Source organism: Hymenobacter sp. FMD4 (assembly GCF_058932745.1).
Map to the genome: position 1 here is coordinate 113,501 of NZ_JBZYWH010000003.1, position 115,343 is coordinate 228,843.

Consider the following 115,343-nt stretch of genomic DNA (forward strand, 5'->3'; position numbering starts at 1 on the left):
ACGTTCATCTGCGGTTCGTTTTAGTGAGAGAGAAAGCGGCGCAGCTCGGGATGTTGCGATATTTCGTTGTAAGCGCCATCGGCTACGATGCGCCCGTCGCGCAGTAAGGCCGTGCGCGGGCAATGGGCCAGCAGGTACGAATCATTGGAGGCAAAGATGGCCGTCCAGGGCTGTTCAGGCGCCATGAGGCGGTCGAGGATGCGCAGACGCTCGGCGGGTTCTACGTTGTGCAGGAAATGGTCGATCAATAGCAGGCGTGGGCGGCGGACGATGGCGCGGGCCAGCAACAGCTTCTGCGATATGTGGTCGGGGATGGGGATACCGGCCCCCAGCATGGTGGCCAGGCCCAACGGGCGGGAATAGAAGTAGTCGCGCAAGCCCACCAGCTCCAGCACCCACGCCACATCGGCCGGGGTGATGTCGGGCTGATCGAGGGTCAGGTTTTCGAGCACTGTGCCGGAAAACAAGTGCTGGTGCGAAATATTCTCCCCAACTACTTCAGCCAGAGCCGATGGCGACAAGTCGCGCAAAGCCACGCCATCGAAAGTGACAATGCCTTTGTAATCACTCAGCAGGCCCGCCAGCACGCGCATGAGCGAAGTCTTGCCGGAACCATCGAAGCCAGCCAGCCCGAGGTGCTCCCCAGCAGCTAGCCGCAGCGATACGCCCGCAAGTGCCGGCTGGCGGCCTTCGGGGTAGTGGTAATGCACATCGCGCAGTTCTACTACCAAGCCCTGCGTCGATTCGGGGAGCGACAGGCCCACGTTGGGCCGGTCTTCCTCTACGGGCAGATCCAGCACGTGGCCGATTTTGTCGATGGAAGTAAGGGCGTCGTAGAACACGTCTAGTTTTACGAGCACTTTTTCCACTGCCCCGATAGTCAGGATGATGATGATTTCGGAAGCGACGAATTGACCAATGTTGATTTGGCGGCTCACCAGCAGCCAGCAGCCGATGATGAGGAGGGCCGCCGTAATCAGCGTTTTGAACGCTACGAAACCGTAATACTGCGTCAGCAATACCCTAAAGTGCTCCTTACGGGCGCTCAGGTAGCCTTCCACTAGCTCATCGGTGCGGCCTAACACCAGCGGGCGGCGCGGGGCCAGGCGGAACGTGTGCACCGTGCGGGCTACGTCCTCCAGCCATGCTACCACCCGGTACTTGTATTTCGATTCGGTGAGGCTGGTGCTCAGTCCGCGCTTGCCGGTGGCCCGCAGCAGCAAGGCTAGCAGACCTACCAGCAACAAGCCGAATACAATAAAGACGGGGTGGTAAAACGAAAGCAGAATCAGGCCGAACAGAATCTGCAGACCAGCAGCCGAAAACTCAATCAGCAGCGTAGCCAGGCCTTTTTGCAGGGTAGGCGTGTCGAGCAGTCGGTTCATCAGCTCGGGCAGGTATTCACCTTTCAAAGCTTCGGTGCGCACGCGCGGCAGTCGCACGGCAAAGTCAAAGGCAATACGGGCAAATAATCTCTGCTGCACAAACTCGACCAGATACACCTGCATCACCTGCAGGGCGCCCACTAGCAAAGTGCCTACTACAATAAATGCAATCAGCACGATGAGGGAAGTGCTTACGGCACCGCTCGAAATAAAGCCGATAACGCTCTGCACACCCAAAGGCAACGACAGGTTGATCAGGCCAGCCAGCGCGGCATACGTATATAAATAGGTGATGTCGCGGCGCTCGGCTCCGAGTAAGCGCCACAGGCGTTGGCCGGGGCGAAGCGAATCAGTGGAGGGGGCGTCAGCCATGAAAAAAAGCTAAGCGGTTGTCTGAGGTGGAGGTAATGGGTAGAAGAGGGCAGGAGTCAGCCTCAACCGCTGACTTAGATCCATCCGTTCACTTGGCAAGTGCCGCAAAGGCCAATTGCTCGAGGTAGAGCATAACACTATTCTCTGCCGAAGTTCCATCGGTTGTATCCGTAAGGGAAGGAAGATGTTGAGCAAAGAACAGCTGCTTACGGGCGCCTTCAAGTAAGGTACTCACCAAGGCATGGGGGTAGGCATAATCGGGGTTGATTTCCTGCACCACGGCTACAATGTCGGCGGCCAGATGTTTGTATTCGCGGTAAAAACCTTCGCGGTTAACCGCGTCTACTTCCCGCGTCAAATACGTTTTCGAAGCTTCAGCTACCACGATACGGTAAAGTGCGGCTTCATCCAGCTCAATGGTGGCAGCATTGTCGCGGTGGGCCCGCGTGATGATGCTCAAGATCAGCCGCAGCCGTCCTGCCGGATCGGCTACGTTGTGAGTATGGAAGCGAATCTGGTAGCGCAGCCACGCCCAATGCCACGAAACGAGGTATACCAGCAGCCGGTGCTTGTTTTCGAAGTAGCGGTATAGCGAAGCTTCCGTAGAGCCGATTTGTAGAGCCAATTTCTTGAAGGTGAACTGCTCAAAGCCGATTTCGTCAATGAGGCGGACGCTCTCCCCAACGATTTTGCGGCCGAGGTCAGTTTCCTGAGGGTCGCGAAGGTATAGCTTGCTGTTGAGCTCAGGACGGAGGGTGGTAAGCATGAGTTGAAACCAGTGGAGGGGTGAGGCTATCCAAGCACATCAGGTACGGCAGCCAAACGAAGAGACGGAGAAAAGTCACGTAAGCCGCTTGCAACCGTTGGTGGAGGGCTGTGCGCGCCCTAGCCAGTTTTCCATCCGGGTACAAAGGGAAGTGGCCAAGCTTAACTTAAGATTAAGGCGAGCTTAAAGCTTCATTAAAACCCAATCTTCCTTAGCTCAGAAAAAGCCGCCCCGCCCGTCGAACACATGCAACTTATCGGGTTGGTTGATCTGCAAACCGCCGTTAGAAAGCTTTGTTGCAGGGAAAACTTATCCTGTTGCGGCACCTGATGGTTGCTACCTACAGGCCAAAAAGCGGCAGCGCCAGTGATAGGAGCAGTAAGTCTCGTACTGTAATGGTGGCTGGGAACAAATGAAGCTGATTCGACAACAGCAGTTTCCATAACGGGTGCAGCATTAAGTACTGCGCAAATATATACATGCTTCCTAATAAGATAGTTTTACTATCATGTAAAAAAGTTGCTGAATAAGCTCATGTATCGCTGCCTGGGCTATCTGCGTACCTTTGCCCGTCGGGCTGCTGTGCAGTAGCTCGTTTGTTCCGATAGTTGACCTGTTTGCTTTATGTGGTCTTTCCTTGCGTGTTTGCTTGTGGCTTCATCGTTGCGCGTGCTGCCAGCGCTGGCTCAGCAGCCCACCACGACCCGGCCAGTTCCCACCAAACCTGCGGCACCGGCCCCAGCGGCTACCGTGCCCAAGTTAGCAACCACTCCAACCAAGGCCACTGATAAAACGGCGACGACACCCGCTACTAAAGCGGCAACTCCCGCTACCACTACTACCACTAAGCCGGCTACCAGCGTTACCACCAAACCAGCCGCAACGCCCACGACTACCAGTACCGCCAGCCCGGCTGCGCCCAAACCAGCCAAGGCTGCTACGCCCCTGCCCGCAAACCTTGGTTCGCAAGACCCAGACACGCGCTACCGCAACGGTAAGACTCTGATTGAGCAAAGCCGGCACGAACTGGCTATGGAAGAACTCTTGCCGCTTACGGCACCGGCTGCCAAGTTTGCCCGCGCCCCGGAGGCTGCTTATCTCTACGCGGTAGCCGCTAGCCGAGCCCGCAAATGGGCCGAGGCTGAACAGATGCTTAACCTGCTTCGCAACGAGTACCCGCAATGGGCTGGCCTGAGCGACGCATTCTTTTTGCAGGCGCAGGTTTCATTTGAGCAAGGCGAGCCTGACAATGCCTTGCGCGTGCTAGGTCAGATTCCGGCCGGGCAGCTACGCGCTCAGCAGCGAGCTATGAAGGCCACTTACCTGTCCCGCTTGCGCGACAAGGCACTCTGGCAAAACCTCGTGCGGCGCCATCCGCAAGACACGGCAGTAGCTCAGGCCTACGCCGAGCAGCTGGTGTTCGGCGGCCTGTATACCGAAGCCGACCGCCCCCAACTGGATCAGCTAGTACAAGAGTTCAGCCTCGATCGTACCCGCTACACCCCGCGCCCGCGCCCTCAGAAGAAAAGCAGTTACAACGTAGCCGTGCTGTTACCCTTCGAATTCAACGACCCGAGTTGGGAAACCCGTCGCCGGCTGCAGTTTGTGAACGATCTGTACGCCGGCATGAAGCTCGCTCAGGACTCACTGCAGCGCGAAGGCCGTAGCCTCAACCTTTTCGCTTACGATACGGGCGCCGATACGCTGCAGCTCAAGCAAGTGCTGCAGTTGCCGGAACTAGCATCTATGGACATGATAATCGGGCCGGTTTACAAATCAGGTGCGAAGATTCTGGCCCGCTACGCGCAGCAAAACCAGATTGTGGCCGTTAACCCACTGTCGGAGGACGGGGCTTTGGTGCAAGACAACGCCTGGTACTACCTATTTGAGCCGAGCATTACTACGAAGGCGCGTATGGCGGCCGATTATGCCTTCCGCAGCTTCGGAACGGCCCGTCCGGCTGTTGTCTTCTACGAAAACACCCGCGACGAAAGCACTTTTGCCGAGGCCTACAAAGCGGCCTTTGAGGCACTGGGCGGCAAGGTTCTGGCCGTTCGCAGCATCGACTCTGACAACTCCGATGCACTGAACGCCGGTTTCGGGGGAGTGGACCTTAAAAATGCGGGCCACCTGGTAGTAGCCTCTACTCACCGCAAAGCCGGGCCCTACGTGCTGGGGCTAATGCAAACGCAAGGCCTAACGGTGCCGCTGCTTACGCATGCCGCCTGGCTAGACAACTCCAGCCTCAGCCTGGGGCAGCTCGACCGTCGCGACGTTTATTTCATCCACGCCAAATACCTTGACGAAAGCCTGCCCGGTGCGCGGCGCTTCCGGCAGCTGTATACCCAGCGACTGAATCTACCACCTTCGGTAATTGCCGCGTCGGGCTTTGAGCTGCTTTACTACTTCGGTAATCAACTGCACCTGCATGGCCCGGCCTTCCAGCAAGGACTGGGTAGCTCAGGAGCCGTTTCAGGTTTCCTGTTCCAAGGCATCGGCTACCCAAATCAAGCCCGCGACAACCAATATGTTCCCATTACCAAGCTAGAACGCCTGGAAGTAGAAGTACAAAACCCCGTGGGCTTGCGCTGAAACTAGGTTTGTCAATCCAAGCTGTAGGCTTCATAGTAGTTAAAAAGCAGTGCCGCGGTCAACAGCCGCGGCACTGCTTTTATGCAATCGGTTTTGGCGCGTATAATCATGCGAAAATGATACAGCTTTGTTATTTAAATTAATTCTAAATAAATATTGACGCCAATGACCAGTGCCTATATCTTTGCTTCCCTACCAGCAATGGAGCAAGCATGGCACAAGTACTTCACCACAATGCGTTCGGCTACACAGCGCGCTGCCCTCGGGCGGTGGGTTTCATGCATCTATACTTTGGGAATGTAGGAATGGCCCTTACCCCGGCTGAACTGACAGAGTTCAGGCAGCGCGTCGCGGAGGCCTACCGTCAATACGCTACCGGACCAGTGCGCGACCCGGAGGCTCGCTGCATTGCCATACCTACCCCTGCCACGCGCATGGCTTTCGTGTTCACATTTGTTGAGCTTACGGAACTGGTGGAATTGCTCGATTGCACCGCGCTATTTCTAGAAGCCGAGGAACTGCTGCAGGGGTAGTAGAAGCGTTTTGAAGTGCAGTATGGTCTTGATACTTAGGTTAACGGCTCGATCCAAGCAACAAAAAGCCGCTCCGGTTTTCCGGAGCGGCTTTTTACTTCTGCTGCATGTCTTGCTGCGGCCCTTACTCCCACTCAATCGTTGCCGGCGGCTTAGAGCTGATGTCGTACACCACGCGGTTGATGCCGCGCACTTGGTTGATGATGCGGTTCGATACCTCGGCCAGGAACTCGTAGGGGAGGTGCGCCCAGTCGGCGGTCATACCGTCCACGCTGGTTACCGCGCGCAGGGCTACCACTTGCTCGTAAGTCCGCTCGTCGCCCATTACCCCTACGCTCTGGATAGGTAGCAGGATGGAGCCGGCTTGCCATACCTTTTCATAAAGGCCCGTGCGGTGCAGGGCGTCAATGAAAATAGCATCGGCCTCCTGCAGCAGGCGCACCTTCTCAGGCGTGATGTCGCCGAGGATGCGGATGCCCAGACCGGGGCCGGGGAAGGGGTGACGGTGCAGGATGTGGTGGGGCAGGCCCAAAGCGTCGCCTACTTCGCGCACCTCATCTTTGAAGAGCATGCGCAACGGCTCTACCACTTTCAGGTTCATGTGCTCCGGCAGGCCGCCCACGTTGTGGTGGCTCTTGATGGTCACGGCCGGGCCCTTCACCGATACCGACTCGATTACGTCGGGATAAATTGTGCCTTGCGCCAGCCATCGGGCGCCCTCTACCTTGTGCGCTTCGCGGTCAAATACTTCAATAAAAGTGCGACCAATTGCCTTGCGCTTCTGTTCAGGGTCGGAGAGGCCTGCTAGCGCGGCGTAGAACTCCTGGGAGGCATCTACGCCGGTCACGTTAAGCCCGAGGCCTTGGTAGGAGTGGAGCACACTCTCAAATTCTTCCTTGCGCAGCAGGCCGTTGTTGACGAAGATGCCGTGCAGCCGCGTGCCAATGGCCCGGTGCAGCAGCAGCGCCGCCACCGACGAATCTACTCCGCCCGACAAGCCAAGAATTACTTGGTCATCGGGGCCAATGATTTGCTGCAGCGCCGCCACCGAGCCGTCCACGAAGTGCTCAGGCGTCCAGTCCTGGGCGCACTGGCAGATTTCTACCACGAAATTGCGCAGCAACTGCTTGCCTTCAGTGGAGTGAGTTACCTCCGGATGAAACTGAATACCGTACGTCGGTTGGCCTTCGATGTGGAACGCGGCCACAGCTACTTCTGGCGTGCTGGCAATAATGTCATAACCAGCGGGCAGCACCTTGATGGTGTCGCCGTGTGACATCCATACCTGCGAATCGAGGTTCAGGTCGCGCATCAGTGGGTGGTGCCGCTCGATGTGGCTGAGGCGGGCGCGGCCGTACTCGCGAATGGTTGCAGGCAGCACCTCGCCACCGCCTTGGTAGGCCAGCAACTGGGCGCCGTAGCACACGCCCAGCACCGGCACCCGGCCCAGGTACTGGCTCAGGTCGGGGTTGGGAGCTTCCGGGTCGCGCACCGAACAGGGCGAACCCGAAAGCACAACGCCCCGGATATCCTCAGTGAGGTCCGGGGCGTGCGTGAAGGGGTGGATTTCGCAGAAGACGTTCAGCTCGCGGATGCGCCGCGCTATCAGCTGCGTGTACTGCGACCCGAAATCAAGGATCAAAATCTGTTGAGGCATGGGCAAAGGTAGGGCGCCAAAGCGAACCTATCCAACCCCCGGAAGCAGTTGGCGAGCTATTTCTGCTCGTCTACATGCCATCAACTGCTCAGTTTGGTAGCCCTTGCGGGGGCAAGTAGGATGCGGCAAAGAGCCTTCTGTAATTTATTGATAAACATGTATTCATGTGATTTTCGGCTTGTCTGGCGCGCGGATAATTTGTTTTTTTACTGGATACCCCGAACTCCGTTTACCTCAGAATAGCTTGAAAAAACTTTTACTCCTGCTGCTCTTGAGCAGCTCGGCCGCTTACGCTCAAAATTCGGCACCGCACTCCGCCTGGCAGGGCGGTATACTCATGGGGCACGACCTGTTCCGCGTTACCAATCACCGCCCCAGCTACCGGGTGGGGCAGTACCGGGTGGTACCTCGTCTGACTACACCTTCGCAAGGCTTCCGCATCGGCTTTTGGGCGCGGCACAACTTCGGTGCCGACCGTAAATGGTTGCTGCAGCCAGAGTTTTCCTACTCACGCAATCAAAGCTGGCACTTTATCAACAACACGGCTCCTATTAACAGCGCCGCAAACGGCCCCACCGCGCAACAAGACTTTTCAGTACTGGCCAACGCGCAAGATTGGCAACGCCTTAACCTGGCCTTGCCTGTTGGCTATCGACTAAATCGGTGGCTGCTAGTACTGGGTGGACCGGTGCTTTCCAATCGTATACCTACTGGCTACGAACGGCAGGAACAAGCTTACACGCGGCGCATCATCGGCAGCATCAGCCAAAGCATGCGCCGAACTGGTTTAGCATTTCAGGCCGGAGCCGGAATGGAGCTCGGGCGGGTGACCCTCACGGCGCGGTACGAGCGCAGCCTGTTGAACGTCGCCTCTGAAATCGAACTGGATGGGCAGGAGTACCCCTTCGCGCATTACGCCACCCAACTCAGTTTTGGTATGGCCTTGCGGCTGGCGCCCGGGCGCTAGTATCTAGACGTGCCTGTGGGTTTTCGATTTTACGCATCCGATCAAAAGGGTATTTGATAATCCTGTGTAGCTTGAACCTCACCCAACTCATTGCCCATGCTCAAGTCTTTACTGTTCTTAGCCACAGTCGGTCTTTCCCTACCCGTTGCTACCCACGCCCAAGTAGTCAACATAAACATGGGAACTTCCATTTCGGCCCTGTCGCCCATCAATCATGCTGAGCCTTTTTCGGTTTCGGAAATGATTTATCTCCAAACGCAGATCAACCAAGCCGGCAGCATTACCCGGTTGGGCTTCGACAAATCGAGCGGCACGGAGTTGTTGGACCTCGACAACGTTCTAATCTACCTCAAGACAACGCCGAATACAGCGTTTAGCGCCGGTGCCGTCGACTCTACGGGCTATCAGCGAGTGTTTAAAGGCAAGTTCACCAACGCTACCCCTGCAGGATACCAGGAAGTGGCCTTGAATCAACCCTTTTCCTACAACAACACGGAAAACTTGTCGGTGATGGTGGTGCGCATTAACGGCACTACCAATAACGTGCTGGCTTCGCGGGCGCGTTGGGCCTATGGCACCTCCACCGGCCGCAACAGTGTCCGCCGTGGGTATGGAGCCGCCGCCCCCACCAGCTTGGCCACCACTAATTTTTTGCCCAATATCCGCTTGGTATTCGGTACTGCTACGGGCGTGCGCGACCGGCAACTAGCCATTACGCCGCTGTATCCCAACCCGGCGGTCGACATCCTGAACGTGCCCGCCGAGCAATTTACTGCCATTCGGATTGCCGATCTGAGTGGCCGCACGGTATATCAAGCGCCGGCTAGTAAGCCAAACGGCGGCAAAATCGCCGTGCCAGTAAGCAATCTGGCGGCTGGGGTATATGTATTAACGCAAACGACAGCCGACGGAAGTGCTATCAGCCAGCGTTTTGTGCGCGAATAGCACCCGAGAAGCGGCTTTTGTATGGGTTTTTATGCGCTGAAGCTTGTTTCAGTCCGAAACCCTGTTGTATCTTTGCAACGGCGAATCAGTACGACCAGCTCCCGCTGAACTCCCCCAGGACCGGAAGGTAGCAAGGGTAGGTGGTTGAAGCGGTGCGATACTGGTTCGCTTTTTTTTGTCCAAGCCCCAGGTTTCCGGTGCGGTAAAAGGTTAGTCACCTTCCCCGCCAAACGGTTAGCTTTGGGGCAGTTTTCGTTTCTAGCATTTTCTTCGGATGAAGTTTTTCATTGATACCGCTAACCTGAAGGACATTCAGGAAGCCGTGGAGCTCGGCGTGCTCGACGGTGTAACCACCAATCCCTCGCTGATGGCCAAAGAAGGCATCGGCGGCCACGACAACGTGATGGCCCACTACAAGCGCATCTGCGAAATGGTGGACGGCGACGTGTCGGCCGAGGTGATCGGCGTGACGTACGAGGAAATTGTGCGCGAAGGCGAGGCTCTGGCCGAACTACATCCCAACATCGTGGTGAAAGTGCCCATGATCCGGGAAGGCATAAAGGCTATCAAGCACTTCTCCGAAAACGGCATCAAAACCAACTGCACACTGATTTTCTCGGCTGGCCAGGCCCTGCTCGCTGCCAAGGCGGGTGCCACATACGTGTCGCCGTTCGTCGGCCGACTAGACGACATCGGACACGACGGGCTGCAACTGATCGAGCAGATTGTGCAGATCTTCGGCAACTACGGCTACCCCACGCAGGTGCTCGCCGCTTCGCTACGCCACGTGCCGCACTTGGTGCAGTGCGCCGAAATCGGAGCCGACGTGGTGACCTGCCCGCTCAATGTAATTACGGGCCTGCTGAATCACCCGCTGACGGACAAAGGCTTGGCTACCTTCTTGGCCGACCACAAGCGCGTAAACGCGTAGTGCGTTAGACCTGATAATTGGGGCATGAGACGTTAGACAACTGGCCGCTAAGCCGGTTGTCAATGTCTCACGTCTCAGGACTTAGAACTAACTCTATGTACATCATCAAAGTCAAAGGCAAAGCCAAGATTCCGGACTACATACAGCTCCGCGACAACGACTTTGTGCTAATTGCCTACTTCCGCGCCGATCGGCCGTTGAAGGACCTGCACCGTTACGGGCTGGAAGGCAAAGAAACCGAATTGGCTGCGGTGATTTCGGAGCTGGAATTCGGCAAGCTGCAGGCGCTGACTATCTAGGCCCCCTCTGGCTGTTTGTTTTCAACAAACGCCAGCTGCGTGCTTTGTGGCCTGAAAACAAGCTTTGTAGATATAACTCATTACCCCACAGGCTTCCACCTCTGCCATGAATACCCCGGCCGTCATTGAGCTGCGCGACGCTTACATCATGCAGGATGTCAACACCATTCTGCAGAAGGTATCGTTTGAGTTGGGCAAAGGGGAATTTGCATATCTAGTGGGGCGAACGGGCTCGGGCAAGACTTCCTTGCTAAAGACGCTCTATGCCGATCTGCCGCTGGTGGAAGGTATGGGCTCGGTGGTGGGTTTTCCGTTGCGCAAGCTGGCGCCTGAGAAAGTGCCTTACCTGCGCCGCAAGCTGGGCATCGTGTTTCAGGACTTTCAGCTGCTCTATGACCGTACGGTGGCGCAGAACCTGCTATTTGTGCTGCAGGCCACGGGCTGGCGCGAAAAGGCCAAAATGAAACAACGCGTGCAGGACGTACTCGTACGCGTCGGCCTGAGTGGCGTGGCCGGTAAGATGCCGCACCAGCTTTCGGGCGGAGAGCAGCAGCGCGTGGTAATCGCGCGCGCCTTACTCAACGAGCCCCTTCTATTGCTGGCTGATGAACCTACCGGCAACCTCGACCCAGACGTGACCGATGGCATCATGCGCCTGTTCCTGGAAATTAACAATGCCGGAACGGCCGTGCTGATGGCTACGCACAACTACGAAATCATTCGCCGCTATCCTAAGCGCGTGTTTCGTTGCGAACAAGGGCAGCTGGTGCAGGGCCTGACGGTAGCTTCGTAGAAGAGCATGCCGGGATTATCAATCCTGATTCCCGTTTACAACTGGCCGGTAAGTAAGCTGGTGCACGACCTGTTGGCGCAGCTTCCGGCTTGGTCCGGCCCCGTTGAAATTCTGCTGCTCGATGATGGCTCAACCCCTTTTTATCGGGAACAAAATCAGTTGCTCGCAGGCCTAACCGGGGTTTGCTACCGCGAACTTCCCCATAATGTAGGCCGCGCAGCCATGCGTAATCAGCTGGTAGCACAAGCGCAGCATGAATGGCTGCTGCTGCTCGACAACGACAGCTCCTTGCCCGATACCCAGTTTCTGGCCCGCTACGCTGCTGCCGCGACCCAAGCGCCCGTGCTGGTAGGTGGTACTTGCTATAGCGCCGCCGCACCCACCAACTCCGCGCTGCAACTCCGCTGGCACTATGGTACCCAACGCGAGGCCCGGCCGGCGGCGGTGCGTCAGCAGTCGCCCTACGCCCAGCTGACCATTAATAACCTGCTGATTCGGCGCGAGGTGTTCCAGCGTTTCGGCCTTGATGAAAGCCTGACTCGTTACGGGCACGAGGATACCAAATTTGGTTGGCGGCTGCGCGAGGAACAGATTCTAGTGCAGCACCTCGACAACCCCGTGCAGCACGATGGGCTGGAGCCCGCGCCAGTATTCCTGCAAAAGTCGCACGATGCCGTTCGCAACCTGCTCGACTTATACCTCGCCGAAGGATTGGGCTCCGACTCCCGGCTGCTCCGTACCGCGCTGCGGCTGCGGCGGATGAGACTCGCATCAGTAGCACGCCCAGTGCTGCGACAGGCCGAACCGTGGCTGCAGCACCGACTCGAGGGCGCAGCGCCCGATATCCGGGCTTTAGACCTGTTGAAGCTAAGTTGGCTGCTGCAGGCATGGCACACGAAAAACAATTCCTCAGAATAGAGCACAAAAAGACCGGTACCCCTGGGGCGCCGGTCTTTTTGCAAATAGGTGAGTAAAAGGCAGGTAAGCGGTTAGTCGTTGTCGGTGTTTTTTACTTCCGACTTCACTTCTTTGTAAGCATCCTTGGTAGCGCTGCCTACTTTTTTGCCGACGTCAACTGCGCCGCGGCCGATATCTTTGCCGGTTTCTTTCACGCCGCTGCCTACCTCTTTAGCGTCGCTGCCAGCGTTGCGGGCCGATTCACCTACGCGTACGCCAGCGCCTTTGGCGGCTGCTTCTTCGCGGTTACCCGTCACTACGTCAGCGCCCTGCGATACGCGGGACTCAGCCTTGTCGTAGGACTTAAAGGCAGCGTACTTGGCTTTCTCCTTAGAAATTTCAAGCTTGTCCGAGCCGCTTACGTTGTCTTTTACCTGCTCGTACTTCTGATCCAGTGCCCGCCATTCTTCGTTGATCAGGCGCCAATCGACTACTTGGTATTGATTCTCATTCTGCTTCACCATGTTCACGAAGTTCTCGTAGGTCTGGCGGGCATTGGAGGCGGTCAGGTTAGCGGCCGGGTTCATGGGCTTATAGATGCGGCCAGCCGGGCTGGAGGACGCATTCATGGAGCTGCTGCCCGTAGCCGAGCTGCCACCAGTGGTGGTGTTCATGGCTACATCAGTGCCACGGTTGCGGTATGCTTGCTCGCGACGGTCGTAGGCTGAGGTATAACGAGCTTTTAGCTGCTCGTATTCGGTGCGGCGGGCGTCGTCCCAGTTGGCCATGTCGGCGTCGGCGGCGGCTACTTTAGCATCGTAGTCACGACGGAGCTGGTCGGTTTCCTCGTTCCATTCGGCCTCCGTGGCGTCGCCCACTTGGTCGGCGCGGGTTTCAGTGTTGGCTACGAAGGTCTGGAAGTCGCTGTAAGCGTCGTTGGTTTCAGCTGCCGTTTCTTGGCGGTCGGCGCGGTTACAGCTGGTCTGGGTAAAGGCCATGCCCCCGCCGATCAACAGCAGGGCCAAAGCATGTATGGAAAGGGTTTTCTTAAACATAACAGTGGGAATTACAGTGGGGAAGGACGCTTGCTGTCGAGCAAGCTTGTATGAGCGACTTAACGAAACGCATACATAGCAGGTTACGAATGTGATGGGAGCAGAGGTGCGCCAAAAGCTATATTTTGGTATGGCAAGGCTCTATGGATGAGCTGGACGCTATCTTTAGCCTTTCTTTTTAGTTGTTGTGTTGCCTACTTCCGCTCCGCCAATCGTCCCTTCCACGCCCATTCGCCTGCTCGATCTACCGGCTCAGCATGCCGTCATTCAGGCCGAGCTTGACGCCGCGCTGCAGCGCGTAATGCAGGAGGGCGCCTTCATTCAAGGGCACGATGTGCACCTATTTGCGGAAGAGTTGGGTCACTACTTGGGCGGGGCCACCATCGTGCCTTGCGCCAACGGCACCGATGCACTACAACTCGCGCTGATGAGCCTTGAGCTAGAGCCTGGGGATGAGGTAATCGTGCCCGCCTTCACCTACGTAGCTACGGCCGAAGCTGCAGCTGTATTGGGCCTTAAGCCCGTACTGGCTGAAGTTCGTCCCGACACTTTTACACTGGACCCAGCGGCGGCAGAAGCCGCCATTACGCCGCGCACCCGGGCCATTATGGCCGTTCACCTGTACGGGCAATGTGCCGATCTTACGGCTCTTCGCGAGCTTTGCCAACGACGAGGCTTGGCATTAATAGAGGACAATGCCCAAGCCATCGGGGCTACCTGGACCTTTTCGGATGGCCGCACCGTACATGCCGGCGCGGTGGGCGAAGTAGGAACTACCTCCTTTTTTCCCTCCAAAAACCTTGGGGCCATGGGCGACGGAGGCGCCCTAATTGCTACCGATAAGACCCGCGCAACGCAGCTACAAGAGTTGGCGAATCACGGGCAGGCCCGTGGCCGCAAGTACGTGCACTACCGCGTAGGCCTTAACTCACGACTAGATACCCTGCAGGCCGCGCTGCTACGCGTGAAGCTGCGTCATATCGGAGCCTGGACAACTGCCCGTCAGCAAGTTGCTGCTGCATACGACCAAGCACTAGCAAATGTGCCCGGCCTGCGCATTCCGGCGCGGCAGCCGGGCAGTACGCACGTGTTTCACCAGTACACCATCACCCTGGACAGTGCTGCCCGCCGTGACCAGCTTCAGCAGCATTTGCAGGCGCACGGCATTCCGTCGGTGGTTTACTACCCGGTGCCGGTGCACCAGCAGCCAGCTTATGAGTACTTGGGATACCGCCAGGGAGAATTTCCGATTGCCGAACAACTGTGTCAAACGGTGCTTTCGTTGCCCATCCATCCGCTGCTGACAGCGGAGCAGGTGAAATATATAGCGGATGTCATTCGCTTATGGGCCTAAAGCCTGTTTCGGCCAAGGCACGCGAGTATGCGCCTGCCTTGGCACTGTTTTTTCTGAGCCCCGTAGAAGTCATCTACATCATCTTTCTTCCCATGTTCCGTTCCCGCCTTACCCTGGCCGCAGCCTTAGGCACCGTAGCTTGCCTGAGCACGGCCGCCATAACCAGGCCGCCGCAAGGCTTCAACATCTTCTCCATCGACCAAGATATTGCCTTGGGCGCGCAGGTAGCCCGGCAAACCGATTCGGTATACCAAGCCAAGGGCCAGTTGCTTTCCCGCTCCAGCAACCAGCGCGCTTACCAGCTACTCGATGGCGTGGTGAACCGCGTGCTCGACAATGGTAGTGTGCGCTACCGCAAGCAGTTCGTCTGGGATGTTAAAATCATCAAGGACGACAAGATGCAAAACGCCTTTGCTACGCCCGGTGGTCATATCTATGTATTCACGGGCCTCATTAAGTTTCTGGATAACGAAAGCCAACTGGCAGGGGTACTAGGCCACGAAATTGCTCATGCTGACCGCCGCCACAGCACCCAACTGCTGCAACGGCAGTATGGCATCAGTTTGCTGACCGGCGTGATACTGGGCAACAATCCTAATATGCTGGCTCAAATTGCCACTGGCCTCGGGCAGCTCAAGTTCAGCCGCAGCTTTGAGGAGGAAGCCGATAAGTATTCAGTAACCTACCTGAACGGCACGCGCTATTACGCCTGCGACGGAGCTGCCGGGTTCTTTATCAAGGCTGAAAAGCAAGGTGGGGGCGGCACACCCGAGTTCCTGAGCACGCACCCGAATCCCGGTTCGCGCGTGACCAGCATCCAGCGCAATGCCCAACAAGCTGGCTGCACCGGTCGCTCAGCCAGTAATGCCAGCTTCGAGGAATTGAAGCGGATCCTGTAGCCTGCCCATTATACTTAGTACCCGGCAGAGCCGGCTTTCTGCTGTCTTAGCACGAAGGCCGGCTCTGTTGCTGTCATTCGTCGTCACCAGGGGCGTGGGCAAACGCTGGTTTTTTCGGAGCTTGCGACAGTGTTTCCCTTAAGTGCCTCCGCTGCCGCTATGCCTCTTTCCGGGCCTTCTGCCGTTCGTTTTGCCGTTTGCGGTGTTGGCCATATTGGCCGTCGTCACGCAGCCTTGATCAGTCGTCACACCTCTGCTCAATTGGTAGCATTGATTGATTCACGCGAGGAGTTACGAGCTGGTTTAGCAGCTGAATTTCCTGGTGTTCCATTCTTTACTTCACTCGATGCCTTTCTGGCCGGCGGTCTGCCCGCCGATGTACTAACGGTGGCCACCCCCAATCACCTGCACGCTCCCCAGGCCATTCAGGGGTTGCGGCATGGGCTGCATGTCGTCATTGAAAAGCCCATTGCCTTGCGCAAGCGCGATGCGGAGGACATCATCCATGTGGCGCTGCAAACGGGCCGCATGGTGTTTGGAGTGATGCAGAACCGCTACTCGCCGCCTTCACAGTGGCTAAAGCAATTGGTAGACTCGGGCTGCCTCGGTCAGATCTACCTGGTACAAATCAACTGTTTCTGGAACCGCGACGCCCGCTACTACCGCGGTGGAAGCTCCTGGAAAGGCACCCGGGAGCAAGACGGAGGCACCCTATTTACTCAATTTAGTCATTTTGTCGACCTTCTCTACTGGGTCTTCGGCGATATTCAGAACATCCAGGCGCGCTTTTTCGACTTTAATCACGATGGTCTCACGGAGTTTGAAGACTCAGGCTTGGTCACGTTTGAGTTGGCCCGGGGTGGGGCGGGCACCCTGCAATACAGCACCAGCGTGTGGGACCGAAACCTAGAAAGCTCCCTCACAGTGGTTGCCGAACGTGGTAGCCTGCGCGTGGGTGGTCAGTACATGGACCGGGTGGAATACTGTCACATTCAGGATTATTGCCTGCCCGAACTGGCACCCACCAACCCGGCCAATGATTATGGGCTTTACCAAGGCAGTGCTGCCAACCACGTGCAAGTAATCGAGAACGTGGTGGACACTGTGCAAAAGCGTGGCTTTGCTACGACCAATGCGCTGGAGGGCATGAAAGTGGTAGAAATAATAGAGCGGATATATTCCTTGAAAAAAGCTTATAATTAAATGGATATCTAATGCGAAAAAAGCTGTGCCTGCAACGCGTATCGTTCCTGCTGTGCGCCTGCGTTCCATAATTTGGCTGCGAAAGCTGATTGCATGGAAGAAGTAGTATTTGCGTTCATATATAACTTTATTAATATAATATTTCTGACCTTGGAATATGTATTCGCACGAACAGCAGGTTTTTACCGAACTACGCGCTTGGCAGCAGCGCATGCAGCGGCCGCCAAGCGCCATGAACCGCTTTGCGCGGCATGTGCAAACGCGCCTAAATGCTTTGCTGCCCGAGCGGGTACACCAAGCTATTACAGTCACCATCAAGCAAATGGTACGCGCCGTACTGTTTGGCTCGATGCACACCACGCCGGGCCCTCTGCTCAACGCAGCGCTATTTGAGCGAGAAGCCGCTGTGCGCACCCGCATTCGGTACTACCGGCATGCAGCTACTGCTGAAGGAGCCGTAACCGGGGCAGGAGGCTTCCTGCTCGGGTTAGCCGACTTTCCCCTCCTGCTCAGCATCAAGCTCAAACTGCTGTTTGACATAGCCGCGCTATATGGCCACGATGGCCGCGACTACACCGAGCGCCTGTACCTGCTGCACATTTTTCAACTGGCTTTCAGCAGTCAGCGCACCCGCAATGAGGTGTATCGCCGCCTGGTCGATTGGGATAAGTATCGCCAAACGCTCCCGGCAGATGTGAATACTTTTGACTGGCGCACTTTCCAGCAGGAATACCGCGACTACATCGACTTGGCCAAGCTGGCGCAGCTAGTGCCGGTAATTGGGGCCGCGGTGGGGGCAGTGGCCAACTACCGACTGATCGAGCAGCTCGGCGAAACGGCCATGAACTGCTACCGCATGCGCGAAATGCCCATGACTTAATCTAGTGAAACAGTAAGGATAATGGAGTAATAGGCATTTGCCCAGAACATCACGGGTTAGCGGCCAGTTAGTTCGGCCTTACGGGCTTTTATCCAATCTACCATAGTCTGCTGGACCAAAGACGAGACAACGGGCTTTTGCTCTCCATTTAGCATCGGCCACTCTATCGGCGGGGCCTGGAACTGATGGTTGATGCCGTCGAGCCTGCGTGCCTCAACCCGTTTGTTGCCTTTTAGGCCTTTCTCCAACTGGGCCAGGTTGCTGATATTGACCTGAGTGTCATCAGTTCCGTGCAGTAGCAGAACGGCGCCTTTCACCGCCTCGAGTGAGGGTTGGGGGTTGAAAGTCAAGTAAGCACGATACCAGCCGCTGGTCATTTGGGTAGCCCAGTCCTGGGCCGTTGCGGCGGGTAGGCCGCGGTTAAACTGAGTCAGCATGTTGATCAGGATGGACTGCGCCTGTGGGTTATCGGGCGTTTGACGCACAATTTCCAGCATCGTGCGCTGTTGTTTGCCAATGACGTCGGCCCGTTTCCGTTCGTCGGCCCGCTGGCGCATCTGCTGCTGGGATACAAAGGTTTCAATCTGAGCAGCGTTGGCACCCTTCGTGCGCATTTCGCTGGCCTTCTGAATAATGAGCTGCTGCGCCTGCAAGTGGCGGCGCATCATGCTTTCCTGTACAGTATCTGCTTCGCCAGCGGCCAGAAACCCTGCTGGGCGCTGCGCCAATATCTCCTGGCCTACCGTTCCGGCCCCCGCTAAGCTGATAACGAAGGAAGGAGGCAAAGGCTGAGCAGCGGTCAGCAGCGCCACGTTGCCACCTTCGCCGTGGCCAATTAGTCCAAGCTGGGCAAAGTCAATAAGCGGACGGGTGCGGAGGAAATTCAGGGCAATTTGCGTGTCCTTAACGAGGTCCAGAGTAGTAGCCGTGCGCCAGTCGCCAGTAGATTGGCCTACACCACGGTCGTCGAGGCGTAGCACGGCTACGCCGCGGCGCGTGAGGTAGTCAGCCAAGGCGCCAAACAGCTTGTATTCGCCTTGGGTGGCGTCGCGGTCGTGCGGGCCCATATCGGAAAGTAGTACCACGGCCGGAAACGGGCCTTCCCCAGGCGGAATAGTAAGCGTGCCACTCAGACGTACCTCGTCTTTGGAATTGGCAAAGGACACTTCCTCCACCCGGTAAGGCGGCGGAAATTTGAAATTTTTGGGCGGGCTGGTTGGCAGGGGAGTGTATTGCAGGGTAAGCGCAGTTTTGTAGCCTTGCTGTTGCCAGGTGCCATTCAGCTGCTGGCCATCGGCCGAACGCTGGCAGGTATAGCTGCAGCCCAGTTCCGCTGAGGCAAACAAGATGGTGTCGCCGCGCAGCTCCATGCCCAGCATGGCCCGGCTAATGCGCTGCATGGGTACATCGAGCAGGCCAAACCGGCCGCCAGTAGCTAGTTCCGTAACAGTAATCGTTAGGGGAAGGCTGCCACCGGGTACAGTCAGCGAGCCTTTCCATTGCCCTTCCAATGAAGACTTGGGCGTCGTTTCGGGCTGGGCCCACAGGCGATGCGGCAGGGTAAGCAGCATCAGCCAGCTCCAAAAGAGCAGGGCAGTCTTGGTGTTCATAGTGAAAAGAAAGGTGGCACGCATGTGGGCGTGCCGGGCTAGGTATTGCCCACGGGCAATAGGTGCAAAAGAGCAGAGGCATGGAGCGGAACAGCTACCAAGAGGGTTTTAAATACCGTCGGAGGCTGGCAATCAAGCTGAAGGCTTGGGGAATGCGGTTAGGGCAGAAGCACTTGGTCGACCACGTGCACCACACCGTTGGTGCACTGCACATCGGGGATGAGCATGTTGGCGGGCGTGGTGTTGCCGGAGCCGCGCACGGTCAGTATCCCATTGTCGAAAGCTCCAAGCGTCAGGCTGCCGCCACCTGCGGTGGCTACAGTAGCATTAGCTGGAAGCTCAGACGTAAACTTGTCTGGCCCGGCCAAGGCGTGATTCAGCAATACTGCTTGCACGGTGGCTTCCGGAAGCTGGCGAATATCGGCGGGTGTGTAATTGCCGGGGCCGAGCAGCTGCGTGAGCAAGTTGCGAAAGGCTTGGTCGGAAGGGGCAAAGACTGTGAAAAAGTTGGAACCGGATAAGGCGGTTCGGACAGCGGGGCAGTAGTCAAGGGCCGCTACCAGAAACGTCAGCTCGGGCTTCACAAACACTTGCCCAACGCTCAGCGCCTGGGCCGACTGCACGATATTCACTCCGGTAGCCAGCAGGACTTTATCTACTACGTGCACAGTGCCATTGGAAGCGCGTACGTCCGTAGCCAAGATGCGCGACCCGTTGACGTAGCGGCTGCCGTCGCGCAGGATGATGCGCCGATTGGGGCCCAGCGCCGAGGGGGAAGCCGTACCGGCCTGCAAGTCGGTGCCTTGCAAGTTACCGCCGGTTACGTGGTAAAACAGCGTGCTGGTCAGGAAGGGGCGTTGCAGTGAAGCCAGATCAGCCGCACCATTCAAGCCTAGCCGAGCGAAGGCCGCATTGTTGGGCGCAAACACCGTGTAATTACCCGTTGGGTCGTTCGGGTTCTTGTTCGATAATATCTCCACTACGCCGCCACGGATAGCTGCGTCTTCCAGCACGCTGAAGTCACGGCCGGCTACGGCAATTCCGGCAATGGATGGATCAGCTTCGGACTTCTTGTTGCAGCTACTCAGGAAGAGGGAAGAAGTCAGCGCCAACGCTGCAAACCAAGTGGGTAACAGGTGTTTCATGCGGAATAGGTGAAGGATAGAGAAGAGCAGGCAGGGGCAAACCAACCTTGGCGCAATACAAACGAAGCGGAAAAGTAATCGGATTTATTGAGCCCGCAATCCGATGCGTAGGCGTCTGCCGTAGGTTCGGTTAGTGCAAGCTGAACAATTCAAGGGTGATTGTGTTTTGGCATATGCCCTGGATTGCCAATTTCCTCACGCTGAACTTACTACCTAGCCCATTTATGAAGCACACCTACTCGTTTTCTGTCTTGCTAGCTACGGTACTGCTGATGGTGCCTAAACTCCAAGCGCAAAGCTTGGTTGGCGGCTTTATGGCTGGTAAAGGCCACGGTGCGGTGGTATTTACCGGTACGGCCGAGCGGTACCGCAACGTATTTCTGGTGCCCGATAAAGTGGAAGGCGTGCCGGTGTTTCAGGAAATCAGGGTTTCCTCGGTGAGCGTGTACGCCAACTACGGCATCAGCGAAAAAATAGAAGCGGTAGTGAGCTTGCCCTTCATCAAGTCGGAAGGCAAAGGCAATAGCGAAGGCTTCACCAACAGCCGCAGTGGCCTGCAGGACATTTCGGCCCTGCTCAAGTTCAAAACTTACTCCACCGAAATCGGAAGCAGCGTGCTGGATTTGCTGGGCGCGGTGGGGGTGAGCACGCCCGCCAGTAATTACCAGTCCGACAAAGGATTGGAATACATTATTGCCATCGGCAACCGGGCTACCAAACTTACCACTGTGGGCATCGCACACCTCAAAACTCCTACCGGTGTGTTCCTGACCGGCCAGGCTGGCTATAGCCTGCGCAGCAGCCACGTGCCCAATGCATTTGTAGGGGATGTAAAAGTGGGCTACGCCGGCGTTAAGACGTACTTTGAAACGTGGGCTTCATTTCAGAAGTCTAGCTCCGGAGGTACTGATATTCTGCAGCCCGGCTTCGATGGACGCTTTACAGCTACGCGGGTTAACTACACCCGCATCGGGGCCAGCTTGTACCAGCCGCTGGCCAAGGGCTACGGCGTGGTATTCGGGGTGAGCCGCTACGTGGCAGGACGCAACGTCGGTCAGTCAACGGGACTTTCGGTCGGCGTGTCGTACAATTACTAAGCCGGCCGCAGCATCAGGTACCAGCCCTAGGGACGCCTTTACGAATGGGCGTCCCGAGGGCTGTTTTGCGTAGTAGCCTGGGACTCGCCGCTGAAAAGCTTGCAGATACAGATTCCCTAGACCTACCTTTGTGCCACCAATTCTTTACTGCTGAAGGATTGTTTTTATACAGAGGCGTGGAGAGAAAGGCTCTGCGAAGCGCCGGCAACCGCTCGGAACCTTCCGACACGGTGCCAACCGAAGGTCAGCGAAGTTTTTCCTGACTATATAAAAACAAGTTGCTGTGGGCTTTCCCAACCGAGTACCTGCTTTGATTTCCGGCTCTAATGCCGCCGTTCGTGTATCTGCCAGCGCCACTGCCGCGGCTACCGAAATGCACGTGCAGCATCGTTGCTGTTGTTGTTGAAGTGATTGTAGTCAACCTGTTCATTATTAATAGGTTGATTATTGCCCGCCAGCGGTTGTGCTAACGCCGCTTCGCCTGTGCCATGCGCAGCGCCTCCTGCTGTTTTTCTTCTTTTCTCGCTCGTAGCGCTGCCGCTACGCCGTGGGTAGTCTTACGCCTGGCTTACCGGCCGGCATGGGCTGTCCGCCGCCCTGCGCCGCCCGACGAGGCTTATCCGTTCGCGCTGGTTTCGGCCTGTGCCCTTCTTTCACTCATGCTCAAAAAATCACTGGAACTCCTGCGGCTGGAAGCCGCGGAGAGTGGCTCGCACACCCTGAAGCGTAGCTTGGGACCGTTCAATCTGATTGCCATCGGCATCGGGGTCATCATTGGCGCGGGTTTGTTTTCGCTCACGGGCATTGCTGCTGCCAACCACGCCGGGCCGGCCGTCACACTGTCGTTTGTAGTGGCCGCCATCGGCTGCGCTTTCTCGGCGCTGTGCTACGCCGAGTTTGCCTCCATGGTGCCCGTCGCCGGTTCGGCTTATACTTATTCCTACGCCACCATGGGCGAGCTATTTGCCTGGATTATCGGCTGGGACCTAGTACTGGAGTACTCGGTAGGGGCGGCCACGGTGGCCATCAGCTGGTCGCAGTACCTGGTGCGCTTTCTAGCTAAGTACGACCTGCACATTCCGGCGCAGCTGGTGATGTCGCCTTTCGAGACAAGTACTCTGGCCGACGGCTCTACTGTCTCGGGCTTTATCAACTTGCCGGCCATCCTCGTCGTGCTGGCCATCACGGCCATCATCATGCGGGGTACGCAGGGCTCGGCGGTGTTCAATGCCGTGGTGGTAGCGCTGAAGGTATCGGTGGTGCTGGTGTTTATCGCGTTGGGCTGGCGCTACATCGATCCGGCCAACTACCAGCCTTTCATTCCGGCCAATACCGGGGCGTTCGGGGAGTTTGGTTGGAGCGGTATTCTGCGCGGTGCCGGGGTGGTGTTTTTCGTGTTCATCGGTTTCGACATTGTGGCTACCATGGCCCAGGAGGCGAAAAATCCGCAGCGCAACATGCCCATCGGTATCATTGGCTCCCTGGTGGTGTGCACCGTGCTGTTCGTGGTGTTCGGCTACGTGATGACCGGCCTAGCCAACTACACGGAATTCAAGAACAGCGCCGCGCCGGTGGCCATTGCCATCGAAAAGACGCCCTACGCCTGGCTGTCGGGGGCAATCATCCTCGCTATTCTAATCGGCTACACCTCGGTTATTCTGGTTGATTTGTTGGGCCAGAGCCGCGTGTTCTTCTCCATGTCGCGCGACGGGCTGCTGCCGCGCGTGTTTTCGCAGGTACACCCGCGCTTCCAGACGCCACACAAGTCTAACTTGTTGCTGGGCGTATTTATCAGCCTGTTTGCCGGCCTGGTGCCCATCAACGTAGTCGGTGAGATGTGCAGCATCGGCACCTTGCTGGCCTTCGTAATGGTGTGCGTGGGCGTGCTGATTATGCGCAAGCGGGAGCCCAACGCGCCGCGCAGCTTCCGCACGCCGTGGGTGCCGGTGGTGCCCATTCTCGGCATCGTGACCTGCCTGGTGATGATGCTGTCCTTGCCCGCCGATACCTGGATTCGCTTGTTTGTTTGGCTGGGCATCGGCTTGGTTATCTATTTCGCCTACGGCAAAAAGCACAGCAAGCTGGGGCAGGGATTAGGGCAGCAGCCGGTAGTGGAGCCCACCGGCAATCAGGTGGCGTAACGCGTTCTGCCGAACTGATGTTCATGCAAAAGCCCCCGGCGCCGGCTGGGGGCTTTTCTTTTGCCGGATTATGTCGGGCGGCCGCTACCTTGCGGGCTACAATTGGTCAGCCAGCTATGGAGCAAGTCGATTTCCAGGAGAAACCCGCGCAGCCCGTTCAAAAGCCCCGGCGGCGTTTCTTTTATCCTACTTACGCCGAAAGCTGGGGCGTGCTGGGCTGGTACCTGCTCACAGTGATGGTAGTAGGGGTGCCGGCTTTCCTGCTGGCGAATTGGCTGTTTCAAGGGTACAAAGACGGCGTAACAATGATAGCCGCACAACTGGCGCAACTGGGCCTTATCCTGTTACTGATTCGAGCTAAAAAGTCGCGAGTGGTGCCTGCTAGTTGGCGAGGTCAGCATGATAGTCCGGCATTGTACGTAGTAGTAGCCGTGCTTACGGTGGCTATGCTGGCAGCCCGTTTGCCGTTGGATTGGCTGCACCTGCCCAAATGGGAACTGGAGAATTCCCTGCTGAAGCTCATCAAGCAGCCGGCCCTGGGTTTTGTGATGCTGTGCGTGCTGGCACCCGTGTTTGAAGAATGGCTGTTTAGGGGACTACTACTGCCGGGACTTATGCGGAACTACGGGCCCACGCGAGCTATTCTGCAAACCAGCCTGTTATTCGGCCTCATTCACTTCAACCCGGCGCAGTCGGTGGGAGCCGCAGTGCTGGGCATCTTGCTGGGCTGGCTCTACTACCGCACCCGCTCGTTGAGTGTCTGCATTGCCGTGCACGCCATCAACAACTTCATTGCTTGGGTAGCGCTGATGGCCGTGCGCAACGACCCGAAGCTGATGCAGCAACTCGAAGCAAGCGAAACCCCCAGCCTAGAACTTGCCTTTGCTGCAGTAGCAGGAGCCCTTATCGTAGCGGCTGCCGTGTGGTATATCTACAGGCTTTCCGAAGGCCGCTTGCTTAGCGCAAAGCAAGAAGACCTGCTGCCAGTGGCTTAATTACGTACGTCGATCCAGGAGTTTTCGGGCCCGGTGGCTGAGCGCGGTAGCCTCGGGCATAGCGCCGGTGAGCAGCACCAAGCCGGCGTAGACCATAGTCAGCACCGAAGAGCGCAGCAGCATGGTCATGAACACCGAATGCACAGGCGGTATCAGCCAAGCAGCTCCGCCGGCTACTGCCGCAATGCCAAGCAGCAGCGGAATGTGGCGGTCGAAGGGCTGCAGGCCGTAGCTGCGCCATACAAAGGCGGTACGGGCCACGTTGATGAGCATGAGGGCCAGCGTGGTGGCAATGGCGGCACCGGTAAGGCCAAACCGGGGAATAAGCAGCCAGTTGAGCAGCACCGTGAGGCCAGCCAATGAGGAATTGAAGATGAGGTCGTAGCGGTAGCGCGGCGAAGTCACCACGATCAGGCCATTGACGCCGGTAACGCCATCGAAAAGGCGGCCGGCCAAGAGGATCAGCACAGCCGCGGCGCCGGCAGCGTATTCGGGCTTCATCAGCGAGTAGATAAAGTCGAGGTTCAGACCGATACCGAGGGCGAGGTAGCAACCCAGCACTGTATTCAGGCGCGTAGTACGGCGGTAGAAGTCGCCCATGCCCGCGAGGTTTTGCTCTTTCCAGTAGTCGGCCAGTAGGGGGAAGGCTATTTTGTAGAGCGAGCGAAACGGAATGGTAAGAGCCGTGCTGATAAAGAAGGCTACCGTGTAGACACCCGCTGCGCCCAGGTTAAGCGTGGAGCCAACCATTAACCTGTCGATTGAACTGATGATGGTGCCCGAAATATTGGAAAGCAGCGCAAACGCGCCAAAGTTGAGCAATTCGCCTACCGGGCGCACACGCAGAACCGCCGTGGTGGGCCGTAAGTGTAGCTCCCCAATAACCGCTAAGTAAGCTGTAAGCAGCAGCGCAATGCCACTGTTTAGCCCGATGTATAACAGCACAAACTGGTGAAGCGTAAGGTAGCCAGCTGCATATACTAGGGCTGCTCCGGCTACTAAAAGGCGTAGCAGAATCTCCTGAACAAAGGAGGAAAAAGCGGTGTGATACAGACCTTTGAGGTAGGCGTCTTGAAGTGAGTATAGAAGTATAAATAAAGCTAATACGCTGCCCCATAGGTAGTACGGCCCGAGCAGAGCCGCATCCTTGGCATACTGCGCCATAATCAATGGCTTGCCGAACAAGTATAGCCCTGTCATGACCGCGAAGCCCAGCATAGGCAGGCCCAGCAGGAAGGGCAGGAACCCTTGGTGGCCAGCTTCCCGGTTGCGGAAATACGGGAAAAAGCGGATGCCCATGCTCGCAAAACCTACGGCCGAGAGTTGGGCGTAGATCGTGGCAATGGCAATTAGTACTTGCGTCAGGCCCAGCTGCTCGGACTCGAGGATTTTTGGCAGCACGAAGACCGTGTTGACAAAACCCAGCCCCAGGCCGATGTAGGAAATAATGGTATTGCGCAGCCCTTGCCGCTGGACGATGCCCAAATCAGTTGGTCGTTGTGAGTTGGCAGCCCACGCTGCTCAGCCGTGGTCAGGCCGACTGCGCGGCGAAACGAGCCAGAATATCCGGCCCGGTCACGAACGCGGCGTGGCGGCTGCGAAGGTAGCGCACAAGGGCGTGGAACTGCTTCGGACCGTTCACGTGATTGCGCCGCGAGAAATTCTCGTTGTGCCAGAGCAGCGTGCAGATTCCGCCAAACTTTTCGGTTTCAGCCATCATAGGCCGCACTGCCGGAATGATTTCTTCGGCTGCCAGTTGCAGGTAATTTGGGTGGTGCAGCGTGGCATCCATGAGGTTGAGCGGAATTTCCAGGAAACTATGGCAGCCGCCCGTGGCAAAATTGTAAGGCCAGAAGGGCAGGCAGTAGCTGTTGCGGAAACCAAAATGCTCCGCAAACCCTAACGTAGAATCGTATTGCACGCCGGCTTCTTCCAGCACTACGGGGGTATGCCGCGGCTCCCAACTGAGGTAATGGAAGCGGTTGCCGCGCACGGGTGGGGGTAGCTGCTCGATTTCACGCTGGAGCCCTGCCGCATCGGTGCTGGTGCCCAGACTGCCGTGTACTGCAATTTCGGCGCCGCTGGAGCGCAACCGCAGAATACGCTTCTGAAAGGCCGGCGTACGCAGGTCGTAGTCGGCATTGGGCGTACCATTGGCAGCGGGGGCGGAGTTGCCTAAAAGGAAAAAGGTAGAGGTTTCGCCATGAACAGCTACTTCACGCTGCACCGCCTCGAGGTTATCCCAAGCGTCACGGCCGCGCAGCTTGCGCGAGAACAAGCTGAGGAAGGTCCCCACCTTACCCCTCTGCAAAGCAGCCTTGCCTTCTGCTTTCCAGGCGCTGCGGCAGTTGTCGACGTCGTGCGTGACCCAAGCTGCAAACGGGGCGTTTTGAGTCCAGCGGTGCGGCTGCAGCGGCTTCCCCGTTACGTGTTCCACCGCATTGCGCAGGATATCAAAGTAGTAATTGACGACAGGCAGCGTCACAAACCCGTAGCGCTGCTGCACGCTGGCCACGAAGGGAAAGCGGCCATGCTGGTCGCGGGCGGTAGAATGATATTCCTGCCAGCCACTGAGCAGGTAGAAAGCGTTGGAAATGACATCTACGTGTACCGTGGCGCGGCCTGGCTCCAGCGTTAGCAACTCCGCCGTAATGTGGTCGGCACGAAAGAAAAACGGTATGTCGCGTTCGAGCCAGGAAAACCACACGGGTTCCGGCGCATAAGCCAAACCCTGCTCGAAAAAGCCATTGGCTTGTTCCGCTACTTGTACCGGCGCTTCCGGGTGCAGGCCCGCATAGCCGACAGCTACCTGCTCACCGGTGTAGGCCGAGGCAAAATGCCGCAGCACATACGCCAGACGAGCCTGCATTGCTTCTGGGCCACTGGCCGTCGGCGGTGTAAGCAACGGAGAAGCAGCTATTTCCATCGAGCCGAAAATAAGACGTTTGACTCGAGCATGAAAGCCGAGGCAGCAGGAAAGAATCCACTACGAGCCGTCTTCAGCCGCGGTTACTGCGTAGCCATTCGTCGAGACAGGCCAAGGCCAACGCTTGGCTGCTGCCTTCGTGGGGAGTACCCAGGGTGGCGCAGTAATAGGCTGCCCGTTGGTAGTGCGCGTGCGGTTTTTGCCGCGCATAAGCTTCTAGCAGCTCCCCCAGTTGCGGTAGCGAGTAGGCTCGGTCTACCAAGCCGTGGGCGGCGTAGCCGTAGTAGTCATCAGCCACGCCGTGGGTTCCGAAGCGGTAATACAGGCTGACGAGGTTGAGCAAAGTAGCTTCCAGATGGGTGGAGGTATCGGCCGCAATCAGCGCATCGTGGCGCTGCAGAAATTCAAACACCGATTCCTGCCGGGCGTCGGAAAACGCCAGCTGTGGAAAGCTCTGCTGCAACTCAGCAAAGCTGCGCAGGTCACTGGGGTGGGCGCGGAAGGTGAACGTGAGCTTGGGAAAAGTAGTCAGCAGGAACTCCACTGCGGCCAGAATTCCAACGGTGTCGTCCAGGGTATTGGTGGCAATGGCCACACGCTGTACCCGCGGCTGCTCGTTGCGCTGGCCGATAAAAGCATCGGCTTTGGGCATGCCCACTAGCTGCACCTGCCCCCGCACCGGGCCGCACAGGCGGTACTTATCCAGCGCATCCTGACCTTCCAGCAGGCTCAGATCGAAGCCCAGCGGCGGGAAGTTGGTACTGACGCTGGCGTGCTGCACGTAGGCCGTGGGCACGCCTTCGGCCTGGCAAGCGAGTAGCAAGGCGCGGGCATCATCGTTGTGGTCGTTGGCAAACACCACGGCTTTGGGGCGGTAATGGCGCAAGGCCCGCCGGTACACCTCGTAATAACCGATGGCGTTGAAAATCAAATCAAAAAAGCGCCATGCCCGGCGCCCTTCGGTGCGTAGTAGCCCAATGAATACTAGCGGGAACTGCCAGTAATAAAGCAGCTTTCGCCTTAGCGAGAGGCGGTTTACTTGCCGATTATAGCGCCCGATCTGCTTGGCCTGACCCGCCAGCAGCACGGCATCGGCCCGATGTTCCCGAATAAAGCGCAACGAGTCGTAGTTGTTCTGACTGACAACATACAGCCACACCGCCCCTCGCAACTGCTCCGGGTTGCGGATAGGCCGGAAGACATTGCCCACCAAGCGTAAGGCCGTGTAGCCCGCTACTTTGGCCAGGCGCTTGAGCGGGCTGGCAGGGGAGATGGATTCCAACAGCGGCTTCGGAAAGGCCTCGAAGTGGTCCGTAAACCGCACGTACAGCAAATCGCGCAACCGCTCGGTGCGGGTACGGGGCTGGGAGTGAACGGGTGGCGGCACTAGGTCAGGCAAACGAGGCGGAGGTAAGCAGCTTACGCAGCCGAAAGCCGGCGCTAAGCAATGTGACGAATCAGCATAAACGCCTCGGCAAAGGGCTGCCCGATAACGATGCCCCAGCGTTGGGCCTGAATGCGCAGTGCTTCCGGCGAGCGGGGGTGCGGGTACGGGCGCTTTTCAAACTCATATGCTTCCATGCCGGCAATTTTAGCTGCCAGCTCTTCTTCGGTCACGCTCAGGAAGACGTTCGGTAGGAAGGGATTGGGGTAATTAGCCGCCTGCCATTCGGTGCTAGATGGCGTTTCGCAGGCCAGTATCGTGCGCATGGGCTCGCCCGGCAGCGGGCGGCTGCCCGTCACCACCGCTTCGAAAGTGCGCCGGTGGTCGATGTTGGTGTCGCCGCCGTGGTGGGTGAAGATGATGTCAGGCTGAAAAGCTTCTTTTTCCTGCTCAAACACTTTCACCAGATCCAGCAAATCCACTGAATCGAAGCGGTTGTCGGCAAAGTCGTAGATGCCGGTGGAACTGTAGCCGATAGCCGCGGCAGCCCGTTCGATGTTGGCGCGATGAATGCGCAGTTCTTCGGCCCACTGCTGTGGGTCGCGCACGGCGGCGCGGGACGTAATGCCTTCGCCCAGAATCACGGCGCGGGCCGTGCAGCCGTGGCGGTGTACCAGGCGGTAAATGGTGGCGCCGAGGCCGAGTAATTCGTCATCGGGGTGAGCTACGACCACCAGGACTTTCTTGCCTTCAAAATCAAACGGCATCGGGCGAAACGGCTAGTAGGCGGCGGTATTCTTCGGGCAGCACCGAGGTGAAGGGCTTGCCGGTGTAAAACTTGATGCCCCGGCGACGCAGGAAGTCGCGAAAATCTTCTTCCACTTCCGTCAGCTCACCGTGGGTTTGCAGGGTGGTCAGGTCAAACAAGACAGCGTTACAGAAGATGCGCTGCTGCTCGGCGTCGTAGCGCAGGCGCACCGTCAGTTGCTTGTAATCGGCCAACTCCTGGTAATCGTGCAGCACTTGTTGCACCAGCGCATCGTTGCGCTCCGAATTGGTGCTGGGGTACAGGTTTTCGCGCAGAATCTTGACGGGAATACCCGCAGCCAGGCAGCCATCGGGTAGGTCCTTGTTTACCAAAGTATTGGTACCGATGACCACGTTGTTGCCGATGCGCCGGTTGGGTAGCACCGTCGACTTGGCCGGCAGCCACACTTTATTGCCAATGCTCACAGGGCCGAAATCAGCCGGAAAGCCTTCCAGAATAGGCAGGTAGGAGCCGTGCGTCCACACCGCCACATCTTCGCCGATGCCCACGTACTCGCCGATGCTGATGCGGTGGTTGACGTTGAGCGTGATGCGGGCACAAATCATCGAGTAAGAGCCCACCGACAGGTGCGCGTCGGGGCTGAACTTGCCACCGTGGCCTACCACCACGTTGGAGTCCCAGTACACGTATCGGCCCACTTCCACAGTGCGGCCCGTCACGTTGTTGGCATTGCCGAAGATGGTCAGCTCCCCGATTTGCAGGCGCTGACTAACCAAAAACACATTGTTGGCGCCGATGCTGACGTTGTCGCCGATGATGCACTCAGCGGCCCGAATGCTGGTGTTGGGGCCAATACGGAAGTTCTCCCCGATGCTCAGGCGGTCGGCAATGATGTAGCTGCCGTTATCGAATTTGCGGATTTCCATGGTCGGCACAATTTACAACAGGTCCCAGGTGAGGGCCGTGCCGCGGCGTATATCTTGGCGCACCGGGCGGCCCAGCACTTGCTCTAGCAAGTGAGGCGCCAGCCCATGACCGGGCCGGATTACGCGCACGTTTTCCCGAGTCAGCGTTTCACCGGCAGCCACGTCTTCCACCACGTAGATGGAGCGGCGGAAGCCGAGCGACTTCAGCTCAGCGTCGGTGGGGCCGTATTGCACGGTGCCCAGGGCAAGTTGGGCCTGCTGGCACTCTTGCACCAAGCGGGCCATTTCGTCGGGCTCCATCGAGAACGACGAATCGGGGCCGCCGTCGGCGCGGCGCAGCGTCAGATGCTTTTCGATGACGGTGGCGCCCAGTACCGTAGCTGCCACGGCCACGCCAGTACCCATGGTATGATCCGACAAGCCGACCTGGCAGCCAAACATGTCTCGAAGGTGTGAAATGGTTTGCAGGTTGGTATTGTGCGGTAAGGCCGGGTAAGTGCTAGTGCACTTCAGCAGGATTACTTGCTCGTTGCCTTCGGCGCGCACGGCCGCCACCATGCGCTCCAGATCGGCCACATCGGCCATACCAGTGGAGATGATGACGGGCTTGCCGGTGCGGGCCGCGTGGCGGATCAGCTCCGGCCAGTTGTTTTCGAAAGAGGCAATCTTGTAGGCCGGGCAGCCCACACTTTCCAGAAAATCAATGGCTTCGGTGCCAAAGGGCGAGCTGAAAGCTACCATGCCGCGCTCGGCGGCGCGGGCGAAAATGGGCGCGTGCCATTCGAAGGGCGTGTAGTTGGTGGTGTACAGCTCATAGAGCGACTGGCCTTCCCAATCTGGGTTGGCGCCGCGCACCAAGAAGTCGGGCTCCCGGCTGTTGAGCGTGAGCATGTCGGGCGTGCTGGTCTGAATCTTCAAACCCTGGCAGCCAGCATCGGCGGCCGCATCCACGATGGCCAGCGCCTTTTCCAGCGACTGGCTGTGGTTACCCGACATTTCAGCAATGATGAACGGCAAATGGCCGGGACCAATGCGGTGGTTGCCGATAACTATATCCTGCATAAAGAGAAAATCAAGCTTCCGACCCGAAGGTCAGCAAAAACACATCATAAGGCTGCTGGTGCAGCCATGCCGCCGGCTGACGCTGAAAGCCCAGCCGCTCAAACACGCGGGCCGACGCCAGATTGTGTGGCTTCACTTGCCCCAGCACTGACCAAGCGCCGGGTTGATCGGCGCGAAGCTGCTGCAACGCAAGCTGGAGCACAGCGGTGCCCAAGCCCTGGCCCCGCCACGCCGGCGCCACGGAATAATCAATTACTCCGGGCGTAGCGCTGCCTTTGGACTCAAATTCAATGCGCACCTGCCCGACTGGCGTTCCGCTGTGTTCGAGCACATAAAGGTAGGCATTGGCATCGGCCAGCCGGCGCGCAAACCAGCCTTCGTGCGTTTCCCAGGCAATGGGCTCGGTGTGCACCGCGTTTTGGCGCACGGCAGGGTCGTTGGCCCAGGTGAAATACAGCTGCGCATCGGCTGCAGTAGCGCGCCGGATGGACAAGGTACCAGCCGCATCGGTAGCTGATAGGTTGGCAACTAGTTGCGCGAAGGCATTGCGGAGCCGCTCCGGCGCTTGCCCGTCGAAGTGCTGGTGCTGGGCCCGGCGCAACCGCTCGGCTACCCGTTCGGCTTCGGGCGAGGTCAGCACATTGGCCGAACTGTGGTATGGCAGGGCAAGGCCTTGCTCGCGCAGAAAGCGGTCGATGCCGGCTTGATTTTCGGCCAGCGGCTGCGTAAACAGCAAGCCGCCACCGGCGGCGCAGTATTCGTAGCTGACGGTGCTGGGGGCGCACACGGCCGTGCCGCACTGCTGCATCAGCGCACACATGTCGTCGGCCGACAGGTTGCGGTGCAGGGTTAGGCGCGGGTACTCGGCAGCCCAGAGCTGCAGCGTATCCCACCCCGCGTACGCGCTGCCTACCACAGCATGCACCTCCAGCTTTATATCCAGTAGTAGCAAGGCTTCGGCCACGCGCTGCGTTTGCTGCGACGGGTCAGCGCCACCCAGGCAGATAAGCACGCGTCCGGTAGGGGCCGGCTGGCGCTCAGAGCCTGCAGCGGCTACAAAGGCCGGGCGGAGCGGGGCATATGCCGGGCCGGCAAGCAGTCGGGCCCCGGGCTGGCGCAAATCGTAATCAGCTGCCTGGACACCGCCGGCAGGATTAATAACCAAATCAGCCAGCAACGGAAAAGCATGCAGATCATCCAAGCACACTAAGTGCGCGACGTGCGGCCGCAGCGCTTCGTGGTAAGTGAATTCGAAGCCGTAGCCGTCGAGCACTACCACGTCGCCGGCTTGCAATACGTTTTGGGTTAGCCAAGCTGGTTCGCCTGCGGCGGGTTGGGGCGTCATCTCGATGACTTCGTCACAAACCGCTGACAATTGCTGCAATAGTTCAGCGGAAGGCTCCTGGATTACAAAGGTGCAGCGAAACTGCGGGCGCAGAATATCGGCCATTGCCAACAGCCGCATGATGTGACCCAGCCCGATGCGAGGGTTGCCATCGGCCCGTAATACCACGCGGGGCCTGTTACTCACAGATTGGCTCATACCTGAATCTGATGATTATCACGGTTGATCTGGGCCAGCCAGGGGTGGCGCGTCAGCAATTCTTGCACCTCAGCCAGACCGAAATCGGCTGGCAAAACAGTGAATAGCAAATGCAGCATGGCGTAGTCGCTGGGGTAGTCGAGCGTCAGGCGGGCCTGCTGCAGCTCAGGGGCGGCATCCAGCGGCAGGGTCTGCAGCCGGAACAGCTCCGGGTGGCGGCGCAGGTAGGGCGTGACGTGTTCCCGCTCTTCAGGCTGCCGTGCCTCGGCATGGGCTTGGGCTAGCGCGCGGCGCGAAATCACTTCAAAATTGGTGCCCAGCGGCAAACCAATGGTGAGGGTATAGTCGGCGCCGGAGTGGAGGTGCTGCTGCACGGCTAGGTCCAGATGGTGTGGATCGATGGCCGGATTGTCGCCCGTCAGGCGTACGACGGTGTCGAGCCGATGAGTTGTTGCGGCTTCATAAAACCGGCCCAGTACGTCGGCCTCGTCGCCCCGAAACACGGCTACGCCTAGTGCTTGGCTAGCAGCGGCTACAGCATCGTCGGGTGGCAGGGTAGAGGTGGCCACTATGACCTGGTGCACCGCCGTAGCCCGCTTGGCGCGGCGCAGCACCTGCTGCAGCACGGTAGCGGTGGTACCGAGGGGCAAGGGCATCAGCGCTTTGCCAGGCAGCCGGGTAGAGCCCATTCTGACTTGCACCAAGGCACCTACGCGCCCAGCTGGAGTTATCGAATCGTCCATCCGCCGTCTACTACCAGGTTGTGACCCGTCACAAAATCAGATGCCGCGGAGCTCAGGAAAATGAATGCCCCGGCCAAGTCGGCGGGCCGCCCAATGCGGCCTAGGGGGATGCGCTGCTCAAGTTCCTGCATAAACCCTTCGTGTTGCTGGACTCCTTCGCTCGGAAAAGCTCCGGGCGTTACGCAGTTAACCTGAATATTCTCGCGCCCGAGGTAAGAGGCGAAGTAACGAGTGAGCTGGACCACGCCGGCCTTGGCCGCGCCGTAGTGGGGCGGGTTGGTGAACTGCGGAAAGTCTTGGTAGACCGGAAAATCGGGCGCTACCACGCCATACATGGAGGCCACATTGATGATTTTGCCGCCGCCACGCTCGCGCAGGTAGGGAAGCGCTTCGCGGATGCAGCGGTAGGTGCTGCCCAAGGAGCCGTCTAGACCGAAAGCAAACTCTTCATCGGTCAGTTGATCGGGCCGGCTGCCGCGGCTGTAGAAGGCATTGTTGATGAGTACTGCAGGCAGGCCATACGTTTCGCGGCATACTTGCAAGGCTTGTTGTACTGATTCGGTGCTGGCTACGTCGCACGCCACGAAGTGAATGTGGCTTTCGTCGGCCTCCGCGAATGTGGCGTCGAATACAGCTTCATTACGGCCCAGCACCACTACCGTAGCGCCGTGCACGGCCAGGCCGCGGGCAATGGCCTGGCCGAGGTAACCGTAGCCGCCGGTGAGCAAGATCAATTGACCACGCAGCGAGAACAGCTCGTTGAATGCTATCGGAGTAGTACTATTCATTCTGGGTTGGAAGATTGCACGGGGGCAAGAAGCTGGTCAAGCCCTGACGCGGTGCAAAGGTTGAAAATTCAGCTTAACCTACTGGCACTCGATAATGCTGTATTTACCTTTGACTGAATTACGCTTGCCAAAAGATGGCGGGCGGATAGCCAAAAGTATTTCTACCAACTCAAACAGTGTTCTTAGATGCCAAAATTCTACTCGCGGGCTACGCTTTGGCTTAGCTTGCTTATCAGCTTGACTAGCTTCGGGCTGCAGGCCCAGCGTTATGATAACGTATGGTACTTCGGTAATCAGGCCGGTTTATCGTTTGCAAATGGAACCCCCGTGCCCCTCACTGATGGTGCATTGAGCTCCTATGAGGGGTGTGCCACCATTTCCAATGCGGCTGGTGACCTGCAGTTTTACAGCAATGGGGAGAACATCTGGAACCGCAACCATCAGCTGATGCCCAATGGGGCTGCCCTGGGCGGGCACACCTCCGCCTCACAAGGGGTCACCATTGTGCCAGATCCGGGCAATGCTTCTCGGTATTACGTGTTTATTGTCGATGCTATCGATAATAACCTGGTTTTTGGTCTGCGCTACTCAGTTGTAGACATGGCCTTGCAAAACGGCTTGGGCGACGTTACGGCTACTCGCAACGTCCGGCTGGCTACTCCCACGGCTACTGGTAAAGTAACTGAGAAGCTCACCGTCGCGCGTCACGCCAATGGCCGTGACTACTGGGTAGTGGTACACGGCTGGCAAAACAATCAGTTTTACAGCTTCCACTTATCGGCTACAGGCATCGATGCTATCCCGGTAATCAGTGCCGTTGGACCAGTGCATCAGGGTGGGGGCAGTTTCTTTGGCGCCGGAAACGCTGTCGGCTGCATGCGCATATCGCCTGATGGTGCTTGGTTGGCGTTGGGCCAACGAGACTCTCAGTTCGAACTGTACAACTTCGACGCGGCCACCGGCACGGTATCTAACTACGTCTCGTTGGGTTTCTACGGCTACAACTATGGCATAGCCTTTTCACCAAACAGCTCGAAGCTTTATTGCTCTTCGAGCCCCTTTGGTAGTGTCGATCAGTACAATTTGCTGGCTGGCACCGGTGCACAAATTCGGGCCTCACGCGTTGCTATAGCCTTTGGCAGCGTTAGCACCTTACAACTAGGGCCAGATGGGAAAATATACGGCGCTCTACTTAATACCGCAGCGCTGAGCGTCATTGCAAACCCCAATGCCACCGGAGCCGCCTGCAACTTTATTGCGCAAGGTGTAACACTTAATGGCCGCCTAAGCCAAAACGGTCTACCTAATTTTTCCAACGCATTTGTGCAGCCTGTCAACGAATGGACCGGCGCTGTGAGCACCGTATACACCGACGCCGCCAACTGGAGCGCTAACGTAGTGCCCGGCGGCAACGATGACGTGACCATTCCGGCCGCAGCCGTGCGTATGCCTGTCCTGAGCGGTCGGGCCGCTGCGGCTAGCTTTGTAGTGGCCAGCGGTGCTTCCATGATCATTGACAGCGGCGGTGAACTGACGTTGAATAGCACGCTGACCAATAACGGCTCCTTCACCGGAGCAGGATCCTTGCGCAGCAACGCTTCAACGGCAACAACACAGGTAACCGGCGCCAATGCGATTCAGATTGGTAGCCTGACAGTAGGCGGCAACGCAACGCTCGAACTGCGCGTGCCGACAACTGTGACCCGTATGTTGACGCTGAACAACAACCTTACAATGGGCGGCAACGGGTCGCTGACGCTGGCTTCCGACGCTGCTGGCACGGCCATGGTGGTGAACAACGGCGCAGCGGTGGTGCAGGGCTCGGTAACGGTGCAACGCTACATCGAAGGTGGTCTCAACGCTGGCTTGGGCTACCGCCACGTGGCAGCTCCTGTGAGCGGCACCACCTTGGCGGATCTGGCTACGGCAGCATTCAGTCCGGTGTTTAATACCACTTACAACACCAGCACTACACCCGGCATGGTAACCCCGTTCCCGACGGTGTACGGCTATGATCAGTCGCGCGTGGCTACCAGCCCGGCCACGGGAATGAGCAGCTTCGATAAAGGTTGGTTTTCACCCGCTGCGGGTACCGATGCCATGTCGCAAGGGCAAGGGTACACGGTGAACCTGGCGGGCGGCCAAACCCTGGATTTTGTGGGCAGCCTAGGCAATGGAACCATGACCGTTACCGGCTTGGGGCGTGGAGTGCTGACCGATGCAGGTTGGCACCTGGTGGGAAATCCCTACCCGGCACCTTTGAGTTGGAGCCAACTCTTCGCAAGTGCCACTGGTCTCGACGACGCTGTTTACGTCTTCAAATCGGCTGGGCAATACACCGGCAACTATGCCAGCTTCGTGAACGGCGTGGGCACCAACGGCGGTAGCAATACCATCCCGATGGGGCAGGGCTTTTTTGTGCGCACCAGTGCAGCCGGCACCAGCGGCCGCCTCACCTTCAGCAATGCCGCTCGCCTGACCACGTACGCCAACCCGGCCTTTCAGCGGACCCAGGAAACCCGCCCGCTGGTGAAGCTAGAACTGCGTGGCCAATCTGGCGCTGATCAGGTGGTAGTATACTTTGCTCAAAACGCAACTGCTGGCTTTGATGCGCAGCTCGACGCCTATAAGCTGACCGCCGGTAGCGTGCCCACGCTGGGTTTGCTCGTTGGTAATGACCGGCTGGCCATCAATGCCTTGTCATTTTTGTCGACCGCTGCCGTTAGTATTCCACTGGCTGTTCAGGTACCGCAATCCGGTACTTATTCGCTTCAGGCAGCCGAATTGCTCAACCTGCCGTTGGGCGTAGCAGTGGAACTGCACGATGCCCAAACCGGAGTTGTGGTAAATCTGCGTACGCAATCGACGTACAGCTTCACCATTGATGCCAGCCAGCATAGCAACCGCTTCACGTTGGTGCTGAACCCGACTCGTCCGACAGCTCAGGCTACCCCTCAGCTCAGCGCCCAGGTGCAGGTGTTCCCAAACCCAGCCAATGATCAGCTGTGGTTGCGCCTGCCCGCGACCAAGCACGCTGTGGAGGTAGCACTTCACAACGCGCTGGGTCAGCAAGTGCTGCGCCGCGTGTTGCCGGCCACTCGCGGTGCTGAAGCAGTTGAGTTTTCGCTTACCAAGCTCACAAAAGGCGTATACTCGTTGCGCATTCACCTGCCGGAGGGCGTGGTAACCAAGCGGGTAGTGATTGAGTAGCCAAACTCACGCAACACCTGATGCGCAAACGGGCGCGGCACCTTTAAGTGTCGCGCCTGTTTGTCTTTGGTGCCGAGCCAGGGTAGCAGTTAGGTTATTAACTGACTAACGTGCAGGCCAGTTGTAGGGTAAGATGAATGTTTCAGTAGCCTCTGCCAACTTCTGTAACTGGGGCTGCAGCGCGGTGAAAGCGGCAACATAGTGGCGGGCTTCAAGATTGGCGCGCAGATTTTCCGCTGAATCTACCCCAATAACTACGCGACCCACGCCTGGAGCCGCGGCCACAAACAGTAACAAAGCCGCTTCTAGTGGGAAGCCACTGGCATTCACGATTTCCCGTAGGTGTTGGAGCTTAGGCCGTAGCGGCTCGAAAAAAGGCGGGAGCGTGTCAAGCGGTCTAAGAAGCAAGCCTTGCAGAAAGGCCGAGCGCACGTGCACCTCAGTACCCTGGGCCGCCAGTTGCGGCATCAGCCGGCTGAAGCGCTGATCCAAGACGTTAAATGGAATCTGCACCGCGTCTGCTGCCATCCCTTCTGCCAATAGCCACTCGGCTTGCCACGGGTGATACAGCGAAATGCCAATGCCCTGCGTTAGCCCGTCAGCCTTGGCCGCAAGTAGGCCCTCCCAAGCCTCTGGTTGCCGTTTCAGCGCCCCAAAATCGTGAAATAAGACTCCGTGTACTGCTGGCTGTTGTAGTCGCAGTAAAGAAGCCTGTATGGCTTGGTATACCGATGCCGGGTCAGATGCTCCTACTTTGGTTACCAGCCGAAATGCATGAGCGTGGCTGCTCAGCCATTGGCCCAGGCGGGCTTCGCTGTCGCCGTAAGCCGTGGCCGTGTCGAGTAGGCTGATACCGGCTTTGGCAGCTTCCGCCAGAATACCGTCAACCGTCTCGTCGCTGGGGCGGCCTTGGGTATTGTTGATGCCGTAGGCCAGACCAAACTGTACGGTTCCCAGCGCCAGTTTGGCTACGAACTCTTCTGCGGTCATTGCGCCAAAAATTCCGTCACCGTATCGACCACGTATCGTTGCTCCTCATCGGTGAGGCTGGGGAACATAGGCAGGCTCAGGCAACGCGCGTAGTAAGCCTCAGCGTTTGGAAAATCACCAGTTTTCCAACCCAGCTGCTGATAATAGGGCATGGTGTGCACCGGGATGTAATGCACCTGTGCGAAGATCTGACGGGTGCGCAGGAAGTCGTACAGGCCGCGGCGGTCCGCTACTTTGATGACGTACAGGTGGTAAGCATGCCCTGCCGAGCCGGCCAGCGGCGTCACCCCAGCCACTTCAGCGAAAGCAGCATCGTACTGCGCTGCCAACTGACGCCGCCGCATGAGGCCTTCATCGGCCCGTTGCAGCTGTGTAATGCCCAAAGCGCAAAGCATATCGGGCATGCGGTAGTTGTAGCCGAGTTCCTGCATCTCGTAGTACCAGCCTCCTTCGTCGGGGCGGGTTAGACAGGCCGGGTCGCGGGTGATGCCGTGGGTACGAAGCAACAAAAGCTGCTCGTACAAGTCGCGGCGGTTGGTGGTAATCATGCCGCCTTCGCCCGTAGCAATGTGCTTAACCGGGTGAAAGGAGAAAATGGCCAGATCGGCCAGCTGCCCGCTGCCGCAACGTTGCTCTTGTCCTTGGCTATCGGCAAAAAAGCCCCCCGGCGCATGGCAGGCATCCTCGATAATCCACAGCCCAAACTCATCAGCCAGCTGCCGGGCTTCTTCCAGATCAACTGGCAGGCCGGCAAAATCCACCGGCACCAGCCCGTGAAAATGGCCTTTTGGGTGCTGCTCCAATAGCTGGCGCACCGCCTTTAGGTCGATGAGCGCCGTGGCGGGGTCGATGTCGACGAAATGCACCTCGCCGCCGCAGTAGCGAATGCAGTTGGCCGAGGCGGCAAAAGTGATGGGCGTGGTGATGACGCGCTGTCCTGGCTGCACGCCCAGCGCCAATGCGCAGAGGTGCAGGGCCGCCGTGCCGTTGCTTACCGCCACAGCGTGTTCCACCCCGATGTACTTCGCAAACGCCTGCTCAAACTCGGCCACCTTCGGGCCTTGCGTCAGGAAGTCCGATTGCAGCGTTTCGATAACGGCTTGCACGTCGGCGTCGGTGATGTGCTGGCGGCCGTAGGGGATGGGGCGGAAAGTCTGGGTATTCATGTTAGATCAAAGATAAGGCTCCGGGGCAAGCAACAAGTCAGCGACGGAAAGCCGGAAAAGTAATCGACGGCAACAGCGCTCCAGCAAGAGGAGCGGCGTTGCCGTCGATGTAACTGTGGCGGGCTTTATGCCTGAAATGCGGGGTCGACGTGCAGACGGATTTCTTCACGCAGCTGCTCGGCATCCAGCCACTCAGTGTTATTGGCCGAATCGTAGTGGAAGCCCAGCGGCACGCGCTTGCCGTTGAAATGCGCAATAAACTTATCCACGCTCCACGGCGGGGTAGAGGGCAGAATCACGTAATACTTCTCCAGCTCCACGGTGCTCAGCGCATCCGTTTCGGTAATCATTTCCTCGTGCAGCTTTTCGCCGGGGCGGATGCCCACGATTTCCTGCTGACACTCCGGGCCAATGGCCGTGGCCAGCTCGGTGATTTTGTAGGAGGGAATCTTTGGTACAAAGATTTCGCCGCCCCAGGAATGCTCCAGCGCATACAGCACTAGGTCAACACCTTCCTCCAGGGAAATGTTGAAGCGTGTCATGTCGGGGTGCGTGATGGGCAGTACACCTTTCTGCCGCTGCTGCAGAAAAAAGGGCACCACGGAGCCGCGCGAACCGATTACATTGCCGTAACGCACCACTGAGAAGCGCAAATCGCGTGAGCCTTTCATGTTGTTGGCCGCTACGAAAAGCTTGTCAGAGCACAGCTTGGTGGCACCGTACAGGTTGATGGGAGCCGCCGCTTTGTCGGTGCTCAGGGCCACCACATCCTTCACGCCGCAGTCCAGGGCGGCGTTAATCACATTTTCGGCCCCGAAGATGTTGGTCTTGATGCACTCCATCGGGTTGTACTCAGCAGCAGGCACCTGCTTGAGAGCCGCGGCGTGCACGATGATGTCGATGCCTTCGCAGGCGCGCTTCATGCGCTCCGGGTCGCGCACATCGCCGATAAAGTAGCGCATCGCCGGGTACTTCTCCTGCGGGAAGTGCTGGGCCATTTCATACTGTTTCAACTCGTCGCGCGAGAACACCACCAAGCGCTTCACATCGGGGTAGCGTTCCAAGACAAGCTGCACGAATTGTTTGCCGAACGAGCCGGTGCCGCCGGTCAGCAGGATAGACTTATGGTTGAGGTCGAGGGCCATGCAAGGGTAAATGTAGCTTGCTACGCAGTGGTGGCAAGAAGGCAAAAGTAGGCAATCGGGGCGGGGTTTGCGTAGTTTTGCCGGGCCGTACCCGCGTCGCTTCGTGTCCTGAGCACTGCAAAGGAGCTTACCACGCCAGCACAACGCGCGTCCGGGTAACTTCAACCCAGCGTGCTGAGCCCTTGGTTCACGCCTTCCTTCGGTTTGTACACTTTCGATGACAGCTTCGCAGAAATCATTCCCTGACTCCATCAAGCTCATCATCTGGGACCTGGATGATACGTTCTGGCGTGGAACGCTGTCAGAAGGAGAGATAGAAGCTATTGCTGAAAATGAAGCACTGGTGCGCGCCACAGTGGCCCGGGGTATTATTCACACCATTGTCAGCAAAAACGACCTGGCGCCGGCCGAGGCCAAACTTACCGAGCTAGGCATGCGCGACTTGTTTGTGTTTCTGCGGGTGAGCTGGCAGCCCAAGGGCCCTGTAATCCAACAGCTGCTGCAGGATATGCAGCTTCGGGCACCCAACGCATTGTTTCTGGATGATAACCCCATCAACCGGGCCGAAGCGCTGCACTACAACCCGCAGCTGCAAGTAGCCGACCCCGCGGAACTGCCTGAGCTGACGGCCCACCTCTCATCGCTGGGCAAGCCTGACCCCACGTATGCCCGCCTGGAGCAGTATCGTTTGCTGGAGCGGCAACAACAGGCCCGCGCCGAGTATCAAGGCGACAATCTTGCTTTTCTGCGCGCCGCCAACGTGCGTGTAGAACTGCGCGAAGGCCCCGAAGCCATGCGGCCCGATTTGCCCCGCATCGACGAACTGATCAATCGTTCGAATCAGCTTAACTACACCAAGCAGCGCTTGGCTGTGCCAGAGCTGGAAGCCCAGCTGCCGCAGCCCCACTTGCGCTGGGGCAGCGTGCGCGTGCGCGACCAGTTCGGCGACTACGGCCTGGTGGGGGTGTATTGCCTGAATACGCTAACTAATGTGCTGGAACAGTTTACTTTCAGCTGCCGCATTCTGCACCTCGGCGTGGAGCAGTGGACCTATGCGCACCTGGGTTTTCCGCTGTTGCAAGTGCAAGGGGACGTAGCTACGCCGCTCAACCCGGTAGAGCAACCGGATTGGATTACTCACGAAACCGCTGCCCCAATAGCGGTACTGCCTTCGGCCGCACCTGATAAGCCTCGGCTGCGCATCCTGCTCAAGGGCGGCTGCGACCTGGGCCAGCTCACGCCCTACCTGCAGACCTATCAGGTAGACGTGGTGGAAGATTTTAACTACGTCAACGAGCATCAGATACCCGTCCACACCGAGCACACGGAACTGTTACGCCTGAGTCGTACACTGCCTACGGCCGAGCAACAGCGTTTGGCGGCTTCGTTACCATTTCTGGACGCCGATGCATTCCAGCCCCGGCTGTGGACCGAGCAATACGATGCCGTGGTATATAGCCCGCTGATGGACTATACCCAGGACTTGTATCAGGAGAAAGTCACAGGTTTGCTCATCCCGTTCGGTGGCTATCATGATCTGACGGCCGCCGACCCAGTGGCACAGGCCCAACGCTACGCGCAGCGAAAGTTCAGAGGCATGGGTGAGGCTTTCCTGCGACGCTTTCAGCAGGACTTTATTTACACCGGCCCGCTTACACCGGACCGTTTCCTGCAGAATCTGACTTGGCTGCGCCAGCAGTTGGCCGCCACCGTGCCGTTGCTGTTGCTCACCGGAGCTGAAGTGGAAGTACCTGAATCCTCCGAAACCGGAGCGGCAGAGCGGCACCGGCTGATGAATGCGGCGCTTGCCGAATTCGCGGCCCGTACGCCGAATTGCTTCCTAGTAGATGTGCGCGACATTGTGCGCAGCCGCGCCGATGTGACCAATAACCTGCGGCACTACCAGCGCCCACACTATAAAGCCATTGCGGAAAAGCTGGCCGCCCAACTAGCCCAGTGGCAAGGCCGTGCGCTTAGCCGCTCCACGCTGGGTCAGCTGCGAGCTTCGGTCTTGGATGCACTGCCCAAACCGGTGCGCAAAGTGTGGGACCGGTTGTTGAGCTAATGGAATCAGCGCTGCTTAGCTACTGGCTGTGCTCTATAGTTGTCCAAATTAGTCGGCCGGTCAAATTTGAAGAAGACAAACGGTTCTACAGGATCGGGTTGGCGCAACAGTCGACCTTTGTCACTGAATAAGTTGAAGTCGATTTCTAAGTATTGCCCATGCGTAGATCCTCTTAAAGGATAAGCCCTTCCGTTCAAAAAGACATCTAAGTTTATGGCGCCGACCTTTAATGATGTATTAGGTTGATAAATCATAGCGCCAAACCGACCCTTAAAATCCCGCATTTCTGTAGCCGTCAGCTTATGTACGCCGGAACTGTTTCGGATAATCACCGAATCGATGGCCTCCACTGCAACGAACTCTTGCAGGCGCTGCTTTTTGGGCTGGCAAGCCGAAGAGCAAAATGACAGAACAAAGAAAAAGTAGGCAGCGCTCCGGAGGGCGTTCCTAGGTGGAAATACCATAACCCGTCACGATTTTACTTAGCTGGCACAATCAACCCCGCCAGCCGTTTGGTAAGCGCGCGGCGCGAGTAGCGCGCGTGGCTGAAGGCCGGCAAGTCCAAATTGGGGTTCTGCTGCCAGGCCGTTACCAACTGCTCCAACTGCTCGCGCATGTCGGTACGGTCGTCGTAGGCGAAGGTGTGGCCGGCGTGGGCTTCATCCAGGATATGCGCCGCGTCGCAGGCTGTGGGGCCGATGCACAGAATAGGCTTGTTAGCGGCCATGTATTCGAACACCTTACCCGGCAGAATGCCCAGGTTGTGCGGTACATCAGGAATGGCTAGCAGCAGCACGGTGCTGCGCAGCATGTAGCCCACGGCTTCGTCGTGCGGCACGAATTCCACCAGTTCGGTATGGTGCTGCAAGCCTGCTTCATCGATTTGACGTTCTACTTCTTTGCCCACGCGCCCTACAAAGCGCAGCCGCAGCGGCACTTGCGGATGCCGTGCGATGCATGCCGCCAATTCCTGCAGAAACGGCCCGATGTGGTACTGCCCCGTGATGGTACCCACGTAAGTTATCATCAGCTGATCGGCGGGTGGGGCAGAGGGTAGTCGAAAATCAGCTTCGTCGTAGCCGTTGGGCAATACCACAAACTTCTTTGTCGGTAGTCCCGATGCCTTACCCAGCAGCAGACGCCGCGTATCGGCGCTGGTGGTGATGACCACGTCGGCGCCTTCCAGCACTTGCCGCTCGTAGTTAGCATCAATGCGGCGGGCCAGGGCGGTGCGGTGCAGAGCTTGGTTGTAATAGATGTCGGTCCACGGGTCGCGCATGTCGGCGAGCCAGCGCAAGCCATAGCGGCGCTTCAGCTCCAGGCCGATAAGCTGGGTGGAATGCGGGGGCGAAGAGGTGAGCACGGCGTCAAATTGCTCGCCTTGGCGTATCAGGTCGGCCACTTGCTTCATTACGAAGCTGTTCCAACCCCGGCGTGGGTCGGGTATAAATACATTGCCGCGAACAAAACGAGCCATCCGCTGCGCCAGTGAGGGCCGGCCTTCATTGGCAAACCCACCGTGCGGAATAGGTCGTTTCGTTAGCTTTTGGTACGCCCCGAAAGGCTCCCGCGTGCCCGTACGCAGTACCCGCACACCCGGCGGTACATCGGCCTCCAGAGAATGATCCAGCACCGGATACGCCGCCAAAGTCGGATCGACGGTGATGACCGTGGGCTCAACGCCCATTTCGGGTAGGTGCTTTACCCACTTCAAACAGCGCTGCACCCCGGCCCCGCCAGAGGGCGGCCAGTAGTACGTAATAACCAGCAAACGAAGCGGCGCGGGCACAGCGAGGCGATTTTTGGTGTTACGGAAAAGCGAAAGTAAATCACGAAACCGGCATTCATGGTTTTGTGGCTATTTTTGTGCTTGGTGTCCTAAGTGCCCATGCCTGCGTGGCGGGTACTTGATCCGGCGCCAGGCTTTCTGCCCCAAGCATTCCTTTGCTACGCACAACCCATGTTTGATAATTTATCTACCAAGCTCGACCGCGCCTTCAAAACCCTGAAAGGCCAAGGCAGCATCACCGAAATCAACGTTGCCTCGACGGTAAAGGAAATTCGCCGTGCGCTGGTTGATGCCGACGTCAACTACAAGGTAGCCAAGGAGGTTACCGACAAGATCAAAGACGAGGCCATGGGCCGCGAGGTACTCACTGCAGTATCGCCGGGCCAGCTGATGGTGAAGATTGTCTACGACGAGCTGACCCAATTGATGGGCGGCGAAAAGCAGGACATCGTCATCAAAGGCGAACCGGCCGTGGTATTGCTGTCGGGTCTGCAGGGCTCGGGTAAAACTACCTTCGCCGGCAAACTCGCTGCATTCATTAAGAAGCAGAACCGCAACGTGCTGCTCGTGGCGGCCGACGTATACCGACCGGCCGCTATCGACCAGCTGAAAGTTCTGGGCGAGCAGATTGGTGTGGAGGTGTACTCCGAAGTGGAGAACAAGAATCCCGTACAGATAGCCCAAAACGCTATCCAGTACGCCAAGCAGAACAACAAGAAGGTGGTCATCATCGACACCGCTGGCCGTTTGGCCGTGGATGAGCAGATGATGAAGGAAATCGAGCAGGTGAAGCGGGCCATCAACCCCTCTGAAACCCTGTTTGTGGTCGATTCCATGACCGGTCAGGACGCCGTGAACACGGCCAAGACCTTCAACGAACGGATCAACTTCGACGGCGTGGTGCTCACCAAGCTCGACGGTGACTCCCGCGGCGGCGCGGCCCTGTCTATCCGGGCCGTGGTCGAAAAACCCATCAAGTTCATCTCGACGGGCGAGAAGATGGAGGCGCTGGACTTGTTCTACCCCGACCGCATGGCCCAGCGCATTTTGGGCATGGGCGACGTGATTTCGCTGGTAGAACGCGCGCAGCAGCAGTTTGACGAGGAAGAAGCCAAGCGCATCAACCAGAAGATCCGCAAAAACCAGTTCAACTTCGACGACTTCCTCTCCCAGCTGGAGCAGATCAAGAAGATGGGCAACCTGAAGGATCTGGTGGGCATGATTCCTGGCATGGGCAAGGCCATGAAGGATGTTGAAATCGACGATGACGCCTTCAAGCCAATCGAGGCTATCATTAAGAGCATGACCCCGCAGGAGCGCGCCAACCCTGACCTGATCAACGGTTCGCGCCGCAAGCGCTTAGCGGCTGGTTCGGGGCAGGGCATTCAGCAGGTAAATAACCTAATGAAACAATTCGACGAGATGCGCAAGATGATGCGCACCATGAACAAAATGAGCCAGACCAAAGGCGGCATGGCTCAGATGGCCAAGATGATGGGCATGCGCCGGTAGAGTGCGCTCGAAGCATAATTCCCGTGCTCCTATTATTTAGCAGTAAAGAAAAGGCCCGCGACGAAAGTCGCGGGCCTTTTTCGTAACACAGCAACCCGTAAAGGGTACTGTAGAAACACTAATACTCCGTTTTTCCTTCGTGTTGCTCCCAAGCACGGAAGCCGGCTAAGGCTTCGTCGCGCAGCATTTGCTGCATGGGTATGCCACGGTCGGGGAGAGGCTTCTCGATTTCGTCGTAGATGAACTGGTCGTCGAAGCCGATGGCAGCGGCATCTTGCTTGGTGTTGCCGTAGAACACGCGGCGGGGACGGGCCCAGTAAATAGCACCCAGGCACATGGGGCACGGCTCGCAGCTGGTGTATAGGTCGCAGTCGTCGAGCTGGAAGGTGCCGAGTTCTTTGCAGGCTTTACGAATGGCATCGACCTCGGCGTGGCACGTTGGGTCGTTGGTGCTGGTGACTTGGTTGAAGCCGCGGGCTATAATCTGACCGTTTCTGACTACTACGGCGCCAAAAGGGCCACCGTGGCCGGCCTGCATCTGCTCGATGGAGAGGCGAATAGCCTCACGCATGAATTCGGGATTGGGAGTATCCATAGTGGCAAGGGAATGAACACGCAAAAGTAACGGGTGGCGAGGCAAGCTATAGAAACTAGGCAGTAAGCTTAGATATAACTTTCCAGGGTTGGGATTGTAGTTAACGAAACTAATGCCGTGCTTAAGGCAGACAATCAGAAGCTTATGTATGGCTTCTGCTAACCCAATAGGCTCAACACACCAACCAAAACACTTGTCATCATTTCGTCACAACCAACTCCCAATTCGATGAAACTACTGCATACCCTTTTTCGAAACGGACTGCTGCCAGCACTATTGCTGCTGTTTACAGCCCAGGCCAGCGCCGATCATTTGCGGCCCCATCTACTGCTGGGCGCCCAGTTATCCGGCGCTCAGGAAGTACCAGTGGTAAATACTACGGCTCGCGGCGTAGCGAGCTTCACGTTTAGTCCGAACCGCGATACACTGTATATCACGGCTGCCTTTAACGGCCTGAGCGGCCCCATTACCGGCGCCCACGTGCATGACGGGGCCCGCGGCGTGAATGGCCCGATTATCACGAATCTGCAGCAGTTTTTGCGCGGCAACCGCATGCAGGGCTTTCTCACCGGAGCCGACATCGACCGAACCAAAATCAGCAAATACTTGCGCGGTGAGTACTACATAAACGTACATACTGCGGCCAACCCTGGTGGCGAAATACGTGGACAAATTGAAATAGAATCGGACACCGAATATGCCGCTACCCTCAACGGCGCGCAGGAGGTACCGCCCGTAAACACCACTGCTAATGGCCTAGGTACCTTCAACCTAAGCCAAGACCGTAGTCTGTTTAAGTTTCGGGTGGTGTTTTCGGGACTGAGCGGCCCCGTTACGGGTGCTCATTTTCATACAGGGGCAGTAGGCGTCAATGGTCCGGTAATCGTTGACCTTGGGCCATTCCTGACTGGCAATGTAATCGAGGGAGAAATCGTCCCGACGCCTGCTTTTCTGACGGCCCTGACAGCTGGTCAGATTTACATCAACGTGCACACGGCAGCAAACCCCGGTGGCGAGATTCGGGGGCAGGTGCTGCCCACGGTTCGGTCACTCGCCCACGATGCCCGCCTAGATGGCAGTCAGATGGTGCCGGCCGTAGCCACCAATGCCAAGGGTGTGGCCGTGCTACGGCTCAATACCACCTTTGATACCCTGCGAATTGCCATTTCCCACACCGGCCTGAGCGGCCCGCCCATTGCGCTCCAGCTGTTTGCCAACGACGCTGGCCAAGCCAATGCTGGAACTGCGCTGGTATCAGTGCCTATTCCAGCCAACACGCCCAACACCTTTTCGGTCAACCTCACGGGGCTAAATACTGCAGCTGTTAATCTGTTCTTGCAAGGGGGAGCCAACCTGGTGTTTACTACCGTTGCCAATCCTGCCGGAGAAATACGCGGGCAGGTATACCGACTGGCCCGCGAGGGGTACACCTTCGCCATGAACGGCCAGCAAGAAGCCCCCACGCCTGTAAACACCACTGGGTATGGCGCTGGTTACGTCTCCATAGACCGCGACCAGACCAACGCGCACTTTGCCATGGTATGGGGCGGACTCACCGGCCCCGCTTCCATGGGGCATTTTCACACCGGGCTGCTGCGCCAAGCTGGGCCGGTGGTATTTGATCTGATGCCCTTCTTTAACAACGCCAGCAACGGCATGGCGGCCGAAGGATTCTGGAAACCCACCAATGCTGCGCCTAACGCAGCTCGGCCGTTCACGCTGCGCCGTTCCGTGCAGTTCCGGCGCGACAGCATGTACGTGAACATCCACACGGCCCAATTCCCTGGCGGCGAAATTCGGGGGCAGGTGCTGCGCGGGGCCCGCAACCTCAGTCGGGTACTCTCAGCACAACCAGCGGCCGTTGTCGCCGAAACATTCGGAATCCACCCCAATCCAGCTCAGAATCAGCTTCAAATAAATTTTGAAGGCCGAGTGACGGATTCGGGCACTATCTCAATCTCCGATGTGTTGGGTCGCGAAGTTCTTTCACAAGGAGTGAACGTGCAACCCGGGCGCCATCAAGTGGCTCTTGTTGTAAACAGTTTGAAGGCCGGAATATATTTTGTGACACTAAATGTGTCTGGCACGAAGATTGTCACTAAATTTGTGAAAGAATAGTTTTTTAGGTGTTTTGGTTGTGGAAAAGAGGGCGGCTCCTAGCTGCCCTTTTTTTATTGCTGGTAATCAACTACTTGTGTTTGGGTTCAAAGCCTTTGAGCTCCAAAATATGATACTAATTAGTAGTGAGGTTCAACTTGCATAAGGAGTTATATGCCTCCCTCGTAACTGCAAATGAAAACTCATCTGCATAAAATTATACCGCAACAAAAGCCTTCAGCTAAGAGGTTAGTGGTGCAAGCGAAGACGGCTAGTAGATCATTCATGGACTACTGTCCGGACATTCTTTGAGAGGGAACTTGCGGCAGGTGTGCCCAAGGGTATAAGGCGGCGTTGAGAGCCGTCAATACTAAGCGCCATTGCGGCAGTGGCTTGACGGTTTCGGCAGCTGCCATTTCCAGCAGCTCTCGACTCGCACGTACCTGCCGGAGCCACGGTACCGACATATCCTGGGATTCCAGCCGGGTCAGCACTGGTAAGGCCTTTGTCGGCAATTGCCGCAGTACTTCGTGGTCGGCTGCCAAAAATTCTGACAAGCCCATTAATTGGTCATGTAAGTGTTGCAACTCCAATAAGGAGGGGTGTGGCTTCGGTGGCATGGATGTGGAGAGTTTGCGGGTTGTACGAAACTTCTGCAAAAGCAGCTAAACAGCGCTAAGCTCCCTTAATCAAGGAGTTGCATAAAATTCGTCAAACCGCTAGGGCAAAGGACCAGTGGGCTCAGTGCACCACGCGGATCAGGTATTGAGGGGCGCCTTCGGCGGAGTTGTCGAGGCGGAAAGCCCCGACGCGGCTGGGGCCGTAGCCCAGGTTCACTTTTACCCACTCATCACGGGTGGGTAGCAAGTTTAAAATATCGTCGCGCAGCTGTTCCAAGCGGGTTTGTAGCGTAGCTATTCGCTGCTGCACCTCATTAGGATGTTGCTCATTACCACTAGCATCGGAGCGGTGCGATAGTTCAGAAGAGGCCTCGGTAAATACTGTTTCTTGCGTGTCGGCCTGCTGAGTGCGGGCTTCCGTCTCAGCGTAATTTAGCTCCTCCTGAGCTTCCAGATAAGCTGTTACTTTCTCTTCCAACGGAAGCAGATTGGGGTTGAGGTAGTCCAGATTGGAGGCCATGGTTGGAGTATGGTGGTGTGAACTAGTCAACGCAAGCTGCAAGCTCAAGGATACACGACGCTCGGTAAAGGCCGCTGCATCAGCCCGTTCCTTCAAACGTTAATAGCCTGACATTTCTGTACTCGGTCCGCTCGTCAGACGGTTTCGCTGACACTTTTCACCGCAGTATTTTACTTCATCCCAGCAGCGGCTCCACTTTTTGCGCCAGGAAAAAGGGCGTCCGCAGGTAGCGCAGAGCTTGGTTGGCAGGGTGCTCTTGCTGAAGCGTTTGGGAGATGAAGGGGAGGACATCGGTGATTCTGTGGTGGGGAATACCGTTGCAAACCACCCGGTAGGCCGAAAGTTGTGGCTAACTTGCCGCGTTTTTTCCTTTTCCCGGCTTATGAATCGTTTGTTGTTGATGCTGCTCTCCGTGAGCATGGGAGCCTTGTTGCCTGTACAAGCGGCCCTCAATGCCCGGCTGGCCCGCGCGGCCGGCGGCCCGATCGTTGCTGCATTGGCCTCCTTTGCCATTGGCACCATTACACTATTGCTAATGGCCGCCGGCTCGGGCATGCGGCCGAGTGGGCTGGTAGAGGCCGCCCGTACCCAGCCACCAGTGGTATGGGTGGGCGGTATTATCGGGGCACTGTATGTGGCATCCGTCACCCTGCTCACGCCGCGGCTGGGCGTGGCCCTCACATTTGGTTTGCTGATTGCCGGACAGTTGTTGCTGTCCATCCTGCTGGATCATTTTGGCTTCTTTGGTTTGCCCGTGCAGCGCATCACGCTGGGCCGCGTGGCTGGTATACTTTTGCTGTTGTCGGGCGTACTTATCATCCGCCGCTTCTAATTCCCCAAACTTGCCATTATGGCCACTGCTTTTGATCCTATTGGGAGTGCTCTGCTCGATTACGTTGCGGGCACTGCCAACGCCGAACTCACGGTACACAGCAACGTGGCCGAGGACGAGCCGCTGCCCGCCAAGTATTTCTTCCGCACGCTCTGGGAAATGCCCGAATTGGAGCGTGTTGCCTTGGACGAATGCCGGGGTCGGGTGCTGGATTTGGGCGCGGGCGCGGGTGCTCATGCCCTGGAACTTCAGAACCGCGGCTTCCACGTCAAAGCCATTGATGCTTCGGCGGGCGCTGTGCAGGTAATGCAGCAGCGCGGCGTACTGGAAGTGGCCTGCCACGACATATTCGAGCTCAGCGCCGATACCACCGACGAACGGTACGACACCATTCTGATGCTGATGAACGGGCTGGGCCTCGTGGGCACGCTCGAAGGGCTGGAGCGGTTCCTGACGCAGGCTTATGGCCTGCTCACACCTGGCGGACAAATCCTGGCCACCAGCTCCGATATCAGTTACGTGTTCGAAGACGAAGACGGAGCGCTCAATTTTAACCTGAACGGTCCTTACTACGGGGAGGTTGATTACCAGATGAGCTACGGCGAGCAAACCGGCGCACACTTCGACTGGCTCTTTGCCGACCCCACCATCGTGCAGGACTACGCCGAAGCTGCTGGTTACGACGTCGAGTTTGTAGCTGAGGACGAACAGCAGCAATTCTTGGTGCGCCTTACCCGGCGCAGCTAAAACGCAGTTTCATGCGTAAGTCCCTCACCCCTGATTGGGCTGAGCAGTTCATCTCTACTGATGCAGTACTTCAAGCACTACCCCATTCGTTGGGCCGACCTCGACCCTAACGGCCACATGCGCCACTCGGCTTACAACGACTACGCCGCACAGTTGCGCCTTGATTTTCTGTCTGATGTCGGCTTCCCGCTGGATAGGTTTGCCCAGCTTGGTATTGGGCCCATCCTGTTTCGCGAAGACACACGCTTTCTCAAGGAAATCAGCCCGAACGAAACAATTAAAGTAGGAGCGGAGCTGGCTGGGGTTAGCGCCGATGGCAGCCGCTGGCGCATTGTGCACACGATTTACAAAGCCGACGGTCGGCCGTCGGCCATTATCACCGTAGATGGGGCGTGGTTGGATCTGCGGCAGCGCAAACTAACCATGCCGCCCCAAGAACTGGCCGATGCCATGATCAAGCTCGAGCGCCACAGCAGCTACGCCGAAATCGAACGCAGCCCCAAAGCGGCCGATCAGTAGGAGCGAAGGTGCGCTGACTAGGCAGCTTGGCCTAGTGCCTTGCTGATGCGCGCCAGCTGCTGCCGATGGTGCAACACGTGGTCATGCATAAAGTTCAGCGTCTGCTGAATGGTAAGCATGCCTGCGCGTGGATGCTTGAAAATGGCGTGACCCATCAGCCCGCTGGGGTATTCATTGAGCAAACGTTCCAGCCGGCGCCGGGTGCCGCCCCACTGCTTGCGCATATCGGCCAGCAGCGGCAGTTCCTGGGCATCGGCGGGGGTGAGGGCCGCTACCCGGCTAGGGGCCTTGAACTTCATACCGGGCAGGCGCAGCATGAAGTGCAACAGCGAAGAGCGCAGCTTGGCCTTGAAGTCGCCTTTCTTAAGCTCTGATTGTTCGCGCAGCTTGTGCTCCAAGTATTGACCGATGGCTTCCTCTGATACCATGAGGTGATGCACCACATGCGCTGCCGACCATTGCCCCGCTGCCGGCGCAGTATGGGCACGGCTTCCCATGCTTTCGGCGGTGCGTAATAGCTGCTCGGTGGCGCTTTCAAGCTGTTCGAAACGCAAGTGCAGGCGATGATTCATAAGTAATTAGGCAGAATCCACGGCAAATGTGCCGCTAGCTTGGCCCAAAAGGTACACCTTTGTCCGTCTATGCCCTCTGCTCGGTTCCGTTTATCCGACAAGCAACTTGTCCTCTTATTCACCCTTGCCACGCTACTTGGCTACCTCATATACTTACCGTGGTCGGGTTATCAGCAGCTTTATTACGACTCCTTTAATTATTGGGAACTGACCGGGCGCTTCCTAACCCCCGAGCGTAGGTTTGATCTTCTAGCCTATAATCATAGTGTGCGCGGCTATTTGTGGCCTTTATTTTTGTTCCCATTCCGCGCCGTGTCTTATCTGACTGGGGTGGATGGTATTGCTGTTACTCGGGTGCTTGGGGCCATTACTGCCGCCACTTTGTTCAGCTGGGCAATACCCGAAACCTGGCGCGCTGCTTCCGGCGGAACTTCATTACCGTGGATTTCACGCGGCCTACTAGTATTGCTCGGCTTCTTGTTTTGGCGGGACTATTTCAATTTTCCCCTGACCGACTTTCCGGCGCTGCTAGCGTTGCTCACGGCACTATACCTACTGTTCCGGACGCGCCATGTTGGCTACGCGGTTCTTGCCGGTTTCTTGCTTGGGGGCGCTATCAACATGCGCGGGGTGTATATCACCGCTTCACCCATGCTATTAGCGGCGGCCTTGTTGGTTCCGCCACGACCAATACGGGCCCTTGGGTTGATTCTAGGTTTCTGCTTGATCAGTCTGCCTCAGTTTCTGATCAATGTGCGGCAGTTCAATGTCTATACCCCCTTGGTGCTTACCAAGTATAATCCGGCGTCTGAGAAGGATATCTACCTTGGCAAACTCGGCTGGAGCTTGGAAGTGCAGAAATACGAATCGGCTATTGCGCAGGATTACCCGCTGCCCAATGCAATGTACCGGGATGCTGCGGGGCAGGAACTGCTGCGTAGCAAGGGTCTGCAGGGATTTACCAGTTACGGTGAGTACCTGAGTTTTGTGGGGAGCAATGCTTTTACGCTAACGCCTGTTTATGCCCGGCACGTGTTCAACGGACTGGACTTAAAATACCCAACGCCTTACCTGCGCGAAGTTCGCCCATTCCGCTGGGGTTTTCGCGTGCTGAACTACACCGTGTTGTTTGGCGCTTTGCTCATTCTAGCTAATAGCTTGCGGGCCTGGCAGCGGTTCACGCTGCGCCAGTGGTTGGCGGTGGCAGCTGTTTTACTGCCGGCATTCGTTACCGTGCCTATGGCCATGGAGTGTCGCTACTTGGCGCCTCTACACCTGCTGTTGCTCGCTGTATTTAGTTTGGCAGGCCCGCAAGCCTTGCGCCGCTTCCAGCCTACTTGGCCCCGTCTGGCGATAATAGCCTTGGCTTACGGCGCTTTCCTGGCGCTAGGCCTACTGATGGCTGCTCAGGTGGAAGCTGGACTGGAGCTGTAAATCGGATATATAGGACAAGCAAAAGCCCCAGCAGCGTAGCTCCTGGGGCTTTTTCAAACAAGTATTGCGGGGGCTATTGCCTAGCGATACAGTACCTCTTTTACTGCTTTCACCGTGCGGGCCACGTTGGGTAGCGCCGCCTCGATGAGGGTAGGAGCATAGGGCAGGGGCACATCGGCAGAAGTGATGCGGCGGATGGGCGCATCAAGGTAATCGAAGGCGTAGCGCTGTACGTGGTAGGCCAGCTCTGAGCTGATGCTGGCCAGCGGCCAAGCTTCTTCTACCACCACCATGCGGTTGGTTTTCTTCACCGACTCCACGAGCGTAGCGTAGTCGATGGGGCGTACCGAACGAAGGTCGATTACTTCGGCTTCGATACCGTCTTTGGCCAGCTCGTCGGCGGCAGCGAGGGCCACCTTCATCATCTTGCCAAACGATACGATGGTAACGTTTTTGCCTTGGCGAACTACGTTGGCTTTGCCGATTTCTAGGATGTACTCTTCTTCCGGCACTTCGCCTTTGTCACCGTACATCAACTCCGATTCCATGAAGATGACCGGATCTGGGTCGCGAATAGCGGCTTTCAGCAAGCCCTTGGCGTCGTACGGGTTCGAAGGAACCACTACCTTCAGACCGGGCGTATTGGCGTACCAGTTCTCGAAGTTCTGGGAGTGCTGCGACGACAACATGCCCGCATTGCCGGTGGGGCCGCGGAACACGATGGGTACCGTGTACTGTCCGCCCGACATCGACATCATCTTCGCTGCCGAGTTGATGACCTGGTCGATGGCTACCAGCGAGAAGTTGAAGGTCATGAACTCGATGATCGGCTTGAGGCCGTTCATGGCCGCGCCCACACCGATACCCGCAAAGCCCAGCTCGGCAATGGGGGTGTCGATTACGCGCTCGGGGCCAAACTCGTCGAGCATGCCTTGGCTTACTTTGTAGGCGCCGTTGTATTCGGCCACCTCTTCGCCCATCAGGAAAATGCTCGCGTCGCGGCGCATTTCCTCGGACATGGCTTCGCGCAGGGCTTCCCGGAATTGGATCGTCCGCATGTAGATGTCAGGAAAGAGAAAATCAGGTCAATGAAAAATTCGCCGGTTCACGCGGAACCGGCTCGTAAAGCTACAATGTGCAGCGGGAGTGGGCAAGTAAGTTGAAACGAGGATTACCGTTGTAGGGCAATCGAATCAATATAACTAGCGACTTCATGGGATAGTCGTTCCCACACGGGCTTATCAGTACCGAGTAAGTAGCCTATGTTTTTTGCAAAGCCTTTAGGCGAGAACCAAGACCTACGTTCGAACAGAGCTTGACCTTTTAGAGTGAGTGGGAAAACAACGGAGCTAAGCCCTTTTGTGTAGTCCTCAAATGCATAATTAGGAGTGTCGCGTTGTATGTTATAGCCAAACGCAGTGGGTAAAAGGAGAGCTTCCTCAGCTGTTAGTACATCGTTATTGATATAGTAAATTTTTTTGTCTGAATCTACCAGCACACTAAATCCACTTTCATCGTCGACAATTAAACGCGGAGCATAACCGATGACAGCAACTGCACCAACTGGGATTGAAAAAGGAGGCGAAGACCGTACGCTTCCAACTTCCTTTTGGGAGGCTCCCTCAAAAAGAATTACATCATTTTGTATTCGTAGCATTAATAATAAACGATTACCGCAGCGCCTCAATAAACGTCTTGCCACCGGCGTAGCTGCGGAACTCTAGGTCTTCCACGGCTTTTTGGGCGTAGCTGCGGTCGAGCTGCACAGCGCGGCGGAGGTACTGGCCCACGTCGCCTTCGCGCTGGGCACGGGCGGCCACTACGGCCAAGCAGTAGTAGGCCATTGGGTCATTGGGGCGTACCGTCAAGGCTTCCTGATAAATCTCGGCGGCGCCGTCGTAGTTTTCCTTTGTCAGGAAGATGAGGGCGCGGTTCATGACGTTTTGGTACAGCGTTTTGTCGCTGTAGCTCATGCTGCGTAAGGCATCATCTGCCTGCCCGATTTCTATTTCTAACGCGGCTTTGTCGGCAAAGACTCTATCCAGTATCAAGCGCGGACCGCCAAGCTTGATGGCGTAATCGTAGTTTTGCAGAGCTTCAAGCCGGTCGCCGGCGCGGTGGTAGGCAGTAGCCACGTGGTAGAACATGGTGGCCGTGGGGTTGCGGTGGGCGGCCAGGGTGAAGTTGGTAGCCGCGCGGCGTAGGTACGCCTGACGCACTTTGCTGCTGACTTCTTTTTCGGCCCGTTCCATCAGCACCACGCCGAGGTTGTGGTAAGCCTCCCAGCGGCCGGAGGTGGCCACGGCGGTTTCATAGATCTTCTGCTTTTCGGCCAGCAGCGGCGTAAGCGTGGCAGAGTAGCGCAGCTCTTCCGGCGTAAGGGCGTCGGACTCAATCTGCTTCTCTACGATTTTCTTCGAGAGAATATAAATTTCTGATTCAAAGCGCTTGGGCGCGGTATAGCGTACGGCCACGGTGCCGAAGCGCATTACTGGGTACACGTACTGCTCCAGATAATCAAAGAAAGACAGCGAATGCAGCTTCTTTTCCTTTTGTGCCCAGGTGCCAGGGGCTTCGTTGATGATCATGACCACCGAGTCGATCTGATCGGGCTTCAAAGCCGATGCCTGCACCTTGTTCAGGAACAGGTCCCAGCGCCGGTGGTAGGCCTGGGTTTCGAACTTGACGGAGTTCAGCGAGTTCAGGTACGAATTTGTATCGAGCCGCTTCTTGTAGTACCTCAACAGGGCCTGCACGCGCTTATCAGCCAGGCGCGGGTCGTGCGAGTCGAGCGAATCGGGCGAGTGGCCGGCCACAATCATGACCTTGCTGGTACGCTGATTGGCCTCAATAAATTCTTCCAAGGCCGCCACGTTGGTGCCGAGGTAGTTTCGAATGGCACTCTGGCCTTCGTCGAAAAAGAACGGCAGCACCCGGGTGCCGCCTTGCTCCAGGTTGGTGGCTTCGGGCAAGTAATCGAGGCGCTCCACCTCACGCACCACTAAGCGACTAGGCAGCACCACACCCCGCGCCAAGACCAGTTCCTTTTCGGCTCGCAGTACTTTACCGCCCGACTTGAGCCGGCGCGCTTGGGGCACAGTCACGAGCTGGCCGGGGTTTTTGCGCGGCTCGTAGGGAAAGCTGATGGGCTTTCGGATGATGATAAAATTGCGGTCTTGCTCGTCGTACACGTACTCGCCGCTGACGAAGCGGACGGTACCGGCGGTATCTTCGCGAAGGCCATTATCATAGCGGTAGCGGAGGGGCAACTCGTAAGCCACGCCTTTGCGCAGGTGCTTGACGGGCACGCGTACCTCCAATTCGGCCAACACATTCTCGCCATTGGCTTCCAGCACCGGCGGCCGTACCTGAACTTGTTGGCCCTCTTGCGCAACCCGCAACACACGCGGAAGCGTACAAGCAGAAACCGAAGCTACCGAAAGGGCAGTGAGGAGGCGTATGAGCGCGGCGCGCGAAACTGTCATGCGAAGAAATTCAGACGGCAAAATCAGGACCCTAAACGCAATTTGGCTTGGTTTGGACGCATGAAGACCAAAATTTACTCTCTCTGATCCTTGCCATCGGGCAAATTGCAAGTTATATTTTCAGCCAATCCGCACTGACCATCACCTAGCTATGAAACGAATTACGGACTTTATCGAGCAACAGAGCTTTGGCGTGTGTAGCGCCATGGGCGACAAGCTGGGCTTTTCGACCAGCAGCGTACGGCTTTCGTTTGTGTACGCCTCCTTTTTTACGTTTGGTTCGCCCATTGTGCTGTACTTCGCACTGGCCTTCTGGATGAACATGCGGCGGGCCATGCGTCGGCAGCGCAGCACCGTGTGGGACTTGTAGCACCACAGCTGGTAAAGATCTTCTAAGAAAAGCCGCGCTTGGGCGCGGCTTTGTTGTGTGTAGCAAGCTAGGAGGGTATCAGCTGACCGCTACTTTATGCCCAGCTCGGAGAAGCGCTGCTTGCCCTGCGCGAAATAGGCCCAGACAATACTTCCCGTATAAGTGCCAGGCCGTTCTTTTGCCCGCAGCCACGGCCGAATCAAACGGCGCTTCTGGTGCCAGTAGCCCAGCTTGGCAACGAAATGCCCGTGGGCTTTCAGCACGGCCCACGCGTCGGCGGCTTGGCCTTTGGTAAGCATCTGAGCGGCCGCTACCCAGTCCAGCACCACACGCGTGAGCAGAGTAGGCCACAGCTCTCCCGGGGCTAGGTTTTTATAAAGCAGCGCCAAGCCGTTGCGGAAGTTGAGGTAAGTTTTGCGCGGGTTGGATTTGTGTAGTGTGCCTCCTCCCACGTGATGCACCGTGCTGCCGCCGTGATACCACACCTCGCGGCCAGCATTCCAGAGACGCCAGCAGAAATCGATTTCCTCCATATGGGCGAAAAACGCCGGCTCCAAGCCTCGCAGCGCGTGCCAATCAGCCGCTCGCACCATGAGGCAGGCACCAGTAGCCCAGGCTACTGGGCGGGCATCGTCATACTGGCCTTCATCGGTTTCGAGCGTATCGAAGAGGCGGCCGCGGCAAAAGGGGTAGCCCAGGCGGTCGAGGTATCCGCCGGCTGCACCGGCGTACTCAAATTGAGTTGGAGCGTGGTACGCCCGGATTTTAGGCTGCACTGCGGCGGCGGTAGGATTTTCTTCCAACAACGCACGCAAGGGGCGCAGCCAGCCGGACGTTACTTCCACGTCGGAATTGAGCAGCACGTAGTAGCGGAAGCTGAAATGATCCGCCTTGGCTTGAGACTCATTATCCGCAGAAGGTTCGGCCATCCAGCGTACGTCGTCCAGCGCGGCATTGTAGCCCTGGCAGAAACCCAGGTTGTGCGGCAATGCCACCACGGTCACCTGCTGCGGGTACTGCGCCGCCAGCCACGCCACCGAATCGTCGGTGGAAGCGTTGTCGGCCACCACGATGTGGGCGCCATCGGAATGAGCCAGCACTGATGGGAGAAACTGCTCCAACCAGCGCCGGCCATTCCAATTTAGAATTACCACGGCCACGTCGGCGGCGAAGCTGTGGGCAAGGGTATTAGAGACCAAATCCGCTCAAATCGACGCCGGGAATATTGGGCAGCAGGCCCGCGGTGCGCTGCTTCAGATGCTCCTTGGCTTTGTCCCCAGCCTCATCCATTACCTTGTTTACGGCGGCTACCACCAAGTCAGCCAGCATGTCTTTGTCCTGCGGCGTGAGCAGCGTTTCGTCGATTTCAAGCTTCAGCAGCTGGCGCTTGCCGTTGGCAGTAGCGCGTACCATTCCGCCACCAGCCTCAGCCGTGGCTGTGATGCCCGGTAGTTCGCTCTGGGCTTGCTTTACTTTCTCCTGCAGGTCCTTCAGGCGACCCATCATCCCCATCATGTCAAACATAACAAGTCTTTTTCAAGGTTATTGATCCAAAAAATGACGCCGGGAAGGCATCAAAATGCCTGCGCGTAGCCGGCAGGCGGCGCCAAAAGTACGGCGCTGAGGTCGGAAGCACCTAAGCAGCCCTTTTGCGGTGCATTAACGCAGCAGTGTCACGGTGCCCCGCTGGGTTACGCGCTGGCCGGTTTCGTCGGTGGCTTCGTACTGAAACGAAAAAACCTGCGGCGCCGCCTGTACGCCGCGCACCCGGCCGTCCCAGGTCTGGTTGCGGTCGGTGGCCCGGAAAACCACCACGCCGTTGCGGTCGAACAGCATAAAGTTGAAGGTGCGGATAAAGCGCCCCTTTATTTCCAGCACGTCGTTGCGGCCGTCCCCGTTGGGCGTAAAGGCTGTGGGCACCACCACCAGCACCTTGCGCGCCATGGTTACCACATTGCTGTACACGGTGCGGCCGGCGCTGGAAGTAGCCGCGAGACGGTAACGCAGCACTTGCCGGTCGGAGGGCGGCTGGGGGTCGCGAAAGGTATTGTCGATGCTGCTAACGGTACGGCTGCTGATTTCACGGCCCTCGGCGTCGAGCAAAACCAGCCTGTAGGTCCAGCCCGTGCCCTGGCCGGCGGGCTCAGCCCAGCGCAGGTTCACTTCGTCGTTGTCAGCCGCCACAGGGCGGGCACCCAGCACAGGCGGACAAACGGCGGCACTGGGAGCAGAGGTATTGCCGCATTGGTCGGCGAGGCGGCCGGTGTAGCAGGGCACGGCTTCTGGCGATACAGACGCTAGGCGGTCGAGCACTGGCAGACCGTTGGTGGCGGACACGTCTTCAGTAGTATTGCCGAGGGTGCGCCGCACCAGGAGGCGGGAACTTGGGTCAGGGGCTGAGCCGAGCACGCCAAGCTCCACGGCATTGTCGAGGGTGAAAGAAGCGGATAGCTGCGGAGCGGCCGCCGGCTGCCCGGCCAGCGTCTGCACACTCCGTACTTCTGATTCGGACATGCCGGAGACGGTGCGCGCCACCACCTGGTAGCGGTACGCCACGCCGCAGGTCACGCGCGTGTCGTCGTAGGCCGAAGCGGGGGGCGGAAGCGACGTTAGCGGCTGGTTGTCGCGCGTGATGTCGTAAGTCGTGACCGGGCTACCGGCAGGCTGGGTCCAGCGCAGCAGGTTTTGGCCGTTGAGCGAACTAACAGTCAGGCTAACCGGGCACAGCGGGGCCGAGGGCAATGACAAGGTGCCGCAAGCGTCGGTGAGGCGCAGGCGGTAGCAGCTGCTCAGGGAAGCATTCAATAACGCAAACGAAGTGCTGGTAGCTGGAATGTCAGTTACCGGTTGAAAAGCACCGGAACTGGTTTCCTGTTCCAGCGCGTAACGGTACTCCGGCTGCAGCGCGGCAAAAGCAAACTGCAAGGTGCTGCCCTGGACCGTCAGGCGCTGCAGCACCGGCGCTTGCGGCGTGGGTTGGGCTGGATAAGGCTTCGTGGTAACTCCTTCGCAAACGCGGGCATCGGTGTAATTGGCGTATACTGTGATGCTGGTAGCAGCGGGCGTGGCGGTATATACCGCCGTGGGCTGGGTCACTAGCTGGCGCGGGCCGTTGCCCACCTGCACTTCGTAGCGCACGTTGCTTTGCGGGCTCACGATGGTTAGCTGCACCTGCGTGCGCGTGGTGCCGCAGTAGGCAAAGGTGAAATCGGGCTGCGGCCGGGCGCGCACCTCAAAGCGCCGCGAGAACAGCTGCCCGGTGCCGGTAGGGCAGCCCGGCAGGCTGGGGTTATTGGGGGTGTTTTGCTGAATGATGAGCTGCCCGGGCGTGGCCGGTACTGTGCGAGTCGTGACGGTATCGAGGTTGGAATTGGTGCTGGAAAAGCAGCCAAAGATGTAGCGGATGTTTTCGCGGGGGAAGTTCTGTCCGCTTCGGTCGCGGATGCGGATGCGCGAGCCAGCGCACAGTACCGTCACGGCCTGGCCCGGAATGTCGAGCGGCTGACCAGTGGCGTCGTCGTACACCCGAAAGTCGGCCGTGGGGCAAAATGCATCGTTGGGGCAGTTTTGCGCGCGCAGTGAAGTGCCCGTCAGCAGCACCAACAGCCACAACAGCAAACCACGAAGCATCATGCCTGGCCTAACGGCCGCCGGCCTGGTTTGATAGTTCATCGGGGCAAAATACGAGTTAGCCGCATAGCGCGGACAGCTATTCCCAGGCGTAAGTCTGAACGAAACGTGCCGCCGCGTGCAGGTCGGGGTACAGTACCCGGTCCTGACCAATAAAGGGAACCTGGGCTTTAAACGCTTCTACCACGCGCTCTAGTGCTTCGGAGCTGCGGGCCGGGCGTCGGAAAGTCAGCGCCTGTACGGCATTGAGCAGCTCAATGCCCAGGACCTGTTCGGTATTTTCTACCACACGCAGGGCTTTCGTAGCCGCGTTGGCACCCATGCTTACGTGGTCTTCTTGGCCGTTGCTGCTCACAATGCTGTCGACGGAAGCAGGGGTACACAGCTGCTTGCTTTGGCTTACGATGCTGGCGGCCGCGTACTGCGGAATCATCAGGCCCGAATTCAGACCCGGCTCGGCCACCAGGAAAGGCGGCAGGCCGCGCTGCCCGCTGATGAGCTGGTAGGTGCGGCGCTCCGAAATCGAACCGAGTTCGGCCACGGCAATAGCCAGAAAATCAAGCGATAGGGCGAGCGGCTGCCCGTGGAAGTTGCCGCCGGAAAGAATGGCGTCGCCTTCGGGGAAGATGTTGGGGTTGTCGGTTACGGCGTTGCATTCCGTCTCCACCACCTGCGCTACGTGCTGCACCGCGTCGCGAGAAGCGCCGTGTACTTGGGGCATGCAGCGGAAGGAGTAAGGGTCCTGAATGGCCGTTTTTACCTGTTGTTGCAGCTGGCTGCCTTGCAGGAGTTCCCGGATGTGCCGGGCAGTAGCCAGTTGGCCGGCGTGCGGCCGGATGCGGTGCAAACGCTCATCAAAAGGCTCGGGGCGGCCGTCGAAAGCTTCCAGCGAAATAGCGCCGATGACATCAGCGGCCAGCAGCAAACGGCGCGCCCGCAAGGTGCTGTGCACGGCGTAGGCGAGCATGAACTGGGTGCCGTTCAGCAAGGCTAAGCCTTCCTTGGCTTCGAGCTGAATGGGCTGCCAGCTAAACAGGTGCATGGCATCGGCAGCGGCCAGGCGGTAGCCTTCAAACTGCACTTCGCCCAGCCCGATGAGCGGCAAACACAGGTGCGCGAGCGGAGCCAGGTCGCCGCTGGCGCCGAGTGAGCCTTGCTGGTACACCATCGGGTAAATGCCGCGGTTGTAGAAATCCAACAGGCGCTGCACGGTGGCCAGTTGCACGCCGCTGTGGCCGTAGCTCAGGCTTTGGGCTTTGAGCAGCAACATGATGCGCACCAGTTCCTGCGGCACTTCGCCGCCCGTACCGCAGGCGTGCGACATCATCAGGTTTACCTGCAGCTGGCCGCGGTCTTGGGGCGAAATGCTGGTGTTGCAGAGGGCGCCGAAGCCCGTATTGATGCCGTACACCGGGGCATCGGAGCGCTGCAGGCGGTCGTGCAGGTAGTGGTGGCAATGTTCGATGCGCTGCCGGGCGTCGTCGCTAAGGACAAGGGGGCGCTTCTCGTGGAGCACTTGCTCCAGCGTGGGCAGGTCGAGGTAAGTAGCAGGGTTGAGGTGAAAGCTGTCGGGCATGGGTGGGAAAGAGCCGCCGGCGGGTGGGGTGGACCAAGCGGAGCGGGAAACTACGCGTTTGGCCGGAATTTGCCGATGATCGGGTTAGAAAGTCGGGGCAAAAAAAGCTCCCCGCTTCTGCTGAAGCGGGGAGCCAAGAGAACTTGTGGTTATCAGCTTTTGGGCTGTTGCGGTGCAAGAAGCTTGCTTAGCCAAGCTCCTGTAGCTGCTGCACTACTTCCGTGGCCGTCAGCGTCTGCTCGGTACCAGCACGCATGTCGCGCAGCTTCACCACGCCAGCGGTCCGTTCGTCGGGGCCGGCCAGCACCAGGTAGCGGATGCCGCGCTTGTCGGCGTACTCAAACTGCTTTTTGAGCTTGCTGACTTCCGGGTACATCTCGGCCGCGAGGCCGGCGTCGCGAAGTTGGCGCAGCAGCGGCAGCACGGTGGCGCGGCCTTCGGCGTCGAAGTTTGCAATAAGGCACAACGGAGCCGATACGGCGCCTTCGGGGAAGAGCTGCAACTCTTCCAGCACGTCGTAAATGCGGTCGACGCCGAAGGAGAAGCCCACGCCCGACAAGCCCGGCATGCCGAATGCGCCGGTGAGGTTGTCGTAGCGGCCGCCACCCGAGATGCTGCCCATCTGCACGTTATTCACCTTCACTTCGAAGATGCAGCCGGTGTAGTAGGAGAGGCCGCGGGCCAGGGTCACGTCGAAATCGAGGCGGTGGAAGTTCTGGAAGCCGAAGTCCTGAAGGTAGCTCTGTACTTGCTCTAGATCGGAGAGGCCGCGGGCCGGGCCGGCAGTAGCGTCGGTGAGCACGCCATCAGCCCCGAAGGCGCTGCGTAGCTGCTGGAGCTTTTCATCGAAGGAGCCTTCAACTTGTAAGTAGTTAAAGACCTTCTCAATGGCCTCGGCAGGAAAGCCGCGCTCCAGCAGCTCTTTGGTCACGCCCTCGCGGCCAATCTTGTCGAGCTTATCGATAGCCACGAACAAGTCCGATTCGGTGCCCACACCGCCTAGGGCCTGATAAATGCCCGACAGCACGCCGCGGTGGTTAATCTTGATGCTAAAGTCCGTCAGGCCGAGCGTCGACAGCACCTCGTCAATCATTAGCACAATCTCAGCCTCGCAAAGCAGCGAAGTCGTGCCCACCACGTCGGCGTCGCACTGCACAAACTCGCGGTAGCGGCCGCGTTGGGGGCGGTCGGCGCGCCACACAGGCTGAATCTGGTAGCGCTTGAAAGGCAGGGTGAGTTGGCCGCGGTTCATCACTACGTAGCGGGCGAAGGGCACCGTGAGGTCGTAGCGCAAGCCCTTTTCGGCCACTTTGGGCAACACCTTCTTATAGCCGGCCTGCAGGTCGTCGAGGGTAACTTTATCGAGAAAGTCGCCCGAATTCAGAATCTTAAACAAGAGCTGGTCGCCTTCTTCGCCGTACTTGCCGGTGAGCACCGACAAGTTTTCCATGGTCGGCGTTTCGAGCGGGGCGTAACCAAACTTTTCAAACACGCGGCGGATGATGCCGAAGATATAGTTGCGGCGGGCCACCTGAGCGGGACCGAAGTCGCGGGTGCCGCGGGGGATGCTGGGTTTTTGCATGGGAATGGTAGGCAAGGGCCGCAAAGGTAGCAGCGGGGCCGCCAAGCCGTAACCAATGGCCGAAAAACAAGCCTGACCTACGGAGTTTCCGGCAAGTCAGGCAAACTCAGCACTGAGCCGTGGGCAGCCAGTTATTGAATAATGAGTTTTTGCTGCGTCACGCCGCTCGCCGCGCGCAGCTCAAGGGGGTATAAAGCTGATCAATCGAACTAGCTATACGATACTAAAGGCACGCCTATTTCTCCGCCGCCAGCTTTACCTGGTACATCACCGAGGCCGCCAAAGGGGCCTTCAGCGCGGCCCGTATACCGGCTTGCTGAAGGCCGCGGTTGGTCCAGTCATTGCAGGTGCGCAGGGCGTGGTAACGGCCGCGCGCGGGAAAAAAGTAGTCATCGGCCCCGTAGCCAGCTTCGTTGCGCAGCGCCCATTGGCCCAGCGAATCGGGTCGGAACGACTGGGCGATGTAGTGGCTGAGCCGCTGGTACTCCTCGGCCGAAATGCGTAGCGGCACTACCCGCTCACCTGGGCGGGGCGAACCGCGGTAGAAGCCTACGTGCATAAGGGTTTTATCGGGCAGCAGGGCGCGTAACACCGTTGTGAGCTTGGGCAGTCGGCCGCCGTAAGACCCCAGGTAAAACGCCTCGTCACCCCAGCCGAAGGCAACGTAATCGTAATAGCGGTAACGGGTTTGCCAAGCGGGGTTATTGAATTGGGCAAGCCAATCGGTACCGGTACGCTGCTCTACCACGGGCAGCACCAAATCGGTGTGAAAGCCATTCGACACCACATACACCTGCACTCCACCCGGCGTCTGCTGAAAAGCAGCGTTGCGCGGCACCAGGGTGCCCGTCATCAGCAGCGCAACGAAAACAGCAAAAGCGGGCATAAGCAGGCGGAGTGCACGGATGGTCCAACGCATGTGCGGCTGGTTAGGTGCCCGGCGAGGTGGGCTACTCTTCATACTGCCGGCCGCGGAGGGTAACCCACCAAACGCTGCCGGGGCCACAGCTTGTGGCTGTGGCCCCGGCGCGGGAAGGAGGGCAGTCTGGCCTTACGAACGCGTGATCAACCAGGCGCGGGTGTGCAGCTGCGTAGCCGTCAGTACCGATGAGCTGGCGTGGCCCACTTTCGTGCTGATGCGAGCGGGCGTGGTTTTCAGCACAGGCTCGGTCAGCGGCGTCAGGGTTACCTCACCCAGTTTCACGCTGGGCTTGCGAGCATCCAGCTGAAACACCGGGTGCAACGGCTGGTAACCCAGCACGGTGGTTTGTACGGTGTACTCGCCGAAAGGCAAGTGGCTGAACTGGAACGAGCCGTCGGCGCGGGTAGCGACGGTAGCTACATAGCTACGGTCGCTGGCCCGCAGCAGCACTACGTTGGCCTGTGGTATGGGCTCGTGGGTGTCGCCATCGAGAATGATACCCGAAAGCTGGCCATCAAGCCCGTTGGCCGCCGGCACTTTGGAGGCAGCTGTGGTATACAGCGCGAATACGAGGGCAAAAGCCGAGAGGAAAAAGCGGAAGGCAAAGGAAGTTTTCATAGTTGGGGTCAGGAAGAACTGGTGCGAAGACTTGAGGGGCACCAAGCAGCCGCGGTACTGCGTGGTTTGGTCAAGCTGGTGGATGCTAATCAGAGGGTTGGCCGGGTGCCGGGTGACTGATAATCAATTCAGTAACCGAGGCCTTATCTGCGGCGAACCAACATGACAAAGGTAGATCGGGGCAGGGGTGCTCATCAATCGCACGATGATGTGAAAGTGAAGGCAGTATTTAGGTAATCAGCATGTTACTAGAGCTGCGCCCACCCAAGTATGTGGTTTCAGCCAGCGGCTCATTAAAAATCGACGCCCGAACCACCCTGCGACTGCTCGCCCCGGCGGCGTGGCCGAGCCGGGCTTTGCTCGCTGCCGAAGCGGTAGCTAAAGCCAAGGAAAGCAATGCGCGTTTCGCGCTTCATGCGCAGGTCCATGTTGAGGCCGGGGCCGAAGGCCATCACGTTGAACTGCTGGGTATCGAACAAGTCCGAAACGCGCAGGGTGAGGGCGCCCCGGTCCTGCAGTACGCTGTACTTCACGGCCAAGTCAGTAGAGTATACCGCCCCGATGCGGCCCTGGGCCGTGAGCGTGGCCGAGCGGTAGTTGGCCGTCAGCTGCACATCCAACTTTTTCACCGGCGTAAAGCTCGTGTTCAGGCGGGTGCTGTACACCAGGTTGCGCCCGTCCGTTTCGGTACCGCTATTGGTCGATACTTCGTTGCCGAACAACGAGCCGTTCAGGTTAAGCCGCCACCAAGGCGTGAGCGGTTGCGTAAGGTTCATTTCCAGGCCGTAAGTGCGGTTGTAGCCCACGTTTTCGAAGTAAGTGAGGGTGTTTACCGCCACTACTTTATCATTGCCGCGGCGCAGCGTGTCCACCGATACCACGCCGCGGAAGCGCTGCACTTGGTTGCGGGTTTCGCGCACAAACAAGGTCGTGCTCAGCGTGGCCTGGCCCCAGTGTTTCTGGTGGCCGAGCTCCAGCGTGTGGATGTACTCAGGGCGCAGGTTGGGGTTGCCCTGGCGGGCGTTGCGCGGGTCGGTGTAGTTGCGCAGCGGCAGCAGTTGCGGCACATCGGGGCGGTTGAGGCGGCGGGCGTAGCTGAACTGCACACGCTGCTCACCGGGCAGGCTTTGGCTGAGCGTCAGGGAAGGAAACAGGTTCAGGTAGTCGCGCCGGAGGCGGGTACCAGAGTTGTGCACCACGCCGCGGCTACTGGTGTGCTCGGCGCGCAAGCCTAGCTGATAGCTGAATCCACCCTTTTCGTTCTGGAAGGTGGCGTAGCCAGCCTGGATGTAGTCGAAGTAGCGGTAGTCCATCGACAGCGAATCGACGCGGGCGTATTGGGCCTCGGCGCGGTTGAGGCGCTGAAACTCGTAGCGGCCATCGGTGCCGCGCAATTGGCTTCGCAGGCCCGCCTCTAAGCGTCCCTTGGCCCCGACGGGATGCACGTAATCAACTTGCGCCGATCCTTGCGGAAACACAAAGTTGATGGGTTGCCGCTGCAGCAGCTCGTCTAGGGGTTGGTTTTCGTTTTGCTTTTGCTCCAGCACGTTGTTGCCCTTTACAAAGGAGTACAAGGCATTAAAGGTCAGCTCGCGACCCTTCTGCTCCGGCCACGTGCGGCGGTAGTCTACGGCCGCATCGGCCGAACCCACTTGGGCGGTGGTGCCGCTGCGCACTTGCAGCGGGCCGGGCGTAGCCACGCCGCTGGTGCGGTGGGTGTACACCAGGTCGGCCACCTGATTTTCGCGCACGTTCAGGGTGTTATAGCGCGGCTGCACGGTGAAGGTCAGCGTTTGGGTAGGCGAGAGGGTGTAGTCGAAACCCAAGCGGCCGGCGTGCGTCTGGTTGCGTTGTACCTGCCGGGCCACCTGCTCCGTGTCGGTTATCCAGTCGGCATTGGCGGTTTGTTGGCGCGTATCAAAGCGGATGCGGTACTGATCGGCGCGGTAATCGTAAGAGCCAAACCAATTGAACCGGCCCTGGCGACGGTTTAGGCCCAAGGTGGCGTTGTACTTTTCGCCCGTGCCCAGGTTCAGCCCGGCGTTGCCGTTGAAGCCGTCTTTCTTTTCCTTTTTGAGCACGATGTTGATGATGCCACCCCCACCCGCGGCTTCGTACTTAGCCCCGGGATTGGTAATCACCTCCACGCTTTCGATGCTGCTGGCCGGAATCTGGCTCAGGTTGGCCGAGCCGCCGTTGCCAGTAGCCCCGGTGGGCTTGCCGTCGATGTAAATCGTCACGTTGGGGGTGCCGCGCAGCGCCACTTGCCCACTCTGGTCTACCGATACCGAGGGTACATTTTGCAGCACGTTCACGGCCGTGCCGCCTACGCTTGTCAGGTCCTTGCTCACGTTGATGACCTGCTTGTTGAGGTCATTTATTACGGCGGCCCGCTCGCCGGTCACCGTCACGCCTTTTAGCTGCTGAATGGTAGGTGCCAGCGTTACCGGGCCCAAGTTCAGATCGGCAGCGGTTGGCCCTACGGTTAGCTTCCGGCGCAGGCTGGCGTAGCCCAGCACCGAAGCCCGCAACTGATACTGGCCGGCCGGCACGCGCTCCAGCCGAAAAGCTCCGGTCTCGCTAGTTTGCGCGCCCGTGACCATTGTCGAGTCTTGAGCCCGAAGCAGCACCACGTTGGCAAAGGGCAGCGGCTCTTTGGTGACTTGGTCCAGTAAGATGCCCGAAACAGTGCCCGTGGTTTGGGCGGCGGCGGGCAGGGTAAGGCACGCAGCCAGCAGGCCAGTGCCTGTGGAGGCCCTGAAAGCAGCAGAAGTAAACATAAGATGGCAGGTGGGCCGGGCGGCAACTCTAGTGCCGGCGTCAGGAGCGACGACGGCGCTAGGGGCAGCGACGCGGCGGCCGTGGCAGGGTGGTTATTTTGGGCGAATGACCAGCCTGCCAGCCGTGGGTTGCGCATTCGGTTGCGCAGTCACATCATCATGTGATAAACCAAAAAGGCCCGCGCCAACGGCACGGGCCTTTCCCAGGTAGGGCCTAAACTTCAGGCTGTCAGAGTCAAACTGCTTAGCCACCAAACCCGCCGCCACCACCTTGCGGGGCTTGCTCGATGCGCTTGGTAGGCTTGGTTTTGCCCAGGTACCAGGAAAAGCCCAGGTAGCCCACGCGCGTCTCCCATTTGTTGTACGACTCGGCCGTGTAGTCCGAAGTAGGCGTCCGGACAAAGGATTCCGAAAGCTGACGCTGGGTATCGAAGATGTCGGAGATGCGCAGGGTAAGGGCGGCGCGGTCGTTGAACAAGCGCTGGCGCAGGGCCACTTCGATGCCTCCTACCGGGGCCAGGCGGCCCTGGGCGGTGATGACGGCGGCGCGGTAGTTACCCGTCACCTGAATATCCAGCTTGGGAGTGGGGGTGAAAGAGTTCATCACGCGCACCGTGCCCGATACCGTGCGGCGGCTCGATTCGTTGCCGGTGGCAGCCGTTACGTTGGTTTGGAACAGCGAACCATTGGCCGTGACGCGCCACCACTTGGTCAGCGGCTGATTGATCGAAGTTTCTGCGCCGTAGCTGTAAGCCTGCCCGAAGTTGGCGGCGTACTGCGCCGTGATGAAGGCTCCGTTGCCGTACAGGCGGCTGGCCTCATCATCAATGGCGGTCAGGCGCTGAATGGCGTTGTTGGTCTGGCGGTAGAAGAGGGTTGAGCTGATATTGGCTTGGCCCAGCGTCATCTGGTGGCCCAGCTCCAGCGCATTGATGTATTCGGGGCGCAGCGCCGGGTTGCCGATGCGGTAGTTACGCTGGTCCTGGTACAGCGGGAAAGCCAGCAGTTGCATAAATCCTGGGCGGTTCAGGCGCCGCGAGTAGCTCAGCTGCACGCGCTGATCAGCTTTGTCCAGCGTCCGCACTACCGTAGCCGAGGGAAACAGGTTCAGGTATTCGAGCTGGAAAGGGCCTTGGCCGTTCTTTACTTCGCCGCTGGTGTTGGTGTATTCGGCCCGGAGGCCGCCCTGCATGCTCCACTTGCCGAAGCCGTGCTGATAAGTGCCGTACGCGGCCTGGGTGTATTCCGTGAAATCGTAAGCGTAGGAGCGTTCGGGTAGGCGGTCAAATTCTGCGCCTTCGCCCCGCTGCTGCAGGAAATCATCGGTGCCGCTATTGGTTTGCCATTGGCCTTTTACGCCGAAGTCCATGCGGCGCTTTTCGCCCAGCGGGTGCACATAATCTACCTGCCCGCTTACTCCGTGCAAATTTACCTTAAGGTCTTGCTGCCATTCGCGCAGGTCGGTGGTAGCGCTGCCGGCGGTATTACGCTGGCCAATTACCACACCAGCCGTCAGGTTGACGTAGCCAATGCTGGCCGTCAGCTCGCGGCCTTTGTGCGCTTCCCAGGTCCGGCGGTAATCAGCCGAAGCCTCGTTGTTGTCTACGTTTTCCTTTACGCCGAAGGTGCTGTTGATCTGCCGGATGCCATTAGCATCCGCGATGGTGGCCTCTTGCCAACCGCGGTTGCCGCTGCGGTTCATGTTGGGTTCCAGGGTTACCGTCAGGCTTTGGTTGGCTGGCAGCGTCAGGTCGAAGCCGAAGCGGCCACTATAAGTCTTGTTGTGGCGTAGGTTACGGCCCGTCTGGTACGTGCTTTGGCGTACGCTTTCCGTTTCCACCAGCTGATTAGTCCACTGATTGCTGCGGAAACGCATGTCGCGCATGTCGGCCGAGCCAAACAGGTTGAGCTTGCCCGCGCGGCGGTTTAGACTTACGCTGCCGTTGTATTTGTCGCGGGTGCCGGTCGTAAAGGTTGCTTGTCCGTTGTAACCGTCCTTCTTCTGCTTTTTCAGGATGATGTTGATGACGCCCCCAGCGCCGGCCGCATCGTAGCGGGCCGATGGGTTGGTCACTACTTCCACCTTCTCAATGCTGCTGGCCGGAATCTGCTCCAGTCGGTTGCCCACCCCTCCGTTGGCTGCCCCCGTCGGCTTGCCATCAATGAGAATGGTAATGTTTGAGCTGCCGCGCATGCTCACGGTGCCATCGGCCGCTACAGCCACGGAAGGCACATTCTGTAACACGTTCACGGCCGTGCCACCCACGCTGGTCAGGTCTTTTTCTACGTTGATAACTTTCTTATCCAGGTTGTCCTCCACAGCTGCCCGCTCGCCAGTTACCGTCACACCCTTTAGTTCAGTGACAAGAGGCGTAAGCGCAACATTGCCCAGATCCATTTCAGTTTGGCTGCCCGTTACCACCACTTTGCGGCGCAGCGGCTGGTAGCCCAGCACCGTAGCCCGCAAGGTGTAGCTGCCCGATGCCACCTTCTCCAGTCGAAAACGACCTGCGTCGTTGGTAGCTGTGCCCGTGACCAGTGTGGAGTCCTGAGCCCTCAGCAGCAGCACATTAGCGAAGGGCAGGGGCTGCTGATTGGCGTTGTCCAGCAGCGAACCGGAAACAGCGCTTGGATTTTGGGCCAGGGCAGATGAAACAGCCGAAGCACATAGACCGGCTGTAAAGCCAATAAACCGGGAGTAAGAAGTAAACATCATGTGAAGTCTGGCAAGTAGAAGTGCGAGCGAAAACACCTGTAGTAATGGCTAGTACTTGGTAAAACAAGGTACATGGCCGAAAAAAAGGCGGATTTTACTCCGCAAAGGACTGGGCAGTCTAATGCTCCCGGTGGGGGAGCGAGTACCTGATGCGGGCACTCGCTCCCGTTTCTTGGTATGGCCAGCTGGGTGCTGGTATAAAGGCAATGGTGCGATGAGGGAGCAACAGGCACATAAGAGTGGTGCCTAAGGCTTAGTGGCCAGAGCTACCGCGTTGGCGGGCAGTGTCTTATTGGCAATTACTTTCGTGTTTACCGGGATGAGGCCATAAGTACCCAGGTCGATCAAGTTGCGGCCGGCAGCCAGCGTAATAGTTTCATGCAGAGGCAAGTAGCCGGGCACTTCTACGTGTAGGGTATAGTGGCCAAAAGCAGCCCGATCAAGGCGGAATTCACCATTTTCGGCTGTCACAGCGCCGGCAGTAAGCTGCTCATTTTCCTGGCGCATTAGTGCTACTACAGCATTTTCGACGGGACGGCCGGTGTACTGATCGATCAGGAAACCGGTGAAGGAACCGGTAATCTGAACGCTGGAAGCCGATGCCGAGGTGGGCTCCGAGAAGTTGGCGGCAGCAGGTTGAGAAATGGATGCGGCGAGTAGGCCAGCGCCCAACAGAGCGCGGTGAATCAGGGAGAATGACATGACTGAAAAGACGAAAAAGGTTACACGAACGGGGTTTGCCGTCGGGCAGCTGGTGGCCGCGGTTCCACTCAGTGCTGTCCGTCCGACCAGTGAAGGCAGACGAAAAAAGACGATCAGCAGCGCTAAAAAGCGGTTTTAAAGCTGATTGTCACCAGTGTTGCACATGCAGGTGGTAGCCCTGGGGCTGCCTTTGCCCGGTCGGTTACCGAGCTCTGATGGCGGTGGTTAGTTTCAACGTTTCAAAGGTAATGATAGGTACTTTGTAACGCAAGGTACTGTTGATATTTTTTTATTGTTAATCTTCAATTCCGCTTTTCCGATATCTGGAGCGGCTTTTGATGACTAGATGGAAGCCTTTTGTTATCAGTTGCCTAGCCTTTAGAAAATCTTTTGCTTCTGAGTCGCTCAACATCATCAAGCAGTTATTCCCAAGGCAAAGCACGTTTTGTAATCGCAACAGCCTGCTGAGAAAGCCTGTTGGCCTGAGTTCAAAACCAAACAGCTATAAAGGAAGCTGCCAGGTAGCGCTGAGGTAAGGAGCAAGTACACAACGGCCGCGGTCCGTTATGCTTTTCACTCTCACTTCGTTTCAATGACTACGAACTATTTCGTAGGATGCATGGGCCAATAAATTTTTCTTTGATCGGCGGTAGAAACTTTGATTTCGCCCATTGGTTACAGCGCCTAAGGAAAATATTTTAAGCTGGTTGCCCTTGGGGATTGTGGCTCGCCTTAAAGACACCGCCACAACCAAGTTGATGCCACAAGAAGCAGGACTAATTACTTGACCTACTACTTGTGGCTTGACATCGGCAGCCGTGCCGAACTTGTAAGCAGCTAACACGGCATAAAAAAACCGCCAGCCTAAGAAGACTGGCGGTTTACTTTTACTTGCTAGGCGTAGTAACTACCTGGCCATTTCGGTACGTTTTCCTCTCGGTTACGGTCTTACCGTCGGGACCGAAGTAACTCCATACTCCGGTTTCCCTATTGTTGCGAAATTGCCCGGCCGCTTCTTGAGTGCCGTCTTCTCGTAGCAAGCGGTACGGGCCCGATTTAAGGCCAGACTTCCAGGTAGTCTCGCTGCGCAGCTTACCCGACTCGAAATATTCTTGCTCCAGCCCGCTCGCTTTGTTGCCTTCGTAAGTCACTTTGCGCTGCAACTGTCCATTGGGGTGGTAGCTGAGCTGCTCGCCGGCCAAGCGGCCGTTGAGATAGGTTTCCTTACGCTGTAGCTGCTTGCCATCGGGATAGAAGCTGCGCCAGGTACCGGTACGCAAGCCGCTCTTAAATTCCTGCTCCTGCTTCAGGGCACCGTCTTCGTAAAACAGCTTAGCCTTGTAGTCCTTGCCCGCATTCGAGTAGCTGGCTTCCTGCTCCAGCTTGCCGGAAGGGTAAAAGTAGCGCGACTGGCCTGCCAGCACGCCGGCTTTGTAGTTCTGGGTGCTTTTGGGCTGCCCGTCTTCGTAATAAGTCTTTACCAACCCTTCCAGGTTGGCCGTGCCAGGAGCCATTTGCTTGGCACGTTTGGTTAGGTCGTCGCCGAGCTGGTTGGTAACGGGGCGCGTAGCAGCAGTGGCCGGTACGTAGTTGCCTTCGGTCTTAAGCTTGCCCGATGGGTAGTACGTGCGCATGGTTCCGCGGCCGGTTTTATCCATGGTCACGTCGGTTTCCAGCTGACCATTCTCAAACCAGGTCTTGTATCCCCCGGACAACAAGCCATTGCGGTAGGTGCCTTCACTTTGGAGCTGCCCGCTGGGAAAGTAAGTGCGCACCACGCCGTTGGGTTGCCCGTTCTGATAGGTCATTTCTACCTGGGGCTTGCCTGAGGCGTACACTTGCCGAACTACGCCGCTGGGTTGGCCGCGGTCCAGCGTCGTTTCCAGCTTTAGCTCACCCGAGGGGTGATACATCTTGATGGTGCCGTTGGGTTGATCGTCTTCGTAGGTGCCTTCCTGCGCTATTTTGCCGCTGGGGTAGAAGGTGCGGAAGGGGCCCTGGCGCTGGCCTTCCCGGAAGGTTACTTCTAGGCGACGCTGTCCGGTCTCGAAGAACTCTACGTAAGCACTGTCGGGCTTGCCGGCGCGGTAGCTCGTCTGTACTTCTTGTTTGCCAGATCGGTAAAAGCGTTTGTAAGTGCCTTGCATCACGGTGTCACGCCCTACCAGCGCCCGGTATACCTCACGTTTCTTAGTGCGGGTAGTGTCGAAGTAGGTCGTCAGGACGCGGGGACGCTGGGCCCAGGCCGGAGCCGCCAGCAGCAGGAGCAGCCCCGCTAGCAGTAGTTTGTTCATGCTATTCAGTATGCGCGTTCAAAGTAACAGCAGCGGTGCGCAAAAAATTGTGCCGAATTAAAAAGCAAGATGTAGCATTCTGCCGGCTCAACAATAGCCGGCTGCCATAAGTGCTGCTTCGAATGCGAAAGCGTCCAAACGCAAACTGCCCCGCACCTTGCGGCGCGGGGCAGTAGCCTACAGAACTCAATCGGTAATTCTGACGTGCTACAGCTTCTTGAACACGAGGCTGCTAGCGCCGCCGCCACCGTTGCAGATGCCCGTCACGCCGATGCTGCCACCTTCGTTGTTCATCACGTTCAGCAGCGTGCTCACGATACGCGCGCCTGATGCCCCCAGCGGGTGGCCCAGCGACACGGCACCGCCGTACACGTTTACTTTGGTGCCTTCCAGGTTCAGCAGCTTGTTGTTAGCCAGCGAAACCACTGAGAAAGCCTCGTTGATTTCGTAGAAGTCAACCTGCTCCGGCGCTACACCGGCGTACTTCAGTGCTTTCGGAATGGCCAGTGCGGGGGAGGTGGTAAACCACTCCGGCGCCTGCTCAGCATCAGCAAAGCCCAGAACCTGCGCGATGCCCACTACGCCCAACTGCTCAGCTTTTTCCTTGCTCATCAGCAGTACGGCGGCTGCGCCGTCGTTCAGGGTAGAGGCGTTAGCGGCCGTTACGGTACCTTCCTTGATGAAAGCCGGCTTCAAGCCCGGCACTTTCGCGAAATCTACTTTCAGGTACTCCTCGTCGTCCTCAATCACCGTGGTCTTACCGCGGCTTTCGATAGTTACCGGAACGATTTCGTTTTTCTTCTTGCCGGCTTTAGCTGCGTTGGCGCTACGCGTGTACGACTCGATGGCAAAAGCATCCTGCTCTTCGCGGGTAATGCCCATTTCCTTGGCCGTGTTTTCTGCTGCGTTGCCCATGGCGTAGTCGTGGTAGGGGTCCCACAGGCCATCTTTCATCAGGCCGTCGATCATCTGACCGTGGCCGTATTTCGCTCCGAAGCGAGCCTTCTCCAAGTAGTAAGGAACGTTCGACATGCTTTCCATGCCGCCGGCCAGTACCACATCGGCGTGGCCGAGCATGATGGCTTGGGCAGCCATCATAATGGCTTTCGAGCCCGAAGCACAGACTTTATTGACGGTGGTGCATTCCACCTCGTAGCCCAGACCGGCCTTGAGCGCCGCCTGACGGGCCGGGGCCTGACCTAGGTTGGCCGAAATCACGTTGCCCATGATTACCTGTTGCACCTCTTTCGGGTCGACACCGGCTTTTTCAAGGGCACCTTTCAAGGCAATGCCGCCTAGCTCCGTAGCCGACAGCGAGGCCAGGCTGCCCCCGAAGCTACCGATGGGCGTGCGCACGGCCGAAATGACATAGACTTCTTTGATTTGCATGAAAGTAGAAAGGGTGGGTTGGGAGAGTAGATTGTCTGTTCTAAGCTGCGGTCAGCAGCAAGTCAAAAGTAATAGGAATTTTCGGGGTAAGGCTGGCACTGAACCGGCTCGGTGACGTGCTCGTGCCATTACCAAGCCGGCTTGCGAGGATCGGGCCGCTGCGTGGCCCGGTGCGGCAGTTGCTGCAGGTACTGCTGCTCCGCCGCTTGCAGCGCATCCAGCAGCTGCCGGGCCTGCGCCTCACTCAGGTTCAGTGGCTGCAGCCGCTGTTGCGTGATTACGCGCCGGTCAGCCGCCGAAGCGCCTTGATTGGTAGCTGCTTCGTTGCTGCCCGACTGCTCACTAGCGGCTCCGGTATCTAGGCCTCTTTCGGTTCCAGGGCTACTGCCTTGGGCCATGGCGCGCTGCTGGCCGCTGCCGGTGTTGCCGCTTCTGGCCCCACCGGCGTCGTTGCCTCCTGACCCAGCTGATGGCTGCGGCGGAGCTTGGCCCCCCGCCATTTGATCTGCCGACGAGCCGCTGCCGCCTTTCTGCGCGTCCGGCTTGCGGGCCGGTGGGGGCGGAGGTGGGAGTTGGGGAGGGGTACGCCGGCCCTGATATGAGCGCAACAATTCATAGTTGAACCGAGCCGTGGCGTTGCCTGGGTTATCGTGCAGAGCTTGGCGAAGCAAAGTTGTGGCTTGGGCATAGTTGCCTGCCTGAGCAGCCAGTACGCCCAGTTGCTGCCGGGCCACGCTCCGCGTCACCGCCGATTTGCTCTGGGTGAGGGTGCCATAGGCTTCGCGGGCCGCAGCGGCATCACCAGCTTGGCTATAAGCGTGCCCAAGGTTCAGGTATAGCTGCTCAGAAGTGGCCCCCAGGCTCCGAGCCCGATCATATGCAGTGGCTGCTTTGGCATAGTCGCGGCGGGCATAAGCCGTTTCAGCCTGTCGCAGCGCTTGGTTGGCTTGGTCCACCCGCTGGAACGTGCCCCACCAACCTTCCCCGATAAGCAGCAGCAATGCAACGAAAATCCGCATTAGGGCTTAATAACGGTGAAAGCGAGTACGGCGTCCAAGGCTAGTAGCACCAGTGCCGCAATTAACGGATACTCATAGCGGTTGTCGGCGACTGTTACAGTTCTAACCTGTTGCGTTTGGCCCTCTAAGCGGTTGAGCGCCCGCAACAGCAGTGGAAACTCATTGCGGCGGTTGGTAAGCTCCACATATACGCCGCCCGTCGCCTCCGAGAGACGGCGCAATGCCGCTGGCTGGAGCCGGGTTACCACTGGCTTGCCCTGTGCATCGGGCAGGTAACCGCCCGCCCGCGGAATACGGCCTCCCTCAGTGGTGCCTACGCCCACGGTATACAGGCGCATGCCGCTGCGCACCAGTTCCCGCACCGTGGCGTCCATGTTGTCGCTAAAATCCTCTCCGTCGCTGATCAGCACCAAAGCAGTGGCCCGGGGCGCTGCCTCGGGGCTGGTGTTGGGTATGGAACTAGCCACCATTCGCGTCATGGCTAGATTTAATGGGTGAGTCAGATTAGTACTGCCTGCAGGTACCAAACGCGTTTCAAGCGTATTCAGCAGCAGCAACAGCGTGTTCTGGTCATATGTCAGTGGGCAGTGTACAAAAGCTTCCGAACTGAACACGATCAGGCCAATGCGGTCAGCTGGAAATCGTTGCACCAATTCCTGGAGCTCGGCCCGGGCTTTCTGCAGTCGGGTAGGGGCTACGTCCACTGCATCCATGGAGCGCGAAAGGTCTACCATAAGCCACAGGTCCTTACCGGCCGTGCGTACAGCCCGTTGTGTAAGGCCATAGGCTGGTCCTAGCAATGCTATCAGCAGCAGACCAAGGGCTAACATGCGGGGAAGAAATTTGAACAACACGCGCCATCCGCTTTGGCCCATAGGGCGCGCCAAGCGTGCCGTGCGCAGAGCATACCCGGCATACAGGAAGAGTGTAGCCGTCAGAACTATGGTCTCCCATTGGGTCCAGGAATACAGCCAAGTAAGCATCAAATGAGGCCTGAAGCCGGCAAGGGTGGAAGTCAAAGATAATGGCCCAGAAGAGCTGAAACGTAGATTTTTTTTTCACGGTCGGTTGTTTTCCAAATGCCGCTTGTATATTTGCGCCACCAAAGGGCAAGCGGCCCTTCGAATTTGCCACAACACGGAGAGGTGGGTGAGTGGCTGAAACCAGTAGTTTGCTAAACTGCCGTAGCTCTAAAGGCTACCGGGGGTTCGAATCCCCCCCTCTCCGCACTTTGAAATGTTGAATGTTGAGGGTTGAATGCCGATGGCTTCAACGTTTTGACCCTCGGCGTTCAACATTTCTGCTTCTCGGGGTGTAGCGTAGCCCGGTATCGCGCCTGCTTTGGGAGCAGGAGGCCGCAGGTTCGAATCCTGCCACCCCGACACCATTGAAAGCCGTCTGCCCGCCTAGTGGGGTGGGCGGCTTTCGATGTATTAGGCCTAGTTCCTAATTGTTAGAAACAACCTACACTTGACTTGCGAAGTACATTGCAAGTGTAAATTTGATTAAGGCTTATTTGTATTGCCTTCTTCCGCTCCCGTAGCTCAGCTGGATAGAGCATCTGCCTTCTAAGCAGACGGTCGCACGTTCGAATCGTGCCGGGGGTGCTTCAGTATTCCAGCCACTTGGTCTCAAGACCAAGTGGCTGATTTGCTTTCAGTGCTTACGGGGCTTTGATGCCAAGCAATGCCAACGAGGTGAGATAAGCTCAAGCCGCTTGAGAGAAGTCGGCTTGAGGAAGCTACAATCCCCATCAAGCATCCGGCAGGTGCAAATGAGGCGATGCTGAGTAAGAATATTTGCTGCTATACAGCTGAGGTTGTGGCAAGTGTGTTATGGGGGTTGTCTGAAACAGACTTTAAGCTGGTGATGATGCGAGACAAAACGCGGGTGAGTAAGCATTTGACAGTCGAGGGGAAGGTGTTTTATCAATAAATTCTTTTTGTACATTGGCCCTGATTCCACTGGTGTTGTGTTTTGGTAAAAACACTTACAGTCGACTTTCTTTTCAAACCACCCCCTTTGTTAACACCCATGAAAAAAACTCTACTTTCATTGGCTTGCGCAGCGCTTTTTTCCGCGCCGGCCTTCGCTCAAACTGCTAATCCATTTTGGGTAGCCCAGAACTTCGGTGCATCCGTCGTTCCTGCCAACTACACTGTAGAGAAAGTTCAGGCTGTTAATGCCGCAACTGTATGGGTACTGACGCGGGAAAATGTAACTGGTGCTCAAACCCGCAGCTACGCCCGCTCGATTGACGGCGGCAACACTTGGACTGGTGGTGCTATTCCGGCCTTACCAGCAGGGATGGGAGTAGCCAATATATCGGCTATTGATGCCAACACAGCTTGGATTGCGGTTTTCCCGACTACACCTGCAGCAGCTACGTCGGGTGCTGGTGGTATCTATAAGACCACCAATGGCGGTACTTCTTGGACGCGTCAGCCCACGGCTCAGTTCAGCGGTGCTGCAGCATTCGCCAACGGTGTTCACTTCTTCGATGCCAACAACGGTGTGGCTTGGGGTGACCCGAACCCCCCCGCAGTAGGTGCCCGCTTTGAGTTCTACACCACCACCGATGGCGGCACTACTTGGACGCGCAATAACAATGCTCCCACCGCCTTGGCGGTTGATGAATATGGTAATGCAGGAGCTTACTTTGTGATGGGCAACACCATTTGGCTGGGTGGCTACAGCGACAGCGGCAGCGGTGCTCGTTTGTTCAAATCGACCGACCGCGGCCTGACTTGGACTGCTGCTGCCTCTGACCTCGTTGATGCCATCAGCTATATTGCCTTTACCGATGCGCAACGCGGCGTAATGTCGAGTGGCTTTGACGTAATTGCTACTACCAACGGTGGTACAACCAACTCCCTTGTAGCCTACAGCGGTAACTTCCGTCCTTCGGGTCTGGATGTAATACCTGGTTTGCCCAATACCTACATTAGCGTAGGTCAGGCAGTATTACAACCCGCCAGCATTGCTGATTACGGTAGCTCCATCTCGCGCGACGGGGGCTTGACGTGGACTGATCTGGAAACCGGTAAGATTCAGTTTGAAGTAGACATGCTCAGCCCCTCCATCGGGTACACCGGTGGCTACACGGGTCCGTCTACGGGCGCTAGCACGGGTGGAATGTTCAAACTGAACCGTGTGCTGACTTCCAACCGCGCTAGCGCTGCGTTGCAGGCTTCCGTGCAAGTATTCCCGAACCCGAGCAACGACGGCGTGTTCAAATTGAACGTGGCTGCCAACAACTCTAACCCGCGCCGTCTGAGCGTTACCGATGCGCTGGGCCGCGAGGTGTACACCACTACGCTGCGTGCTACCGGTGCCACCTCGCAAGACGTGCTGGTAGACCTGAGCAAGCACAAAGCAGGTATGTACACTCTGCAACTTGAGACGGAGCAGGGTGCCGTAAGCAAGAAATTAGTAATCCAGTAATCTGCTGAATCACTAGTAGAAGCAGCCGCTACTCGATTCGAGTAGCGGCTGCTTCTTTTTTGTTCTTTGTTACTTGAGTTTAAGTAGTCATATCTATTGGAGAAGAATGCTTCGGGCGCTGAGTTATCAGGACTCAGGCGCGCCTGAGGACTATTGTGAAGCAAGTCACTGAAAGCTTCAGCTATTACTGCTTTAGGAATGCGATTTTAATCGGGTCTTGTAATACGAATAACCCCGCAAAACCTAGCAAAAAAGGGATGTTTCGGTATCTTCGCGTGTTATACAGGAGCTGAACTTTAACCGCCGCACATGAGCGAAATTCAAGAGAAAAAAGCCCCCGCCGCATACTCGGCTGATAGTATCCAGGTACTGGAAGGGCTTGAAGCCGTGCGCAAGCGCCCGGCCATGTATATCGGCGACATCGGTATCAAGGGCTTGCACCACTTGGTGTGGGAAGTAGTCGACAATTCCATCGACGAAGCGCTGGCTGGATACTGCGACACGATTGACGTAACCATCAACGAAGACAACTCCATCACGGTGCGCGACAACGGGCGCGGCATCCCGGTGGATTTTCACCAGAAAGAAGGCCGCTCGGCGCTGGAGGTTGTAATGACCGTGCTCCACGCCGGGGGTAAATTTGATAAGGACAGCTACAAGGTGTCCGGTGGCCTGCACGGCGTAGGTGTGAGCTGCGTAAACGCGCTGAGCAACCTGCTGCGTGTAACCGTTTACAAAAACGGCCACGTATATCAGCAAGAGTATGAGCGTGGTGCGCCCATGTACCCGGTGAAGCAGATCGGCGATACGGAGCAGAGCGGTACGCAAGTAGAATTCTGGCCCGATGACTCCATCTTCACCGAGACAGTATACCGCTACGAGACCATTGCTACGCGTTTGCGTGAGTTGGCGTACCTGAACAAGGGCATTCGCATCAACTTGATGGATCTGCGGGAGAAGGACGACAACGGCGTGGCCCGCGGCGAAACCTTCTTCTCGGAAGGTGGTCTGGCTGAGTTCGTACAGTACATCGACGGCGAGCGGAACGTGCTGATGCCGCGCCCCATTCACGTGGTGAGCGAGCGGGGCGGCACGCCCGTAGAAGTAGCTCTGCAGTACAATGACTCGTACCAGGAGCACATCTTTTCCTACGTCAACAACATCAACACCCACGAAGGTGGCACGCACGTGGCTGGCTTCCGTTCGGCCTTGACGCGCACGCTGAAAGCTTACGCCGATAAGTCGGGGATGCTGGAGAAGGCGAAGGTGGAGATTCAGGGCGATGACTTCCGCGAAGGCCTCACCGCCGTGATTTCGGTGAAGGTGCAGGAGCCGCAGTTCGAAGGCCAGACCAAAACCAAGCTGGGCAACAGCGACGTGAGCGGCGCTGTGAACCAAGTGGTGGGTGAAATCCTGAACCAGTACTTGGAGGAAAACCCTAAGGAAGCCCGCATCATCGTAGAGAAGGTGATTCTGGCGGCCAAGGCTCGTATCGCGGCCAAGAAAGCCCGCGAGATGGTGCAGCGCAAAACCGTGCTCGGCTCTAACTCCCTGCCCGGCAAGCTAGCCGACTGCTCGGAATCGAACCCCGAAATCTGCGAACTGTACCTGGTAGAAGGTGACTCGGCCGGCGGTACCGCCAAACAGGGCCGCAACCGCATGTTCCAAGCCATTCTGCCGCTGCGCGGTAAAATCATGAACGTGGAGAAGGCGCAGGAGCACCGCATCTACGAGAACGAGGAAATCCGGAACATGATTACGGCGCTCGGCGTCACCTTCGGCGAGAAAACCGCTGATGATGACGGCAACGAGACCCGCGCCATGAACCTGGACAAGCTGCGCTACCACAAGGTCATCATCATGACCGACGCTGATATTGACGGCTCGCACATTCGTACGCTCATCCTCACGTTCTTCTTCCGCTACATGCGGGACTTGGTCGACAAGGGCTACATCTACATTGCCCTGCCTCCGCTTTACCTCGTGAAGCGCGGCAAAGAGGAGCGTTACTGCTGGACCGAGCAAGAGCGCATGGCCGCCCAGGAGGAACTGGGCAAAGGCCGTCCGGAGTCGGTGAACGTGCAGCGCTACAAAGGTTTGGGCGAAATGAACGCCGAGCAGCTCTGGAGCACCACCATGCAACCGGAAACCCGTTCGCTAAAGCAGGTAACAGTGGAATCAGCGGCCGAAGCCGACCACTTGTTCTCCATGCTGATGGGCGATGAAGTGGCACCACGCCGCGAGTTTATCGAGCGAAACGCGAAGTATGCGAAACTGGACGTGTAAGTCCGAAAATAAAAAAGCCCGCCTCGTGCGGGCTTTTTTATTGGGCATGCCGAACAAGTACTAGTATCGTGTCCAACCTAAACCGGATACGATACCTGTTGATATGCAGCGGCAAAGCTCTGATTGAGGATTTGCTATTCGATTCGGGGCAGCACGTGAGATGCCTCGACAAGTTCAACAGGACGTTCTGACCAAACCCTTGCCACATGCGACAACTTATCTCCTCCGGTTCACCTTGGGAAGGCCCCGTGGGCTATTCTCGCGCCGTACGCGTGGGTAATACAGTGGAAGTGGCCGGTACTACTGCTCAGGACGGAGATTCGGTTACGGGCTCTGATGAATACTCGCAAACACGGCGCATATTGGATAAGATTGCGGTGGCGTTGGAAGAAGCGGGAGCCTCGCTGGAGCAGGTGGTGCGTACGCGCATCTTCGTAACCGATATCCGTCAATGGGCAGCAGTGGGGCGGGCACACGGCGAGGTGTTTGGTCGCATTCGGCCGGCCAGCACGATGGTCGAGGTAAAGGCATTAATTGATCCAAGACTATTGGTAGAAATTGAAGCCACGGCCATTATTTCGTAAATCTGCGCAACCCCAAGTACCACCACCCGAATACCCAGGTAGCATTAGCGCCTCTATGAAACTGTTTAAGTCATCGGACCTCATCCGGAAAAGCAAATACATCAGCCGCGACCTCAGCTGGTTGCGCTTTAATTACCGCGTGCTCGACCAAGCCCGCGACCCAGCTCGCTCGGTACTGGATCGGATGCGTTTCCTAGGCATCACGGCTTCCAACCTCGACGAGTTCTTCATGATTCGCGTCGGTTCGCTTTATAATTATCTCGACTACGGTAAAATGCGCGTCGACTATTCCGGTCTGCGCGAGCTGCCGTTCCGGCGCAAGCTGCTGGACTTTGCGCACCGCTTCGTGCACGATCAGTCCCAAACCTACACCCAGGAACTGCGGCCACTGTTTGCCCGCACCGGATTTGATATCCTGCGGGTGGAAGAGCTGACAGAGGTAGAGCAGAAGAAGGCCGACGGATACTTCAAGAATACCGTCTTCCCGTTGCTCACGCCGATGGTGTACGATTCGTACCACGGCTTTCCGCTGATGATGAACCAGCTGCTCATCTTCGGGGTGGTGACGCGCATGAGCGGGGCCGGGCCCGATGAGGGGCAGGAGCGGCTCACCTTCGTGCAGATTCCGGCCAACCTGGCGCGCTTTTTTGAGCTCACGCGCAAGGATAGGGTCATTTTTGTGCCGATTGAGGAAATCGTGCGGGCCAATCTCGATAAGCTGTTCCGCAACGTGGATATCGTGTCGGCAACGCTGTTTCGCATCACCCGCAACGGCGACTTCACCCTGGAAGAGTCCGATGACATTGACGTCGACTTCATTCAGGAAATTCAGCAGGGCCTCAAGACACGCAAGCGTGGCCGCGTGGTGCGCTTGGAGGTGGAACCCGACGCATCGAACTTCCTGATGCAGGTGCTGAAGGAGCGGTGGCAGATCGACAACGGAAACGTGTTCGTTATCAACGCTCTAATTGACTTGCGCGGAGTCAACCAGATTGTGCGGCACCCAAGCTTCCGCGACAAGCTGTCTAAGCAACCCTCACCGGTAGCCCCGCTCAGCTTGCCATCCGGGGCCGATGAAAATCTGTTTGAGTACCTGAAGCACCACGACGTGCTGATGCATCACCCGTACAACTCCATCGACCCGGTGGTGAAGCTGCTGGAGCAGGCCGCCGTCGATCCGCATGTGCTGGGTATCAAGCAGACCATCTACCGCCTCGCCGACGATTCGCGCGTATCGGCCGCGTTGCTGAAAGCGGCAGAGAACGGCAAGCACGTATCGGTGCTGTTCGAGGTGAAGGCCCGCTTTGATGAGGAACGCAACATCCGGGAGGGTGCCAAGCTGGAAAAAGCGGGCTGCTTTGTCATCTATGGGGTGAGCAAGTACAAGACGCACACCAAGATGGCCATGATCATCCGCAAGGAAGGGGAGAAGGTGACGCGCTACGTGCACATCGGCTCCGGGAACTACAACGAGCAGACGTCGCGGTTCTACACCGACGTGAGCCTGCTCACGACCAACGATGTGTATGGCCACGACGTGTCGGAGTTCTTCAACGTAATTACCGGCCACTCCCAGCCCGACGACTACCAGTACCTTATCACGGCGCCCAAGGACATGCGCCAGCAACTGGTGCAGCTTATTCGTGACGAGGCCCGCAACGCCAAGCGCGGCGTGCCCAGCGGCATCGTGATGAAGATGAACTCGCTGGAAGACCGCGAAATCATCGACGAGCTGTACAAGGCCTCCAAGGCCGGTGTGCCCATTCGCCTGATCGTGCGCGGCATCTGCTGCCTGCGGCCCGGCCGCCCCGGCCTGAGCGACAACATCGAAGTGCGCAGCTTGGTAGGCGAATACCTGGAGCATACGCGCTTGTTCTACTTCCACCACGCGGGGCAGCCCAAGGTATATTCCGGGTCGGCCGATGTGATGGTACGTTCTTTTGACCGCCGCATCGAGGCATTGTTCCTCATCGTGAATCCGCAGCTGCAGCGCGAGGCCATCAATATTCTGTACTTCAACCTAAAGGACAACTACAACACCTACCACATGCGCGAAGATGGTGCTTACATCAAGCGCATTCCGTTGCCGGATGAGGTGTTGTTCAATGTACACAAGGAGTTCTACCACAAGCAGTATGGCTTGGTACCTGCCGCGTCTCTATACGAGGAGTACCTAGCTGCCGTACCGCCGGTGGTGGCGCCCGAAGGCGAGCCGATTGCCCCGTCGGAGGACGGATTGATTGCAGGCGAAGACATCTTGCTGCCCGAAGAAGAAAACGAAAACGGGGAGCCTGTAACCGAAGCCGAGTTCGTGCATACGCCGCCTGGTCCCTTAGAGCCCGGTCCGGTGCCGCCCGTGGTGCCGGAAGAGCGGTAAGCCCCAATTAAGCATGACGCCCGTAAAAACACCGCGCCCCGAGCAGCTAGCTGCTCGGGGCGCGGTGCTTACTTAGCCTTCCATGCTTTTCTGAATCAAAGGCACGGGCATGGTCTTCGAATGATCGGAGGCAGGCCGGATTTCTTCAAAATGATCTTCGAACAGCGCCTGCAGCATGCCGTCTTTCAGGCCTATATCTGGCACAAGCATGTCTTTGGCGCCCGACCATTCCATGGCCGACAGGTAGATGTGGCCTGCGGGCACGATGACGTCGGCACGGTCGGGGTTAAGCATTAGCAGGTTTACGCGCTCGTCCATGCTGAGCTTGCCCAACCGGGTGAGGATGTCACTGATTTGGCGGCGGGTGATGGCCTGATCGGCGGGCAGTTGGGCTAGCGAGTAAATTTTGTTGATGTTGCCGCCGGTGCCAATGGCACGGGTGACGTGGTAGCGCCGCGCGTTTTCTCTTACCCACTGCTCCATGCGCTGCCACATGTCCTGCATGGCATTGGCGGGCTGGCCATCTTGCTGCAGGCGGCGAATAGAACCGACCTCAAACGACTGCGAAGCCACCTTACGGCGCTCGGAGTACAGATTATACTCGGTGCTGCCGCCACCCACGTCGATGTGTAGGTAATGGCGCTTGTCTTCCAGCAGCTGCATAATCACCCGATTCACGTACGCCGCTTCGTCTTGCCCGTCGATGATTTGCACTTTGATGCCCAGTTCGCGCTGCATACGGTCGGCAATGGCCTGCCCGTTTTGGGCTGAGCGCATGGCCGAGGTAGCGCAAATCAGGAAGTGACTTACGTCGTGCACTTCCATAAGCAGCTTCAGCGCGTGCAGAAATTTCACGAACTTCTCTTCCTTGGCCGGGGAAATGTGTCCGGTGGCAAACACGTCTTCGCCGAGGCGGAGCGGGTAGCGCACGTATTCCACGCGCTTCAGGCGGTAGGATCCCCCAAACTCTAGCACTGCTGAAATCTGACAACGAACGGCGTTGGAGCCGATATCAATAGCGGCCAATTTGAGCAGGGGATATTCCATTGGAGCAAAAACAGGTAAGGAGGAAGGCACAAAGATAGAAAGCCAGGCAAAACGCGGCCTTCCTGGTATTCGGCATGCCTACAAATTACTGATCGATGCGGAAGCCGAGGCCAAACTGCATCAGCAGCTTTTCTTCGGCGGAGCTTTGCAAGGAGACAGATAATGCCAGCGTCTCGTACACTGGCGAAATATAGAACCCGCCGCCGTAACCGCGCCGCCAGCCACCCGGCGAGTCGCCTCGGAAGTACACGCGGCCTTGGTCGTAGAGCCCAAACACGCCGTAGTAAAAAGGCAGGAACGAGTTCTGCACGTAACCGAGCGACAAGCGCAACTCCGAGTTCAGGTACAAAGAAGCGTCGCCGGTGAAGCGGTTGCGTACGTAGCCGCGCAAGTTCTGGCGCAGGCCCACCTGGGTAAATTTGTAGAAGGGAATATCATCGGTGTCGCCGTAGTTTTTGGCGCCGCCGCCCTTCACCACCAGCGTTACGGGAATGCCTAGTCGCGTGGAGCCGTAATACTCAGCAAAGCCCGCCGTGAGCCCGAAGCGGTTGCGACCCTGGTTGATCTGCTGCCACGTGGTATGTTCCCCGTACAGGCGCACGCCCTTACGGGCGAAGAGTTTCCGGTCGCGAAAGTCCAGATCGAGCACGGCGCGGCCGCCCAGCAGGCGCTGATAACTGGTGTTGGGAATGGGGTCGGTAGGCGCGGGTGTTTCGGCAGCGGTCAGGTCGCCGAGGTAGCTGTTCCGGTCGAAGCTGCTTTCATATTCCTCGTACAGCGGCCCGATGCGGAACAAGCTTTTCTGGCGGAAGGCGCGCTCGAAAAACGCTTCGGTTTCGTAGCCGCGGTACCGCGCCCGGTAGTAGTTGTTGTCGAACAAGTTCTCGTCCTTAGCGGTGTTGTTGCCGAGCCCGAAGAAGTTGTAAAAAGGGAAGAAGTTACCGTAGGTGGCGCGGGCGCCAAAATCCCACTTCCCGATCAGGTAACGCCAGCGCACGTTGCCTGTGAGCTGCCGGTTGCCGGCTGTAGTGACCTGCGCATCAATGCCATAGCGCACCCGGTAATCGGGCTTGCGAAAGCCCTGCTTAACCCAGTCGAAGCCGGCCGCTACCCCAAATCGGTCGTTACGGTTGTACAAAATGCCGCCCCGCGGCGCGTAACCGTCGTACTCAAAAGCTTCGCGGTCGTAACGATTGATGCCTAAGCGCAAGGAGCGGCGGTCGGCTGTGGCGGGGCCGGGCTGCAGCTCGGTTTTGGGCACGTCGTACACCAGGGTACGGCCCCCGCGGGAGTCGTCGGTAATCTGGTCGGCCCCTTCGCCACCGATGATGCGTACCCGAATGCTGCGCGGGCCGGTGCCGGTTACGCGAAATTCATCTTTGCCATCGAGGCCGTAAAGGCGAATTTCGCGGGTTTCACCGCGCACGAAGGTGCGGTCAAAAAACGGTTCGCCACGGGCGCCGCCTTCGTCTTTGTCCTTCTTGCTGACTTGTACGCGCACGTTGCCATCGGGCAGGCGTGTCACTTCAAAATGCTCGGCTTTGTTGGAGCCCACCACATCCACGTCGCGGGCCAACATCAGGTAGTATTCATCCAAGGCTTTGGGCAGCAGCTGAATGCGGCTTTTGAGCTTGCGGTTAATATCCTGACCAGAGAGGTTCTGGATTTCCTGGGGCAGCTGGGCCGTGGCTGAGTCGATGGCGGCAGGCGTGATGCGCTGTTGCAGGTACTGCCCGATGCGTCGCCAGTCCTCGCGGTTTAGCGGCTGCAGCAAGGCTCGGTCCAAGTGGCGGGCCGGCCAGTTCAGGCTTTCCAAGTCGCGAATCTGCTCGCCGAAATCCTCGATGCTGGGCACGGCCCATTCGCGGTTGGCTAGCCAAGTAAGGGCTCCATTCCAAAGTGTAAAGGCCTGGTCCCGGTCGCGCGGAATGGGTTGAAAGGTCCGGGTCTTGCCGTCCTTAAACTCGGCCCATTTCCAGTTGTCTTCGTGCTTGCCGAAATCGGCAATCAGCATGTCAAAGGCTCGTGCCTTACCCAACTGTAACGCATCTACGCGGGTGTCGTGGTCTTTGTAGAGCTGCCGAAACATGCTGAACGACCGGCGAACATTGTCGGCTCCCGCGAAGCCGGGCAAATTGGGTTTCGGGTCCCAGGGGTCGTCTTCCAGCGTACCCAGCAAGCCGGCGTATTCCTCGCGGAACGGGCCAAGCTGCTGATTGTCGGGCAGCACGTATAGCTTGGGCCGGGCGTGCAGAATATCTGTGCGGTCGAGCAGCGGCGAGATGACCAAGGCAGAATAGGGGTGGGCCGTGGGCGTGATGTCGCGCAGAATGTTGGCAGCTATGGAATTGCGCAGTTCGGGCGGTAGGATGCGCGTCACGTCTTTATCGACGGAGCGGAACGTGTACTCGGAGCTGTCGGCCGCAATCATCTTCAATGAAGTCGTCTGGCGGCCGCCGCCGCGCTTGTACGGCCGAAGTCCGCCTTTGGTACTGGCCATGTCTAGCACCGGCACCTGCACGAGTTGCGTCCAAGAACTGCGGTACAAGGGGCCGATAATCGCCCGCTGCATGCCTTTGGCCTCGTACTGCGGCCCCGGTGCCACGGTCACGGTCGGGCCCTGATTGGCCGCCGGTTTGATATCCGTAGTGCGCGGTGCGCCGGGGCATTCGGGAATGAAGCTGTTGGTGGGCACCTGCGGATTATCGGGCAGGCAAGCCGACTGAAACAAGGTGGCGCTGAAAGCCTCCTTGGTAGTGGCGGCATCAGTTCCTTCGAAAGTCAGCATGGTGGCTTTTACCGTACCGTCGGCGAAGTAATCAAGCCGTGTAAAGCCCGGTTCGGCTTTGTTGTAGAGAGATTGGGCGTTGTTGCCCACCGGCTCAGTGCGCGCAAAGCTGCCCGATACAATGTGGTAGCTGCCTTCGAACGGCGTCAGCTGCAGGCTGTAATCGTGCGCCGCCACGTACAAGGCATTCGGATGCTCCTTCAAGGTGCCGCGCAACTCTTGGTTGAAAGCCGAGTAGCCAGGTGACGCTTGGTCGCGCGGCGTACCCACATTCTGCCGGTAAGCGGCGTAAATGGTCCCGAAAATGGGGGGTGAAAGGTGACGCTTTAGTGGTTGAAAGCCTCCATAGGTGCCGTTGCTGACCACAGGCTGATGACCCACCAGCAGTACGTTGCGGCCCTTCGTCTTTTCCAGCACATCCTGCAGCTGCTCCCGAAACTCTTCCGCCGACATGGTTTTGCAATCGGTATCAGGGGCTTCGGGACGGTCGAACGGGTGCGACCACCACGGCGTGTTCAGTGCCACCAGCCGCACCAGTGGGGCCACATCCACGATTTCAGGGCCGGGGCAGCTGTTGCTGGGAATGAAGGCATCCTGTCCTCCCAACTGTTTTTCGATATAACTTTCGAGGCGACGGACGCTCTTTTGGCCGGCCGGACCGGAGTTGTCCCAGTCTTTATCGCCCGGAATGAAATAAATGCGGCCGTTGGGCAGGCCCTTGACCAATCCGATCAGGGCATCGGCTCGGGCTTCCAGCGCCGCGCGGGTGGTATCTTTTTTTTCCAACAGGCCCTTGTTGCCCACAATGTCACCGAGATGTACAACCGTGAACGGGCCGGTTTCTTGCTCCAGGGTGCGGCGCAACGTGCGCAGCCGGGCTTCTGGGAGCGGGCCGGCCGTGTTGCCGAGTAAATAAACGCGGTGAGCCGCCGGCCCCGATTGGGACTGGCCAGGCAAAGACATATTCAGCAGCAAACTGCCCGTCAGAATCCAACGGTACAAATAACGCATGGGCAAAGGTGTAGGAATTGGCAACCCGCGCCCGACAGCCCTTGACCGGCAGGCACTAGCTGTTACCTACGCGAAAACTACGTATGTGGCTACATCAGTAGAATTTCAGCCGCGTTTTCGAATGCTTTATTCGTTGGTAGAATGCTCTGTTTGGACCCTTCAGCTTTGCTCAGAAATATTTGAGAGGAGCTCTTGTACCACCCGTGGGACGCCCGTCGTAGCGGGTTCTGCAATGAAGTGCACATTGCCACGCCGTGTCACGGGCGGCTGGCTGGGGTCGATAACGTAAAGCGGCCGGTTGGTGGGCAGGTAGTGAATCAGGCTCGCTGCCGGGTACACCTGCAGCGAGGTGCCCACCACCAGCATAATATCAGCAGTGGCTGCTTCTTCCATGGCGCGCTCCATAAGTGGCACTGCTTCGCCAAACCAGACGATGTTGGGCCGGAGCTGGTGGCCCCGTTCACAGGTTTGCCCCAACTCGATTCGGTCACCTTCGATTGAATAAATCAGCTGCTCATAGCGCGTGCTGCGCGCTTCCATCAGCTTGCCATGCAAGTGAATTACGTGCGAGGAGCCTGCTCGCTCGTGCAAATCGTCTACGTTCTGGGTCACGATGACGACCTCGTAATCTTGCTCTAGGTCCACTAAGCCCCGGTGGCCAGAATTAGGCTGAGCGCGGCGGGCGGCGGAGCGGCGTTGATTATAAAACTCCAGCACCAGCTCGGGGTTTTTGGCCCAGCCCTCCGGCGAAGCAACGTCTTCCACGCGGTGATTTTCCCACAGGCCATCGGAAGCGCGAAAGGTGGCCAGGCCGCTTTCCGCGGAGATGCCCGCCCCGGTCAATACAACTATCTTCTTACGGCTCATAAAGAATAGTAAACGCGAGAAAGGATGAAAGCCAATTGAAGCTACTGCAACAGATTCCTGTCGGACTCTGTTGCCCCGCTACGCTACTGCCAACGTTTGAGTTGATCGGCGCTGAAATCCCACTCCGGTGTTTCCAGCCACCCGGTATTGGGCTTGATTAAAAACCAGGCGCCCAATCCAGAGCTGGGTTTATTTTTTAGCACATGCATGTCCTGCGCTGGCATGTAGCTCTGGGCCAGCAACGCGTACCGAGAACCTGTGCTTGGGTTCAGCGCCACATCCAATACCATTACGGCGTGCCCGGGCGAGCCTCCTTTGATGAATACGTCGCCGGGCTGCACTTCCCGGAAAGCCACGGGGCGTAGTTCCCGACTCAAGGACAGGGACCCGGCGTACGTGAATATCTGATCCAAATAGCGCCGTAGGGCCGGGTGCGTTGGCGGCTCCGGGGTGCGGGCGGCTTCCAGCACGTCGTCGCCTTGCACCCGGAAGCCTCGGCCCTCCACCCAATCGCCAAACCAGATATCGTGGCCGCTGGTGAGGTGGAAATGAATCTGCCGGAAGTTCTGCGTGAACTGATATTCGGCCCGCAGGCGCATGACCGCATCGGCGCACTGCTGCAAGTCCCGTATGCCCGTATCGATATCTAGCACCGCAGCGTGCACGTTTTGCGGATTTTTGAGCTTGCCGTTGTGCAGGTAGACCGGCGTACCGATGGGGCGCAAGGGCAAGTAGCGCAGCCAGTGCCCAAACGAATTGGGCGCTACACTGACCCGCTGACAACCGGCAGGAGGGGCAAAGCGGGCAGCCAAAGACTGCTGCGACTCATACGGTCGGGTTAGCCAGCTGTATTGGTTGGAGCTGGACTCTAAGGCTTTAATCCCAGCAATAGCAGGCTTTGTATGGCCGGTAGCCGGGTTTGATAATTCAGTACCGCTAGCCGTAAGCAACAGCGTAACTGGCAGGCTGGCCAGCAAGGCAACTAAGTTCATAGGTTCACAACGATGAATACCGCTCCCAGCGTGTAAAGAACCGTAGAATCGGGCCGTCAAGTTTAGGCATAAAAAAGCCCCGCCGGGCATGCCAGACGGGGCTTTTTTTATCCAGTGCGAAGGCTACTTCGTGGTCTTCTTGGCAGTACCGGCCGCTTTTTTGGCCGCTGGTTTCTTTGCGGCGCCCTCTGCCTTTTTAGCCGGTGCTTTGGCTTTGACTGGGGCCTCAGCGGCAGCCTTCTTGGCGCCGAAGCGGCCCTTGGTAGGCTTATCGGGAGTAGCCTCAGCCAGTTCGAGGCAGCGTTCGAGCGTCAAGGTCACGGGCTCTTCGCCCTTCGGAATCTTTACGTTCTTGCCGCCGCACACGATGTACGGGCCGTATTTGCCGTTTACCACCTGTACATCGGCACGGCCTTCCGGCTCAAACGAGCGGATAACCTTTTCGGCCTCCTGCTTGCGCTTGTCCAGAATGATCTGCACCGCTTCTTCGGCCGTAACGGTATGCGGATCCTGGCCCTTGGCTAGTGAGTAAAACTTGCTGTCGTGACGGATGTAAGGACCGAAGCGGCCTATGGCGGCCGTCATGTCTTTTTCTTCGTACTGGCCCACGATGCGCGGCAGTTTGAACAACTCCAGCGCCTCTTCCAGCGTGAGGGTTTCGATGAACTGGCCCTTGCGCAAGTTGGCGTAAGCCGGCTTTTTCGTTTTCTCCTCGTCGGCTTCGCCTAGTTGCACATACGGACCAAAGCGACCCAGCTTGGCGTAGATTTTCTCCCCGGTTTCAGGGTGAAGGCCTACTTCGCGTGAAGTGCCTACATCAGCCCGTTCCACTTCCTTACCGCGCTCCACAGTTTCGTGGAAGTTGCCGTAGAAACCTGCAATCATCTGTTCCCACGGCTCGGTGCCGTCGGCAATGCGGTCAAATTCTTCTTCCACTTTAGCCGTGAAAGAAAAGTCGATGATGAGTGGGAAGTGCTCCACCAGGAAGTCGTTGACCACCATGGCCGTGTCGGTGGGGAACAGCTTGGCGCGGTCCGCTCCGAAGATTTCACTTTTGACCTCCGTAGACACCTGCTCGCCATTCAGCGTGAGCACGTGGAATTTACGTTCCTTGCCCTCGCGGGTGTCTTTCTCTACGTAGCCGCGCTTCTGAATAGTGCTAATAGTGGGCGCGTACGTGGAGGGACGACCAATACCCATTTCCTCCAGCTTTTTCACAAGCGAAGCTTCAGTGTAGCGTGCCGGCGGCTGTGCGTAGCGCTCCGTAGCCGACAGGCGCTGCAACGGCAGTTGCTGACCTACGTTCAGGGGCGGCAAGCCACGCGAAAACGACGATTCACCATCGGTTTCGTCTTCGTCGTCTTTTGACTCGCTGTAAGCCTTCAAAAAGCCTTCGAACTGAATTACTTCGCCGGTAGCTGTGAGCGTGACGCCGGGCTGGGTGCTGATACCAATGGTAGCTACCGTGCGCTCAATTTCTGCATCGGCCATCTGCGAGGCCAAAGCCCGCTTGCGGATGAGGTCGTAAAGGCGCTGCTCAGTGGAGTCGGAGCCGGCTTTCACCAGCGCGAAGTCAGTCGGACGAATAGCTTCGTGGGCTTCCTGCGCCGAGGCTGACTTGGTTTTGAACTGACGCGTTTTGGCGTACTCCGGGCCGTAGCTGCGCGTAATTTCAGCCTGCGCACCGTTCAGGGCTTCCTGCGAGAGGTTTACCGAGTCGGTACGCATGTAGCTGATCTTACCAGCTTCGTACAGGCGCTGGGCCACGCTCATCGTCTGCGCTACGGAGAAGCCCAGCTTGCGCGAGGCTTCTTGTTGCAACGTAGAAGTAGTGAAGGGCGGCGCGGGGCTACGCTTGCCGGGCTTCTTTTCAAGGTTATCGATGCGGTAAACTGCCGCTACGCAACGCGTGAGAAAAGCTTCCGCTTCTTCGCGGGTTTTAAGACGTTGCGGTAACTCGGCCTCCAGCACGGCGCCGTTGCCAGCATCAAAGCGGGCCACCACTCGGTAAGCGCTGCTGCTCTTAAACTGCTGTATCTCCCGTTCACGCTCCACCACCAAGCGCACGGCCACTGACTGCACCCGTCCGGCCGACAATCCGGTTTTGACCTTTTTCCACAGCACCGGCGACAGCTCGAAGCCCACAAGGCGGTCGAGCACGCGGCGGGCCTGCTGGGCATTTACTAAGTTCAGGTCGATTTCGCGGGGAGAATCAATGGCATTCAGGATAGCATTCTTGGTCAGCTCCCGGAATACAATGCGCCGCGTCTTATCATTAGTAAGGTCAAGCGTTTCGGCCAGGTGCCAAGAAATGGCTTCTCCCTCGCGGTCGGCGTCACTGGCTAGCCAAACAGTTTCAGCTTCCTTCGCTAACTTTTTCAGCTGCGCAATTACCTCGCGCTTGTCCGGCGAAACGACGTAAGTCGGCTTAAAGCCATTCTTAATATCAATGGCATTATTATCCTTGGGCAAGTCGCGAACGTGACCAAAGCTGGATTTCACTATGAAGTCCTTGCCCAAGTAACCTTCTATGGTTTTGGCTTTGGCGGGGGACTCCACAATGACGAGGTTCTTGACCATATTAATAGGAGGGGGTGGGTAGTGGTACGGCGCTAAGGGAGCTGTGGCGGAAAAAGGAAACGAAAAAGCTCAGCCGGGCGTTGAACTCGCCCACAAAGATGGGTGAATAATCCAACTGCCACGCGTTACATCCTTTAGGGCTAGTGCAACACGAGCCTGCCACGGGTAGTTTCGCCGCGCCGAAAGTATTGCGATTCAGATTTCTGTCAGGAATGAATTGGCCTCTGCCGAACCTAAAAAGAATATATAGTAGCACGCAACCGTTATGGTTTGCTACTTTTGCCCATACTGCCTTCCGTGTCCGGTCGGCAGCCACCTGCCTTCACCGCGCATTTCTGCGCTTCGATCCCACCTTCTATGGCCACCGGTAAGAACAGCAAACCTGCTACGAACCCTACGCCTTTTGATTCTGAAGCCTTCAGCCCCGATGCAGATGCAGCGGCGGAAACGGCCCAACTCGAACGGACTGACCGTATTAGTGCCGACCTCACCCGCAAGCGTGGGGTAGCGGCCCGCGGCAGCTCGGCCGATACTCAGGATCCGGAATACGTTAACGAGCAGCTCAATCGGGTACTTTACGCGCTGGACGCCTTTAAGAAAGGCGACATCTCCGTGCGCCTGACCAAACAGAACGACGACATCTTCGCCGAAATAGCCGAGGCTTACAACTCCATGGTGGAGATGATTTCCGGCGTAGGCGGTGAGGTATCGCGCATTTCGAAGGTAGCGGGGGTGGAAGGAAACCTTAAGGCTCGTGCCTCCGGCGAAAACGCGACGGGCTTCTGGCGCGACATGATCAACAATATCAACGGCCTGGTAGACTCCATCGCCGTACCGGTATTGGAGGTAGGCAAGGTACTGAAGAACATCAGCCGCGGTAACCTGGACGAGTCGTTCCAGATTCCGGTGTCGGGTGACTTCAAGTTGATGGCCGAAACCATCAACAAAACCATCGACAACCTGAACGTATTCGCCAGCGAAGTAACCCGCGTGGCCCAGGAAGTAGGTACCGAAGGCCGCCTCGGCGGCCAGGCGTCGGTACCGAACGTGGGTGGCGTGTGGAAGGAACTGACCGACAACGTAAACACGATGGCCTCGAACCTGACCTCTCAGGTGCGTGACATTGCCAACGTAGCAACCGCGGTAGCGCGCGGCGACTTGAGCCAGAAAATCACAGTAAACGTAAAGGGCGAGCTGCTCCAACTCAAGGAGAACCTCAACCAGATGGTGGACTCGCTGAACCTGTTCGCCGGCGAGGTAACCCGCGTGGCGCAGGAAGTAGGTACGGAGGGTAAGCTCGGCGGCCAAGCCGTGGTGCCAGGTGTAGGCGGGGTATGGAAAGACCTCACCGACAACGTAAACAACATGGCCGCCAACTTGACGAGCCAAGTACGTGACATTGCTAACGTAGCTACCGCGGTAGCCAAAGGCGACCTGACGCAGAAGATCACGGTGGAGGTGAAAGGCGAGCTGTTGCAGCTCAAGCAGAACCTCAACCAGATGGTGGACTCGCTGAACCTGTTCGCCGGCGAAGTAACCCGCGTGGCGCAGGAAGTAGGTACCGAAGGCCGCCTTGGCGGCCAGGCTTCGGTACCGAACGTCGCCGGCGTTTGGAAGCAGTTGACGGACAACGTGAACACGATGGCCTCGAACCTGACCTCTCAGGTGCGAGACATTGCCAACGTATCGACGGCGGTAGCCAAAGGCGACCTGACGCAGAAGATTACGGTGGAGGTGAAGGGCGAGCTGTTGCAGCTCAAGCAGAACCTCAACCAGATGGTGGACTCGCTGAACCTGTTCGCCGGCGAGGTAACCCGCGTGGCACTGGAAGTAGGTACGGAGGGTAAACTCGGCGGCCAAGCCGTGGTACCGGGTGTAGGCGGGGTATGGAAAGACCTCACCGACAACGTAAACAACATGGCCTCGAACCTGACTTCTCAGGTGCGAGACATTGCCAACGTAGCTACTGCCGTAGCCCGCGGCGACTTGTCGCAGAAGATGACGGTGAACGTGAAGGGCGAAATCCTGGAGCTCAAGAATATCTTGAACCAGATGGTGGACTCGCTCAACATCTTCGGTGATGAAGTAACCCGCGTGGCACGCGAAGTAGGTACGGAAGGGAAGCTCGGCGGCCAGGCTAACGTGCCCCGCGTAGGTGGTACCTGGAAGGAACTGACCGACAACGTAAACACGATGGCCTCGAACTTGACTTCTCAGGTGCGAGACATTGCCAACGTAGCCTCCGCGGTAGCAAAGGGGGACCTGACGCAGAAAATCACGGTAGATGTAAAAGGGGAGCTGCTGGACCTCAAGAACTTCTTGAACCAGATGGTGGACTCGCTCAACATCTTCGCCGGCGAAGTAACCCGCGTGGCACGCGAAGTAGGTACCGAAGGTATCCTGGGCGGCCAAGCCAACGTGCCGAACGTGGGCGGGGTATGGAAAGACCTCACCGACAACGTAAACACGATGGCCTCGAACCTGACTTCTCAGGTACGAGACATTGCCAACGTGGCTACCGCCGTAGCGCGCGGCGACTTGAGCCAGAAAATCACGGTAAACGTGAAAGGCGAGCTGCTCCAACTCAAGGAGAACCTCAATCAGATGGTGGACTCGCTCAACACCTTCGGTGACGAAGTAACCCGCGTGGCCCGCGAAGTAGGTACCGAAGGAAAACTCGGCGGCCAGGCCAACGTGCCGAACGTTCGGGGTACCTGGAAGGAACTGACCGACAACGTAAACTTCATGGCCGCGTCGCTGACTTCTCAGGTACGAGACATTGCCAACGTAGCAACCGCGGTAGCAAAAGGCGACTTGACGCAAAAGGTATCGGTAGATGTTCGCGGCGAGATGCTCGAGCTGAAGAACATCCTGAACCAAATGGTGGACTCGCTGAACGTATTCGCCGGCGAGGTAACCCGCGTGGCGCAGGAAGTAGGTACCGAAGGCCGCCTTGGTGGTCAGGCCAACGTGCCGAACGTGAGCGGCGTTTGGAAAGACCTTACCGACAACGTAAACCGCATGGCTGCCAACCTTACCACGCAAGTGCGGGGTATCGTGAAGGTAGTAACCGGTGTATCGCAAGGTGACCTTACCCAGAAGCTGACCCTGGAAGCCCGTGGCGAGGTAGCAGATCTGGCCGACACCATCAACCGAATGGTGGACGACCTGAACCGCTTGGCGCAAGAAGTAAGCCGCGTAGCCCGCGTAGCCGGGGTAGAAGGCAAGTTGACGGAACGTGCCATGGTAACGGGGGTAAGCGGTTCGTGGAAGGACATTGTGGATACGCTCAATGATCTGATCGAATCGATTGCGTCGCCGGTACTGGAAGTATCCCGCGTGGTACGAGCCGTATCGGAAGGTGACCTGACCCAGAAGGTAGAAGTACCTACTGCTGGTGATATCTACGCCATGGCAATGGCCTTGAACACGGCCGTAGAAAGCTTGAACGGCCTGCTTGCCGAAATCAATGACTCGTCGTTGGTAGTAGGGGAGTCGTCGGAAGAGATGGCGCAGAAAGGTCTAGAAATGAGCCGCGTAACGGTTGACGTGTCGCTGGCCATGCAGCAGATGGCTGAAGGTGCCCAGAATCAGGCTATGAAGACCGACCAGGCCTTCAAGCTGATCGAGGAAATCATGCAGGCTACCAAGGAAACGGCCAACAAGGCTGACGTGGTAAACAAAGCCGCGATTCTTGGTGAGCAGACTTCGCAGCTGGGTTTGAAGACTGTAGCCGAAGTGGTGAAGAACATGGAAGAAATTTCCAGCGCTTCGTCGCAGACGGCTCGCACCATCGATGTACTCTCGGTTCGCTCGCAGGATATCAGCAAGTCGCTGAGCGTGATTACCGACATTGCGGCTCAAACCAACCTGCTGGCACTGAACGCTGCTATCGAAGCAGCCCGCGCCGGGGAAGCTGGCCGAGGCTTCGCCGTAGTAGCTGAAGAAATCCGCAAACTGGCCGAAGGCTCCCGCAAATCGGCCAACGAAATTGCGACCCTGGTAGAAGACGTGCGGAAAGACACGGCTTCGGCTGCTACCGCTATTTCGACCATGGAAGGTCGCGTATTGAAGGGGAAGAACGCCACCTTTGAAGCCAGCTCGGCCTTTAAGAACATTGCGACGAGCTCGGGCGAAATCCTCCGTACCTCACGCGACATTCTCACGGCTACCGAAGTGCAGAAGACGTCGATTGGCGACGTAGTGAAGTACGTGGAAGAAGTAGTAGCCATTGCGGAGCAGACGGCTTCGGGTACTCAGCAAGTGGCCGGCACAGCGAAGCAGCTGTCCAGCTCGATGCAGGAGCTTACGGCTTCGAGCCAGAAGCTGACCGACATTGCCGATGACCTGCAGCTTGGCCTATCGGCCTTCCAGCTGATGGATTACATGGCTGAAGACGTCTACTACGAGCCTGTGCAGCCGGTACGTAGCCCCATGCAACGCATGCATCAGCAGGCGCAGCAGCAACGGGAGGAAGTAGGTCGCCTAGGGCAGCGTATGGGCAACCGCTCGGTAGCTGCAGCGGCATCTCGTGTCGTTCCAGCTGCTTCTGCAGCGCCTGCGCGCCCGGCTCGCCCGGTGCCAGCCTCACGGCCAATGTCTAACGGCACCCCAGAAGCTGTAAAGCCTGCCCGCCGGGCTCCTGCCCCACAACCCGTGGCGGAGGCCCCGAAGGCTGCACCGCGCAAAGCGCCAGCGCGCCGAGCCGAACCAACGGCTGAGCAACCGGCCGCTCCGGCTCCTAAGGAGGCGGCCGCGCCACGCAAAGCGCCGGCCAATAAGCGCAAAAACAAATAAGTCCAACGCAGTCAGGTCCAGGTAGGCGCCTATATGAGCGCCTACCTGGCAGACTACTACCCTTCAGCATTCCTACGTATGACTGATAATGCGGTGGCCGCCGATAAAAAGGCGTACAAACCCGAGGCCCCTGTGCAGCTCATCGTATTCCGACTTGGAAACGAAGAGTACGGCATCCGCATCGAGCAAGTAAAGGAGGTGACGCTCACCCCCGAAATTGCCCGAATGCCAAAAACACCGCCGTTCGTGAAAGGCATTGCCAACCTGCGCGGCGACATCATTGCCATCATTGATCTGGAAGAACGCTTCAAGCTGCGCGCCAGCGGGCAAGCGGAAACCGGCCGCACCTATACGCTGGCGGTTGAAGCGCGCGACTATACCATCGGTATCATCGTTCGTGAAGTTCCGCAGCCGCTCTCGCTTCCGGCATCAAGCATCGAACAGGCACCTGAGTTTATCCAGGACATTAACATTCAGGACAAGTACATCGAGGGAATTGCCCGGCTCGACAACCGCATTATTATCGTGCTGGATATGTTGAAGCTGCTCACCCCCGAGGAAATCATGCAACTCAAGCCCAAAGCGGCATCCTCGGCTGGAACCGAGCGTAGAAAAGCCTGATTTTCCCTTTCAAATTCCTTCGAGACCCTTTTATCCCAGCTCTATGAAAAACCGCATCCTCATCGTAGACGATTCGTTCTACATGCGCACGATGCTGAAGAATATGCTCACCGACGCCGGTTACGACGTGGTGGGCGAAGCCGCTAACGGTCAGCAAGCTCGTGAACTAGCTCTTGAAACTAAGCCCGACCTGATTACTCTCGACGTAATCCTGCCCGATAACACCGGGCTGGAGGTTCTCAAGGATATTCGGCAGGAGCTGCCCGATGTTAAAATCGTGATGTGCAGCGCGGTAGGCCAAGAGGTTATCGTGAACGAGGCACTGGAAAGCGGTGCGTCGGCTTACATCGTGAAGCCTTTTTCTGAGGACAAGGTGCTGGAAATTGTCAGCGGTGCGCTGCAGGAAGGCGACGAGTCCGCCTCTGCCTAACCTATACTTTCTCGCCTGCGCTGCCCAGCGCTGATGGGGTTACTGCCTGGCAGTAGCCTGAAGGCTTATAAGTTCTACTCTGCACGACGTTTTGCTAACCTCTTCCGTATTGCCTGCTCCCCTGACCATCCTGCTCGGCGACTTGCCAGGCATGGTGCGGCTGGCGCTGTCCAAGGTTTTACGAGCCGAGGCTGGTGTTCAGGTGGTAGGTAGCGCCACTGGGGCCGAAAACCTGATTTCGCAAGTTCAGGCTCTGCAGCCGGACCTGGTAATTACCGGTGAACAGCACGCCTCCACGCTGGAACGCCTTGCTCATCATCATCGCGGTCCGGTATTGCTGTACACCAATGCCACTCGCCCCATCGCTTCTGTGCGTGCGGCAGCGCAATGGGGTGTATACGACCACATTGCTGGACTGCCAGCCTCCTCCCATCCAGATCATGGCTTCCTGCGACGTGAGCTGCTACGCAAAGTGTATCAGGCTCGAACGGTGGGTACGCCTGGAAAGCGAGTCAAAGCTCATCTGAGTAATGGCGAACTGACTCATCGGCTTGCTCAAGTATCGGGCATGCCGCGGGGAGTGGTCGTTATCGGTGGTTCCACGGGTGGCGCCGCGGCAGTTGAGCAGATTGTGCGCGCCCTGCAGCCCGGCCTACGCTATGCAGTGGTGGTGGCAGTGCATTTGCCAGCCGCCTTTACCGATTCATTGGTGGAGCGGTTGCGCAAAGCTGCTTCGTTACCGGTACTATCCGGTAAAGCCGGGCTGACATTGCAAGCTGGCCAAATTGTGGTGGTACCGGGTGGTCGCAATTGGGTCATTCGCGGGGAACTAGGTCAGCGCATGTGGTTGCAAACCGCGCAGGAACCCACCAAGAGTTTCGACGAGCCAAATATCGACCTGCTGATGAGCTCGGTGGCGCGGGCAGCGGGCCGCCATACATTGGGTGTGGTGCTTACCGGCTTGGGCCGTGATGGCACTGCCGGTGCTCAGCTGGTGCGCCAGTATGGAGGCTCCGTAGTGGCCCAGGATGAGCAATCGTCCGCTGTGTTTGGTATGCCCAAGTCGGTGATTCAAGCCGGATATGCCTCCTTGGTGTTGCCTTTGGGGCAAATAGCCAACTTCGTCAACAGCTATACCCAGCCAATGCGCCCCGCGTCGTGGCCGGCTCGTCTCACTTCTGTTACCCGCTCTTACACCCGATGAAGTCGCGCGAACAGGAGTACCGGGAACTGTTTATGGCCGAGGCCCTCGAGGCTTATGACTCCATGAGCCAGCACATATCCGTGCTGGAAAAAAGGCCCAATGACGAAGCCGCGCTGAACGAGCTGTTTCGTCTGATGCACAACCTCAAAGCGAATGCGCGGGCCATGGGCTACGCCGACATTGGCGAAGTGGCGCACCGGATGGAGACCATCTTTGGGCTGATTCGCAGCAAGGAGCGGGCCTTCTCAGGTTCTTTGGTGCCCGTAATCTTCAGCGGCACCGATGCTATTGGCGCAATGATTCGGGCGGTAGGTGCCGACCAGCCCACGCCCGACAGCACCCAGTTACTGGATAACTTGGACCGGCTGATGCGCGGCGAGGAACCGGAGCTGGAAGCAGACCTTGAAGCGCCGTCTGATGAAGATGCCACCCGAAAGCTGGAGCTGTCGGATTTGGTTTACATCCCGATCAAGAAGCTTGACCACCTGCTAAATTTGGTTGGTGAGCTGATCATCGACCGTGACCGGGTACTGACGCTTAGCAAGGAAGTCGGGAATACGGCACTGCTGAATGTGGCCGCGCACCTGAGCCGCTTAGCCGATGACCTGCAGTATTCCGTGATGGATGCGCGTCTGGTAGGCGTAGGGACCTTGTTCAGCAAGTTTCCGCGGGTGGTACGCGACGTGGCAGCTGCTGAGCAAAAGCTGGTAGAACTGACCATCAGCGGGCAAGACATTCAGATTGACCGTAATATTCTGCAGATCATCACCGATTCATTGTTGCACTTGGTGCGCAATGCCATTGGGCACGGATTGGAGTCGCCAGCGGAACGGCTACAAGCTGGTAAGCCGCAAATAGGCCAGCTTAAACTCTCGGCACAGACCGAGCGCGACGATGTGCTGGTACGCATCACCGACGATGGGCGGGGCATCGATGTGGATCGCGTGCGCCGCAAGGCCGTGCAGCGCGGGCAGGTGTCGGCGGAAGTCGCCGCTCGCCTTTCCAACCACGAGGTGTACTCTCTGCTGTTTGAGGCTGGTTTTTCAACGGCCGAGCAGGTGACGGAAATTTCCGGCCGCGGCGTGGGGCTCGATGTGGTAAAGCTGGCCATCGATTCGCTGGGCGGACAGTTACGCGTCGATTCCGAGCTGGGTGTAGGCACCACCTTCACACTGGTGCTGCCAACCTCTATTGCCGTTAAAGGGGCTTTGTTGTTTGAGCTGGAAGGCCATTCGTATGCGTTGCCCCTAATGCACACCGACTCGGTAGTTTCCCTGCAGCCTACCCAACTGCACGTCATTGGCGGCATGCTGCTGGCCAAAGTGCTGGATGAAAATATTCCGGTGGTAAAGCTGGCTGATCTGCTGGCTGACACCGAGGATGTATTGCCCTTGGCCGACCGCAATTCCTTGGTGGGACGGCAGGACATTATCATCACCAATTACAATGGCCGCAAATTGGGGCTGATTGTCGACCGATTCCTGCGTCAGCAGGACATCGTAGTTAAACCTGTGAGCCAGCCGCTAGACCTGATCGACTTGTTTGGCGGCGTCACTTTACTAGGTAGTGGGCAGGTTTGTTTGGTACTGGACGTGCCAGCCCTGACACGCTTATTTATAGCCCGCCGCCCATGAAACACGTAAAGCCTCAGTCGGGTCGCCGCCGCGTTGTCGTCGGCCTACTGCTAAACTGACCCACCCGTATGGACCTGCACATGAATGATCTGGAACGGGATATTATCCGCGAAATCCTGAATATCGGGTTGGCGCGGGCAGCTGATTCGTTTGCTGCTATTGCCCAGGAGAAAGTGTTGTTGGAAGTGCCCAGCTTGGAACTCGTGCGCCCGCGCGATATTCTGAAACTGGTGCAGAAGTACCAGAAAAACAACGTTATTATCCAGTCTGATATCAAGGGTGACTTCAATGGCACCACCCTGATGTTTTTCTCGGGTCTCCACGTGCAGCGCCTCTCGCGGGTGTGCCTGCGCCAGACGGTATCCGACTCCTTGGATCTGAACGAGATGCAGGAGTCGCTGCTACTCGAAATCAGCAACATCATCACCGGTGCTCTGGTAACGCAGCTGGCCAACATCCTCAAGGCCAAAATCTACGGTGCTCCGCCGCGTGCCCCCAAAGGCGACCTGAGCCACGCGCTCGATAACCTGTTGCTGAGTCATCCGCAGATGCAGCCGCTGATCTTTTCGGTTATCACGCAGTTCTCGGATCAGGAAAGCAATGTAGAGCTGCCGCTGATGCTGTTTTTCGACCGGGCTACCTTTGATAAGATTCTGTCCATCATTCGCACGTACGACTTACCCGGCAACGGCCAGATTAGCTAGCCTGTCGCCACGACGTTCTTGCCATTCAGACTCATGCACGATCCAACCATTCTTTCGCTGCAGCACAAGCTGGACACCTTCGACCCCAACGCGTTGGGTGATGCCTCGGGCGGCTTGTTTGGCCTGCCGTTTACTGTAGATGAGGCTCAGGTGGTAGTAGTGCCCGTGCCGTGGGAAGTCACCGTGTCGTATAGCGCCGGTACTGCCCAAGGACCAGCGGCTATTGCTGAAGCCTCTACGCAAGTAGACCTTTACGACCCAGACATTCCGGATGCATGGAAACTGGGCTTAGCCATGGAGGAAATTAACTCGGAGTGGGAAGCGGAAAGCAGCAAGCTGCGCGGCTCGGCCGAGCAATACATCACCTGGCTTGAAGAAGGCCAGCCTACCACCAGCGCCACCCAGCATCAGACGGTGCCGGCCAAGGTAACTGAGCGCGGTAAAGCGCTGCTGGAGTGGCTCAAGGCCAAAACCGGCGCTTACCTGGACCAAGGCAAAGGGGTGGTAGTACTGGGCGGCGACCACAGCACGCCGCTGGGCTACATGCATGCCCTGGCCGAGCGGCACGAGGAGTTTGGCATTCTGCAAATTGATGCGCACTGCGACCTGCGCGTAGCCTACGAAGGCTTCCAGTACTCGCACGCGTCCATTATGTACAATGCCCTGCAACTACCGCAGGTGAAAAAGCTAGTGCAAGTGGGCATCCGCGACATGTGTCAGCAGGAAGCCGACGTAATTGCCCAGTCGGGTGGGCGCGTGGTGATGTTCCACCACCGCTTCCTGCGCGACGAGATGTACGGCAAGAAGTCCTGGAAAAAACAGTGCGGCAAGATCATCGCCCAACTGCCCCAGAAGGTGTATCTGAGCTTTGATATCGACGGGCTCGACCCCAAACTGTGTCCCGGCACCGGTACGCCGGTACCCGGCGGGCTAGAATTTGAAGAGGCGCTGTACCTGATTCGCGCCGTGGTGCGCTCGGGCCGCCAGATTATCGGCTGCGACCTGAACGAAGTGGGTCCTGGCGACACGGACTGGAACGGCAACGTGGGCGCCCGACTGCTCTACCAAATGGCCAATTGGATGGCCGTTTCGCAAGGCCGCCTCACGGCTACTGGCATGCCTACTGCTTAAGGAACGCAGCAATACATCTACTTTTTCGTATAGTTGCCCGTCGGTTGTACAGCCGACGGGCTTCTTTTTTCTCCACCTACACCTGGCTTGCTCCGCTATGGGATTCATTCTCAAATTCATTCTCACGGCCATCATCGCCTACGTCCTCACGAAGGTGCTACCGGGCGCCCACCTCGGCAGCTTCGTCGATGCCCTGCTGTTTGTGCTCGTTCTCGGGGTGCTGAACGCCATCGTCAAACCCATTCTTAAGATTCTGGGCTTCCCGATTACCATCCTGACGTTGGGCCTGTTCTTGCTCGTCATCAACGCCATCATCATCCTGCTGACGGACTGGATTCTGCCCGGCTTCAAAGTAGATGGCTTCCTGTACGCGCTGATTTTCAGCTTGGTGCTGTCGGTAGTCACTTCCATCATTGATATGATCATTGACTAGGCTGACCAAGCCGCAAAGCAAAACCGCCCGTGCACTGGATGCGCGGGCGGTTTTGCTTTTTCACGAGTTCAGTTCAGGCCGACAGGCCACGGCGTAAGCGCCAGCGCCGTAACAGCAGGATGGCTACGGAACCCAAAATCAGTAGGGGCCAGAGGTAAACGGTGGCTACCACCAAGCTGGTTATCAGTTGCCAGCCGCCATAAAAGGCTTCGGCTACGCGGCTGCCGAAGGACAGCACAGGTGCCTCAGGTGTGGGCCTGGGCAGCGGTTGGTAAAGTTTAAGAGTGATGGTGGAGTAGGCCACCTGGTCATTAAGGGCTTTCAGGCGACTTTCGGCCGATTCAATTTCCTCGCGCACTTCCCCGATTTTGGCTTCAATTTCCAGCACCTCGCTTACTTTTTTGGCTTGGCTGAGCAGTCCGATGTAACGCTGCTCCAAAGCGCGCTTCGTGCGAAGCCGGGCAGCCACGTCGGCGTGCTCGGCCGTTACGTCCTCAGATTGCAGCGACTTATGTTCGACCACACCCAGGGTGGTCAAACCCGCCAGTAGACTGGTAAAGCGGTCTGGCCGCACGCGGATGGTCATTTGCTGCTGCCATAGCTCGTCGGAGCGGGTTTGGGTGGCGTGGCTGATCCAGCTGCCCCTGGTCCGTACGACACTGTCCAGCCGGGTAGCTGCTTTACCGAGGTTGTCGACGCGGATGCCGATATCGGCTTTGTAAATAAGCTGTCGCGGGGCGGCACTAACCGGCACCGTGGCCGCGCCGGAAGAAGCATCTGCAAAAGCTACGTCGGGTGGACCGGGAGCATGAGGTGCCGGAGGTGCTTCCATGACCATCATGCTGACAGCATTGTCAGCTACTGCCTTCTCCTGACTGTCTTCCCGACTGCTGCACGCAGTCAGCAGCCCCAACATCACAAGTAATTCGAGCATTCTATTCATAGCGCAACAGGATTAATTGGTGGTTTACCAGCTCAACGGCTGAGGTGACGCGTTCCTTTTAGGGCGAGCGAAATATTTCTGCTACCGCAAAGGAAGCGGCAGAATCAGGCCGACTGGCGCAACTGATAGCGCCGCCGCAGCCAATACATCACCGGAATAAGCAGGACCAGGGGCCACGCGTAGGCAAGAACCACAGCTACGCTCAGCAGCCCCGACCAGCCAAAGCGAAATGCTGCGGCAAACTCCGTAGCAAAATCCCGCTGCGGTTCCGGGCTCTGTCCGGCAGTGAGAGGTTGATAGTAGTGTAGCGACAGGCTAGCCCAGGTGCTTTCGGCGCCCAAAGCTTTCAACCGCGCCTGCGTGCTGGCTATATCGGCCAACAACTGACGGTTTTCGGCTTCCAGGCGGTTTATTTCTTCGGAGTTTTTGGTCTGGAACAGCAGCTGTCGGTTGCGGGCGGCAGTAGCTTGCTTGGTGCTGACGCTGACAGCACCGTTCAGTAGCTCTGCCGTCACATCCGCAGACGTAATGTCTTTGCTCTCCACGCGCCCCACCTTGGCCAGGGCCGCCAGCAGAGGGAGGTATTCCGCTGGTGGCACTTTCAGGGTCATTTCCTGCCGGTGTTGGCCGTTGGTCCAGGTTTCGTGAGCGGTACTTAGTACACCTCGGTGGCGGTGTAGCAGCGAGTTGATGCTGGTGCTGGCTTGGTCAAAATCATCGACGGCCAGGCGCATGTCGCCGCGGTACACGATGCTGCGGTCGTTGGGGCTGGAGACAGCTGTTGGAACTGCATCTGCTGGCGAGAGGGCAGTGGCGGGGGCAGAACCCGGCATAATGCCTTGTGAATCAGTAGCGGTTTGCTCCACTGGAGCAGTGGCGCTGGCACTTTCTTCTTGCGGGGCTTGGCTGCACCCCGTCAGGCCCAGTCCGAACAGGACTGGAAACAGCAGACGTTTCATCAGAGTAGGGGGCTAAAATGAAGAAGAAAGCCGCGCAGCTTTGGTGTTTATCCAGCGCCCGGCTTTCGGTAACCCGCCCGCAACCGACAAATAAAAAAGCCCCGCCGGATGGCGGGGCTTTTTGCGTCAAAGCAAAGTGAATTACACACGCTTGATCTGGGCGCCGATAGCATTCAGTCGGCCATCGATGTTCTGGTAGCCGCGGTCGATCTGTTCCACGTTTAGAATCTTGCTCTTACCCTCCGCCGACAACGCCGCAATCAGCAGCGCCACGCCAGCCCGGATGTCGGGCGAGGTCATGGTGATGCCGCGCAGGGCGTGGTGCTTGTCCAAGCCGATGACGATAGCGCGGTGCGGGTCGCAGAGGGTAATCTGGGCGCCCATGTCGATAAGCTTATCGACGAAGAATAGGCGCGACTCAAACATCTTCTGGTGAATCAGCACTGTGCCCTTAGCCTGCGTGGCCACCACTAGCGCAATGCTGAGCAAGTCGGGCGTGAAGCCCGGCCAGGTATGGTCCGATACGGTCAGGATGGAGCCATCGAGGTAGGTGGCTATTTCGTAGCGGTCCTGCGCGGGTACGAAAATGTCGTCTCCGCGGTATTCCAGTTGAATGCCCAGCTTACGGAAGGTATCAGGAATGAGTCCTAGCTCCGGAATCTGACAGTCTTTGATGGTAATTTCCGAACCCGTCATGGCCGCGAGACCGATAAACGAGCCGATTTCAATCATGTCGGGCAGCATGCGGTGCTCAGTACCGCCAAGCTTGTCCACGCCTTCGATGATGAGCAGGTTGGAGCCGATGCCCTGAATCTTGGCCCCCATGCGCACCAGCATCTTGCTGAGCTGCTGCAAGTACGGCTCACAGGCGGCGTTGTAAATGGTGGTGGTACCTTCAGCCAGCACTGCGCCCATCAGGATGTTGGCAGTGCCGGTTACAGAAGCTTCGTCGAGCAGCATAGAGGCGCCGCGCAGCTTGCCGGAGGTGCTGATCTTATAGAAGTCAGTGCCTTCCATCTTCAGCAGGCCGCCCAGCTTTTGCAGGCCCACGAAGTGCGTGTCCAAAGGCCGCCGACCGATTTTGTCGCCACCCGGCTTGGGCAGCTGGCACTTGCCGTAGCGGGCCAGCATCGGACCCAAGATCATAACAGAGCCGCGCAGCTCGCGCGCCTGCTTCACAAACTCCGGCGTGTCGAGGTAGTCCAGGTTTACGTTGTCGGCCTGGAAGCGGTAGGTATCAGCGGCGAGGCGCTCCACCTTTACGCCCATGCTGCCCAACAGCTCGATGAGCTTGTTGACGTCACGGATGTCAGGAATGTTGCTGATGGTGACCGGTTCGGCCGTCAGCAGTACCGCACAGAGAATTTGCAGGGCCTCGTTTTTGGCTCCTTGCGGCACGATGTCGCCGCGTAGCGGTTGCCCGCCGATTACTTCAAAAGCTGCAGACATTACCTATTGCGGCGGTTGTTGCTGTTCGCGTCCTTTTTTACCCCGGCGCTTGTCGCGACGGTCATTTTTGCCGCCTCCGCGGCGCTGCTCCCGGTCACCTCGGTCTCCCCGGTCGCCGCGCTCGGCACGGGGCTGTGGCACCACTACGCCCGCAGCCCGGCCACCGCCAGCGGTGGCCGCCATGGTGTCGAGCCCACCGAGGCTTTCCAGCTGGTTGATGTCAAGCATCAGCTTGCCGCCCGACAGGTCTTTCAGGTGCTTGAGCACCGTCACATCCTTGGGCACGTCTTTGCTGTGCATGCGGTACAGAAACTTCATCACCCGGCCGATGGACAAGGCGGCTTGTTCGCGTTCGGTCGCATCTTCCAGTGCAGCAGCCTTAGCAATCAGCTCCTCCACGTTTTTGCCGTAAGGGCGAAGCTTGGGCGCTTTCGTGGGGTAGACCATGCGCTCGGGACGACGCGTAAACTGGTCGAGGCCGGTGAGCGGGAAAGGCGCATCCACGTCCAGCTGATTGCCGGTCATGGCGTAAAGGTGATTCCAGAGCTTGTGCTGGTAATCCTGTTGCTCGCGCACGCCCGGATTCAGGCGGAACATCAGTTGCACAATCTGCTGAGCGCGCTTGGTGCGCTCGGCGCGGTCCTCCAGCGTGAGCAGCGTTTGGGCCAGCTGATAGGTATTCTGGCCGTATTCGCGCACCAACAGCTGGAGCTGCGGGGGGAGAGTGTCAATCATTGGTTAGTCAAGAAAGGGCTCGGCGGCGTGAATTCTAACACCCAAATAGGAGGGAAGGCCAGCCGAAAATGCCAAGCTGCGGAGACTCGGCTATTTGAAGTGCTAAATATACGGGAGTTGGGGCGTTCCGGTAGCGTTTTCGACGATACCCAGCACCGGAGCGCAGAATTAGCCTTGGCAAGCAAGAACAGCAAGCGCCTCCACCAAAGCAGCAGCGTCGAAACCGCGGTGGTAAGCGGTGCGCACCCAGTGGCTACGGTAGCGGCCGTTAAGATCGGCCAAGCGGCTATCATCATCAACGATGACAAAGCTGGTGGGCTCACCATTGCGCATCATCCAATCTTCTATTTCAGAAGCTCTGGAGGCCCCGTTTGGTTCAGTGGCATCGTCTACTTTACCGATGATTTCCCCTCTAAATCCTCTTCGCTGCATTATGGCTTGAAACTCAGCCAATGGTTTGGTCATTCTGCGGGAGGAAGTAAGAATGACTTTAGCACCCGTCTGATTGATCAGACGATTCAGGTTCTCCATGCAGCCCGATTCAAATTCGCTGTAACCATCGGCGGCCATAACTTCTGGTTTCCACGGGCTTTGGGTGCACAGGACGCCGTCAATGTCTAGAAAAATAATGCGGCTGGGGGCTAGGTTCGTCGGCAGCACAAGGCACTGAAAAGGATTTCGCGCATCCCGGTAACGTCTGTTTAGGATCATTACACGTGATGCGCGAACTACAGTGTGGCACCAGATGGGGCGTTTACGACACGATTCGCAGCTTAGCGAAACTTAGCAACAGCGTTTTTTCGCCCACGCCGCCTTCAAACAGAATGGTAGCCTTGGTCTGCCCGGCCTGTGACTCCATCTTCGTTACTGTACCGAAGCCAAACTTCGGGTGCTCGACCTTGTTGCCGGCGGCGAGGTTGGTCGTGTCCGAAGGCTTGAAGTCGGGGGAAGGCACGTAAGGTTTCACCGGCGCGGCGGCTGGCTTGATCTTCTGTGCGCCCACCAAGTTCGAGCGGCGTTCCAGCACCGGGGCAAAGGGACTATCCTCCTGGCCGTACTTGAACTCCACGTACGTGGGGTCAATTTCGTCGATGAAGCGGCTTTTCTCGCAGCTGCGCAGGTTGCCCCACTGGTAGCGCGAGGTAGCATAGCTCAGCGTGAGCTTCTTTTCGGCGCGGGTGATGGCCACGTAGAACAAGCGGCGCTCCTCTTCCAGGTCGGCCCGTGAGGTAATCATCATCTGCGAGGGGAAGAGGTTCTCTTCCATCCCTACGATGTACACGTTGCGGAATTCCAAGCCCTTAGCCGAGTGAATCGTCATCAGCGTGACGGATTCGCCGTCGTCCTTGGCATCCTTCAGGTCGGTGTCGGTGACCAAGGCAATGTCCTGCAGGAAGGAAGCCAGCGACTTGTCCTCGCGCTCCGGGTCGTCGACGTACTCCTTGATGCCGTTCAGCAATTCCTGGATGTTCTCGTAGCGCGACAGGCCCTCGATGCTTTTGTCGGCGTACAAGTCCTCGATCATGCCGGAGTTTTTGGCAATGAACTTGGCCGCTTCAAAGGCGTCGTCCTTGCCCGCCACCACGGCGTAGCTCTTGATTTTCTCGCCAAAGTCCACCACCGGATTCGACACGCGGGCCGGCAGGAATTGGTCGGCATTGGTCACCACTTCCCACAGCGTATGGTTCGATTCCTCGGCCGCGTTGATCAGCTTGCTGATGGTGGTGTCGCCGATGCCGCGCTTGGGGTAGTTAATGATGCGGCGTAGGGCCTGCTCATCATTGGGGTTAACAGTGAGTCGCAAGTAGGCCACCAAGTCCTTGATTTCCTTGCGCTGGTAAAAGCTCAGGCCCCCAACGATTTTGTACTTGATGTTGAGCTTACGCAGAGCTTCCTCCATCGCGCGGCTTTGCGCATTGGTGCGGTACAGAATGGCGAAGTGGTCGTAGGACAGATGCAGGTTCATCTTGTCCTCGTAGATGCTGTTGGCCACCAGCTTGCCCTCTTCGTTGTCGGAGGCCGCCCGGATTACCTCGATGCGCGGGCCTTCCTCGTTGTCGGAAAAGACGCTTTTGCGTAGCTGGGCCTGGTTGTTTTTGATGACGGAGTTAGCCGCCTTCACGATGTTCTTGGTGGAGCGGTAGTTCTGCTCCAGCTTGAAAATGGCCAGCTCCGGGTAGTCCTTCTCGAAGTTCAGAATGTTCTGAATATCAGCGCCCCGGAAGGCGTAGATACTCTGGGCGTCGTCACCCACCACACAGATGTTTCGGTTCTTGGCCGCCAGCTTGCGCGAAATCAGGTACTGCGAGTAGTTGGTATCCTGGTACTCATCCACCATCACGTAGTGGAAGATGTTCTGATACTTGTTCAGCGCGTCTGGATGGTCGCGAAACAGCACGTTGGTCTGGTACAGCAGGTCGTCGAAATCCATGGCGCCAGCCTTGAAGCAGCGCTGCTGGTACTGCTGATAAATCACGCCAATCTTGGGCCGCAGCGCCGCCTCGTCGTCTTGCCGGATGACGGGGTCGTTCATGTACTGCTGCACCGAAATGAGCTTGTTCTTGGCCGCCGATATGCGACCAAGTACGGTACTAGGTTTGTAAAGCTTATCGTCGAGGTCTAGCTCCTTCACGATCTGCGACACCAGCGTCTTGGTATCCTGCGTGTCGTAGATGGTGAAGTGGCGCGGATAACCCAGCTTGTCAGCCTCCGAACGCAGGATGCGCGCGAAGATTGAGTGGAAGGTACCCATCCACAGGTTTTTGGCCTCAGGGCCCACCACCTTCTCGATACGGGCGCGCATTTCGCGGGCCGCTTTGTTGGTAAACGTCAGGGCCAGGATGTTGAACGGGTCTACACCCTTTTCCAGCAGGTGGGCAATGCGGTAGGTGAGTACCCGCGTTTTGCCCGAGCCCGCGCCCGCAATAATCATCGCCGGGCCTTCGGTGTGCAACACCGCGCCGCGCTGCGACTCGTTCAGTAAGTTTATATAATCCAGTGCCATGCGTTCGTCCTTCCGTAACCGGCTCTGCGGCTAAACAACAAAGGTAAGGCGAAAGGTGCGGTGGGGGAAGGACAGAAGCGGCGAATCTGATGGACCTTTGGTTGTTCAGCGCACAACTCGAACTTCGCGTCGGCCAGTGGTGTTTCACGCCGACTGCCACGCCGTATCTTTGCGGTTCGCTTTCCGCTTACTCCGATGATTGTCATCCAGAATACCATCGTCTCCGACGACGTCCGCGACCAGTTTTTCGTCTGCAACCTGGAGCGCTGCAAGGGTGCTTGCTGCGTGGAGGGCGACTTGGGCGCTCCGCTCGAAGAAGCGGAACTCAAAATTCTGGAGCAGGAATACGAGAACATCAAGCCTTTCCTGACCCACGCCGGCCGCCACGCCATCGAGCAGCAGGGCCTGTACATCAAGGACTGGGAAGACGATTACAGCACCACCACCATCGACAACCGCGAGTGCGCCTACGCGCTGTACGATGAGCGTGGTATCTTGAAATGCGGCATCGAACAGGCTTACCTGGCCGGGGCTACCACGTTCAAGAAGCCCATCAGCTGCCATCTGTACCCCATCCGCATCAGCAAGTACGACGAGTTCGAGGCGCTGAACTACGAGCGGTGGGAAATCTGCAACCCGGCTTGCTCGTTTGGGGCCCAACTGGGGGTGCCGGTGTACCGGTTTTTAAAAGAACCGCTGATTCGCAAGTACGGCGAACAATGGTACGGCGAGCTGGTACAGGAAATCGAAAACCCGGTTTCTCAGGCGTGATAAATCATTATGGGTGAAGTAGAAAGGCCGGCTGCAAAGCCGGCCTTTTTTGTTGTGCCTGCGTGGGAGTTAGTAAAGCTATTCCCAATAGGAGCCTGGCTTTTAGGTTAAAGTATTCAAAACCAATACGCTGTAAGTGGGTATACCCAATAGATCAACCGGATTGGTAAGGAATGAAAGAACTTGTACGCCTGATAGGTTGTGCCGTGCTGCTGCTCAGTTGCTCGTGCGCCAAGGAGCTTTACTACGGAGCCAAAGCTGGCAACTGGCAAAGCAAAGCAGCGCCCGACGACAGCGGCCTGCGTTATACCGTGTACTTGCTTGGCGACGCCGGTGCTCCGCAGATCGACCCGCCCGAACCGACCCTGAAGCTGCTCAAGTCCCAGCTCGACGCCGACCCCAACAGCGCGCTTGTGGTGCTCGGCGACAACCTCTACCACACTGGCTTGGCCGCTGAAGGCGCTCCGGGTCGTGCTCAAGATGAGAAGCGCCTCGATGGGCAGCTGTACGTGGCCACGGACTACAAGGGCAAGGTGTTCTTCGTGCCCGGCAACCACGACTGGGACAACTCCGGCAAGGATGGCTTGGCCAAAGTCCGGCGGCAGGAACAGTACATCGAACAAAAGCTGAACCGCGGCAACACCTTCGTGCCCGACAACGGCTGCCCCGGCCCCTACGTGCAGCAGCTCAGCGACGAAGTCGTGTTCATCGGCCTCGATACGCACTGGTGGTTGCACAAGCAAGAAAAGCCCTACGGCCCGGATAGCGGCTGCGGCGCCGGCACTGAGGAGGAAATGCTGCGTCAGCTGGATCAGGCCCTGCAGCAACACCGCGGCAAGCACGTGGTGGTATCGGCGCACCACCCGCTGATGAGCAACAGCGGCCACGGCGGCTATTACTCCGTGATGGACCACCTGTTTCCGCTGCGCCTCGTGCGCGACGGGCTGTACGTGCCGCTGCCCATTATCGGCTCGTTATACCCGTATTACCGTCAGCTCG

Annotated in this window: 90 protein-coding genes, 3 tRNA genes, 1 other RNA gene and 1 riboswitch (1 of these 95 cut by a window edge); of the genes, 42 read left to right on the forward strand and 52 right to left on the reverse strand. The window is 57.8% G+C overall.

Annotation, left to right across the window (positions count from 1 at the left end; genetic code table 11):
* Nucleotides 1-20 precede the first annotated feature (20 nt).
* Nucleotides 21-1,757: a peptidase domain-containing ABC transporter gene (locus tag AC5FXY_RS04360; RefSeq protein ID WP_493555416.1), complete on the reverse strand. Its 1,737-nt coding sequence runs from the start codon at nucleotides 1,755-1,757 to the stop codon at nucleotides 21-23.
* Between the two features lie 88 nt (nucleotides 1,758-1,845).
* Nucleotides 1,846-2,523, reverse strand: coding sequence for a TetR/AcrR family transcriptional regulator (locus tag AC5FXY_RS04365; RefSeq protein WP_493555417.1), 678 nt, complete (start codon nucleotides 2,521-2,523; stop codon nucleotides 1,846-1,848).
* A gap of 651 nt (nucleotides 2,524-3,174) precedes the next feature.
* Here AC5FXY_RS04365 and AC5FXY_RS04370 point away from each other — a divergent pair.
* Together AC5FXY_RS04370 and AC5FXY_RS04375 are read left to right on the forward strand one after the other, a co-directional pair.
* Nucleotides 3,175-5,115: an ABC transporter substrate-binding protein gene (locus tag AC5FXY_RS04370; protein ID WP_493555418.1), complete on the forward strand. Its 1,941-nt coding sequence runs from the start codon at nucleotides 3,175-3,177 to the stop codon at nucleotides 5,113-5,115.
* 212 nt (nucleotides 5,116-5,327) lie between these two features.
* Nucleotides 5,328-5,648, forward strand: a complete 321-nt coding sequence (locus tag AC5FXY_RS04375) for a DUF6686 family protein (protein WP_493555419.1) — start codon at nucleotides 5,328-5,330, stop codon at nucleotides 5,646-5,648.
* A 124-nt stretch (nucleotides 5,649-5,772) separates the two neighbouring features.
* Here the strand turns inward: AC5FXY_RS04375 and guaA are convergent, their stop codons facing one another.
* Nucleotides 5,773-7,305 carry a glutamine-hydrolyzing GMP synthase gene (gene guaA / locus AC5FXY_RS04380; RefSeq protein ID WP_493555420.1) on the reverse strand — a complete coding sequence of 511 codons (1,533 nt, stop codon included), beginning with the start codon at nucleotides 7,303-7,305 and terminating at the stop codon, nucleotides 5,773-5,775.
* A gap of 244 nt (nucleotides 7,306-7,549) precedes the next feature.
* Between guaA and AC5FXY_RS04385 the strand changes: the two genes are divergently transcribed.
* The 7 genes from AC5FXY_RS04385 (at nucleotide 7,550) to AC5FXY_RS04415 (ending at nucleotide 12,158) form a co-directional block, all read left to right on the forward strand.
* Complete coding sequence (locus AC5FXY_RS04385) at nucleotides 7,550-8,272, forward strand: hypothetical protein (RefSeq protein WP_493555421.1); 723 nt, start codon at nucleotides 7,550-7,552, stop codon at nucleotides 8,270-8,272.
* 96 nt (nucleotides 8,273-8,368) lie between these two features.
* Nucleotides 8,369-9,217: a T9SS type A sorting domain-containing protein gene (locus AC5FXY_RS04390; RefSeq protein ID WP_493555422.1), complete on the forward strand. Its 849-nt coding sequence runs from the start codon at nucleotides 8,369-8,371 to the stop codon at nucleotides 9,215-9,217.
* A 77-nt stretch (nucleotides 9,218-9,294) separates the two neighbouring features.
* Nucleotides 9,295-9,392: signal recognition particle sRNA small type (gene ffs, locus AC5FXY_RS04395), an RNA gene on the forward strand.
* Between the two features lie 99 nt (nucleotides 9,393-9,491).
* Nucleotides 9,492-10,148 carry a fructose-6-phosphate aldolase gene (gene fsa, locus AC5FXY_RS04400; RefSeq protein WP_493555423.1) on the forward strand — a complete coding sequence of 219 codons (657 nt, stop codon included), beginning with the start codon at nucleotides 9,492-9,494 and terminating at the stop codon, nucleotides 10,146-10,148.
* Between the two features lie 95 nt (nucleotides 10,149-10,243).
* Entirely contained in the window at nucleotides 10,244-10,447 is a 204-nt protein-coding gene (locus tag AC5FXY_RS04405) for a fructose-6-phosphate aldolase (RefSeq protein WP_493555424.1), read from the forward strand.
* Between the two features lie 106 nt (nucleotides 10,448-10,553).
* The gene (locus AC5FXY_RS04410) at nucleotides 10,554-11,240 is read left to right on the forward strand and encodes a cell division ATP-binding protein FtsE (RefSeq protein WP_493555425.1); all 687 of its coding nucleotides are present in this window, start codon (nucleotides 10,554-10,556) and stop codon (nucleotides 11,238-11,240) included.
* A 6-nt stretch (nucleotides 11,241-11,246) separates the two neighbouring features.
* Nucleotides 11,247-12,158, forward strand: coding sequence for a glycosyltransferase (locus AC5FXY_RS04415; RefSeq protein ID WP_493555426.1), 912 nt, complete (start codon nucleotides 11,247-11,249; stop codon nucleotides 12,156-12,158).
* A gap of 71 nt (nucleotides 12,159-12,229) precedes the next feature.
* On the opposite strand, the gene AC5FXY_RS04420 is transcribed toward AC5FXY_RS04415, so the two are convergent.
* Nucleotides 12,230-13,192: a DUF6565 domain-containing protein gene (locus AC5FXY_RS04420; protein WP_493555427.1), complete on the reverse strand. Its 963-nt coding sequence runs from the start codon at nucleotides 13,190-13,192 to the stop codon at nucleotides 12,230-12,232.
* Nucleotides 13,193-13,379: 187 nt separating this feature from the next.
* On the opposite strand from AC5FXY_RS04420, the gene AC5FXY_RS04425 reads away from it, so the two are divergent.
* The 4 genes from AC5FXY_RS04425 to AC5FXY_RS04440 all read left to right on the forward strand — a co-directional run bounded on the left by AC5FXY_RS04425 (nucleotide 13,380) and on the right by AC5FXY_RS04440 (nucleotide 17,528).
* Nucleotides 13,380-14,546, forward strand: a complete 1,167-nt coding sequence (locus AC5FXY_RS04425; RefSeq protein WP_493555428.1) for a DegT/DnrJ/EryC1/StrS family aminotransferase — start codon at nucleotides 13,380-13,382, stop codon at nucleotides 14,544-14,546.
* Nucleotides 14,537-15,445: a M48 family metalloprotease gene (locus AC5FXY_RS04430; protein WP_493555429.1), complete on the forward strand. Its 909-nt coding sequence runs from the start codon at nucleotides 14,537-14,539 to the stop codon at nucleotides 15,443-15,445. The genes AC5FXY_RS04425 and AC5FXY_RS04430 overlap by 10 nt, the downstream gene beginning before the upstream one ends.
* A 159-nt stretch (nucleotides 15,446-15,604) precedes the next feature.
* Nucleotides 15,605-16,648 carry a Gfo/Idh/MocA family protein gene (locus AC5FXY_RS04435; protein ID WP_493555430.1) on the forward strand — a complete coding sequence of 348 codons (1,044 nt, stop codon included), beginning with the start codon at nucleotides 15,605-15,607 and terminating at the stop codon, nucleotides 16,646-16,648.
* A 157-nt stretch (nucleotides 16,649-16,805) separates the two neighbouring features.
* On the forward strand, nucleotides 16,806-17,528 hold the full coding sequence (locus AC5FXY_RS04440; RefSeq protein ID WP_493555431.1) for an EcsC family protein: 723 nt from the start codon (nucleotides 16,806-16,808) through the stop codon (nucleotides 17,526-17,528).
* Nucleotides 17,529-17,584: 56 nt separating this feature from the next.
* On the opposite strand, the gene AC5FXY_RS04445 is transcribed toward AC5FXY_RS04440, so the two are convergent.
* Nucleotides 17,585-19,138 (reverse strand): alpha/beta hydrolase family protein, encoded by a 1,554-nt coding sequence (locus AC5FXY_RS04445; RefSeq protein WP_493555432.1) that lies wholly within the window; start codon nucleotides 19,136-19,138, stop codon nucleotides 17,585-17,587.
* A gap of 158 nt (nucleotides 19,139-19,296) precedes the next feature.
* Nucleotides 19,297-20,283 (reverse strand): fasciclin domain-containing protein, encoded by a 987-nt coding sequence (locus tag AC5FXY_RS04450; RefSeq protein WP_493555433.1) that lies wholly within the window; start codon nucleotides 20,281-20,283, stop codon nucleotides 19,297-19,299.
* A 224-nt stretch (nucleotides 20,284-20,507) separates the two neighbouring features.
* On the opposite strand from AC5FXY_RS04450, the gene AC5FXY_RS04455 reads away from it, so the two are divergent.
* The 3 genes from AC5FXY_RS04455 to AC5FXY_RS04465 all read left to right on the forward strand — a co-directional run bounded on the left by AC5FXY_RS04455 (nucleotide 20,508) and on the right by AC5FXY_RS04465 (nucleotide 24,516).
* Complete coding sequence (locus AC5FXY_RS04455) at nucleotides 20,508-21,380, forward strand: hypothetical protein (protein ID WP_493555434.1); 873 nt, start codon at nucleotides 20,508-20,510, stop codon at nucleotides 21,378-21,380.
* 161 nt (nucleotides 21,381-21,541) lie between these two features.
* Nucleotides 21,542-21,654, forward strand: a riboswitch (SAM riboswitch).
* A 385-nt stretch (nucleotides 21,655-22,039) separates the two neighbouring features.
* Nucleotides 22,040-23,521, forward strand: a complete 1,482-nt coding sequence (locus AC5FXY_RS04460) for an amino acid permease (RefSeq protein WP_493555435.1) — start codon at nucleotides 22,040-22,042, stop codon at nucleotides 23,519-23,521.
* A 116-nt stretch (nucleotides 23,522-23,637) separates the two neighbouring features.
* Nucleotides 23,638-24,516 carry a CPBP family intramembrane glutamic endopeptidase gene (locus tag AC5FXY_RS04465; RefSeq protein WP_493555436.1) on the forward strand — a complete coding sequence of 293 codons (879 nt, stop codon included), beginning with the start codon at nucleotides 23,638-23,640 and terminating at the stop codon, nucleotides 24,514-24,516.
* On the opposite strand, the gene AC5FXY_RS04470 is transcribed toward AC5FXY_RS04465, so the two are convergent.
* From AC5FXY_RS04470 to AC5FXY_RS04510, 9 genes are all read right to left on the reverse strand, one after another.
* Entirely contained in the window at nucleotides 24,517-26,001 is a 1,485-nt protein-coding gene (locus tag AC5FXY_RS04470) for a lipopolysaccharide biosynthesis protein (protein WP_493555437.1), read from the reverse strand. It abuts the gene before it with no gap.
* Nucleotides 26,002-26,047: 46 nt separating this feature from the next.
* Nucleotides 26,048-27,442, reverse strand: a complete 1,395-nt coding sequence (locus tag AC5FXY_RS04475; protein ID WP_493555438.1) for a DUF7033 domain-containing protein — start codon at nucleotides 27,440-27,442, stop codon at nucleotides 26,048-26,050.
* A gap of 73 nt (nucleotides 27,443-27,515) precedes the next feature.
* The gene (locus AC5FXY_RS04480; protein WP_493555439.1) at nucleotides 27,516-28,829 is read right to left on the reverse strand and encodes a hypothetical protein; all 1,314 of its coding nucleotides are present in this window, start codon (nucleotides 28,827-28,829) and stop codon (nucleotides 27,516-27,518) included.
* 53 nt (nucleotides 28,830-28,882) lie between these two features.
* On the reverse strand, nucleotides 28,883-29,593 hold the full coding sequence (locus AC5FXY_RS04485; protein WP_493555440.1) for a PIG-L deacetylase family protein: 711 nt from the start codon (nucleotides 29,591-29,593) through the stop codon (nucleotides 28,883-28,885).
* Nucleotides 29,583-30,521, reverse strand: a complete 939-nt coding sequence (locus AC5FXY_RS04490; protein ID WP_493555441.1) for an acyltransferase — start codon at nucleotides 30,519-30,521, stop codon at nucleotides 29,583-29,585. Before AC5FXY_RS04490 ends, AC5FXY_RS04485 begins: the two co-directional genes overlap by 11 nt.
* A 12-nt stretch (nucleotides 30,522-30,533) precedes the next feature.
* Nucleotides 30,534-31,583, reverse strand: coding sequence for a pseudaminic acid synthase (pseI, locus tag AC5FXY_RS04495; protein WP_493555442.1), 1,050 nt, complete (start codon nucleotides 31,581-31,583; stop codon nucleotides 30,534-30,536).
* 10 nt (nucleotides 31,584-31,593) lie between these two features.
* Nucleotides 31,594-33,126, reverse strand: a complete 1,533-nt coding sequence (gene pseG / locus AC5FXY_RS04500) for a UDP-2,4-diacetamido-2,4,6-trideoxy-beta-L-altropyranose hydrolase (protein ID WP_493555443.1) — start codon at nucleotides 33,124-33,126, stop codon at nucleotides 31,594-31,596.
* On the reverse strand, nucleotides 33,123-33,869 hold the full coding sequence (locus AC5FXY_RS04505) for a cytidylyltransferase domain-containing protein (protein ID WP_493555444.1): 747 nt from the start codon (nucleotides 33,867-33,869) through the stop codon (nucleotides 33,123-33,125). Before AC5FXY_RS04505 ends, pseG begins: the two co-directional genes overlap by 4 nt.
* Nucleotides 33,854-34,657, reverse strand: coding sequence for an SDR family oxidoreductase (locus AC5FXY_RS04510; RefSeq protein ID WP_493555445.1), 804 nt, complete (start codon nucleotides 34,655-34,657; stop codon nucleotides 33,854-33,856). The genes AC5FXY_RS04505 and AC5FXY_RS04510 overlap by 16 nt, the downstream gene beginning before the upstream one ends.
* Nucleotides 34,658-34,843: 186 nt before the next feature.
* Between AC5FXY_RS04510 and AC5FXY_RS04515 the strand changes: the two genes are divergently transcribed.
* Nucleotides 34,844-37,867, forward strand: a complete 3,024-nt coding sequence (locus AC5FXY_RS04515) for a DUF8693 domain-containing protein (RefSeq protein ID WP_493555446.1) — start codon at nucleotides 34,844-34,846, stop codon at nucleotides 37,865-37,867.
* 105 nt (nucleotides 37,868-37,972) lie between these two features.
* On the opposite strand, the gene AC5FXY_RS04520 is transcribed toward AC5FXY_RS04515, so the two are convergent.
* The 3 genes from AC5FXY_RS04520 to pseB form a co-directional block, all read right to left on the reverse strand.
* The gene (locus AC5FXY_RS04520; protein WP_493555447.1) at nucleotides 37,973-38,857 is read right to left on the reverse strand and encodes an aldo/keto reductase; all 885 of its coding nucleotides are present in this window, start codon (nucleotides 38,855-38,857) and stop codon (nucleotides 37,973-37,975) included.
* Entirely contained in the window at nucleotides 38,854-40,023 is a 1,170-nt protein-coding gene (pseC, locus tag AC5FXY_RS04525) for a UDP-4-amino-4,6-dideoxy-N-acetyl-beta-L-altrosamine transaminase (protein WP_493555448.1), read from the reverse strand. Before pseC ends, AC5FXY_RS04520 begins: the two co-directional genes overlap by 4 nt.
* A gap of 125 nt (nucleotides 40,024-40,148) precedes the next feature.
* On the reverse strand, nucleotides 40,149-41,168 hold the full coding sequence (pseB, locus tag AC5FXY_RS04530) for a UDP-N-acetylglucosamine 4,6-dehydratase (inverting) (protein ID WP_493555449.1): 1,020 nt from the start codon (nucleotides 41,166-41,168) through the stop codon (nucleotides 40,149-40,151).
* A 217-nt stretch (nucleotides 41,169-41,385) separates the two neighbouring features.
* Between pseB and AC5FXY_RS04535 the strand changes: the two genes are divergently transcribed.
* Nucleotides 41,386-43,233, forward strand: a complete 1,848-nt coding sequence (locus tag AC5FXY_RS04535; RefSeq protein WP_493555450.1) for a hypothetical protein — start codon at nucleotides 41,386-41,388, stop codon at nucleotides 43,231-43,233.
* Nucleotides 43,234-43,238: 5 nt separating this feature from the next.
* Here AC5FXY_RS04535 and AC5FXY_RS04540 read toward each other — a convergent pair whose 3' ends face one another.
* Both AC5FXY_RS04540 and AC5FXY_RS04545 read right to left on the reverse strand, forming a co-directional pair.
* Nucleotides 43,239-43,583 (reverse strand): hypothetical protein, encoded by a 345-nt coding sequence (locus AC5FXY_RS04540; RefSeq protein ID WP_493555451.1) that lies wholly within the window; start codon nucleotides 43,581-43,583, stop codon nucleotides 43,239-43,241.
* Nucleotides 43,584-43,711: 128 nt separating this feature from the next.
* On the reverse strand, nucleotides 43,712-45,022 hold the full coding sequence (locus AC5FXY_RS04545) for a glycosyltransferase family 4 protein (protein WP_493555452.1): 1,311 nt from the start codon (nucleotides 45,020-45,022) through the stop codon (nucleotides 43,712-43,714).
* Nucleotides 45,023-45,193: 171 nt separating this feature from the next.
* On the opposite strand from AC5FXY_RS04545, the gene ffh reads away from it, so the two are divergent.
* Nucleotides 45,194-46,534: a signal recognition particle protein gene (gene ffh, locus AC5FXY_RS04550; protein ID WP_493555453.1), complete on the forward strand. Its 1,341-nt coding sequence runs from the start codon at nucleotides 45,194-45,196 to the stop codon at nucleotides 46,532-46,534.
* Nucleotides 46,535-46,652: 118 nt separating this feature from the next.
* Here the strand turns inward: ffh and AC5FXY_RS04555 are convergent, their stop codons facing one another.
* Entirely contained in the window at nucleotides 46,653-47,129 is a 477-nt protein-coding gene (locus AC5FXY_RS04555; RefSeq protein ID WP_493555454.1) for a nucleoside deaminase, read from the reverse strand.
* 228 nt (nucleotides 47,130-47,357) lie between these two features.
* Between AC5FXY_RS04555 and AC5FXY_RS04560 the strand changes: the two genes are divergently transcribed.
* The gene (locus AC5FXY_RS04560) at nucleotides 47,358-49,247 is read left to right on the forward strand and encodes a CHRD domain-containing protein (RefSeq protein WP_493555455.1); all 1,890 of its coding nucleotides are present in this window, start codon (nucleotides 47,358-47,360) and stop codon (nucleotides 49,245-49,247) included.
* A 720-nt stretch (nucleotides 49,248-49,967) separates the two neighbouring features.
* Here AC5FXY_RS04560 and AC5FXY_RS04565 read toward each other — a convergent pair.
* Nucleotides 49,968-50,366: a hypothetical protein gene (locus tag AC5FXY_RS04565; RefSeq protein WP_493555456.1), complete on the reverse strand. Its 399-nt coding sequence runs from the start codon at nucleotides 50,364-50,366 to the stop codon at nucleotides 49,968-49,970.
* A 99-nt stretch (nucleotides 50,367-50,465) separates the two neighbouring features.
* Nucleotides 50,466-50,786 carry a DUF2256 domain-containing protein gene (locus tag AC5FXY_RS04570; RefSeq protein WP_493555457.1) on the reverse strand — a complete coding sequence of 107 codons (321 nt, stop codon included), beginning with the start codon at nucleotides 50,784-50,786 and terminating at the stop codon, nucleotides 50,466-50,468.
* On the opposite strand from AC5FXY_RS04570, the gene AC5FXY_RS04575 reads away from it, so the two are divergent.
* From AC5FXY_RS04575 to AC5FXY_RS04585, 3 genes are read left to right on the forward strand one after another with little or no spacing between them, the layout of a single operon-like run.
* A complete protein-coding gene (locus tag AC5FXY_RS04575; protein ID WP_493555458.1) occupies nucleotides 50,749-51,198 on the forward strand; it encodes a DMT family transporter in 450 nt (149 codons plus the stop codon). The genes AC5FXY_RS04570 and AC5FXY_RS04575 overlap by 38 nt on opposite strands.
* An 18-nt stretch (nucleotides 51,199-51,216) precedes the next feature.
* Nucleotides 51,217-51,945 (forward strand): class I SAM-dependent methyltransferase, encoded by a 729-nt coding sequence (locus AC5FXY_RS04580; RefSeq protein ID WP_493555459.1) that lies wholly within the window; start codon nucleotides 51,217-51,219, stop codon nucleotides 51,943-51,945.
* Between the two features lie 60 nt (nucleotides 51,946-52,005).
* Nucleotides 52,006-52,464, forward strand: a complete 459-nt coding sequence (locus tag AC5FXY_RS04585; protein ID WP_493555460.1) for an acyl-CoA thioesterase — start codon at nucleotides 52,006-52,008, stop codon at nucleotides 52,462-52,464.
* A gap of 17 nt (nucleotides 52,465-52,481) precedes the next feature.
* Here AC5FXY_RS04585 and AC5FXY_RS04590 read toward each other — a convergent pair whose 3' ends face one another.
* Nucleotides 52,482-53,036 carry a DinB family protein gene (locus AC5FXY_RS04590; protein ID WP_493555461.1) on the reverse strand — a complete coding sequence of 185 codons (555 nt, stop codon included), beginning with the start codon at nucleotides 53,034-53,036 and terminating at the stop codon, nucleotides 52,482-52,484.
* A 312-nt stretch (nucleotides 53,037-53,348) separates the two neighbouring features.
* Between AC5FXY_RS04590 and AC5FXY_RS04595 the strand changes: the two genes are divergently transcribed.
* Complete coding sequence (locus AC5FXY_RS04595) at nucleotides 53,349-54,470, forward strand: hypothetical protein (RefSeq protein WP_493555462.1); 1,122 nt, start codon at nucleotides 53,349-53,351, stop codon at nucleotides 54,468-54,470.
* Between the two features lie 80 nt (nucleotides 54,471-54,550).
* On the opposite strand, the gene AC5FXY_RS04600 is transcribed toward AC5FXY_RS04595, so the two are convergent.
* The 3 genes from AC5FXY_RS04600 to AC5FXY_RS04610 all read right to left on the reverse strand — a co-directional run bounded on the left by AC5FXY_RS04600 (nucleotide 54,551) and on the right by AC5FXY_RS04610 (nucleotide 57,955).
* Nucleotides 54,551-55,528 (reverse strand): pyruvate dehydrogenase complex E1 component subunit beta, encoded by a 978-nt coding sequence (locus tag AC5FXY_RS04600; RefSeq protein WP_493555463.1) that lies wholly within the window; start codon nucleotides 55,526-55,528, stop codon nucleotides 54,551-54,553.
* 113 nt (nucleotides 55,529-55,641) lie between these two features.
* Nucleotides 55,642-56,127, reverse strand: coding sequence for a hypothetical protein (locus AC5FXY_RS04605; protein ID WP_493555464.1), 486 nt, complete (start codon nucleotides 56,125-56,127; stop codon nucleotides 55,642-55,644).
* Between the two features lie 13 nt (nucleotides 56,128-56,140).
* Nucleotides 56,141-57,955 (reverse strand): tetratricopeptide repeat protein, encoded by a 1,815-nt coding sequence (locus tag AC5FXY_RS04610; RefSeq protein ID WP_493555465.1) that lies wholly within the window; start codon nucleotides 57,953-57,955, stop codon nucleotides 56,141-56,143.
* A 151-nt stretch (nucleotides 57,956-58,106) separates the two neighbouring features.
* Between AC5FXY_RS04610 and AC5FXY_RS04615 the strand changes: the two genes are divergently transcribed.
* Complete coding sequence (locus AC5FXY_RS04615; protein WP_493555466.1) at nucleotides 58,107-58,325, forward strand: PspC domain-containing protein; 219 nt, start codon at nucleotides 58,107-58,109, stop codon at nucleotides 58,323-58,325.
* Nucleotides 58,326-58,414: 89 nt separating this feature from the next.
* On the opposite strand, the gene AC5FXY_RS04620 is transcribed toward AC5FXY_RS04615, so the two are convergent.
* The 14 genes from AC5FXY_RS04620 to AC5FXY_RS04685 all read right to left on the reverse strand — a co-directional run bounded on the left by AC5FXY_RS04620 (nucleotide 58,415) and on the right by AC5FXY_RS04685 (nucleotide 78,383).
* Nucleotides 58,415-59,524 carry a glycosyltransferase family 2 protein gene (locus AC5FXY_RS04620; RefSeq protein ID WP_493555467.1) on the reverse strand — a complete coding sequence of 370 codons (1,110 nt, stop codon included), beginning with the start codon at nucleotides 59,522-59,524 and terminating at the stop codon, nucleotides 58,415-58,417.
* On the reverse strand, nucleotides 59,514-59,849 hold the full coding sequence (locus AC5FXY_RS04625; protein ID WP_493555468.1) for a YbaB/EbfC family nucleoid-associated protein: 336 nt from the start codon (nucleotides 59,847-59,849) through the stop codon (nucleotides 59,514-59,516). Before AC5FXY_RS04625 ends, AC5FXY_RS04620 begins: the two co-directional genes overlap by 11 nt.
* A 135-nt stretch (nucleotides 59,850-59,984) precedes the next feature.
* Nucleotides 59,985-61,958, reverse strand: coding sequence for a T9SS type B sorting domain-containing protein (locus tag AC5FXY_RS04630; protein WP_493555469.1), 1,974 nt, complete (start codon nucleotides 61,956-61,958; stop codon nucleotides 59,985-59,987).
* Nucleotides 61,959-62,034: 76 nt separating this feature from the next.
* Nucleotides 62,035-63,531, reverse strand: coding sequence for a histidine ammonia-lyase (hutH, locus tag AC5FXY_RS04635; protein WP_493555470.1), 1,497 nt, complete (start codon nucleotides 63,529-63,531; stop codon nucleotides 62,035-62,037).
* Nucleotides 63,532-63,718: 187 nt separating this feature from the next.
* The gene (hisS, locus tag AC5FXY_RS04640; RefSeq protein WP_493555471.1) at nucleotides 63,719-65,113 is read right to left on the reverse strand and encodes a histidine--tRNA ligase; all 1,395 of its coding nucleotides are present in this window, start codon (nucleotides 65,111-65,113) and stop codon (nucleotides 63,719-63,721) included.
* A 235-nt stretch (nucleotides 65,114-65,348) separates the two neighbouring features.
* Nucleotides 65,349-65,999, reverse strand: coding sequence for a TIGR02117 family protein (locus tag AC5FXY_RS04645; protein ID WP_493555472.1), 651 nt, complete (start codon nucleotides 65,997-65,999; stop codon nucleotides 65,349-65,351).
* A 165-nt stretch (nucleotides 66,000-66,164) separates the two neighbouring features.
* On the reverse strand, nucleotides 66,165-66,653 hold the full coding sequence (locus AC5FXY_RS04650) for a carboxypeptidase regulatory-like domain-containing protein (protein WP_493555473.1): 489 nt from the start codon (nucleotides 66,651-66,653) through the stop codon (nucleotides 66,165-66,167).
* Between the two features lie 293 nt (nucleotides 66,654-66,946).
* Nucleotides 66,947-69,433: a TonB-dependent receptor gene (locus AC5FXY_RS04655; protein ID WP_493555474.1), complete on the reverse strand. Its 2,487-nt coding sequence runs from the start codon at nucleotides 69,431-69,433 to the stop codon at nucleotides 66,947-66,949.
* Between the two features lie 244 nt (nucleotides 69,434-69,677).
* The gene (locus AC5FXY_RS04660; RefSeq protein ID WP_493555475.1) at nucleotides 69,678-72,149 is read right to left on the reverse strand and encodes a TonB-dependent receptor; all 2,472 of its coding nucleotides are present in this window, start codon (nucleotides 72,147-72,149) and stop codon (nucleotides 69,678-69,680) included.
* A 246-nt stretch (nucleotides 72,150-72,395) separates the two neighbouring features.
* A complete protein-coding gene (locus tag AC5FXY_RS04665; protein ID WP_493555476.1) occupies nucleotides 72,396-72,851 on the reverse strand; it encodes a carboxypeptidase-like regulatory domain-containing protein in 456 nt (151 codons plus the stop codon).
* Between the two features lie 887 nt (nucleotides 72,852-73,738).
* Entirely contained in the window at nucleotides 73,739-75,145 is a 1,407-nt protein-coding gene (locus AC5FXY_RS04670) for a toxin-antitoxin system YwqK family antitoxin (RefSeq protein ID WP_493555477.1), read from the reverse strand.
* A gap of 207 nt (nucleotides 75,146-75,352) precedes the next feature.
* Nucleotides 75,353-76,534, reverse strand: a complete 1,182-nt coding sequence (locus tag AC5FXY_RS04675) for an acetyl-CoA C-acyltransferase (RefSeq protein ID WP_493555478.1) — start codon at nucleotides 76,532-76,534, stop codon at nucleotides 75,353-75,355.
* A gap of 128 nt (nucleotides 76,535-76,662) precedes the next feature.
* Complete coding sequence (locus tag AC5FXY_RS04680; protein WP_493555479.1) at nucleotides 76,663-77,553, reverse strand: hypothetical protein; 891 nt, start codon at nucleotides 77,551-77,553, stop codon at nucleotides 76,663-76,665.
* Nucleotides 77,553-78,383 carry a VWA domain-containing protein gene (locus tag AC5FXY_RS04685; RefSeq protein WP_493555480.1) on the reverse strand — a complete coding sequence of 277 codons (831 nt, stop codon included), beginning with the start codon at nucleotides 78,381-78,383 and terminating at the stop codon, nucleotides 77,553-77,555. Before AC5FXY_RS04685 ends, AC5FXY_RS04680 begins: the two co-directional genes overlap by 1 nt.
* A 309-nt stretch (nucleotides 78,384-78,692) precedes the next feature.
* On the opposite strand from AC5FXY_RS04685, the gene AC5FXY_RS04690 reads away from it, so the two are divergent.
* The 7 genes from AC5FXY_RS04690 (at nucleotide 78,693) to ppk1 (ending at nucleotide 86,244) form a co-directional block, all read left to right on the forward strand.
* Nucleotides 78,693-78,780: transfer RNA gene (locus AC5FXY_RS04690), tRNA-Ser, on the forward strand.
* Between the two features lie 81 nt (nucleotides 78,781-78,861).
* Nucleotides 78,862-78,935, forward strand: a tRNA-Pro gene (locus AC5FXY_RS04695).
* A gap of 151 nt (nucleotides 78,936-79,086) precedes the next feature.
* Nucleotides 79,087-79,160: transfer RNA gene (locus AC5FXY_RS04700), tRNA-Arg, on the forward strand.
* A 427-nt stretch (nucleotides 79,161-79,587) separates the two neighbouring features.
* Nucleotides 79,588-80,997, forward strand: coding sequence for a T9SS type A sorting domain-containing protein (locus AC5FXY_RS04705; RefSeq protein ID WP_493555481.1), 1,410 nt, complete (start codon nucleotides 79,588-79,590; stop codon nucleotides 80,995-80,997).
* Between the two features lie 309 nt (nucleotides 80,998-81,306).
* Nucleotides 81,307-83,283: a DNA topoisomerase (ATP-hydrolyzing) subunit B gene (gene gyrB / locus AC5FXY_RS04710; protein ID WP_493555482.1), complete on the forward strand. Its 1,977-nt coding sequence runs from the start codon at nucleotides 81,307-81,309 to the stop codon at nucleotides 83,281-83,283.
* A gap of 206 nt (nucleotides 83,284-83,489) precedes the next feature.
* A complete protein-coding gene (locus AC5FXY_RS04715) occupies nucleotides 83,490-83,867 on the forward strand; it encodes a RidA family protein (RefSeq protein WP_493555483.1) in 378 nt (125 codons plus the stop codon).
* 55 nt (nucleotides 83,868-83,922) lie between these two features.
* Nucleotides 83,923-86,244, forward strand: coding sequence for a polyphosphate kinase 1 (gene ppk1 / locus AC5FXY_RS04720; RefSeq protein WP_493555484.1), 2,322 nt, complete (start codon nucleotides 83,923-83,925; stop codon nucleotides 86,242-86,244).
* Between the two features lie 72 nt (nucleotides 86,245-86,316).
* Here ppk1 and AC5FXY_RS04725 read toward each other — a convergent pair whose 3' ends face one another.
* From AC5FXY_RS04725 to topA, 5 genes are all read right to left on the reverse strand, one after another.
* Nucleotides 86,317-87,291, reverse strand: a complete 975-nt coding sequence (locus tag AC5FXY_RS04725) for a Ppx/GppA phosphatase family protein (RefSeq protein WP_493555485.1) — start codon at nucleotides 87,289-87,291, stop codon at nucleotides 86,317-86,319.
* An 85-nt stretch (nucleotides 87,292-87,376) separates the two neighbouring features.
* Nucleotides 87,377-91,090: a hypothetical protein gene (locus tag AC5FXY_RS04730; RefSeq protein WP_493555486.1), complete on the reverse strand. Its 3,714-nt coding sequence runs from the start codon at nucleotides 91,088-91,090 to the stop codon at nucleotides 87,377-87,379.
* A gap of 159 nt (nucleotides 91,091-91,249) precedes the next feature.
* The gene (locus AC5FXY_RS04735) at nucleotides 91,250-91,957 is read right to left on the reverse strand and encodes an SIR2 family NAD-dependent protein deacylase (RefSeq protein WP_493555487.1); all 708 of its coding nucleotides are present in this window, start codon (nucleotides 91,955-91,957) and stop codon (nucleotides 91,250-91,252) included.
* An 83-nt stretch (nucleotides 91,958-92,040) separates the two neighbouring features.
* Nucleotides 92,041-92,949, reverse strand: a complete 909-nt coding sequence (locus AC5FXY_RS04740) for a DUF4846 domain-containing protein (RefSeq protein ID WP_493555488.1) — start codon at nucleotides 92,947-92,949, stop codon at nucleotides 92,041-92,043.
* A gap of 123 nt (nucleotides 92,950-93,072) precedes the next feature.
* Nucleotides 93,073-95,529: a type I DNA topoisomerase gene (gene topA / locus AC5FXY_RS04745; RefSeq protein ID WP_493555489.1), complete on the reverse strand. Its 2,457-nt coding sequence runs from the start codon at nucleotides 95,527-95,529 to the stop codon at nucleotides 93,073-93,075.
* A 357-nt stretch (nucleotides 95,530-95,886) separates the two neighbouring features.
* Between topA and AC5FXY_RS04750 the strand changes: the two genes are divergently transcribed.
* The 8 genes from AC5FXY_RS04750 (at nucleotide 95,887) to AC5FXY_RS04785 (ending at nucleotide 106,483) form a co-directional block, all read left to right on the forward strand.
* Nucleotides 95,887-100,326, forward strand: coding sequence for a HAMP domain-containing protein (locus AC5FXY_RS04750; protein WP_493555490.1), 4,440 nt, complete (start codon nucleotides 95,887-95,889; stop codon nucleotides 100,324-100,326).
* A 78-nt stretch (nucleotides 100,327-100,404) separates the two neighbouring features.
* The gene (locus tag AC5FXY_RS04755; protein ID WP_493555491.1) at nucleotides 100,405-100,947 is read left to right on the forward strand and encodes a chemotaxis protein CheW; all 543 of its coding nucleotides are present in this window, start codon (nucleotides 100,405-100,407) and stop codon (nucleotides 100,945-100,947) included.
* 43 nt (nucleotides 100,948-100,990) lie between these two features.
* Complete coding sequence (locus AC5FXY_RS04760; RefSeq protein ID WP_493555492.1) at nucleotides 100,991-101,377, forward strand: response regulator; 387 nt, start codon at nucleotides 100,991-100,993, stop codon at nucleotides 101,375-101,377.
* A 91-nt stretch (nucleotides 101,378-101,468) separates the two neighbouring features.
* On the forward strand, nucleotides 101,469-102,581 hold the full coding sequence (locus AC5FXY_RS04765) for a chemotaxis protein CheB (RefSeq protein ID WP_493555493.1): 1,113 nt from the start codon (nucleotides 101,469-101,471) through the stop codon (nucleotides 102,579-102,581).
* Complete coding sequence (locus AC5FXY_RS04770) at nucleotides 102,578-104,215, forward strand: chemotaxis protein CheA (protein WP_493555494.1); 1,638 nt, start codon at nucleotides 102,578-102,580, stop codon at nucleotides 104,213-104,215. The genes AC5FXY_RS04765 and AC5FXY_RS04770 overlap by 4 nt, the downstream gene beginning before the upstream one ends.
* A gap of 68 nt (nucleotides 104,216-104,283) precedes the next feature.
* Complete coding sequence (locus tag AC5FXY_RS04775) at nucleotides 104,284-104,919, forward strand: chemotaxis protein CheC (protein ID WP_493555495.1); 636 nt, start codon at nucleotides 104,284-104,286, stop codon at nucleotides 104,917-104,919.
* Between the two features lie 33 nt (nucleotides 104,920-104,952).
* Nucleotides 104,953-106,050, forward strand: coding sequence for an agmatinase family protein (locus AC5FXY_RS04780; protein WP_493555496.1), 1,098 nt, complete (start codon nucleotides 104,953-104,955; stop codon nucleotides 106,048-106,050).
* 97 nt (nucleotides 106,051-106,147) lie between these two features.
* Nucleotides 106,148-106,483 carry a phage holin family protein gene (locus AC5FXY_RS04785; RefSeq protein WP_493555497.1) on the forward strand — a complete coding sequence of 112 codons (336 nt, stop codon included), beginning with the start codon at nucleotides 106,148-106,150 and terminating at the stop codon, nucleotides 106,481-106,483.
* Between the two features lie 73 nt (nucleotides 106,484-106,556).
* Here AC5FXY_RS04785 and AC5FXY_RS04790 read toward each other — a convergent pair whose 3' ends face one another.
* From AC5FXY_RS04790 to AC5FXY_RS04815, 6 genes are all read right to left on the reverse strand, one after another.
* Entirely contained in the window at nucleotides 106,557-107,426 is an 870-nt protein-coding gene (locus AC5FXY_RS04790) for a DUF4349 domain-containing protein (protein ID WP_493555498.1), read from the reverse strand.
* 104 nt (nucleotides 107,427-107,530) lie between these two features.
* A complete protein-coding gene (locus AC5FXY_RS04795) occupies nucleotides 107,531-108,385 on the reverse strand; it encodes a DUF4349 domain-containing protein (RefSeq protein ID WP_493555499.1) in 855 nt (284 codons plus the stop codon).
* 141 nt (nucleotides 108,386-108,526) lie between these two features.
* Complete coding sequence (gene murA / locus AC5FXY_RS04800) at nucleotides 108,527-109,834, reverse strand: UDP-N-acetylglucosamine 1-carboxyvinyltransferase (RefSeq protein ID WP_493555500.1); 1,308 nt, start codon at nucleotides 109,832-109,834, stop codon at nucleotides 108,527-108,529.
* Nucleotides 109,835-109,837: 3 nt separating this feature from the next.
* Nucleotides 109,838-110,569, reverse strand: coding sequence for a DUF4290 domain-containing protein (locus tag AC5FXY_RS04805; protein ID WP_493555501.1), 732 nt, complete (start codon nucleotides 110,567-110,569; stop codon nucleotides 109,838-109,840).
* A 168-nt stretch (nucleotides 110,570-110,737) separates the two neighbouring features.
* On the reverse strand, nucleotides 110,738-111,229 hold the full coding sequence (locus AC5FXY_RS04810) for an HAD domain-containing protein (protein WP_493555502.1): 492 nt from the start codon (nucleotides 111,227-111,229) through the stop codon (nucleotides 110,738-110,740).
* Between the two features lie 94 nt (nucleotides 111,230-111,323).
* Nucleotides 111,324-113,567 (reverse strand): ATP-dependent helicase, encoded by a 2,244-nt coding sequence (locus tag AC5FXY_RS04815; RefSeq protein WP_493555609.1) that lies wholly within the window; start codon nucleotides 113,565-113,567, stop codon nucleotides 111,324-111,326.
* A 201-nt stretch (nucleotides 113,568-113,768) separates the two neighbouring features.
* Here AC5FXY_RS04815 and AC5FXY_RS04820 point away from each other — a divergent pair, with 201 nt between their 5' ends.
* Nucleotides 113,769-114,344, forward strand: a complete 576-nt coding sequence (locus AC5FXY_RS04820) for a DUF3109 family protein (protein WP_493555503.1) — start codon at nucleotides 113,769-113,771, stop codon at nucleotides 114,342-114,344.
* Between the two features lie 173 nt (nucleotides 114,345-114,517).
* Nucleotides 114,518-115,343, forward strand: partial view of a metallophosphoesterase family protein gene (locus AC5FXY_RS04825; protein WP_493555504.1) — the start only. Its footprint extends 2,909 nt past the window's final position; the window shows 826 of its 3,735 coding nt (coding positions 1-826); the start codon lies at nucleotides 114,518-114,520; the stop codon falls past the right edge of the window.

Excerpts from the sequence above, each read along its gene's own strand:
- AC5FXY_RS04360 (WP_493555416.1), bottom strand. The coding sequence starts at position 1,757 with ATGGCTGACGCCCCCTCCACTGATTCGCTTCGCCCCGGCCAACGCCTG.
- AC5FXY_RS04365 (WP_493555417.1), bottom strand. The coding sequence starts at position 2,523 with ATGCTTACCACCCTCCGTCCTGAGCTCAACAGCAAGCTATACCTTCGC.
- AC5FXY_RS04375 (WP_493555419.1), top strand. The coding sequence starts at position 5,328 with ATGGCACAAGTACTTCACCACAATGCGTTCGGCTACACAGCGCGCTGC.
- guaA (WP_493555420.1), bottom strand. The coding sequence starts at position 7,305 with ATGCCTCAACAGATTTTGATCCTTGATTTCGGGTCGCAGTACACGCAG.
- AC5FXY_RS04390 (WP_493555422.1), top strand. The coding sequence starts at position 8,369 with ATGCTCAAGTCTTTACTGTTCTTAGCCACAGTCGGTCTTTCCCTACCC.
- fsa (WP_493555423.1), top strand. The coding sequence starts at position 9,492 with ATGAAGTTTTTCATTGATACCGCTAACCTGAAGGACATTCAGGAAGCC.
- AC5FXY_RS04405 (WP_493555424.1), top strand. The coding sequence starts at position 10,244 with ATGTACATCATCAAAGTCAAAGGCAAAGCCAAGATTCCGGACTACATA.
- AC5FXY_RS04410 (WP_493555425.1), top strand. The coding sequence starts at position 10,554 with ATGAATACCCCGGCCGTCATTGAGCTGCGCGACGCTTACATCATGCAG.
- AC5FXY_RS04415 (WP_493555426.1), top strand. The coding sequence starts at position 11,247 with ATGCCGGGATTATCAATCCTGATTCCCGTTTACAACTGGCCGGTAAGT.
- AC5FXY_RS04420 (WP_493555427.1), bottom strand. The coding sequence starts at position 13,192 with ATGTTTAAGAAAACCCTTTCCATACATGCTTTGGCCCTGCTGTTGATC.
- AC5FXY_RS04430 (WP_493555429.1), top strand. The coding sequence starts at position 14,537 with ATGGGCCTAAAGCCTGTTTCGGCCAAGGCACGCGAGTATGCGCCTGCC.
- AC5FXY_RS04435 (WP_493555430.1), top strand. The coding sequence starts at position 15,605 with ATGCCTCTTTCCGGGCCTTCTGCCGTTCGTTTTGCCGTTTGCGGTGTT.
- AC5FXY_RS04440 (WP_493555431.1), top strand. The coding sequence starts at position 16,806 with ATGTATTCGCACGAACAGCAGGTTTTTACCGAACTACGCGCTTGGCAG.
- AC5FXY_RS04445 (WP_493555432.1), bottom strand. The coding sequence starts at position 19,138 with ATGAACACCAAGACTGCCCTGCTCTTTTGGAGCTGGCTGATGCTGCTT.
- AC5FXY_RS04450 (WP_493555433.1), bottom strand. The coding sequence starts at position 20,283 with ATGAAACACCTGTTACCCACTTGGTTTGCAGCGTTGGCGCTGACTTCT.
- AC5FXY_RS04455 (WP_493555434.1), top strand. The coding sequence starts at position 20,508 with ATGAAGCACACCTACTCGTTTTCTGTCTTGCTAGCTACGGTACTGCTG.
- AC5FXY_RS04460 (WP_493555435.1), top strand. The coding sequence starts at position 22,040 with ATGCTCAAAAAATCACTGGAACTCCTGCGGCTGGAAGCCGCGGAGAGT.
- AC5FXY_RS04465 (WP_493555436.1), top strand. The coding sequence starts at position 23,638 with ATGGAGCAAGTCGATTTCCAGGAGAAACCCGCGCAGCCCGTTCAAAAG.
- AC5FXY_RS04475 (WP_493555438.1), bottom strand. The coding sequence starts at position 27,442 with ATGGAAATAGCTGCTTCTCCGTTGCTTACACCGCCGACGGCCAGTGGC.
- AC5FXY_RS04485 (WP_493555440.1), bottom strand. The coding sequence starts at position 29,593 with ATGCCGTTTGATTTTGAAGGCAAGAAAGTCCTGGTGGTCGTAGCTCAC.
- AC5FXY_RS04490 (WP_493555441.1), bottom strand. The coding sequence starts at position 30,521 with ATGGAAATCCGCAAATTCGATAACGGCAGCTACATCATTGCCGACCGC.
- pseI (WP_493555442.1), bottom strand. The coding sequence starts at position 31,583 with ATGCAGGATATAGTTATCGGCAACCACCGCATTGGTCCCGGCCATTTG.
- pseG (WP_493555443.1), bottom strand. The coding sequence starts at position 33,126 with ATGAGCCAATCTGTGAGTAACAGGCCCCGCGTGGTATTACGGGCCGAT.
- AC5FXY_RS04505 (WP_493555444.1), bottom strand. The coding sequence starts at position 33,869 with ATGGACGATTCGATAACTCCAGCTGGGCGCGTAGGTGCCTTGGTGCAA.
- AC5FXY_RS04510 (WP_493555445.1), bottom strand. The coding sequence starts at position 34,657 with ATGAATAGTACTACTCCGATAGCATTCAACGAGCTGTTCTCGCTGCGT.
- AC5FXY_RS04515 (WP_493555446.1), top strand. The coding sequence starts at position 34,844 with ATGCCAAAATTCTACTCGCGGGCTACGCTTTGGCTTAGCTTGCTTATC.
- AC5FXY_RS04520 (WP_493555447.1), bottom strand. The coding sequence starts at position 38,857 with ATGACCGCAGAAGAGTTCGTAGCCAAACTGGCGCTGGGAACCGTACAG.
- pseC (WP_493555448.1), bottom strand. The coding sequence starts at position 40,023 with ATGAATACCCAGACTTTCCGCCCCATCCCCTACGGCCGCCAGCACATC.
- pseB (WP_493555449.1), bottom strand. The coding sequence starts at position 41,168 with ATGGCCCTCGACCTCAACCATAAGTCTATCCTGCTGACCGGCGGCACC.
- AC5FXY_RS04535 (WP_493555450.1), top strand. The coding sequence starts at position 41,386 with ATGACAGCTTCGCAGAAATCATTCCCTGACTCCATCAAGCTCATCATC.
- ffh (WP_493555453.1), top strand. The coding sequence starts at position 45,194 with ATGTTTGATAATTTATCTACCAAGCTCGACCGCGCCTTCAAAACCCTG.
- AC5FXY_RS04555 (WP_493555454.1), bottom strand. The coding sequence starts at position 47,129 with ATGGATACTCCCAATCCCGAATTCATGCGTGAGGCTATTCGCCTCTCC.
- AC5FXY_RS04560 (WP_493555455.1), top strand. The coding sequence starts at position 47,358 with ATGAAACTACTGCATACCCTTTTTCGAAACGGACTGCTGCCAGCACTA.
- AC5FXY_RS04565 (WP_493555456.1), bottom strand. The coding sequence starts at position 50,366 with ATGGCCTCCAATCTGGACTACCTCAACCCCAATCTGCTTCCGTTGGAA.
- AC5FXY_RS04575 (WP_493555458.1), top strand. The coding sequence starts at position 50,749 with ATGAATCGTTTGTTGTTGATGCTGCTCTCCGTGAGCATGGGAGCCTTG.
- AC5FXY_RS04570 (WP_493555457.1), bottom strand. The coding sequence starts at position 50,786 with ATGCTCACGGAGAGCAGCATCAACAACAAACGATTCATAAGCCGGGAA.
- AC5FXY_RS04580 (WP_493555459.1), top strand. The coding sequence starts at position 51,217 with ATGGCCACTGCTTTTGATCCTATTGGGAGTGCTCTGCTCGATTACGTT.
- AC5FXY_RS04585 (WP_493555460.1), top strand. The coding sequence starts at position 52,006 with ATGCAGTACTTCAAGCACTACCCCATTCGTTGGGCCGACCTCGACCCT.
- AC5FXY_RS04590 (WP_493555461.1), bottom strand. The coding sequence starts at position 53,036 with ATGAATCATCGCCTGCACTTGCGTTTCGAACAGCTTGAAAGCGCCACC.
- AC5FXY_RS04600 (WP_493555463.1), bottom strand. The coding sequence starts at position 55,528 with ATGCGGACGATCCAATTCCGGGAAGCCCTGCGCGAAGCCATGTCCGAG.
- AC5FXY_RS04605 (WP_493555464.1), bottom strand. The coding sequence starts at position 56,127 with ATGCTACGAATACAAAATGATGTAATTCTTTTTGAGGGAGCCTCCCAA.
- AC5FXY_RS04610 (WP_493555465.1), bottom strand. The coding sequence starts at position 57,955 with ATGACAGTTTCGCGCGCCGCGCTCATACGCCTCCTCACTGCCCTTTCG.
- AC5FXY_RS04615 (WP_493555466.1), top strand. The coding sequence starts at position 58,107 with ATGAAACGAATTACGGACTTTATCGAGCAACAGAGCTTTGGCGTGTGT.
- AC5FXY_RS04625 (WP_493555468.1), bottom strand. The coding sequence starts at position 59,849 with ATGTTTGACATGATGGGGATGATGGGTCGCCTGAAGGACCTGCAGGAG.
- AC5FXY_RS04630 (WP_493555469.1), bottom strand. The coding sequence starts at position 61,958 with ATGATGCTTCGTGGTTTGCTGTTGTGGCTGTTGGTGCTGCTGACGGGC.
- hutH (WP_493555470.1), bottom strand. The coding sequence starts at position 63,531 with ATGCCCGACAGCTTTCACCTCAACCCTGCTACTTACCTCGACCTGCCC.
- hisS (WP_493555471.1), bottom strand. The coding sequence starts at position 65,113 with ATGCAAAAACCCAGCATCCCCCGCGGCACCCGCGACTTCGGTCCCGCT.
- AC5FXY_RS04645 (WP_493555472.1), bottom strand. The coding sequence starts at position 65,999 with ATGCCCGCTTTTGCTGTTTTCGTTGCGCTGCTGATGACGGGCACCCTG.
- AC5FXY_RS04650 (WP_493555473.1), bottom strand. The coding sequence starts at position 66,653 with ATGAAAACTTCCTTTGCCTTCCGCTTTTTCCTCTCGGCTTTTGCCCTC.
- AC5FXY_RS04655 (WP_493555474.1), bottom strand. The coding sequence starts at position 69,433 with ATGTTTACTTCTGCTGCTTTCAGGGCCTCCACAGGCACTGGCCTGCTG.
- AC5FXY_RS04660 (WP_493555475.1), bottom strand. The coding sequence starts at position 72,149 with ATGATGTTTACTTCTTACTCCCGGTTTATTGGCTTTACAGCCGGTCTA.
- AC5FXY_RS04665 (WP_493555476.1), bottom strand. The coding sequence starts at position 72,851 with ATGTCATTCTCCCTGATTCACCGCGCTCTGTTGGGCGCTGGCCTACTC.
- AC5FXY_RS04670 (WP_493555477.1), bottom strand. The coding sequence starts at position 75,145 with ATGAACAAACTACTGCTAGCGGGGCTGCTCCTGCTGCTGGCGGCTCCG.
- AC5FXY_RS04675 (WP_493555478.1), bottom strand. The coding sequence starts at position 76,534 with ATGCAAATCAAAGAAGTCTATGTCATTTCGGCCGTGCGCACGCCCATC.
- AC5FXY_RS04680 (WP_493555479.1), bottom strand. The coding sequence starts at position 77,553 with ATGCGGATTTTCGTTGCATTGCTGCTGCTTATCGGGGAAGGTTGGTGG.
- AC5FXY_RS04685 (WP_493555480.1), bottom strand. The coding sequence starts at position 78,383 with ATGTTAGCCCTTGGTCTGCTGCTGATAGCATTGCTAGGACCAGCCTAT.
- AC5FXY_RS04705 (WP_493555481.1), top strand. The coding sequence starts at position 79,588 with ATGAAAAAAACTCTACTTTCATTGGCTTGCGCAGCGCTTTTTTCCGCG.
- gyrB (WP_493555482.1), top strand. The coding sequence starts at position 81,307 with ATGAGCGAAATTCAAGAGAAAAAAGCCCCCGCCGCATACTCGGCTGAT.
- AC5FXY_RS04715 (WP_493555483.1), top strand. The coding sequence starts at position 83,490 with ATGCGACAACTTATCTCCTCCGGTTCACCTTGGGAAGGCCCCGTGGGC.
- ppk1 (WP_493555484.1), top strand. The coding sequence starts at position 83,923 with ATGAAACTGTTTAAGTCATCGGACCTCATCCGGAAAAGCAAATACATC.
- AC5FXY_RS04725 (WP_493555485.1), bottom strand. The coding sequence starts at position 87,291 with ATGGAATATCCCCTGCTCAAATTGGCCGCTATTGATATCGGCTCCAAC.
- AC5FXY_RS04730 (WP_493555486.1), bottom strand. The coding sequence starts at position 91,090 with ATGCGTTATTTGTACCGTTGGATTCTGACGGGCAGTTTGCTGCTGAAT.
- AC5FXY_RS04735 (WP_493555487.1), bottom strand. The coding sequence starts at position 91,957 with ATGAGCCGTAAGAAGATAGTTGTATTGACCGGGGCGGGCATCTCCGCG.
- AC5FXY_RS04740 (WP_493555488.1), bottom strand. The coding sequence starts at position 92,949 with ATGAACTTAGTTGCCTTGCTGGCCAGCCTGCCAGTTACGCTGTTGCTT.
- topA (WP_493555489.1), bottom strand. The coding sequence starts at position 95,529 with ATGGTCAAGAACCTCGTCATTGTGGAGTCCCCCGCCAAAGCCAAAACC.
- AC5FXY_RS04750 (WP_493555490.1), top strand. The coding sequence starts at position 95,887 with ATGGCCACCGGTAAGAACAGCAAACCTGCTACGAACCCTACGCCTTTT.
- AC5FXY_RS04755 (WP_493555491.1), top strand. The coding sequence starts at position 100,405 with ATGACTGATAATGCGGTGGCCGCCGATAAAAAGGCGTACAAACCCGAG.
- AC5FXY_RS04760 (WP_493555492.1), top strand. The coding sequence starts at position 100,991 with ATGAAAAACCGCATCCTCATCGTAGACGATTCGTTCTACATGCGCACG.
- AC5FXY_RS04770 (WP_493555494.1), top strand. The coding sequence starts at position 102,578 with ATGAAGTCGCGCGAACAGGAGTACCGGGAACTGTTTATGGCCGAGGCC.
- AC5FXY_RS04775 (WP_493555495.1), top strand. The coding sequence starts at position 104,284 with ATGGACCTGCACATGAATGATCTGGAACGGGATATTATCCGCGAAATC.
- AC5FXY_RS04780 (WP_493555496.1), top strand. The coding sequence starts at position 104,953 with ATGCACGATCCAACCATTCTTTCGCTGCAGCACAAGCTGGACACCTTC.
- AC5FXY_RS04785 (WP_493555497.1), top strand. The coding sequence starts at position 106,148 with ATGGGATTCATTCTCAAATTCATTCTCACGGCCATCATCGCCTACGTC.
- AC5FXY_RS04790 (WP_493555498.1), bottom strand. The coding sequence starts at position 107,426 with ATGAATAGAATGCTCGAATTACTTGTGATGTTGGGGCTGCTGACTGCG.
- AC5FXY_RS04795 (WP_493555499.1), bottom strand. The coding sequence starts at position 108,385 with ATGAAACGTCTGCTGTTTCCAGTCCTGTTCGGACTGGGCCTGACGGGG.
- murA (WP_493555500.1), bottom strand. The coding sequence starts at position 109,834 with ATGTCTGCAGCTTTTGAAGTAATCGGCGGGCAACCGCTACGCGGCGAC.
- AC5FXY_RS04805 (WP_493555501.1), bottom strand. The coding sequence starts at position 110,569 with ATGATTGACACTCTCCCCCCGCAGCTCCAGCTGTTGGTGCGCGAATAC.
- AC5FXY_RS04820 (WP_493555503.1), top strand. The coding sequence starts at position 113,769 with ATGATTGTCATCCAGAATACCATCGTCTCCGACGACGTCCGCGACCAG.